Source organism: Mesorhizobium sp. P2_F7, assembly GCF_056403695.1.
Genome location: NZ_JBFUFA010000001.1, coordinates 853,886 through 964,913, shown reverse-complemented (window position 1 = coordinate 964,913; position 111,028 = coordinate 853,886). Strand labels below are relative to the sequence as shown.

At 63.2% G+C, this 111,028-nt stretch carries 110 protein-coding genes, 1 tRNA gene and 2 pseudogenes (2 of these 113 cut by a window edge); 64 read left to right on the top strand and 49 right to left on the bottom strand.

Features of this window, described 5'->3' with window-relative positions:
* The 6 genes from addB to AC1DZ8_RS04405 form a co-directional block, all read right to left on the bottom strand.
* A protein-coding gene (gene addB, locus AC1DZ8_RS04430) for a double-strand break repair protein AddB (RefSeq protein WP_477308400.1) crosses the window boundary here: on the bottom strand, positions 1-2,824 show its 5' portion. Its footprint begins 314 nt before the window's first position; only the first 2,824 of its 3,138 coding nucleotides appear in the window; its start codon is at positions 2,822-2,824; its stop codon lies off the left edge, out of view.
* Positions 2,821-3,525 (bottom strand): nucleotidyltransferase family protein, encoded by a 705-nt coding sequence (locus tag AC1DZ8_RS04425; protein ID WP_477308505.1) that lies wholly within the window; start codon positions 3,523-3,525, stop codon positions 2,821-2,823. Before AC1DZ8_RS04425 ends, addB begins: the two co-directional genes overlap by 4 nt.
* Positions 3,526-3,539: 14 nt before the next feature.
* Complete coding sequence (gene tsaE / locus AC1DZ8_RS04420) at positions 3,540-5,051, bottom strand: tRNA (adenosine(37)-N6)-threonylcarbamoyltransferase complex ATPase subunit type 1 TsaE (protein ID WP_477308402.1); 1,512 nt, start codon at positions 5,049-5,051, stop codon at positions 3,540-3,542.
* An 8-nt stretch (positions 5,052-5,059) separates the two neighbouring features.
* On the bottom strand, positions 5,060-7,624 hold the full coding sequence (locus tag AC1DZ8_RS04415; RefSeq protein ID WP_477400337.1) for a sensor histidine kinase: 2,565 nt from the start codon (positions 7,622-7,624) through the stop codon (positions 5,060-5,062).
* Positions 7,625-7,811: 187 nt separating this feature from the next.
* The gene (gene ahcY, locus AC1DZ8_RS04410; RefSeq protein ID WP_477282771.1) at positions 7,812-9,212 is read right to left on the bottom strand and encodes an adenosylhomocysteinase; all 1,401 of its coding nucleotides are present in this window, start codon (positions 9,210-9,212) and stop codon (positions 7,812-7,814) included.
* Positions 9,213-9,392: 180 nt separating this feature from the next.
* Positions 9,393-10,289, bottom strand: coding sequence for a LysR family transcriptional regulator (locus AC1DZ8_RS04405; protein ID WP_477308407.1), 897 nt, complete (start codon positions 10,287-10,289; stop codon positions 9,393-9,395).
* Between the two features lie 290 nt (positions 10,290-10,579).
* Between AC1DZ8_RS04405 and AC1DZ8_RS04400 the strand changes: the two genes are divergently transcribed.
* Both AC1DZ8_RS04400 and AC1DZ8_RS04395 read left to right on the top strand, forming a co-directional pair.
* Positions 10,580-11,314: an SDR family NAD(P)-dependent oxidoreductase gene (locus AC1DZ8_RS04400; RefSeq protein WP_477308409.1), complete on the top strand. Its 735-nt coding sequence runs from the start codon at positions 10,580-10,582 to the stop codon at positions 11,312-11,314.
* Positions 11,315-11,355: 41 nt separating this feature from the next.
* Positions 11,356-11,955: an NADPH-dependent F420 reductase gene (locus tag AC1DZ8_RS04395; RefSeq protein ID WP_477308410.1), complete on the top strand. Its 600-nt coding sequence runs from the start codon at positions 11,356-11,358 to the stop codon at positions 11,953-11,955.
* Positions 11,956-12,080: 125 nt separating this feature from the next.
* On the opposite strand, the gene AC1DZ8_RS04390 is transcribed toward AC1DZ8_RS04395, so the two are convergent.
* The 5 genes from AC1DZ8_RS04390 to AC1DZ8_RS04370 form a co-directional block, all read right to left on the bottom strand.
* The gene (locus AC1DZ8_RS04390) at positions 12,081-12,377 is read right to left on the bottom strand and encodes an HPr family phosphocarrier protein (RefSeq protein ID WP_477308412.1); all 297 of its coding nucleotides are present in this window, start codon (positions 12,375-12,377) and stop codon (positions 12,081-12,083) included.
* Positions 12,374-12,775, bottom strand: a complete 402-nt coding sequence (locus AC1DZ8_RS04385; protein WP_142868692.1) for a PTS sugar transporter subunit IIA — start codon at positions 12,773-12,775, stop codon at positions 12,374-12,376. Before AC1DZ8_RS04385 ends, AC1DZ8_RS04390 begins: the two co-directional genes overlap by 4 nt.
* A 164-nt stretch (positions 12,776-12,939) precedes the next feature.
* Positions 12,940-13,392 (bottom strand): HPr kinase/phosphorylase, encoded by a 453-nt coding sequence (locus AC1DZ8_RS04380; RefSeq protein WP_477308415.1) that lies wholly within the window; start codon positions 13,390-13,392, stop codon positions 12,940-12,942.
* Entirely contained in the window at positions 13,389-15,173 is a 1,785-nt protein-coding gene (locus AC1DZ8_RS04375) for a stimulus-sensing domain-containing protein (RefSeq protein WP_477400336.1), read from the bottom strand. Before AC1DZ8_RS04375 ends, AC1DZ8_RS04380 begins: the two co-directional genes overlap by 4 nt.
* 24 nt (positions 15,174-15,197) lie before the next feature.
* Positions 15,198-15,899, bottom strand: coding sequence for a response regulator transcription factor (locus AC1DZ8_RS04370; RefSeq protein ID WP_010912942.1), 702 nt, complete (start codon positions 15,897-15,899; stop codon positions 15,198-15,200).
* A 347-nt stretch (positions 15,900-16,246) separates the two neighbouring features.
* Between AC1DZ8_RS04370 and AC1DZ8_RS04365 the strand changes: the two genes are divergently transcribed.
* From AC1DZ8_RS04365 to AC1DZ8_RS04355, 3 genes are all read left to right on the top strand, one after another.
* Entirely contained in the window at positions 16,247-17,857 is a 1,611-nt protein-coding gene (locus AC1DZ8_RS04365) for a phosphoenolpyruvate carboxykinase (RefSeq protein ID WP_477308419.1), read from the top strand.
* 86 nt (positions 17,858-17,943) lie between these two features.
* Positions 17,944-18,378, top strand: coding sequence for an alternative ribosome rescue aminoacyl-tRNA hydrolase ArfB (gene arfB / locus AC1DZ8_RS04360; protein ID WP_477308421.1), 435 nt, complete (start codon positions 17,944-17,946; stop codon positions 18,376-18,378).
* A gap of 181 nt (positions 18,379-18,559) precedes the next feature.
* Positions 18,560-19,177 (top strand): alpha-ketoglutarate-dependent dioxygenase AlkB, encoded by a 618-nt coding sequence (locus AC1DZ8_RS04355; RefSeq protein ID WP_477308423.1) that lies wholly within the window; start codon positions 18,560-18,562, stop codon positions 19,175-19,177.
* Here AC1DZ8_RS04355 and AC1DZ8_RS04350 read toward each other — a convergent pair.
* From AC1DZ8_RS04350 to hisB, 12 genes are all read right to left on the bottom strand, one after another.
* Complete coding sequence (locus AC1DZ8_RS04350) at positions 19,140-20,720, bottom strand: hypothetical protein (RefSeq protein ID WP_477308425.1); 1,581 nt, start codon at positions 20,718-20,720, stop codon at positions 19,140-19,142. The two genes, AC1DZ8_RS04355 and AC1DZ8_RS04350, sit on opposite strands and share 38 nt — an antisense overlap.
* Positions 20,717-21,112, bottom strand: a complete 396-nt coding sequence (locus tag AC1DZ8_RS04345) for a GtrA family protein (RefSeq protein WP_477308427.1) — start codon at positions 21,110-21,112, stop codon at positions 20,717-20,719. The genes AC1DZ8_RS04350 and AC1DZ8_RS04345 overlap by 4 nt, the downstream gene beginning before the upstream one ends.
* A gap of 50 nt (positions 21,113-21,162) precedes the next feature.
* Positions 21,163-22,197, bottom strand: coding sequence for a glycosyltransferase family 2 protein (locus tag AC1DZ8_RS04340; RefSeq protein ID WP_477308429.1), 1,035 nt, complete (start codon positions 22,195-22,197; stop codon positions 21,163-21,165).
* 72 nt (positions 22,198-22,269) lie between these two features.
* The gene (gene coaA / locus AC1DZ8_RS04335) at positions 22,270-23,229 is read right to left on the bottom strand and encodes a type I pantothenate kinase (protein ID WP_477308431.1); all 960 of its coding nucleotides are present in this window, start codon (positions 23,227-23,229) and stop codon (positions 22,270-22,272) included.
* Positions 23,230-23,362: 133 nt separating this feature from the next.
* On the bottom strand, positions 23,363-23,686 hold the full coding sequence (locus tag AC1DZ8_RS04330) for a phosphoribosyl-ATP diphosphatase (RefSeq protein WP_477308433.1): 324 nt from the start codon (positions 23,684-23,686) through the stop codon (positions 23,363-23,365).
* 35 nt (positions 23,687-23,721) lie between these two features.
* A complete protein-coding gene (hisF, locus tag AC1DZ8_RS04325) occupies positions 23,722-24,516 on the bottom strand; it encodes an imidazole glycerol phosphate synthase subunit HisF (protein ID WP_477308507.1) in 795 nt (264 codons plus the stop codon).
* Complete coding sequence (locus AC1DZ8_RS04320; protein WP_477308435.1) at positions 24,513-25,349, bottom strand: arginase family protein; 837 nt, start codon at positions 25,347-25,349, stop codon at positions 24,513-24,515. The genes hisF and AC1DZ8_RS04320 overlap by 4 nt, the downstream gene beginning before the upstream one ends.
* Positions 25,346-26,092 carry a 1-(5-phosphoribosyl)-5-[(5-phosphoribosylamino)methylideneamino]imidazole-4-carboxamide isomerase gene (hisA, locus tag AC1DZ8_RS04315; RefSeq protein ID WP_477308437.1) on the bottom strand — a complete coding sequence of 249 codons (747 nt, stop codon included), beginning with the start codon at positions 26,090-26,092 and terminating at the stop codon, positions 25,346-25,348. Before hisA ends, AC1DZ8_RS04320 begins: the two co-directional genes overlap by 4 nt.
* A 2-nt stretch (positions 26,093-26,094) precedes the next feature.
* On the bottom strand, positions 26,095-26,385 hold the full coding sequence (locus AC1DZ8_RS04310) for a DUF1330 domain-containing protein (RefSeq protein WP_477308439.1): 291 nt from the start codon (positions 26,383-26,385) through the stop codon (positions 26,095-26,097).
* The gene (gene hisH, locus AC1DZ8_RS04305; protein ID WP_477308441.1) at positions 26,385-27,035 is read right to left on the bottom strand and encodes an imidazole glycerol phosphate synthase subunit HisH; all 651 of its coding nucleotides are present in this window, start codon (positions 27,033-27,035) and stop codon (positions 26,385-26,387) included. The genes AC1DZ8_RS04310 and hisH overlap by 1 nt, the downstream gene beginning before the upstream one ends.
* Position 27,036: 1 nt before the next feature.
* Positions 27,037-27,513: a DUF2628 domain-containing protein gene (locus AC1DZ8_RS04300; protein WP_477308443.1), complete on the bottom strand. Its 477-nt coding sequence runs from the start codon at positions 27,511-27,513 to the stop codon at positions 27,037-27,039.
* A gap of 4 nt (positions 27,514-27,517) precedes the next feature.
* The gene (hisB, locus tag AC1DZ8_RS04295; protein ID WP_477308445.1) at positions 27,518-28,117 is read right to left on the bottom strand and encodes an imidazoleglycerol-phosphate dehydratase HisB; all 600 of its coding nucleotides are present in this window, start codon (positions 28,115-28,117) and stop codon (positions 27,518-27,520) included.
* Between the two features lie 239 nt (positions 28,118-28,356).
* Here hisB and hslV point away from each other — a divergent pair, with 239 nt between their 5' ends.
* The 5 genes from hslV to AC1DZ8_RS04270 all read left to right on the top strand — a co-directional run bounded on the left by hslV (position 28,357) and on the right by AC1DZ8_RS04270 (position 32,475).
* Positions 28,357-28,908, top strand: coding sequence for an ATP-dependent protease subunit HslV (gene hslV, locus AC1DZ8_RS04290; protein WP_112559910.1), 552 nt, complete (start codon positions 28,357-28,359; stop codon positions 28,906-28,908).
* On the top strand, positions 28,898-29,422 hold the full coding sequence (locus AC1DZ8_RS04285; RefSeq protein ID WP_477308447.1) for a GNAT family N-acetyltransferase: 525 nt from the start codon (positions 28,898-28,900) through the stop codon (positions 29,420-29,422). The genes hslV and AC1DZ8_RS04285 overlap by 11 nt, the downstream gene beginning before the upstream one ends.
* Before the next feature lie 4 nt (positions 29,423-29,426).
* Complete coding sequence (locus AC1DZ8_RS04280) at positions 29,427-30,026, top strand: DUF2585 domain-containing protein (protein ID WP_477282811.1); 600 nt, start codon at positions 29,427-29,429, stop codon at positions 30,024-30,026.
* Between the two features lie 4 nt (positions 30,027-30,030).
* Entirely contained in the window at positions 30,031-31,344 is a 1,314-nt protein-coding gene (hslU, locus tag AC1DZ8_RS04275; protein WP_023714505.1) for an ATP-dependent protease ATPase subunit HslU, read from the top strand.
* Between the two features lie 174 nt (positions 31,345-31,518).
* The gene (locus AC1DZ8_RS04270; protein ID WP_477308450.1) at positions 31,519-32,475 is read left to right on the top strand and encodes a DUF1402 family protein; all 957 of its coding nucleotides are present in this window, start codon (positions 31,519-31,521) and stop codon (positions 32,473-32,475) included.
* A 130-nt stretch (positions 32,476-32,605) separates the two neighbouring features.
* Here the strand turns inward: AC1DZ8_RS04270 and AC1DZ8_RS04265 are convergent, their stop codons facing one another.
* From AC1DZ8_RS04265 to AC1DZ8_RS04255, 3 genes are all read right to left on the bottom strand, one after another.
* Positions 32,606-33,844: an NAD(P)/FAD-dependent oxidoreductase gene (locus AC1DZ8_RS04265; RefSeq protein WP_477400335.1), complete on the bottom strand. Its 1,239-nt coding sequence runs from the start codon at positions 33,842-33,844 to the stop codon at positions 32,606-32,608.
* Positions 33,841-34,155, bottom strand: coding sequence for a MocE family 2Fe-2S type ferredoxin (locus AC1DZ8_RS04260; protein WP_023744927.1), 315 nt, complete (start codon positions 34,153-34,155; stop codon positions 33,841-33,843). Before AC1DZ8_RS04260 ends, AC1DZ8_RS04265 begins: the two co-directional genes overlap by 4 nt.
* 86 nt (positions 34,156-34,241) lie before the next feature.
* Positions 34,242-35,333 (bottom strand): fatty acid desaturase family protein, encoded by a 1,092-nt coding sequence (locus tag AC1DZ8_RS04255; protein ID WP_477308454.1) that lies wholly within the window; start codon positions 35,331-35,333, stop codon positions 34,242-34,244.
* Between the two features lie 163 nt (positions 35,334-35,496).
* Between AC1DZ8_RS04255 and AC1DZ8_RS04250 the strand changes: the two genes are divergently transcribed.
* The 11 genes from AC1DZ8_RS04250 (at position 35,497) to AC1DZ8_RS04200 (ending at position 45,093) form a co-directional block, all read left to right on the top strand.
* Entirely contained in the window at positions 35,497-36,528 is a 1,032-nt protein-coding gene (locus AC1DZ8_RS04250) for a LacI family DNA-binding transcriptional regulator (protein WP_477308456.1), read from the top strand.
* Positions 36,529-37,015: 487 nt separating this feature from the next.
* Entirely contained in the window at positions 37,016-37,957 is a 942-nt protein-coding gene (locus AC1DZ8_RS04245) for a sugar ABC transporter substrate-binding protein (RefSeq protein WP_477308458.1), read from the top strand.
* A gap of 112 nt (positions 37,958-38,069) precedes the next feature.
* Positions 38,070-39,146 carry an ABC transporter permease gene (locus AC1DZ8_RS04240; protein WP_477308460.1) on the top strand — a complete coding sequence of 359 codons (1,077 nt, stop codon included), beginning with the start codon at positions 38,070-38,072 and terminating at the stop codon, positions 39,144-39,146.
* A 2-nt stretch (positions 39,147-39,148) separates the two neighbouring features.
* Positions 39,149-39,916 (top strand): ATP-binding cassette domain-containing protein, encoded by a 768-nt coding sequence (locus AC1DZ8_RS04235; protein WP_112559919.1) that lies wholly within the window; start codon positions 39,149-39,151, stop codon positions 39,914-39,916.
* 120 nt (positions 39,917-40,036) lie between these two features.
* Positions 40,037-41,032 (top strand): inositol 2-dehydrogenase, encoded by a 996-nt coding sequence (gene iolG / locus AC1DZ8_RS04230; protein WP_477400334.1) that lies wholly within the window; start codon positions 40,037-40,039, stop codon positions 41,030-41,032.
* Between the two features lie 33 nt (positions 41,033-41,065).
* Positions 41,066-41,860: an SDR family oxidoreductase gene (locus AC1DZ8_RS04225; RefSeq protein ID WP_477308464.1), complete on the top strand. Its 795-nt coding sequence runs from the start codon at positions 41,066-41,068 to the stop codon at positions 41,858-41,860.
* Positions 41,861-41,939: 79 nt separating this feature from the next.
* Entirely contained in the window at positions 41,940-42,206 is a 267-nt protein-coding gene (locus AC1DZ8_RS04220) for a type II toxin-antitoxin system Phd/YefM family antitoxin (protein ID WP_477308466.1), read from the top strand.
* A 300-nt stretch (positions 42,207-42,506) separates the two neighbouring features.
* Positions 42,507-42,761 carry a hypothetical protein gene (locus AC1DZ8_RS04215; RefSeq protein ID WP_477308468.1) on the top strand — a complete coding sequence of 85 codons (255 nt, stop codon included), beginning with the start codon at positions 42,507-42,509 and terminating at the stop codon, positions 42,759-42,761.
* A gap of 210 nt (positions 42,762-42,971) precedes the next feature.
* Complete coding sequence (locus tag AC1DZ8_RS04210) at positions 42,972-44,063, top strand: 3-deoxy-7-phosphoheptulonate synthase (protein ID WP_477400333.1); 1,092 nt, start codon at positions 42,972-42,974, stop codon at positions 44,061-44,063.
* Positions 44,064-44,240: 177 nt separating this feature from the next.
* Entirely contained in the window at positions 44,241-44,600 is a 360-nt protein-coding gene (locus AC1DZ8_RS04205; RefSeq protein WP_477308472.1) for an ArsR/SmtB family transcription factor, read from the top strand.
* 4 nt (positions 44,601-44,604) lie between these two features.
* A complete protein-coding gene (locus AC1DZ8_RS04200; protein WP_477308474.1) occupies positions 44,605-45,093 on the top strand; it encodes an SRPBCC domain-containing protein in 489 nt (162 codons plus the stop codon).
* Between the two features lie 107 nt (positions 45,094-45,200).
* On the opposite strand, the gene AC1DZ8_RS04195 is transcribed toward AC1DZ8_RS04200, so the two are convergent.
* Complete coding sequence (locus AC1DZ8_RS04195) at positions 45,201-45,836, bottom strand: LysE family translocator (protein ID WP_477308476.1); 636 nt, start codon at positions 45,834-45,836, stop codon at positions 45,201-45,203.
* 127 nt (positions 45,837-45,963) lie between these two features.
* Here AC1DZ8_RS04195 and AC1DZ8_RS04190 point away from each other — a divergent pair, with 127 nt between their 5' ends.
* Positions 45,964-46,665 carry a helix-turn-helix transcriptional regulator gene (locus tag AC1DZ8_RS04190; RefSeq protein ID WP_477308478.1) on the top strand — a complete coding sequence of 234 codons (702 nt, stop codon included), beginning with the start codon at positions 45,964-45,966 and terminating at the stop codon, positions 46,663-46,665.
* Between the two features lie 11 nt (positions 46,666-46,676).
* Here AC1DZ8_RS04190 and AC1DZ8_RS04185 read toward each other — a convergent pair whose 3' ends face one another.
* Positions 46,677-47,786 (bottom strand): Gfo/Idh/MocA family protein, encoded by a 1,110-nt coding sequence (locus AC1DZ8_RS04185; protein ID WP_477308479.1) that lies wholly within the window; start codon positions 47,784-47,786, stop codon positions 46,677-46,679.
* 154 nt (positions 47,787-47,940) lie between these two features.
* Between AC1DZ8_RS04185 and AC1DZ8_RS04180 the strand changes: the two genes are divergently transcribed.
* A complete protein-coding gene (locus AC1DZ8_RS04180) occupies positions 47,941-48,786 on the top strand; it encodes a MurR/RpiR family transcriptional regulator (RefSeq protein WP_477308509.1) in 846 nt (281 codons plus the stop codon).
* On the opposite strand, the gene AC1DZ8_RS04175 is transcribed toward AC1DZ8_RS04180, so the two are convergent.
* The gene (locus AC1DZ8_RS04175; protein WP_477400332.1) at positions 48,783-49,673 is read right to left on the bottom strand and encodes an AraC family transcriptional regulator; all 891 of its coding nucleotides are present in this window, start codon (positions 49,671-49,673) and stop codon (positions 48,783-48,785) included. The genes AC1DZ8_RS04180 and AC1DZ8_RS04175 overlap by 4 nt on opposite strands.
* A gap of 138 nt (positions 49,674-49,811) precedes the next feature.
* On the opposite strand from AC1DZ8_RS04175, the gene AC1DZ8_RS04170 reads away from it, so the two are divergent.
* From AC1DZ8_RS04170 to phnN, 9 genes are all read left to right on the top strand, one after another.
* Positions 49,812-50,540, top strand: a complete 729-nt coding sequence (locus AC1DZ8_RS04170) for an SDR family NAD(P)-dependent oxidoreductase (protein ID WP_477308483.1) — start codon at positions 49,812-49,814, stop codon at positions 50,538-50,540.
* Between the two features lie 273 nt (positions 50,541-50,813).
* On the top strand, positions 50,814-52,748 hold the full coding sequence (locus AC1DZ8_RS04165) for a bifunctional 5-dehydro-2-deoxygluconokinase/5-dehydro-2-deoxyphosphogluconate aldolase (protein ID WP_477400331.1): 1,935 nt from the start codon (positions 50,814-50,816) through the stop codon (positions 52,746-52,748).
* Positions 52,749-52,780: 32 nt separating this feature from the next.
* Positions 52,781-54,631, top strand: a complete 1,851-nt coding sequence (gene iolD, locus AC1DZ8_RS04160; protein ID WP_477308485.1) for a 3D-(3,5/4)-trihydroxycyclohexane-1,2-dione acylhydrolase (decyclizing) — start codon at positions 52,781-52,783, stop codon at positions 54,629-54,631.
* Positions 54,632-54,746: 115 nt separating this feature from the next.
* A complete protein-coding gene (gene iolE, locus AC1DZ8_RS04155; RefSeq protein ID WP_477308487.1) occupies positions 54,747-55,664 on the top strand; it encodes a myo-inosose-2 dehydratase in 918 nt (305 codons plus the stop codon).
* A gap of 43 nt (positions 55,665-55,707) precedes the next feature.
* Positions 55,708-55,938, top strand: a complete 231-nt coding sequence (locus AC1DZ8_RS04150) for a DUF3329 domain-containing protein (protein ID WP_112559931.1) — start codon at positions 55,708-55,710, stop codon at positions 55,936-55,938.
* A gap of 5 nt (positions 55,939-55,943) precedes the next feature.
* Positions 55,944-56,756 carry a 5-deoxy-glucuronate isomerase gene (gene iolB / locus AC1DZ8_RS04145; RefSeq protein WP_477400330.1) on the top strand — a complete coding sequence of 271 codons (813 nt, stop codon included), beginning with the start codon at positions 55,944-55,946 and terminating at the stop codon, positions 56,754-56,756.
* A gap of 151 nt (positions 56,757-56,907) precedes the next feature.
* Positions 56,908-57,615 (top strand): DUF1045 domain-containing protein, encoded by a 708-nt coding sequence (locus tag AC1DZ8_RS04140; protein WP_477308491.1) that lies wholly within the window; start codon positions 56,908-56,910, stop codon positions 57,613-57,615.
* Between the two features lie 42 nt (positions 57,616-57,657).
* Positions 57,658-58,797, top strand: a complete 1,140-nt coding sequence (locus AC1DZ8_RS04135; protein WP_477308493.1) for an alpha-D-ribose 1-methylphosphonate 5-triphosphate diphosphatase — start codon at positions 57,658-57,660, stop codon at positions 58,795-58,797.
* Entirely contained in the window at positions 58,794-59,423 is a 630-nt protein-coding gene (phnN, locus tag AC1DZ8_RS04130) for a phosphonate metabolism protein/1,5-bisphosphokinase (PRPP-forming) PhnN (RefSeq protein WP_477400411.1), read from the top strand. Before AC1DZ8_RS04135 ends, phnN begins: the two co-directional genes overlap by 4 nt.
* 249 nt (positions 59,424-59,672) lie before the next feature.
* Here phnN and AC1DZ8_RS04125 read toward each other — a convergent pair whose 3' ends face one another.
* The 3 genes from AC1DZ8_RS04125 to AC1DZ8_RS04115 form a co-directional block, all read right to left on the bottom strand.
* Positions 59,673-60,662: an ABC transporter permease gene (locus AC1DZ8_RS04125; protein ID WP_477308495.1), complete on the bottom strand. Its 990-nt coding sequence runs from the start codon at positions 60,660-60,662 to the stop codon at positions 59,673-59,675.
* 42 nt (positions 60,663-60,704) lie between these two features.
* The gene (locus AC1DZ8_RS04120; RefSeq protein ID WP_477308497.1) at positions 60,705-62,243 is read right to left on the bottom strand and encodes a sugar ABC transporter ATP-binding protein; all 1,539 of its coding nucleotides are present in this window, start codon (positions 62,241-62,243) and stop codon (positions 60,705-60,707) included.
* Positions 62,244-62,380: 137 nt separating this feature from the next.
* Complete coding sequence (locus AC1DZ8_RS04115; RefSeq protein ID WP_181056760.1) at positions 62,381-63,343, bottom strand: sugar-binding protein; 963 nt, start codon at positions 63,341-63,343, stop codon at positions 62,381-62,383.
* Between the two features lie 673 nt (positions 63,344-64,016).
* On the opposite strand from AC1DZ8_RS04115, the gene AC1DZ8_RS04110 reads away from it, so the two are divergent.
* Both AC1DZ8_RS04110 and AC1DZ8_RS04105 read left to right on the top strand, forming a co-directional pair.
* Positions 64,017-65,045 (top strand): LacI family DNA-binding transcriptional regulator, encoded by a 1,029-nt coding sequence (locus tag AC1DZ8_RS04110; RefSeq protein WP_477308513.1) that lies wholly within the window; start codon positions 64,017-64,019, stop codon positions 65,043-65,045.
* Between the two features lie 317 nt (positions 65,046-65,362).
* Positions 65,363-65,545, top strand: a complete 183-nt coding sequence (locus AC1DZ8_RS04105) for a hypothetical protein (RefSeq protein ID WP_477308499.1) — start codon at positions 65,363-65,365, stop codon at positions 65,543-65,545.
* A 138-nt stretch (positions 65,546-65,683) separates the two neighbouring features.
* Here AC1DZ8_RS04105 and AC1DZ8_RS04100 read toward each other — a convergent pair whose 3' ends face one another.
* Complete coding sequence (locus AC1DZ8_RS04100; protein WP_477308501.1) at positions 65,684-66,598, bottom strand: LysR substrate-binding domain-containing protein; 915 nt, start codon at positions 66,596-66,598, stop codon at positions 65,684-65,686.
* Between the two features lie 93 nt (positions 66,599-66,691).
* Between AC1DZ8_RS04100 and AC1DZ8_RS04095 the strand changes: the two genes are divergently transcribed.
* The gene (locus AC1DZ8_RS04095; RefSeq protein WP_477400329.1) at positions 66,692-67,402 is read left to right on the top strand and encodes a haloacid dehalogenase type II; all 711 of its coding nucleotides are present in this window, start codon (positions 66,692-66,694) and stop codon (positions 67,400-67,402) included.
* A 207-nt stretch (positions 67,403-67,609) separates the two neighbouring features.
* On the opposite strand, the gene AC1DZ8_RS04090 is transcribed toward AC1DZ8_RS04095, so the two are convergent.
* The 8 genes and pseudogenes from AC1DZ8_RS04090 to AC1DZ8_RS04055 all read right to left on the bottom strand — a co-directional run bounded on the left by AC1DZ8_RS04090 (position 67,610) and on the right by AC1DZ8_RS04055 (position 79,501).
* Positions 67,610-68,152: a hypothetical protein gene (locus tag AC1DZ8_RS04090; RefSeq protein ID WP_477400328.1), complete on the bottom strand. Its 543-nt coding sequence runs from the start codon at positions 68,150-68,152 to the stop codon at positions 67,610-67,612.
* A gap of 392 nt (positions 68,153-68,544) precedes the next feature.
* Complete coding sequence (locus tag AC1DZ8_RS04085) at positions 68,545-69,690, bottom strand: hypothetical protein (protein WP_477306132.1); 1,146 nt, start codon at positions 69,688-69,690, stop codon at positions 68,545-68,547.
* An 86-nt stretch (positions 69,691-69,776) separates the two neighbouring features.
* Positions 69,777-70,976, bottom strand: a complete 1,200-nt coding sequence (locus AC1DZ8_RS04080) for a GIY-YIG nuclease family protein (protein ID WP_477306130.1) — start codon at positions 70,974-70,976, stop codon at positions 69,777-69,779.
* Positions 70,969-73,030, bottom strand: a pseudogene (locus tag AC1DZ8_RS04075) (DEAD/DEAH box helicase). Before AC1DZ8_RS04075 ends, AC1DZ8_RS04080 begins: the two are co-directional and overlap by 8 nt.
* Positions 73,027-75,866, bottom strand: a pseudogene (locus tag AC1DZ8_RS04070) (class I SAM-dependent DNA methyltransferase). Before AC1DZ8_RS04070 ends, AC1DZ8_RS04075 begins: the two co-directional pseudogenes overlap by 4 nt.
* 28 nt (positions 75,867-75,894) lie before the next feature.
* Positions 75,895-77,757, bottom strand: coding sequence for a DUF262 domain-containing protein (locus AC1DZ8_RS04065; protein WP_477306128.1), 1,863 nt, complete (start codon positions 77,755-77,757; stop codon positions 75,895-75,897).
* Positions 77,758-78,138: 381 nt separating this feature from the next.
* Positions 78,139-78,215 (bottom strand) — tRNA-Arg (locus tag AC1DZ8_RS04060).
* Positions 78,216-78,586: 371 nt separating this feature from the next.
* Complete coding sequence (locus AC1DZ8_RS04055; RefSeq protein WP_477306126.1) at positions 78,587-79,501, bottom strand: DUF1003 domain-containing protein; 915 nt, start codon at positions 79,499-79,501, stop codon at positions 78,587-78,589.
* A gap of 534 nt (positions 79,502-80,035) precedes the next feature.
* On the opposite strand from AC1DZ8_RS04055, the gene AC1DZ8_RS04050 reads away from it, so the two are divergent.
* Positions 80,036-80,485 (top strand): universal stress protein, encoded by a 450-nt coding sequence (locus AC1DZ8_RS04050; RefSeq protein WP_477306124.1) that lies wholly within the window; start codon positions 80,036-80,038, stop codon positions 80,483-80,485.
* Between the two features lie 18 nt (positions 80,486-80,503).
* Here the strand turns inward: AC1DZ8_RS04050 and AC1DZ8_RS04045 are convergent, their stop codons facing one another.
* Positions 80,504-81,484 carry a D-alanyl-D-alanine carboxypeptidase family protein gene (locus tag AC1DZ8_RS04045; protein WP_477306122.1) on the bottom strand — a complete coding sequence of 327 codons (981 nt, stop codon included), beginning with the start codon at positions 81,482-81,484 and terminating at the stop codon, positions 80,504-80,506.
* A gap of 361 nt (positions 81,485-81,845) precedes the next feature.
* Between AC1DZ8_RS04045 and AC1DZ8_RS04040 the strand changes: the two genes are divergently transcribed.
* The 4 genes from AC1DZ8_RS04040 to AC1DZ8_RS04025 all read left to right on the top strand — a co-directional run bounded on the left by AC1DZ8_RS04040 (position 81,846) and on the right by AC1DZ8_RS04025 (position 86,018).
* Positions 81,846-83,657 carry a methyl-accepting chemotaxis protein gene (locus AC1DZ8_RS04040; RefSeq protein WP_477306120.1) on the top strand — a complete coding sequence of 604 codons (1,812 nt, stop codon included), beginning with the start codon at positions 81,846-81,848 and terminating at the stop codon, positions 83,655-83,657.
* A gap of 121 nt (positions 83,658-83,778) precedes the next feature.
* Complete coding sequence (locus tag AC1DZ8_RS04035; protein ID WP_477306118.1) at positions 83,779-84,870, top strand: hypothetical protein; 1,092 nt, start codon at positions 83,779-83,781, stop codon at positions 84,868-84,870.
* Positions 84,871-84,960: 90 nt separating this feature from the next.
* The gene (locus AC1DZ8_RS04030) at positions 84,961-85,581 is read left to right on the top strand and encodes a nucleoside triphosphate hydrolase (protein WP_477306116.1); all 621 of its coding nucleotides are present in this window, start codon (positions 84,961-84,963) and stop codon (positions 85,579-85,581) included.
* 86 nt (positions 85,582-85,667) lie between these two features.
* Positions 85,668-86,018 carry a hypothetical protein gene (locus tag AC1DZ8_RS04025; protein ID WP_477306114.1) on the top strand — a complete coding sequence of 117 codons (351 nt, stop codon included), beginning with the start codon at positions 85,668-85,670 and terminating at the stop codon, positions 86,016-86,018.
* A gap of 112 nt (positions 86,019-86,130) precedes the next feature.
* Here the strand turns inward: AC1DZ8_RS04025 and AC1DZ8_RS04020 are convergent, their stop codons facing one another.
* The 3 genes from AC1DZ8_RS04020 to AC1DZ8_RS04010 all read right to left on the bottom strand — a co-directional run bounded on the left by AC1DZ8_RS04020 (position 86,131) and on the right by AC1DZ8_RS04010 (position 88,443).
* The gene (locus tag AC1DZ8_RS04020) at positions 86,131-86,835 is read right to left on the bottom strand and encodes a glutathione S-transferase family protein (protein WP_477306112.1); all 705 of its coding nucleotides are present in this window, start codon (positions 86,833-86,835) and stop codon (positions 86,131-86,133) included.
* Positions 86,836-86,979: 144 nt separating this feature from the next.
* Positions 86,980-88,188, bottom strand: coding sequence for a beta-ketoacyl-[acyl-carrier-protein] synthase family protein (locus AC1DZ8_RS04015; RefSeq protein WP_477306110.1), 1,209 nt, complete (start codon positions 88,186-88,188; stop codon positions 86,980-86,982).
* A complete protein-coding gene (locus AC1DZ8_RS04010; protein WP_023671226.1) occupies positions 88,189-88,443 on the bottom strand; it encodes an acyl carrier protein in 255 nt (84 codons plus the stop codon).
* A gap of 214 nt (positions 88,444-88,657) precedes the next feature.
* Between AC1DZ8_RS04010 and AC1DZ8_RS04005 the strand changes: the two genes are divergently transcribed.
* Genes AC1DZ8_RS04005 through AC1DZ8_RS03985 form a run of 5 tightly spaced genes read left to right on the top strand, consistent with a single transcriptional unit; the run spans position 88,658 to position 91,034 of the window.
* Entirely contained in the window at positions 88,658-89,500 is an 843-nt protein-coding gene (locus AC1DZ8_RS04005; protein WP_477306108.1) for an urease accessory protein UreD, read from the top strand.
* A gap of 30 nt (positions 89,501-89,530) precedes the next feature.
* Positions 89,531-89,833, top strand: a complete 303-nt coding sequence (locus tag AC1DZ8_RS04000; RefSeq protein ID WP_023693076.1) for an urease subunit gamma — start codon at positions 89,531-89,533, stop codon at positions 89,831-89,833.
* Positions 89,834-89,842: 9 nt separating this feature from the next.
* A complete protein-coding gene (locus tag AC1DZ8_RS03995) occupies positions 89,843-90,097 on the top strand; it encodes a DUF1272 domain-containing protein (protein ID WP_477306107.1) in 255 nt (84 codons plus the stop codon).
* Between the two features lie 29 nt (positions 90,098-90,126).
* Positions 90,127-90,720 carry a HupE/UreJ family protein gene (locus tag AC1DZ8_RS03990; RefSeq protein ID WP_477306105.1) on the top strand — a complete coding sequence of 198 codons (594 nt, stop codon included), beginning with the start codon at positions 90,127-90,129 and terminating at the stop codon, positions 90,718-90,720.
* A gap of 8 nt (positions 90,721-90,728) precedes the next feature.
* On the top strand, positions 90,729-91,034 hold the full coding sequence (locus AC1DZ8_RS03985) for an urease subunit beta (RefSeq protein ID WP_477306103.1): 306 nt from the start codon (positions 90,729-90,731) through the stop codon (positions 91,032-91,034).
* 26 nt (positions 91,035-91,060) lie between these two features.
* Here AC1DZ8_RS03985 and AC1DZ8_RS03980 read toward each other — a convergent pair whose 3' ends face one another.
* The gene (locus tag AC1DZ8_RS03980) at positions 91,061-91,546 is read right to left on the bottom strand and encodes a hypothetical protein (RefSeq protein ID WP_477306101.1); all 486 of its coding nucleotides are present in this window, start codon (positions 91,544-91,546) and stop codon (positions 91,061-91,063) included.
* Between the two features lie 129 nt (positions 91,547-91,675).
* Complete coding sequence (locus AC1DZ8_RS03975; protein WP_477306099.1) at positions 91,676-92,038, bottom strand: hypothetical protein; 363 nt, start codon at positions 92,036-92,038, stop codon at positions 91,676-91,678.
* 179 nt (positions 92,039-92,217) lie between these two features.
* On the opposite strand from AC1DZ8_RS03975, the gene ureC reads away from it, so the two are divergent.
* The 8 genes from ureC to AC1DZ8_RS03935 all read left to right on the top strand — a co-directional run bounded on the left by ureC (position 92,218) and on the right by AC1DZ8_RS03935 (position 98,425).
* The gene (gene ureC, locus AC1DZ8_RS03970; RefSeq protein WP_477306097.1) at positions 92,218-93,930 is read left to right on the top strand and encodes an urease subunit alpha; all 1,713 of its coding nucleotides are present in this window, start codon (positions 92,218-92,220) and stop codon (positions 93,928-93,930) included.
* 93 nt (positions 93,931-94,023) lie between these two features.
* Positions 94,024-94,617: a hypothetical protein gene (locus AC1DZ8_RS03965; RefSeq protein ID WP_477306095.1), complete on the top strand. Its 594-nt coding sequence runs from the start codon at positions 94,024-94,026 to the stop codon at positions 94,615-94,617.
* Positions 94,618-94,660: 43 nt separating this feature from the next.
* Positions 94,661-95,266: a glutathione S-transferase family protein gene (locus AC1DZ8_RS03960; protein ID WP_477306093.1), complete on the top strand. Its 606-nt coding sequence runs from the start codon at positions 94,661-94,663 to the stop codon at positions 95,264-95,266.
* Positions 95,263-95,862, top strand: coding sequence for an urease accessory protein UreE (locus tag AC1DZ8_RS03955; protein ID WP_477400327.1), 600 nt, complete (start codon positions 95,263-95,265; stop codon positions 95,860-95,862). The genes AC1DZ8_RS03960 and AC1DZ8_RS03955 overlap by 4 nt, the downstream gene beginning before the upstream one ends.
* A complete protein-coding gene (locus AC1DZ8_RS03950) occupies positions 95,855-96,526 on the top strand; it encodes an urease accessory protein UreF (RefSeq protein WP_477306146.1) in 672 nt (223 codons plus the stop codon). The genes AC1DZ8_RS03955 and AC1DZ8_RS03950 overlap by 8 nt, the downstream gene beginning before the upstream one ends.
* A complete protein-coding gene (locus AC1DZ8_RS03945; RefSeq protein WP_477306089.1) occupies positions 96,523-96,963 on the top strand; it encodes a DUF3995 domain-containing protein in 441 nt (146 codons plus the stop codon). The genes AC1DZ8_RS03950 and AC1DZ8_RS03945 overlap by 4 nt, the downstream gene beginning before the upstream one ends.
* Positions 96,960-97,592: an urease accessory protein UreG gene (gene ureG / locus AC1DZ8_RS03940; protein WP_477306088.1), complete on the top strand. Its 633-nt coding sequence runs from the start codon at positions 96,960-96,962 to the stop codon at positions 97,590-97,592. The genes AC1DZ8_RS03945 and ureG overlap by 4 nt, the downstream gene beginning before the upstream one ends.
* A gap of 65 nt (positions 97,593-97,657) precedes the next feature.
* Positions 97,658-98,425 carry a class II aldolase and adducin N-terminal domain-containing protein gene (locus AC1DZ8_RS03935; protein WP_477306087.1) on the top strand — a complete coding sequence of 256 codons (768 nt, stop codon included), beginning with the start codon at positions 97,658-97,660 and terminating at the stop codon, positions 98,423-98,425.
* 328 nt (positions 98,426-98,753) lie between these two features.
* On the opposite strand, the gene AC1DZ8_RS03930 is transcribed toward AC1DZ8_RS03935, so the two are convergent.
* Entirely contained in the window at positions 98,754-99,386 is a 633-nt protein-coding gene (locus tag AC1DZ8_RS03930) for an HAD family hydrolase (RefSeq protein WP_477306085.1), read from the bottom strand.
* Between the two features lie 213 nt (positions 99,387-99,599).
* Between AC1DZ8_RS03930 and AC1DZ8_RS03925 the strand changes: the two genes are divergently transcribed.
* Positions 99,600-100,559, top strand: a complete 960-nt coding sequence (locus AC1DZ8_RS03925; protein WP_477306083.1) for a sugar-binding transcriptional regulator — start codon at positions 99,600-99,602, stop codon at positions 100,557-100,559.
* A gap of 23 nt (positions 100,560-100,582) precedes the next feature.
* On the opposite strand, the gene AC1DZ8_RS03920 is transcribed toward AC1DZ8_RS03925, so the two are convergent.
* On the bottom strand, positions 100,583-100,768 hold the full coding sequence (locus AC1DZ8_RS03920) for a hypothetical protein (protein WP_477306081.1): 186 nt from the start codon (positions 100,766-100,768) through the stop codon (positions 100,583-100,585).
* A 110-nt stretch (positions 100,769-100,878) separates the two neighbouring features.
* Here AC1DZ8_RS03920 and AC1DZ8_RS03915 point away from each other — a divergent pair, with 110 nt between their 5' ends.
* The 10 genes from AC1DZ8_RS03915 to AC1DZ8_RS03870 all read left to right on the top strand — a co-directional run.
* Positions 100,879-101,787, top strand: coding sequence for a LysR substrate-binding domain-containing protein (locus tag AC1DZ8_RS03915; protein WP_477400326.1), 909 nt, complete (start codon positions 100,879-100,881; stop codon positions 101,785-101,787).
* A 286-nt stretch (positions 101,788-102,073) separates the two neighbouring features.
* On the top strand, positions 102,074-102,304 hold the full coding sequence (locus tag AC1DZ8_RS03910; RefSeq protein ID WP_477306077.1) for a hypothetical protein: 231 nt from the start codon (positions 102,074-102,076) through the stop codon (positions 102,302-102,304).
* Positions 102,305-102,540: 236 nt separating this feature from the next.
* The gene (locus AC1DZ8_RS03905) at positions 102,541-103,851 is read left to right on the top strand and encodes an ABC transporter substrate-binding protein (RefSeq protein ID WP_477282938.1); all 1,311 of its coding nucleotides are present in this window, start codon (positions 102,541-102,543) and stop codon (positions 103,849-103,851) included.
* A 141-nt stretch (positions 103,852-103,992) separates the two neighbouring features.
* Positions 103,993-104,865 carry a carbohydrate ABC transporter permease gene (locus AC1DZ8_RS03900; RefSeq protein ID WP_477306075.1) on the top strand — a complete coding sequence of 291 codons (873 nt, stop codon included), beginning with the start codon at positions 103,993-103,995 and terminating at the stop codon, positions 104,863-104,865.
* Between the two features lie 11 nt (positions 104,866-104,876).
* Positions 104,877-105,701 carry a carbohydrate ABC transporter permease gene (locus AC1DZ8_RS03895; protein ID WP_477306073.1) on the top strand — a complete coding sequence of 275 codons (825 nt, stop codon included), beginning with the start codon at positions 104,877-104,879 and terminating at the stop codon, positions 105,699-105,701.
* A 51-nt stretch (positions 105,702-105,752) separates the two neighbouring features.
* Positions 105,753-106,757, top strand: a complete 1,005-nt coding sequence (locus AC1DZ8_RS03890) for an ABC transporter ATP-binding protein (protein ID WP_477306071.1) — start codon at positions 105,753-105,755, stop codon at positions 106,755-106,757.
* Entirely contained in the window at positions 106,754-107,524 is a 771-nt protein-coding gene (locus AC1DZ8_RS03885; protein ID WP_477306069.1) for an L-iditol 2-dehydrogenase, read from the top strand. The genes AC1DZ8_RS03890 and AC1DZ8_RS03885 overlap by 4 nt, the downstream gene beginning before the upstream one ends.
* A gap of 170 nt (positions 107,525-107,694) precedes the next feature.
* Positions 107,695-109,173 (top strand): mannitol dehydrogenase family protein, encoded by a 1,479-nt coding sequence (locus tag AC1DZ8_RS03880; RefSeq protein WP_477400325.1) that lies wholly within the window; start codon positions 107,695-107,697, stop codon positions 109,171-109,173.
* Between the two features lie 11 nt (positions 109,174-109,184).
* Positions 109,185-109,868 carry an HAD family hydrolase gene (locus tag AC1DZ8_RS03875; protein WP_477306065.1) on the top strand — a complete coding sequence of 228 codons (684 nt, stop codon included), beginning with the start codon at positions 109,185-109,187 and terminating at the stop codon, positions 109,866-109,868.
* On the top strand, positions 109,865-111,028 hold the 5' portion of the coding sequence (locus AC1DZ8_RS03870) for an FGGY-family carbohydrate kinase (RefSeq protein WP_477306063.1). 423 nt of this gene lie beyond the right edge of the window; the window shows 1,164 of its 1,587 coding nt (coding positions 1-1,164); it begins with the start codon at positions 109,865-109,867; the stop codon falls past the right edge of the window. The genes AC1DZ8_RS03875 and AC1DZ8_RS03870 overlap by 4 nt, the downstream gene beginning before the upstream one ends.

The window sequence follows — 111,028 nt, the reverse complement described above, 5'->3', positions numbered from 1 at the left end:
GCCGCAGAAGCGCGCCCTCCAGCGCCAGCTGCGGCGCCAGCAGCGTGTGCGCCTGCGCCTTGGACGGCGAGGAGCCGGTCTTGTAGTCGAGAATGTCGGCCATGCCGCCGGCCAGCAGATCGACGCGGTCGGCATAGCCCGACAATGTAACGCCGGTACGGCCGACAGCGGTCGTTTCGGCCCGCGCTTCGGCGTGCCGCCGGGCGACTGCGGGAGCCCGGCCGCGCTCCCACTCGATGATGTTGGCGGCAAGCTTTTCGAAGCGCGGCCACCATACGGCCTCGACATCGGCGGGAAGGGCTATCTCGGCAAAGCATGTCCGGCCGGCGGAGATGAGCCGTTCCAGAGCTTCCGGCGCGCGCGGATCGGCAACCTCTGTCGAAAACAGATGCAGTATGTCGTGAAACAACGTGCCGCGCTCTGCGGCACCGGGATCGCGGATCACCGGTTCGAGTGGCAGGAGGCCGAGAATACGCCTGGCATAGACCGCATAGGGGTCGCGGCGCAGCGTCTCGATCTCGGTGACCGAGAAATGCTGCGGCCGCACGCTGAGCGGCGGCTTCGGCTGTGGCCGCGGCGCGAAACGCTTCCGCTCACCGGCATCGAGGGTTCGCGCCCAGGCCAGCAATTCATCGCCGCGCCTGCGCAGGGTGGTGGCGGGATCCTTGCCGATGAAGGTGAGGATGCGCTGCAGCCAGCGCGACGGCACGGCCGGCGCGTCGCCGGCGCGGGCGGAGCGCGTCAGCACCACCTTGTTCGCGCCCATCGCCATCTGGAAATCGTGGGCGGCAAGGCCGATGCGCCGCTCCGGCGGCTCGAGGTCGATGCCGGTCTTCATCAGCCGCGACATGAAGCTGTCGCTCTCCGGCTTGCGCGGCCACACGCCTTCGTTCAGCCCGCCGATGACCAGCGTGTCGACATTCTGCAGTCGTGCTTCCAGCGCGCCCCAGATCGCGATGTTGCGGTCTGTGCCTTGCCCCGGCTTGACCGTTTCCGGCGCAATCAGCGCGTCCATCACATCGGGCCATTCGTCGGCAGCAAAGTCGAATGATGCCGAAGCGCTGACCACGCCGCGCAGCAGCTCGGCGAGTTTCTCGCCGGCATCGCCAGCGTAGAGTCCGGCGAGGCTGCCATCCGCCGTGCGGCCGAGATTTTCCAGCGCGGCGACGCTCGCCTTGGTCAGCGCGACGAGATCAGCGTTGTCTTCAGCGCGAAAGGCAGTCAGCGGCGCCAGCGCCGTCGCAAGCCGGCTCAGGACGTCGCGAGCGTCCTCGATGCCGCGCACGGTCAGGCGCGAAAACCAGAAGGGCTGGCGCTTGTCTCCGCTCAGGCCGGCAAGACGTTCCTCGAACAGCGCCGGCAGCGAGGCGATGTCGGGGCGCCCGGTGCCGCCGCGCAATGCCACTAACTCGATCAGCTCGGCGGCATGACGCACCCCGGTGCGCTCCAATCCGAGGCCTAGCAGCGGATGCTTGAGCAGCGACAAAAGGCCGACCGGATCGCCGGGCCGGAACACGGCTTGAAGCGTGAGCCGCAGCAGGCTGGCCGCCGGCGTGTTGGCGAGCGGCGTGCCACCGGAATCGTCGGCGACGACCCCGAAGCGCAGCAGCTCGGCCGAGACACGACGCGCCAGCGCGCGGTCACCGGTGACGAGGGCCGCCCGTTGTCCCGGCTGCTCGACGGCGGTCTTCAGCGCAATGGCAATCGCCACCGCCTCGTCGCGTTCACTGGCGGCTTCCACCAGCGTCACATCGGCAAAGGCCTCGGCGATGTCGCCAGCCTTGAACGTGACACGGGTTTCGGCCCACAATTCGGTGGTTTCGGCCGGCCGTAGTGCTTCGCCGACTAGGGCCGCGCGCAGCGCCAGCGCCGGCTGGGCGGAGACAACCTCCTCGACATCACCGCGCAGCACGCCGATCTTGCCGATCAGTTTGGCCATGCCGTATTGCGGATGGCCGAGCAGTGCCGGCCGCGCGCCAGGCGCTGCAATGGCGGCAAAGGACGCCTCGTCCAGCATCCCATCGAGACCGGGCAGCACCACGGCGCCGTTGGGCAGGCCGGCGACCGCGGCAAGCAGTTCCGCCGTGGCGGGAATAGAGCCGGTCGAGCCGGCGGCAATCACCGGGCCTTTCGGCGGATTGCGTTCGAGCCGCTTCGCCTCGCGCCGGATCAGCGCATTGCGGTGCGCGGCTGGATTGGTGCGGTCGCGCTCCTCCAGCAATTGCGGCCAGGCATCGGTGACGATGCGGAGGAAACCGAGCGTCACCAGCCACCAGCCGGCAAGATTGCCGGTCACCAGATCGGCAAGCCTGGTCCAGTCCGTGCCTTCGGTCTCGATCTCGTCCATCAGCCGGGCGAGGTCGCGCGCCAGCCAGATCGCATCGGCGGCGGAGGCCGGCACGACGATCTCTTCGTCGAACATCGCCAGGACGTGCGCGGGCAAGGTGCGCTTCCAGGCCCGCACCAGCGGCGCCAAAAGCAGCAGGCGTTCGATGGCCGCGATCGGCGGCGCCATTTCAAGCTCGGTCGGCGTGCCGGCGTCGAAGGCTGCCTCGTCCTCGTCGAACTCGCCGAGCGGGCGGATGACCGGCAGGATTGCCGAACGGCGGCTCGCTCCCGGCCCGGAAAGCGCATCGACGAAGGCGCCGCGCAGCGCCCGCGCCGCACGCCGCGTCGGCACATAGATGGTGACATCGGCCAGCGCCAGCGGATCGCCGTCGAAGCGGAAGCTGGGCACCAGCCGTCCCGCCAGCAAGGCCTCGGCCAGAGTCGGCAGGAACGGCGCTCCGGGCGGGATCGAGAGAACGCGGCGCGAGCCGCTCATACCGCTCCTGCGAGGGCGGCGGCGACCGCCGCTTCCGCCTGCGGGACGGCATCGGGCGTGCCGACGGTGATCCAGCGCCCCCGCATCTGCATGCCGAACAGCCGGCCCGCAGTAATCGCAGTGTCGAAATAGGCGTTGAGCGAATGCGCCCCGGCCGGTGCATCCTTAAAGATAGCGGGATTGACGATCGCTGCCCCGGCATAGATCAGCCCTGCCGGGTCGCCTTTCGAGCGTCGCAGGCCGCCATCCGGCGCCATCAGGAAATCCGTGCCGACGCAGTGTCCGGTCGCCGAGTCGAGATCGGTAAGCATCAGCAGAATATCCATTTTCGCGCCGTCCCATGCAAGGGCAAGGCGCTCGAGGCTGGGCTGTCCGCTATCGATCCAGAACGTGTCGGCGTTGATAATGTAGAAGGGCTCGCTGCCCAGCAGCGGCAAGGCTTTGACGATGCCGCCGGCCGAATTCAGCAGCGCGTCGCGCTCGTCGGAAATGACGATCTTTGGCGTCTGCCTGTGGGCGACATGGTCGACGATCTGGTCCGGCAGATAGTGCACGTTGACGACGGTCTTGGTGACGCCGGCCGCTTGCAAACTGTCCAGCCCCCAGTCGAGCAAGGTCTTGCCGGCGATCCTCACCAGCGGCTTCGGCATGGTGTCGGTGATCGGCCGCATCCGCTTGCCGAGACCGGCCGCCAGCACCATTGCGGTGGTCAGGGTCACGGTGCGCGTTCCTCCAGCAGGCCATGCGCCATATAAAGATCCTTCAACCCGGCCAGCGCCGGATGCGCCAGCGCCCGCCCCAGATAGTCGCGGATGCGCGGCAGGTGTTTCAGATAATAGGGCTTGCCGTCGCGCTTTTCGAGCCGCACGAAAATGCCGAGGATTTTTGAATTGCGCTGCGCCGCCATGATCGCATAGGCCTCACGGAAGGCGGCCTCGTCGAAGCCGCCGGCGGCATGGCGCGCCGCGACATAGGCATTGACGGTCCGCTGCTCGATCTCAGGCGAAACGGTGACGCGGGCATCCATGGCCAGTGAGGCGACGTCATAGGCGGCCGGACCGATCAGCGCGTCCTGGACATCGACGATGCCGAGGCGATCATGACCGGTGCGGTCGCCGCGCCAGATGATGTTGGGCGAGTGGAAATCGCGCAGCATCAGCGTGTATGCGCTGGCGTCCAGCCGATCGAGAATCGCGTTCCATTCCTTGTGATAGCCGGCGCGCAAAGCCTCGCTGGGCGGGCCGCCTGACACCATCGGCACATACCAGTCGACCAGAAGGTCGGCTTCGATCAGCATGGCGTCGCGATCGAAAGGCGGCACGTCGTGGAAAATGCCGGGCACTGCCTCCATGCGCTGCGGCCAGGTCTTGCCGTGCATCATCGCCAGCAGTTCGGCCGCTGCCGCATAGCGCTCCGCCACCGGCTCGCCTTGGCCGTCGAGAAAGCCTTCCGAGCCCAGATGTTCCAGCAGCAGAAACCCCTGGTCGAGATCCTCGGCGTGGATTTCCGGAACGCTGACGCCTTGCGCCAGCAGCGCCTTGTCGATGGCGACGAAGGCGGTGACCGACTGCGCGGTGTGGGCGATCACCGCATAGGGTTTGCCGTCGCGAACCGGCGGTCCGAGCACCAGCCGTGGCGAATTCATCAGAACGCATGGTGCAAAGCCGGCGAGCGAGACGATCTCGTAGGAGCGCGCCGAGGCGTCGCCGACGAAATGGCGCCGCGCGGCCTCGCCCCAGCCGGCCGTTTCAAGGAAATCACGCATTGCCAGGGAGCGAGCGACACGGTCAAAGGCGGCACCTTCGCCCGACAGCTTCGCCAATCGGCCTTCAGCCTGATGGACGAGGTCGATCCAGATCGACGTCTTGGGCAGCGCGGCCTCGGCCCGTTCCGGCCATTCGACAAGGGCGGCGCCTTGCAGCAGCGCTTCGTCGAAACCGAGTTCGTCGATCTCGCCGGCCGAGGACAGCCGGTAGAGATCGAAATGATGGACGGGAATGCGGGTGTCGTAGCTCTGCACCAAAGTGAAGGTCGGGCTCGGCACATCGAGGCCGGCATCGTCGGCCAGCGCCCGGATCAGCGCCCGGGCCAGCGTCGATTTGCCGGCGCCGAGATCGCCCTTGAGCGCCAATACGTCGCCCGGTCGCAGCGCCATGGCCAGGTCTTCGCCGAGCCTTGCGGTCGCAGCCTCGTCGGCGAGAAAACGCTCCACCACAACAACAGCCATCGAGCGCGCTACTCGGCCGCGGCGCGGATGCCCGACGGTGCATCGGGGAATGTGCAGATGACGGTCGTGCCCCGGTCCTTGCCGGTCTCGATGCGCACGCTGCCGCCATGCAGTTCGACAAAGCTCTTGACGATCGACAGGCCGAGCCCGGCGCCACGCCGGCGCCCGCCATTGGTGCGTGGCTCGAAACGGCGGAACACTGAATCGAGCAGGTCCGGAGGCATGCCGGGGCCGTCATCATGGACGGAGAACTCGACGCCTTGCTCCAGATGCCGGCAGGCCAGCGTGATCGTGCTCGCCTCCGGCGCATAATTGGCGGCGTTGCTCAGCAGATTGTAGAGAATCTGGCGGACCCGGGTCTCGTCGCCGTGGAAACTCGTCGGCGCTGCCGCGGCGTCTATCCTGAGCTTGATCGCATGCTCTTCCAGGCGGTCGGCGACCAGCTCGGCGGCCGCCGCAATGGTGCGCTCGACGCTGACCTCCGAAATGTCGAGCTGCATGATGCCGGCGTCGACGGTGGCGAGGTCGAGTATGTCGTTGACGATGGTGAGCAGCACCGACGACGACGAGCCGACATGCTCGACATATTCGCGCTGCTTGGGGCTGAGCGGCCCGGTCGCCGGCAGCGACAACAGCTCGGTAAAGCCGATGATGTTGGTCAGCGGCGAACGCAGCTCATAGGAAACGTGCTGGACGAACTCGTTCTTCAGCTGGTCGGATTTCTGCAGCGCCTCGTTCTTGTCCTTCAGCGCCCGCTCGACATTGACGCTGTCGGTGACGTCGACAAAGGTCATCATCACCTGGCCGTTGGGCAGCGGGATGACGGCGTAGCTGAGCACGGTGCCGTTCTTCAGTTCGGTCTGGCCGTGGCGCTCGCGGCGCTCGTCGTCGAAACCGGTGATGGCGGCGACGAAGCCGCCCCACGGGCTGTCGACGGCGCGCTGGTCGCTGAGATCGCGGATCGCCTGGACATGGACGTTGGGCTTGACCACATCCTGGCTCAGTCCCCACAGCGCGACAAAGGCCGGGTTGGACAGGCGCAGCCGCCCATCGGGGCCGAACACAGCCACGCCTTCGGCCAGATTGTCGAGCGTCTCGCCCTGGACCCGCACCGCGGTCTGGTAGCGGCTCTCCAGGTCCATCTTCTCGGTCAGGTTCTCGAACACCCAGGTGACGCCGCCCTTGGGCTGCGGGTTGGCGACCACGCGGATGGTCTTGCCGTCAGGCAGATGCCACCAGTGCTCCTGCGATTCCACAGCGCGGTAGGCGGCAAGCAGGCCTTCCTTCCAGCGCCGCCATTCCGGCTGCTCGGCGATCTTGCCTTCGCTGCGCAGCCGGTCGAGCAGCAGCGCATTGTCCGGCGCGCTGTGCAGGAAGCCGGAGTCCAGCCCCCACAGTTTCTGGAATGCCTGGTTGAAGAAGCGCAGCTTCTCGTCGGTATCGAAGATCGCCACCGCCGTGTTGAGCTGGTCGAGCGTGTCGGCGTGGCTGCGCACCGTTCGCTCATATTCGCCGCGGATGGTTTCGGTGGCGCTGGTGTCGCAGGCAAGGCCCGCCGAACCGTCGGGGCCGGCGAAGTCGGTGACGGCGAACACGCGGCGGTCGCCCTCGATCACCGTCGACAGCGTCTGTTCGAAGACCGGGCGCGCCTTGTGTTGTTCGGCGATCTGTTCGCGCGCCTGGCCGCCAAGGAATTCCTTGGCTTCGCGCACAGCGGTTTCGGCACTCGTGGCTTCGACCGCTCCGGCATAGGCGCGGTTGACCCATTTCAGCCGCCCATCTGTGGTGCGCAGCCATGCCGGCATCGGCAAGGCGTCAAGCAGGCCGATCATCGTGTCGTAGTCGGCAGCCAGCCGCTGGTTCTCGATCTTCAGCCTGGCCTGGCTGCGCTGCGTTTCCGAAAGCGAGACGAAGCGCACCAGCACATGCGCAGCGCTCTTGCGGCCATGCACTTCGAGCGGCGCCCCGGCCTGCGATTCGATGACCAGATCGAAAGGCTTGGCTTTCTCGCGCAGTCCCGCGACGGCATTTTCGAGCGCGGCGGCCGAGCGCGGCATCAGCCAGCGGCCGAAGGCCAGGAACGCCGCGCGGTCGTCCGGTGCGCCGCTTTCGAGCGGCAAGGTTCCGATCAACTCGGGCTTCTTGTTCTCCGAAGCCCAGACGATGATGCGCTGGTCGCGCAGATTGAGCAGCGCTTCCGAACGCTGTAGCGCCGCGTTGACGTCGGCGACGCGGGCCCTGAGCTCGACATTCTGCGCCGAGGTGCGGGCTCGTTCGCGGATCAGGAAAATGGCCGAGACCAGAGCGGCGCCCATGACGCCGACGAACATGGCGAGCTGGATGACCTCGACCGCGCTGACCGACAGCCCGGCTTTCTGCGCCATGGATGGCTCGGCATGCGCGGCAAACGAGGTGAGCGGACCGGCAAGAGCGGACGTGGCGAGGAAGCCCGCGAGGCGGGCGCCGACGCGCTTCTTCAGGCCGCCGCCTGTCGTGGCGGAGCCGGTGATATCGGAATCGTCGTGGCCGCCGGAAACGGCCCATCCCGCGCGAGGCGGGTTTTCCCCCGGCATGTCTTGGTCCTTTTCGCCGCCTGAATGCAAGACCGCCCAGATGCGTGCGCCGGCCCTCGTCCCCGGCCCGCGAATCACCACAATAGCGCGTGCTGGAATCGGCGTGAAGAATCATTCAGCGCAAAAAAGAAGCCGGGCGAAATGTCAATCGCCCGGCTTCAATATCTAGTGGTAATTTGCGCTATGCTTAATAGCGGTAGTGTTCTGGCTTGAACGGACCCTGCGGGGTCACGCCGATATAGGCGGCCTGTTCGCCGGACAGTTCGGTCAGGCGGGCGCCCAGCTTGTCGAGATGCAGGCGCGCTACCTTCTCGTCGAGATGCTTGGGCAGCACATAGACCTGGTTCTGGTACTGGCCGGGCTTCGAGTAGAGCTCGATCTGCGCCAGCACCTGGTTGGTGAACGAAGCCGACATGACGAAGCTCGGATGGCCGGTGGCGTTGCCGAGGTTGAGCAGGCGTCCCTCGGACAGCAGGATCATCCGCTTGCCGTCCGGGAAGGTGATCATGTCGACCTGCGGCTTGACGTTGGTCCACTTCAGATTGCGCAGCGACGCGACCTGGATCTCGTTGTCGAAGTGACCGATATTGCCGACGATCACCATGTCCTTCATCGAGCGCATGTGGTCGAGGGTGACGACATCCTTGTTGCCGGTCGTGGTGATGACGATGTCGGCGGTCGGCGCCGCATCTTCCAGCGTGACGACTTCAAAACCGTCCATCGCCGCCTGCAGCGCGCAGATCGGATCGACTTCGGTGACCTTGACGCGGGCGCCGGCGCCCTTGAGCGAGGCCGACGAACCCTTGCCGACGTCGCCATAGCCGCAGACGACCGCGACCTTGCCGGCCATCATCGTGTCGGTGCCGCGACGGATGCCGTCGACCAGCGATTCCTTGCAACCATATTTGTTGTCGAACTTCGACTTGGTGACCGAGTCGTTGACGTTGATCGCCGGGAAGGGCAGCAGGCCCTTCTTCTGCAGCTGGTAGAGCCGGTTGACGCCGGTCGTCGTCTCTTCGGTGACGCCGCGGATCGCTTCCTTCTGCTTGGTGAAGAAGCCGGGCGAAGCCTTCAGGCGCTTCTTGATCTGGGCGACGAAGTATTCCTCCTCCTCGCTCTGCGGGTTGGACAGCACGTCCTCGCCGGCTTCGGCGCGGGCGCCGACCAGAATGTACATGGTGGCGTCGCCGCCATCGTCGAGGATCATATTGGAGAGGCCGCCATCGGCCCACTGGAAGATCTTGTCGGTGTAGTCCCAGTACTCTTCGAGGCTCTCACCCTTGACCGCGAAAACCGGGATGCCGGCTTCGGCGATCGCCGCTGCGGCATGGTCCTGCGTCGAGAAGATGTTGCACGAAGCCCAGCGGATCTCGGCGCCGAGCGCCTTCAACGTCTCGATCAGCACCGCCGTCTGGATGGTCATGTGCAGCGAGCCGGTGATGCGCGCGCCCTTCAGCGGCTTCTTGTCGCCGAATTCCTCGCGGCAGGCCATCAGGCCCGGCATTTCGGTTTCGGCGATATCGAGTTCCTTGCGGCCCCAGCCGGCAAGCGAAATATCGGCGACCACATAGTCCTTGCTACCTGTCATGGCAGTGCTCCGGTGTGATTTGTCTCAAAAATGCGCCTGCGCCGCTCGGCGCGTCGAAGGGCGCGGAATGCCGGCCTGACTAGCAGATCGCCGCCAAGACGACAATGGGATATAAAGAAATCTTTATCCCTGCATGTCTCTCGGGCGTGCCTTGGAGGTATGCGGGGCAGGCGCCGCGCGTCAGTCGCGCGATACGGACAGTCCCGCGAGAAGCGGCGCGTAAGCGGCGAGCTTGCGGGATACGAACTCGGTGAAGAGCCGCACGCGCTTCGTCTTGCGTGTCTCCCCCTGCGTGAGAAGCCAGAGTGTCCCATGCATGGGCAGGTTGGTGCCCGGCACCCTCACCAGCAGGGGGTCGGTATCTCCGACGAAGCACGGGAGTTTCGTCATCCCGATCCCCTGCTGCGCCGCGATGATCTGCGTCTCGGCGTCCGGAGTCCTGAACGGAGCTCCCGTCGTGTGGACTTCTCCCTCGCGGGCCCAGTCCGGAATTCCATGATTGTCAATGACGATCCACCGGATGGGATGAGGCGTGCCCACCCGCAACGCAGCTAGTCGATCGCGAGACATGTACACGCCGCTGAACAACTCAGGTCCCTTCAAGCCGTGAAGATTGAGCGGCAGGGTCTTGCGGTCGGTGACAATGCGGATCGCGACATCGGCCTCCCGGTTGGTCAGATTCGCCAGCTCACCGGACGACAGGATTTCCATCTCGATGTCCGGATGCAGAAGCGCGAAGTCGGCGAGATCCGGCATGAGCAGGTGTGTCGCGAGGAACGGTGGAAGCGTCACCCGCAAAAGCCCGCGCGCGCTCTGGTCGCGCCCGAAGACGCGCGTCTCCAGCTGGTGCGACGACGCTTCCATCTGGTTCGCGAGCTCGAGGACCTCTTCCCCCGCAGCCGTCAGGCGATAGCCCGAAGGCAGCTTTTCGAACATCTGCGCCCCGAGGCGTTCCTCGAGCTGTGCGATGCGTCGCAGCACGGTCGAGTGATTCACCCCGAGATGCACGGCGGCAGCCCGCACCGAGCCTCCGCGTGCGACGGCAAGAAAGTAGCGAACGTCATCCCAGTCGATCATGGTGCAATCCCGCACCGCAAGGCGCGCCTTCCAAAGCCCGTGTCCAACACATCGAACAGCATCTCGTATGTAGTGGCGCGGGGTGGCTTTCATAGCCCATGCTGACAAGCACTGCCCAATTCCGGACAGCGGACACCGATCCGTCACGCTGGCGTCAGTCGTCCAGCCGGATCGATTTTGCACCACCGATGTGCGCGTTTCCGCACTCAAAGCCTGACCCCAGCCGACTTACTTCCAGGCTCTCGGGGTTCTTCCCGAAACACCGAAAGCAGAGCCTGAAAGGAAAAGTCATGGGAAAGCTTGAGGGTAAGGTTGCAGTCATCACGGGTGGATCGAGCGGCATGGCGCTGGCGAGCGCCAAGCGGTTCGTTGAAGAAGGCGCCCATGTCTTCATCACGGGCCGGAGACAGGAGGCGCTCGACGAGGCCGTCAAGCTGATTGGCCGGAACGTGACCGGCGTGCGCGGCGACTCGGCCAATCTCGACGACCTCGACCGTCTGTTCGACACGGTCAAGCGGGAAAAGGGCAGGATCGACGTCCTGTACGCGAGCGCCGGCATGGGCGAAGCCGTCCCACTGGGCGAGATTACCGAGCAGCATTTCGATGCGGCCTTCGGCCTGAACACGCGCGGCACGCTGTTTACGGTTCAGAAGGCGTTGCCGCTGTTCAGCGATGGCGGATCGATCTTGATGACCGGGTCAGTCGCTTCGGTGAAAGGCTTTCCGGGTTACGGCGTGTATGCGGCGAGCAAGGCGGCGTTGCGCTCATTCGCACGCACTTGGCTCAACGAACTGAAGGGCAGGAATATCCGGGTGAACGTGCTGAGCCCGGGGCCGATCGCCACACCGATGCAGGATCAAGTTCTCACCGAGGAGGCGAAGCGGATGTTCGAATCCCTGATCCCACGGGGAAAAATGGGCCGTCCGGAGGAAATTGCGGCGGCCGCGCTGTTTCTTGCTTCAGACGATTCGAGCTTCGTGAATGGGGTGGAGTTGTCTGTCGACGGCGGGTTCTCGGCCATCTGAAGGGCCGGGGAATCAATACCAACACGGATCGGAGAAGCATTATGAGCTACGCAATTGTGGGATTCGGTAAGATAGGCCAGGCCCTCGCCCACGCCTTCGCCCGTAAAAACATCGACGTGACCGTCGCGAGCCGCCGGCCGCCCGAGGCGTTGGCGCCGCAGGCTCGGGCGATTGGACCCACGGTCGTCGCCAGGTCGCTGCGGGAAGCACTCAAGGCCGACACAATCATCTTGGCGGTCCCTTTCGGGGAGCATCGCGAGGTTGCGAAAGCCCTGCCGAGCTGGAAAGGCAAGACGGTCATCGACGCGATGAACGCGTTTCCTGTCCCTGAAGAGCTGGACGGCCTCCCGTCCTCAGCTTTCGTCGCCAAGGCGTTCACCGGCGCCAAGTTCGTGAAAGGCTTCAATCACTTGATTGCAGCCACCCTGGCTACCGATCCGGTCGTCGAGGGCGGTCACCGGGTGGTCTTTCTGTCGAGCGACGACGAGGACGCGATCGCTCCCGTGGCGGCCTTGGCCAAACAACTGGGGTTCGCACCGGTCAAGCTGGGAAAGCTCAACGAGGGTGGTGCGCTGGTGCACGCACGCGGCCGCGTTTGGGGCCAGCTCATCTTCCAGGATTTGTTCAAGAAGGAGCAGTGACGGATTTACTGTCCACTGCCACAGGTGCCGGATCTGTCCACGAGACTCCATGCGGGCTAATCATAATCCGAGGTCCGGAAGCTGGGCGGCGCTATATCCTGATCAGGTTTTGCACAGCCTGGAGGTCAGCACTCTTCGCCGAAGCGTGAGGCGACCAGCTGCTCCAGCGCGTCCATCACCGCGACGGCTTCAGCGCCGCTGGCGGTGACGCGGATCGAATAGCCGGGGCTCGCCGCCAGCATCATCAGGCCCATGATCGAGGTGCCGCCGACCTTGAGGCCGTCCTTCTCGACATGGACGGTGGCGTCGAAGCCGCTGGCGACCTGGACGAATTTGGCCGAGGCGCGCGCATGCAGGCCGCGCTGGTTGATGATAGGGAACTCGCGCACAATCTGCTCTTGTCCCGGCGACAGCGCGTTCATTTGCTGCTCAGGAGCTGGCTGGCGACGTTGATGTATTTGCGCCCCGCGGCCTGCGCCTCGTCCAGCGCGGCCGCCATGTTGTCACCCTTGCGGATCGACGACAGCTTGATCAGCATCGGCAGGTTCATGCCGGCAATGACCTCGGTGCGGCCGGATTCCATCACCGAAATGGCGAGGTTGGAGGGCGTGCCGCCGAACATGTCGGTCAGAACGATGACGCCGGTCCCGGTGTCGACGCGGCCGACGGCGTCGACGATATCGCGCCTGCGCTGCTCCATATCGTCATCGGCGCCGATCGCCACGGTTTCGAAATTGTCTTGTGGCCCCACGACGTGTTCCACGGCATGGCGGAACTCGGCGGCCAGTTGACCGTGCGTTACAAGCACGAGTCCGATCATGCTATGGTGGCTCCCGTCATCGCCGCTTCACAGGCGCTTTTTATGCTCGCCGGCCATCCCAGGCGGCGGGAGCGCTATCTTGTCGACGCGCGGCGCGTTGACAAGCCCAAAATTGCGCCGACCTACGCCATTTTGACGCATTGCAGCAAAAAATCGAAACCGGATCATGCGAAAGCCGCGATCGCCAGCCGCGCCATTACGGCCGGCAAGGCCGTCGCAACGTTGCGCTCGATCAGATCGATCCGCGGCACCGGACAACCCGCGATCGGCTCGCTGAGATCTTCCTGAAAGCGGTCTCTCTGATGCTTCGGCACCAACCGGATATGGAGGTCGATCACCCCGCCAGGTTCGAACGACAGCGGCCGTGGCATGAATCCCGGCACTTCCGCGAGGCCGGCAATGGTGGCGGGTACGCGGCAGATCAGTCGCCCGGAGCGAGCGGCCGCAAGCAGCCTGTCGTCCCCGATCAGCCGTGAAAACAGCCCGCGCGCCCGGCAATGGTCGATGAGCACCAGCGCCAGCGTCGTCTTGCCGGCGCCGGACGGCCCGGTGATGAGCACACCGCGTTCGCCGATCAGCAGCGCCGTTCCGTGAATGTTTTCAGCCTGCGGGATCATGCCTCGGCCGGCAGCGTCACCACGAAGCGCGCGCCCTTGATCTCGCCTGGCTTGGTGCCCGGGATGTTCTCGGCGGTCAGCGTGCCGCCATGGGCTTCGACGATCTGCCTGGAGATCGACAGGCCGAGGCCTGAATTCTGGCCGAACGCCTCGCCGGCCGGGCGGTCGGTGTAGAAGCGCTCGAAGATGCGGTCGATGGCGTCGGCACGGATGCCGGGGCCGTTGTCGTCGACGGTGACGATGTTGACCTTGCCCGAACGTGCCAGCGAAATGGCGATATGGCCGTGGTCCTCCGGCACGAAGGAGCGGGCATTCTCGATCAGATTGGTGATGACCTGGCCGATCCTGAGGTCGTGGCCGGTGACGAAATAGCCCTTGACGCCTTGCGGCAGCTTGGCGGCCTTGAACTCGATCTCGACGGCCTTCTTGTTGCGCGTCGCCTCGCGCGACACGGCGACGAGATCGGTGATGAATTTCTTCAAATCGACGATTGCCGCATCTTCGCGCGCCAGCTCGGCGTCGAGGCGCGAGGCATCGGAAATGTCGGTGATCAGCCGGTCGAGCCGCCGGACGTCGTGCTGGATGATCTCCATCAGCCGGCCGCGTGAATTGTCGTTCTTGGCCAGTGGCAGTGTCTCGACCGCGCTGCGCAGCGAGGTCAGCGGGTTTTTCAACTCGTGCGAAACGTCGGCGGCAAAACTTTCGATCGCCTCGATGCGGGCATAGAGCGCATTGGTCATGTCGCGCACCGCGATCGACAGATTGCCGATCTCGTCCTGGCGGTCGGAAAAATCGGGGATTTCCTCGCGGCTCTTGACCCCACGCCGCACCCGCACCGCCGCCGCAGACAGCCGGCGCAGCGGATTGGCGATGGTGGACGCCAAGAGCATCGACAGGATGGCGGTGACCAGTGCCGCGATGCCGAACACCCGCAAAATCGCCTTGCGCTCGGCGGCGACGATCTTGTCGATGTCGCCGCCTTCGGTCGACAGCATCAGCACGCCGAGCACGGCGCGGAAGCGCTGGATCGGCACGGCGACCGAGACGATCTGCTCACCCTGTTCGCTCACCCGCACGATCGTCGACGGGCTGCCGGTCAGCGCCTTGACCACTTCCGGGAAAGCGGCACCGTTGCCGCCGGGCTGCTCGTGATAGACCGGCAGGTCCTTGTTGCGGAAGAAATCGAAGACGAATTTCTGCGCCCGCTCCAGCATATCCGGCTGCTCGTCCTCGACCGGCGGCAGGTCGTAGCGCAGGATCTGGCCGCGCGAATAGAGATGGCGCGAATCGAGCAGCAGGTTGGCGTCGCGGTCGTAGATGCGGGCGCGCGTGCGCGTCGGCGAGATCAGCCGCCGCAGCACCGGCGCGACGCGCTCGGGATTGATCGGGAAATCCAGATTGTCGAGTTGGTCGGAGCCCGGCCCCAGGCTTTCGCCGGCTTGCAGCTCAAGCAGTTTTTCCGGATCGATGCTGATCGAATCGGTCTCGACCGTCGCCGACGCCGCGATCGCGCCGGCGATGATCTCGCCTTGCGTCATCAGGCTTTCGACGCGAGCGTCGATCAGCCCGTCGCGGAACGTGTTGAGATAGAGGATACCGGTGACCAGCACGGCGAGGCCGGCCAGGTTGAGGAACAGAATGCGCCGGGTCAGGCTGGAAAAGATGTGATGGCCGAGGAAGCGGCGCATCGGCACCGTGACCCTCGACAGGAATGCGGGCAGAATCCTGGACGGCCGCCTGCCGGCGCCCGCCCGTCTGCCTCGCTCTACGTCAACTGCCATCGAATAGCAGCTCCCGGTCCGTTCTCAGGCTTCGCGGAACCGGTATCCGACTCCGTAAAGCGTTTCGATCATTTCGAAGTCATCGTCGACGGCCTTGAACTTCTTGCGCAGCCGCTTGATGTGGCTGTCGATGGTGCGGTCGTCGACATAGACCTGCTCATCATAGGCCGAATCCATCAGCGCATCACGGCTTTTTACCACGCCGGGGCGCTGCGCCAACGAGTGCAGGATGAGAAATTCGGTGACGGTCAGCGTTACCGGCTCGCCCTTCCAGGTGCAGGTATGGCGTTCCTGGTCCATCACCAGCTGGCCGCGTTCCAGCGAACGGGCCTGCTGGCTCGGCGCCTTTGCCGCAGCCTCGCGGGCACTGGCGCGGCGCAGCACGGCGCGCACCCGCTCGACCAGCAGGCGCTGCGAGAACGGTTTGCGGATGAAATCGTCGGCGCCCATCTTGAGGCCGAAAAGCTCATCGATCTCGTCGTCCTTCGAGGTCAGGAAGATCACCGGCAGGTCGGACTTCTGCCGCATCCGGCGCAGCAGCTCCATGCCGTCCATGCGCGGCATCTTGATGTCGAGGATGGCGAGATTCGGCGGGCGCGCCGCCAAGCCTTCCAGCGCCGACGCTCCATCCGTGTAGGTCTCGACACGGTACCCCTCGGATTCGAGGGCGATCGAGACCGACGTCAGAATGTTGCGATCGTCATCGACAAGCGCGATTGTTGCCATTTCAAGCGGCTCCCTCATGAGCTGGTCCCTTCTGTCTTAGAGAAGGGGCTTTTGCAGGACAAATTAGGTACAAAATGTGGCACAGGCTCCATCCGCTGTCGCGGACGACTTGCCGGCGGTCGCAATCGCACCTCTACACGGATTGGACGAACACTGTGTGCCAATCCTTTGGGCAACCACTGTGATTTTTTGCACATATAAACGATTTAAACAACTTTCAAATTTTTTAAATCGATTAATGATTTGATATCATTTGGGTTTTCTGGTTCTGACCGTCTCAGCCCACCTCGCGGGCATGCCGGAAATACGCCGGCAAACTGCGGCGAATCCAGAAGAAGGGACCCTTGATGTCGGAAGTCGGCAAACGCAATTCCGCCTGCGCGATCGATCGTATCGGCCTGAAAACCACCGGCACGGTGCATTATAATTTCGGTGCGGCCGCCCTTTACGAGGATGCGATCCGCCGTGGCGAGGCCAGGTTGACCGCCGGCGGCGCGCTGCTTGCCGAGACTGGCCAGCACACCGGCCGCTCGCCCAAGGACAAGTTTGTCGTGCGCGACGGTGACACCGAGGCCCATATCTGGTGGGACAACAACAAGGCGATTTCGCCCGCCCAGTTCGAAACGCTGTTTGCCGATTTCCTCGTCCACGCCGCGGACAAGGATCTCTATGTGCAGGATCTCGTCGGCGGCGCCGATGCCGAGTTGAAGCTGCCGACACGCGTCATCACCGAATTCGCCTGGCACTCGCTGTTCATCCGCAACCTGCTCATTCGCCCCGATGCGGCCGAGCTCGATGAGTTCGTGCCGGAAATGACGATCATCGACCTGCCGTCCTTCCGCGCCGACCCAGCCCGCCACGGCAGCCGCACCGAAACGGTGATTGCGGTCGACCTGACCCGCAAGATCGTGCTGATCGGCGGCACCTCCTATGCCGGCGAGATGAAGAAGTCGGTATTCACCATGCTGAACTACCTGTTGCCGGCCAAGGGCGTCATGCCGATGCACTGCTCGGCCAATGAGGGGCCGGCCGGCGACGCCGCGATCTTCTTCGGCCTTTCCGGCACCGGCAAGACGACGCTGTCGGCCGATCCGTCGCGCACGCTCATCGGCGACGACGAGCATGGCTGGGGCCCGCACGGCATCTTCAATTTCGAAGGCGGCTGCTACGCCAAAACGATCCGGTTGTCGGCCGAGGCCGAGCCGGAGATCTTCGCCACCACGCAGCGTTTCGGCACGGTGCTGGAAAATGTCGTGCTCGACGCCAACCGCGTGCCGGATTTCAACGACGGCCGGCTGACCGAAAACACGCGCTGCGCCTATCCGCTCGACTTCATCCCCAACGCCTCGAAGACCGGACGCGCCAGCCATCCGAAAAACATCATCATGCTGACCGCCGATGCTTTCGGCGTCATGCCGCCGATTGCCCGGTTGACGCCGGCGCAGGCGATGTATCACTTCCTCTCCGGCTACACCGCCAAGGTGGCCGGCACCGAAAAAGGCGTGACCGAGCCGGAAGCGACGTTCTCGACCTGCTTCGGCGCCCCGTTCATGCCGCGTCACCCCAAGGAATACGGCAATCTGCTGCGCGAGCTCATCGCCCGCCACGGTGCCGATTGCTGGCTGGTCAACACCGGCTGGACCGGCGGCGCCTACGGCACCGGCAAGCGCATGCCGATCAAGGCGACGCGCGCCTTGCTGGCCGCAGCGCTTGACGGTTCGCTGAAGGCGGCCGGCTTCCGCACCGACGCCAATTTCGGCTTCGAGGTGCCGGTGGCCGTGCCGGACGTCGACAGCGCCATTCTCGACCCGCGCTCGACCTGGGCCGACAAGGCTGCCTATGACCGCCAGGCGGCAAGGCTGGTCGGCATGTTCGCCGTCAACTTCGAGAAATTCGAAAGCCATGTCGATGCCGTCGTGCTCGGTGCCGCGCCGCGTCTGCAGGAGGCTGCGGAGTAATCGCGACGTTGCTCTCGGTAGGTCGTTGAAAGGCCCGGTCCCGATCGGGCCTTTTCTTTTTCGGTCCGCCGCGCCATGACTGCAGCATGCCGATCGACGACATCATCATTGCCGACGAAGCCGTGATCCACCAGGGCGACCTGCACGAGGATTTCATCCGCTCGTCCGGCCCCGGCGGCCAGAACGTCAACAAGGTTGCGACCGCGGTGCAATTGCGCTTCGACGCGGCCAACGCCACGGGTCTGTCGGAAAGTGTGCGCGCACGCACCATCAAGCTGGCCGGGCAGCGCGCCACCAAGGACGGCGTCATCGTCATCGAGGCAGGGCGCTTCCGCACCCAGGAGCAGAACCGGGCCGATGCCCGGGCAAGGCTGACGGCGCTGGTCGCCAAGGCCGCCGAACCGCCGCCGCCGCCACGCAAGAAGACCAGGCCGTCGAAAGGCGCGGTGGAGCGGCGTCTGAAGAGCAAGGCCGGGCGCGGCACGATCAAGAAGCTGCGCGGCCGGGTGGATAACGACTAGAGCGGTTCACCGTTTCACGGAAACGGCGAACCGCTCTATCTCTTTGTTCTTGCGCAATTCCGGACGGAAAACCGATCACACTTTTCCTGGAATTGCTTTAGGTTGAAGGGCGTCGGCGGCTTTCGGGTCGCCGTTTTCGGTTGGCGGTGGCATTGTTGCCCGGATCAACCTGGGTCCACTGATGCTCGTTCTGCCCCAAGGCGTCCGCCATATGCCTGGTTATCTGCCCCGCGCGGCGCAGGAAGCGCTGGTCGACGCGGTCAGGGACGTTGTGCAGCAGGCGCCGCTGTTCGTGCCGGCCATGCCGCGCACCGGCAAGGAGATGAGCGTGCGCATGACCAATTGCGGCTCGCTTGGCTGGGTCACCGACAAGCAGCTGGGATATCGCTACCAGCCGACGCATCCCCTGACCGGAGAGCCATGGCCGCCGATCCCGGACGCGCTGACGCAATTGTGGCAGGAGGTCGCCGCCTATCCCCGCCCACCGGAGGCTTGCCTGGTCAATTTCTACACGCAGGACGCCAAAATGGGCCTGCATCAGGACCGCGACGAGGCCGATTTCTCAGCGCCCGTGGTGTCGGTCTCGCTTGGCGACGACTGCCTGTTCCGGGTCGGGCTGACGACACGCGACGGCGGTACGAAGTCGTTTCGGCTGAAAAGCGGCGATGTCGTCGTGCTCGGCGGCGAAGGCCGGCTCTGCTTCCACGGCGTCGACCGCATCTATCCTTCGACCTCGGCGCTGCTGAAGAACGGCGGCCGCATCAATCTGACGCTGCGTCGGGTGACGAAGGCAGTCTAGCGTCGTTGCGGACAAGGACCCTCAACGTTTCGTCCTCGGCGATCTGCCGGTAGCCTTGCATGAAGCGGACGAAATCCTGCCGGCCGGACAGCTCGGTCAACCACAAGATGTCCGCTTTCTGCACAATCACCAGCGATGGCCGCCTGGTTTCGAGTTGGGCAAGCTTGTCATCGATGTAGCGATCGGTGATCTGCCGGTAGTGTTCGGCCGCCGCCAGGTTGCCGCTTTGCGCCTCGACCTGCGCGAAATAGGTGGCGAATCCGCCAAGCCAATCGCTGCAGTAGATCGAGATCCAGCTGCCACCGACCATCCGCGTCAGTGGATGGCCCGCGGCAATGTCCGAGCCCATGAGCGCGACCGTCGGATGGTCTACCACGGCCTTTATCGTGGCGACGAAATCGGCATCAGGTTTCTGGCTGGGCCAGAAGGGGACAGCATTGGCCAGGATGGCGAGGCCGAGCAAAAGCATGCGCGCCGGCCCCATGCTCGTGCTCGATGGCGATTGCCTTGCGGGGTCGATCTGGACGGCTCTGAGCAGCAACGCTCCGGCCATCAGGCTGATCGCCGGAAATGCATGATAGGGCCAGCCCTTGGCCTGATAGACGAGAGGCACGGTGGCCGCCAGCGACGCCAGGACGAACACCATGACCAATGGCGACAAGGTGAGGCCTGGCCGAAGCAAACGCAGCATGTAGAGTGCGACGAGATAGGCCGGTGCGTATTTGAGCAACAGCGCTTGCACGACCCGCAGCCGCATATAGGTGTCGGCCAACACCGGGTAGATAGTGTTGAGGAACTCTGGATAGAAGTACAGCACCGCGACGAGATAGGCGACGCAGACCAAGCCGATGACCCAGTATTCGATGCAGAAGAGCGACCGGATCGACCGGCGCCGCCAGGCCACGTAGAGCGCCGGAACCAGCACCATCAGCGCATAGTAGGGTTTCACCAGCAGCAGTACGCTGCCGCAAAGGCCGGCCAGTACCGCTATCGGCAAGCTCGGCCTGCGCCCTTCCGTCGGCGCGGCGCGCCAGGCCATCAACACCAGCAAAGGCAGAAACAGGGCGATGCCCAGATGCTCCCGCTCGCTGAAAGCATTGCCGGGAAGAATGATCAACAGTGCCAGGAACAGCGGCAACATCGAGAACAGGATGCGGTTCTCGGCAAAGCTGGCCAAACTGGCGATCCGCACGGCAAAGCCGAGACCCAGCAGGCAGATCGCATAGGCATAGATGTGAATGACGGCTTCCGGCGAAATGCCGAGCGCATGCGCCAGGGCCACGGCCGGCATGAACAGCCATGGCGTGAACGGCGGATTGACCTCGAAGAGATCGACATAGAGCCGCGAGCCGGCAAGCACCTTCTCGGACATGGTGATTGCCCAACTGGTGTCGGGTATGACACCCCAGCGCATCTGCCAGGGCACGGCGGCCGCCAGCACCAGCAGGCACAAGACCAGAGTCCGCGGCAGCGCTCGCGCGCTGCCCTGGGCCGAAGTCATGGCGGCCCTCTCGATGAGCGAAGCGCGGATCTCCGTACTCATCGGGCCGCCACGAAGACGAATTTGCGCAGGATGATGAAGTTCAGGACCGGAACCAGGACGGAAGCGATTGCCACCGGCACCCATGGCGGCAGTCCGGCTACGTCGGCAAGGATCACGGCCAGTCCGACCGAGAGCAGAAATCCGATCGCCGTGGCACAGGCGAAGCGCACGATCTCGAAGCCAACCGCGCCGTCCGACATGAACGTTACGAAGCGATGCCCGCAATAGGAGAACACCGCGCCGGCGCCGTAGCCGGCGATCGAGGCGAATGTCGCCGGCATGCCGAAGCCATGCCGGGCCGAAAGCGCCAGGGTCAGCACGGCGTAGATCAGGGTCGATACGCCGCCGATTGCGGCAAATCGCAGGGTTCGCGCTGGCTCCGAACGGCCCATGGCCCATGACCAGACGCCGGGCAAAGGATCGTTGACCGCCTGGCGCACAGTCAACCGAACCGGCGTTCGCGCGTCGCGGGCGTCTTTTTCGACGCCTGGGAATTGCTCATCGCGGCGACCGCTTCCTCGAAGCCGGTCAGCCGGTCGACGACGTAAAGCGGCCGCCGTTTCACCTCGGCATGAATGCCGCCAACATAAAGGCCGATGACGCCGGTCATCAGCAGATTGATGCCCGACAGGAAGGAAATGATCACCACCGTCGATGTCCAGCCATGGACCACGCCGCTGACAAACAGCCAGGAAAACACCGCGTAGAGGCCGAGCAGGGCGGCGAGGCCGGAAATGGCCAGACCCGCCCACAGCGCCAGCCGCAGCGGCTTGTCGGAAAAGCTGACGATGCCGTGCACGGCCAGCCGCACCATCTTCCAGAACGGATATTTGGTTTCGCCTGCCGCCCGCATCGGCCTCTCGAACGGCACGGCGGTCTGCTTGAAACCCATCCAACCGAACATGCCGCGCACGAAGCGGTCACGCTCGGGCATGCGCTTGAAGGTTTCTAGCGCCTTGCGTCCGATCAGCCGGAAATCGCCGACGTCGCGCGGGATGTCGACGGAGGTCATCTTCTCGATCAGCCGGTAGAAGATACTGGCGCTGACCCGCTTGAACCAGGTTTCGCCCTCACGCCGGATGCGTCGCGCATAGACGATCTCGTAGCCTTCTTTCCACTTGGCGACGAGATCGAGCACCACCTCCGGCGGATCCTGCAGGTCGGCATCCATGACAATGACGGCCTCGCCGGCGGCCGCATCCATGCCGGCTGTAATGGCGATCTGGTGGCCGAAATTGCGCGACAACTCGATCAGCTTGAAGCGATCATCCTCGGCTGCCATGCCGCGCAGGAAGATGACGCTGGTGTCGCGGCTGCCGTCGTCGACGAAAATTGCCTCGGCACGACCGTCCAGTTTGTCCAGCAGCATGCCGATGCGTCGCACCAGCAGCGGCAGCACCGCTTCCTCGTTGAAGATCGGAATGACCAGGGAATAGACCGGGGCCTTGCGGCCCACGGCATCGCTCGCATTGACCACCGCTTGCTCCCGACCCGCTGGAATTGCAGCAAAAACTAGCCGGGATTGCCTAAAGTGCCGTTAACCCAGTCGTCACAGTTTCCTGAGCGCCACTTCCTCAACCAGGTGATTGGCGCCCTTGCGCAGGATGAGGTCGGCGCGCGCCCGCGTCGGCACGATGTTCTCGCGCAGGTTTTTCAGGTTGATGTTGGCCCACAGGCCTTCGGCGATGGCGCGCGCGGCGTCTTCGGAAAGCTGCGAATAGCGGTGGAAGAAGGAGTCCGGATTGCGGAAGGCGGTCTCGCGCAGCCGCATGAAGCGGGCGATGTACCAGTGATGGATCAGCTTCTCGTCGGCATCGATATAGATGGCAAAGTCGAAGAAGTCTGACAGGAATGGCACGATCTTGCCGTCCTTCGGCAATTTGCCCGGCTGCAGCACATTGATGCCTTCGAAGATCAGAATGTCGGGCCGGTCGATGGTGACGAACTCGCCGGGAATGACGTCATAGGTCAAATGCGAATAGACCGGCGCGCGGACATTGCGCTGCGCCGACTTGATGCCCGAGAGAAAACGCAGCAGCGCGCCGACATCATAGCTGTCGGGAAAGCCCTTGCGCTCCATCAGATTGTCGCGCCGCAACACCTTGTTGGGGAGCAGGAAACCGTCAGTGGTGATGAGGTCGACCTTGGGGCTCGACGGCCAGCGCGCCAACAGCTCCTTCAGCACACGGGCCGTGGTCGACTTGCCGACCGCGACCGAACCGGCAATGCCGATGATGAATGGCGTCTTGACCACGTCCAATGCGTTGAAGAAGGCCTGGCGCTGCCGAAACAGCAGCTGGCTGGCCTCGACATGCGCTGAAAGCAGGCGCGACAGCGACAGATAGATGCGCTTGACCTCTTCGAGGTCGACCGGGTCGTTGAGCGAGCGCAGACGGTTGATCTCGTCCTCGGTCAGCGTGAGCGGCGTGTCGGCGCGGAAGTTCGACCATTGCTCGGCAGAAAAGAAACGATAGGGGGAATATTTCTCGGTCGGAGCGAGCTGGTCCATCGAGTTTCCTGCCCTCCTAGAGCATGATGCCGAAAAGTGTGAAGCGGTTTTCGGACGACATCATGCTCCATCTTTGAATTTAGAGACGGATTCAGATTTCAGGCCTTGGCCTGAAATCATCCGGCTCTAGCGGTCAATCCTTCGACCGCGAAGCCTTTTCGGCGACGCCCGAACGGCCGGTACGACCCTCAAGCTCGCGCAGTACGTCGTCCAGCGGAACCCCCGCAATCCCAAGCACGACAAGCCAATGATATATAAGATCGGCACTTTCGGAAACGAGGGCTTTCTTGTCGCCTTTGACGGCGGCAATAACGGTCTCGACCGCCTCCTCGCCAAGCTTCTGCGCGGCCTTGTCCATGCCCTTGGCAAACAGTTTCGCCGTCCACGAGTCCGGGTCGCCGGACTGGGCACGTTGGGCGATGATTGTCTCCAGCTCGGAGAGCGAGAATTCAGCCATGGCGCGGTAGCAAGCCTTTCTTAGCCGGAAACGCTCTAGGGCCGATCGACGGATGAGTCCAGCCGCATCGGCAGCCCGGCCTTGGCCATATGCGCCTTGGCTTCGGCAATCGTGTAGGTGCCGAAATGGAAGATCGATGCCGCCAGCACGGCACCGGCATGGCCGTCGCGGATGCCCTCGACCAGATGATCGAGCGTGCCGACACCGCCCGATGCGATCACCGGCGCGCGCACAGCATCCGCAATCGCGCGGGTCAGCGCAATGTCGTAGCCGGCCTTGGTGCCGTCACGGTCCATCGAGGTCAACAGAATCTCGCCGGCGCCACGGTCGACCATTTTTCGGGCAAATTCGACCGCGTCGATGCCGGTTTTTTCGCGGCCGCCATGGGTGAAGATTTCCCAGCGGTCGGCCTCACTGGGCGCCGACACCTTCTTGGCGTCGATGGCCACGACGATGCACTGGTTGCCAAACTTGTCGGCGGCTTCCGCAACGAAATCCGGGTTCTTCACAGCCGCGGTGTTGATCGACACCTTGTCGGCGCCGGCCAAAAGCAGCTTGCGGATATCGGCGACCTGGCGCACGCCGCCGCCGACGGTCAGCGGCATGAAGCATTGTTCGGCGGTGCGGGCGACGACGTCGAAGATGGTTTCCCGGTTGTCCGACGACGCGGTGATGTCGAGAAAGCAGAGCTCGTCGGCGCCGGCCGCGTCATAGGCCTTGGCCGCTTCGACCGGATCGCCGGCATCGACCAGATCGACGAAGTTGACGCCCTTGACGACGCGGCCGTTCTTGACGTCGAGGCACGGGATGACGCGGGCCTTCAGCATCAGTCCTTCTCCATCGTCGCCAGCAATTCGGTGAGCAGTTCGCCGACCAGCGGCGGAACCTCGGCCTGCGCGTCGAAGGCCGGATCGTAGGCCGAGATGGTGATGCCGGAAATCGGCAGCAGACCGGCCATGCCGCACACCGCCTGGCGCAGCTGTCTCGGCTCCGGACCGCCCGGCGTGGTGTAGCGGTTGGCCTGCAGCGCATCGGGATCGTGTACGTCGAGATCGAGATGCAGATGGACCCGCTTGGCGTCCGGCGCCTTCAGCCGGCCGCAGGCCGTTGCCCAGTCGGGGCATTCGGCGCGGATCACCGGCAGCGTCTTCAGCAGCTCCTTTTCGGCGGGGTCGAGATCGCGTGCATTGACCAGCACGCAGCGGGACGGATCGATCGGTTTGAAGCCGGGGATGGAAGAGGCCATCGGCTTCCAGCACAGGCCGAGCACCGTCGCCAGCGCCATGCCGTCGAGAAAGCCGTAGACGGAGGTTTCCGGCGTGTTGAGGTCGCCATGCTGGTCGGCCCAGATGATCGCATCGGCATCTTCGCCGGCGACCGCACCGGCTGATGTCAGGCAGTTGCCGGCAAGCACGATCGGAAACCGGCCGCGGTCGATGGCGATGCGGACTTCGCCGGAGACGGCGTTGCAGACAGCAAAACCGGTCGCGATCTCGCGCTCCTGCTCATCGCCGACCCTGCCGATATCGGTGACGGTGACGTCATGGCCGGCCAGCGTCAACGCATCGACAAGCCCGCCGGCGACGATCGCGTCCGGTCCCTGGCCCATGCCGCCGTGATAGTGGCCGCTGTCATAGGAGGCGAGGATGATGGAGATTTTCACGTGCGGGTCTCCATTGCCTTGCCCCGCAGCACCGCCAGCGCCTCGGCCGGATCGATGCGCCCGTCATAGAGCGCACGGCCGGAAATCGCGCCTTCGAGCTTTTTCGCATCGGGCATGGTCATGCGCACAATATCGGCGATCGAGGCCAGCCCGCCCGAGGCGATGACGGGGATCGACACTGCGTCGGCAAGGTCGATCGTGGCATCCCAGTTGATGCCGGTCAGAACGCCGTCGCGGTCGATGTCGGTGTAGATGATGGCGGCCACGCCGGCGCCTTCGAATTTCTGCGCCAGTTCGATGACGCCGAGGCTGGACGCCTCGGCCCACCCCTCGACCGCCACCTTGCCGCCCTTGGCATCGATGCCGACGGCGATCTTGCCCGGAAACTTCTTGCAAGCTTCCTTGACCAGGTCAGGATCGCGCACCGCCACGGTGCCGAGAATGACGCGGGCCAGCCCGCGGTCGAGCCAGTCTTCGATCTGCGCAATCGTGCGGATGCCGCCGCCGAGCTGCACCGGGTTCTTCGTCGCCTTGAGGATGGCGCCGACCGCAGCACTATTGATGCTCTGGCCTTTGAAGGCGCCGTTGAGGTCGACGACGTGCAGCCACTCGAACCCCTGATCCTCGAAGGCCTTGGCCTGCGCCGCCGGGTCGTCATTGTAGATGGTCGCGGTCGCCATATCGCCGTGCTTGAGCCGCACGCATTTGCCGTCCTTGAGGTCGATGGCGGGAAACAGGATCACGGTCAGGCGCCCTCGACGATTGCAAAATGTCCGGTCGACGCCGCCCGCCTGTGTTTCAGCGCCCTTTGATAGGCTTCGGAACGATAACAGTTCAGTGCCGTCTCATAGGAATCGAACTCCACCACGACATGCCTGCCGAAATCCGACCCTTCGGGGTTGGTGACATCGCCTCCGCGGACGAGATAGCGGCCTCCGAAGCTGGAAATGGCATCGCCGATGGCGTCGCGGTAGCCTTGGTAGCCTTGCGGATCGGTCACCGTGAGCATGACGATCCAATAGCCCTTCTTGCTCATCAGGGTCTCCAGCGCAGGAAATTGGTGATCAATGCCAGGCCGAGCGCCTGGCTTTTCTCGGGATGGAACTGCGTGCCGGCGAGATTGCCGCGCGCGACCGCGGCTGTCACCGGGCCGCCATAGTCGGCGACGGCCAGCACTTCGTCGGCCTTCTGCGCATCGAGATGATAGGAATGGACGAAATAGGCGTGCAGGCCCTTGGGCCCGGTCGCAATGCCGGAAAACAGCGGGTGCTTTCGGTTGAGATCGATCGTGTTCCAGCCGATCTGCGGGATTTTCAGCGTGGGATCAGCGGGCGTGATCTCCTTGACGTCGCCGGCAATCCAGCCAAAGCCCTTCGTCACCGTCTTTTCCAGGCCGCGCTCCGACATCAGCTGCATGCCGACGCAGATGCCGAGGAATGGCCGCGCCTTGGCGATGGCCACTTCCTCCACCGCTTCCCACATGCCGGCGACGCCGTGGAGGCCCGCCGCGCAATCGGCATAGGCGCCGACGCCGGGGAGAACGATGCGGTCGGCGCTGCGCACGCGCTCGGCATCGGCGGTGAGCTCGATGGCAGCGGCAATGCCGGCTTCATGCGCGGCGCGCTCGAAGGCCTTGGTGGCCGAGCGCAAATTGCCCGACCCGTAGTCGATGATCGCAACCCGCATGTCAGGCTTTTCCCGGCGTATGGGTCAGCCCCAGCGTCAGGCCGGTCTGTGCCGGCCGGGCAAGGCTGGCGTCCGGCACGATGCGCGGCAGCGGCGCCGGCTCATCCGCCAGCGTCTCGGCGTCCAGCGTCTGACGGATATCGGCATCGTCCAGATTGCGGGCCTCGACGACGCCCCATTCATGCCAACCACGGCGGCGCAGGGCTGCGATCCGCAACCCCTGGCCTTCCAGGCCGATATAGAGCGAGACCAGCAGCGATAGCGCCGAGCTTGCCCAATCCAGTCCCAGCCTTTGGCCGAGCAGCGAGATGAGGCCCATGGCGACAAAGGCGAGCGCGGCCTCGACCCATAGTTTGTGCCAGGCGAGCCACAGTGGCGCCAGCAGGAAAGCCAGCCAGGAAAAGCCGTCGCGGACAAAGGCGGTGGCGTCGGCCGCCTCGGTGCGGCCTGGCGGTTCCATCACGACATAGATGGCCATCAGCCTACCCTTTCAGAGATCCCTTGGTGGAGGGAACCGCGTCCGGCTGGCGCGGGTCGCGCTCCAGTGCGAAACGCAGCGCACGCGCCACCGCCTTGAAGCAGGTCTCGGCGATATGGTGGTTGTTGGCGCCATAATGATTGGTGACATGCAACGTGATGCCGGCATTCTGCGCCAGCGCCTGGAAGAATTCTCGCACCAGTTCGGTGTCGAACGTGCCGATCTTGGGCGACGAGAAGGCGACGTTCCAGACCAGGAATGGCCGGCCGGACACGTCGATCGCGGCACGCGTCAGCGTCTCGTCCATGGCAAGGTCGATGGAGGCATAGCGCATGATGCCGCGCCGCTCGCCCAGCGCCTTGGCCAGCGCCTGACCGATCGCAATGCCGGTGTCCTCGACCGTGTGGTGGTCGTCAATGTGCAGGTCGCCCTTGGCCTTGACCGTGATGTCGATCAGCGAATGGCGCGACAGCTGGTCGAGCATATGGTCGAAGAAGCCGACGCCCGTCGACATGTCGGAGATACCGGTGCCGTCGACATGAACCGAGACCGCGATCTCGGTTTCCTTGGTCTTGCGGCTGACTTCGGCGGATCGGGGCGCCATGACCTTGTCCTTGTCTTTGGGCAAACGACTGGGGGCGAAACGGAAAGACAATGCCTCCAAGCGCTCATTTGCTTGAAAACGAAAGCCTTCTAGCAGCATGATCCGGCGATTGCCAGTTGCGATGCGGGCCGCTATCGAGCCGGTTTGCAATCACCAGCCCCATGCATACATATGGCCGATCGAAATCACTCGTACCGCGCCAATCGCCTCCATCGGGATCGCGCGAATCGGAGCACCAAATGTCGAATGAACTGACCATGCACGCCACGACCATCGTGACGGTGCGCAAGGGCAACAAGGTGGTAATCGCCGGCGATGGCCAGGTCAGCCTTGGCCAGACCATCATGAAAGGCAACGCCAAAAAGGTGCGCCGCATCGGCAAGGGCGGCAATGTCATTGCCGGTTTCGCCGGCGCCACAGCGGATGCCTTCACCCTTTTGGAGCGGCTCGAAGCCAAGCTCGAACAATATCCCGACCAGCTGACGCGCGCCTGCGTCGAGCTCGCCAAGGACTGGCGCACCGACCGCTATCTGCGCCGGCTGGAAGCCATGATGCTTGTCGCCGACAAGTCGGTCTCGCTAGCGCTGACCGGCACCGGCGACGTGCTCGAGCCTGAATTCGGCGTCATGGCCATCGGCTCCGGCGGCAATTATGCACTCGCCGCGGCCCGTGCGCTGATGGACACCGACAAGGATGCGGAGGAGATCGCCCGCAAGGCGATGCAGATCGCCTCCGACATCTGCGTCTACACCAACAACAATTTCGTCATCGAAACGCTCGATGCCGCCTGAGCCGCCGGTGCTCTACGATTTTCGACCGGTGACGGAAAAAGACCTGCCGATGATCGCCGGCTGGCTGGCCGAGCCGCATGTCGCCGAATGGTGGGACGATCCGGAGACGGAAATCGCCGGCATTCGCGAGCATATCGACTCGATTTCAGTCGAGCCGCTGATCGTCGAGCTCGACGGCAGGCCGATCGCCTATCTGCAGAGCTACGATCCGCATCTCGAGGATGGCCATCCCTATGCCGACCAGCCTTTCGGCACGCTCGGCATCGACCTGTCGATCGGCGTGCGGGACCTTGTCGGCAAAGGTCACGGCTCGGCCATTGTCAGGCAGTTCGTCGAACAGCTGTTCGAGGAAGGCGCGCCGCGCGTCATCATCGATCCGCATCCCGGCAATGGCCGCGCCATCCGGGCCTATGAAAAGGCTGGGTTCCGCGCCATTGATCGCAGGCACTCGGAATATGGCGACGTCGTGCTGATGGCCGTCGATGCCGAAGGCGACGCGCAAGAGGGGGAATAGACTGATGACGACACCGGGCGGGGACAAAAATTACTCGGCCTATGAAGACAGCTGGCGGATGGGGCTTCTGCTCGTGCTCGCTTTGCTCATCTTCCAGGCCGGCGCGCTGTACGGCATGGGCCGAACGCCGATCTGCACTTGCGGCTACGTCAAACTCTGGCAAGGCGTGGTGATGAGTTCGGAGAATTCCCAGCATATTTCCGACTGGTACACCTTCTCCCACATCATCCACGGCTTCCTGTTCTACGCCTTGGCCTGGTTCCTGTTCCCGCGCTCGCCGATCGGCCTGCGCCTGGCTTTTGCGGTCGTCATCGAGGGCGGCTGGGAGCTGCTCGAGAACAGCCCGTTCATCATCGACCGCTACCGCGCCGGCACCATTTCGCTGGATTACTATGGCGATTCGATCATCAACTCGGTGTCCGACACACTCGCCATGGTGCTGGGATTTGTGATGGCGCGAAAGCTACCTATATCTGTGATCGTCGGCCTCGCCCTCATCTTCGAACTGGGTGTCGGCTACCTCATCCGGGACAATCTGACGCTCAACGTGATCATGCTGCTGCATCCGTTCGAGTCCATCAAGCAGTGGCAAAGTGGAATTTAGTGATATGACCACCTTCTCTCCCCGTGAAATCGTTTCGGAACTCGATCGCTTCATCATCGGCCAGAAAGACGCCAAGCGCGCTGTGGCCATCGCCTTGCGCAACCGCTGGCGCCGCCAGCAGCTGGAAGGCCAGATGCGCGAAGAGGTGATGCCGAAGAACATTTTGATGATCGGCCCGACCGGCGTCGGCAAGACCGAGATCTCGCGCCGCCTGGCGCGGCTCGCCGGCGCACCTTTCGTCAAGGTCGAAGCGACGAAGTTCACCGAAGTCGGCTATGTCGGCCGCGATGTCGAGCAGATCATCCGCGACCTCGTCGAGATCGCCATCGGCCTGGTGCGCGAAAAGATGCGCGAAGACGTCAAGGCGCGCGCCCACCTCAACGCCGAGGAACGCGTGCTGGAGGCCCTCGTCGGCAAGACGGCAAGTCCGGCCACCCGCGATAGCTTCCGCAAGAAGCTGCGCGACGGCGAGCTCGACGACAAGGAAATCGAGATCGAAGTTGCCGACACCGGCACCGGTGGCATGCCCGGTTTCGAGATTCCCGGCATGCCGGGCGCCAATATCGGCGTGCTCAACATCAACGACATGCTGTCGAAGGCGATGGGCGGCAAGAAGACCAAGGCGCGCAAGACGACGGTCAAGGAATCCTATGCGCTGCTGGTCAACGACGAGTCCGACAAGCTGCTCGACCAGGACGAGGTTGTGCGCCGGGCGCTCGATGCAACGGAAAATGACGGTATCGTCTTCCTCGACGAGATCGACAAGATCGCCTCGCGTGAGGGCGGCATGGGCGCCGGCGTTTCGCGCGAAGGCGTGCAGCGCGACTTGCTGCCGCTGATCGAAGGCACGACGGTAGCGACCAAATACGGACCGTTGAAGACCGACCACATCCTGTTCATCGCTTCGGGCGCCTTCCACGTTTCCAAGCCGTCAGACCTGTTGCCGGAATTGCAGGGCCGCCTGCCGATCCGCGTCGAGTTGAGGGCGCTGGAGAAGGACGATTTCGTTCGTATCCTGACCGAGACGGAAGCCAGCCTGATCAAGCAGTATATCGCGCTGATGAAGACGGAGGGTGTCGACCTGACCTTCACCGACGACGCTATCGATTCGCTGGCCGGCATCGCCGTCGACCTCAACGCCAGCGTCGAAAACATCGGTGCCCGGCGGCTGCAGACGGTGATGGAGCGCGTGCTGGACGAGATCTCCTACGACGCGCCCGACCGCAACGGCACCAGCGTCACCATCGACGCCGCCTATGTGGAAAAGCATGTCGGCGACCTCTCGCGAAACACAGATTTGTCGCGATTCATCCTTTAAACGAGGGTGCCGGGTCAGTCCGGCGCCGGTTCAGGCGACAATTTCCGGCAAACAGCATGATGTGTGGCCGGATGGTATCATCAGGCCACCTTTCGTCTTGCCGTGTGACGGGGCGCTCTCGACTCAACCGGGAGCACTCCCTAGTTTGCGCGGCAATTCTCTAGGCGGCGGCGCATGAAAAAACTGATCCTGATCATTCTCAGCTTGACGCTGGCGGCGACGCTGTTCGCCGCCGATGCGGCGACATTGGTGCCGGCGGGCAACCGCAATGCGGTGCAACCCGACATCCCCGGCGCCTCCAGCCGTCGCACCCAGGCCACCAACACCACCTTCCAGGCGAAGTACCGCAAGGTCTATGCGCTGCTGCAGAGTGACGCCGAACTGCGCGCCAAGATCAGGAAGGCGGCAGCCGCCTATGGCATTGACCCGATCCATATCGTCGGCGCCATTGTCGGCGAGCACACCTACAATGTCGACGCCTATGACCGGCTGCAGACCTATTACGTCAAGGCGATTTCCTACCTCTCCAGCAAGCTGTCCTTCGCCTATGACGGAGAGGACATCACCGATTTCGTGCAGCGACCGGAATTCAAGAAATGCACAATGTCCGACAGCTACGATCTGTGGGAGTGCCGCGAGCAGGTGTGGAACCACTCTTTCCGCGGCAAAAGCGTCGGCGGGACAAGTTTTCCCAACGACCGCTTCGGCGCCACCTTCTTCCAGCCCTATTATGCCGGCCAGACTTTTGGCCTCGGCCAGCTCAACCCGCTGACCGCGCTGCAGATGAGCGATCTCGTGCACAAGGTTTCGGGGTTGCCCGAGCTCGACGTCAGCGATCCCAACTCGGTCTACAAGACCATCATGGATCCGGACCTGACGCTGCCCTATGTCGCGGCGACAATCAAGAAATCGATCGACGCCTATAAGAACATTGCCGGCTTCGACATTTCGGGCAATCCGGGGCTCACCGCCACGCTCTACAATGTAGGCAATCCCGAGCAGCGCGCCTACGCGCTGAAGGCCGAAAACGACAAGCGCCGCGCCGCTGGCGAGCCGATGAAACTGCCGGAAGAGAACTATTATGGCTGGCTGGTCAACGACAAGCTGGACGAATTGAAGGCGCTGTTTTAGGGACACGCGAAGCTCAAGGCCCCCTACCTCCCCCTTGTGGGGAGGTCGGACCGAAGGTCCGGGTGGGGATCTGCGCCGCACCCCCACCCCGCTCCGCTTCGCGGATCGACCCTCCCCACAAGGGGTAGGCTCACGCCGCCAGCAGCGACTTCAGCTTCACATCCTGCGACCCCAGCGCCTCCGGCGCCGGTTTTGCCCCTTTGGCGATCAACATCTCGGCCAGCCTGATATCGCGCGCCACCGCATTGCCGGGTCCGATGCCGCTCGCCGCCACTAACCTGCCATCCCCCGCCAGGTGGAACAGGATGAAGGCTCCGTCGTCGAGGTCGCGGCGCACCGTGCTTTTGCCTTCGTCGGAAAGCCCGGCGATCTGCAGAGACAGGCCATACTGATCCGACCAGAACCACGGCACCGCCGCGTGCGCCTCGCTGGCGCCCAGCATGTTTTTCGCTGCCAGCGCGCCCTGTTCCTGGGCGTTGCGCCAGGCCTCCAGCCGTACCCGCCGGCCGCCATAGACAGCGAGCGGAAACGAACAGCAGTCGCCGGCGGCATAGATGTCGGGATCGTCGGTCCGAAGTTCACCGTCGACGGCAATCCCGTTGTCTACGGTCAGGCCCGCTTCGCCAGCAAGCCCGGTGACCGGCACGGCGCCAATGCCGATGACGGCGAGATCGGCAACGATCTCTTGTCCGCCGGCGAGCGCGATGCGCACCTCGGTGCCGTCATCGGCGATGGAGGTGATGCCCTGGCCGGTGAGCACGGCCACGCCTTCGGCTTCATGTGCTCGATGAATAATCTCGGCGATCTCGGCCGGCACGCCGCGCATCAGAATGCGCGGCTGCGCTTCGATGACGGTGACCGCAGCGCCCAGCTTGCGCGCCGAAGCGGCGAGTTCCAGCCCGATGAAGCCGCCGCCGATGATGGCGATGCGGTTTGCGGGGGTGAGGTGGGCGCGAATAGCGAGCGCATCCGCAAAGGTGCGGAGATAGACGCAGCGCGTACCCAAACCCGGCATCGGCAGCTTGCGCGGTGTCGAGCCGGTCGCCAACAGCAGTTTGTCGTAGGGCAGGACCGAGCCGTCCGACAGCCGCACCATATGCGCCGCGCGGTCGATCGCCACGGCTTGCACGGAATGGATATGCCGGATGTATCGTTCCGCCAGGAGCTCATCGCTGGCGATCGCCTTGATCTCGGGCGCAGCGCTTACCATCGCATCTTTCGACAGAGGAGGCCGCTCATAGGGCAGATGCGGTTCGTCGCCGACCAGCGTCACCGGGCCGTCATAGCCGAGCTCGCGCAGCGCGAGCGCTGCCCGCCCGCCGCATTCGCCGGCGCCGATGATGACCATCCCCGCTTGCATCGCCATCATCCGATCTGGATCAGCACTTTGCCCGCCTCGACCTTGACCGGATAGGTCGCGAGGTTGACGCAGACCGGCGCGCCGCGCGCCGCGCCCGTCTTGTAGTTGAAGCGGCCATTATGCTTGGGGCACTCGATGATGTCATCCATCACCAGCCCGTCGGCCAGATGCACCTTTTCATGCGTGCACAGCCCATCCGTGGCGAAATAATCATCGTCCGGGCTGCGATAGATGGCGAAGGTGCGGCCGCCATGATCGAAGCGCATCACATCCTCTTCATCGATATCGCCGGCCGCGCAGGCCTCGACCCAGTCGCTCATTTTTTCTCTCCCAAAGCAATTCCAGGAAAAGTGCGTAGCGGTTTTCCGTCCGGAATTGCGTCAAAACAAACAGTCTAACAGGATCGTCATTCCGCCGCGGCGGCGACGGCGTCGTTGTGAAATTCCTCGCGATACGGCCGCGCCGTCGGCGGCAATTCGCGCTTGATGAAATAGTCCTCGTTGCGCAGCTGGCGCAGGAAGGCCGGGATCATCTCGCGATAGCCGGCCAGGATCGACGGCGTCGGCGCCGGCAGATCGTGCTTGATCAGTTCATGCAGCCTCGGCAGCGCATGGTACGGCACCATCGGGAACATGTGGTGTTCGACGTGATAGTTCATGTTCCAGTAGATGAAGCGGCTGATCGGGTTCATGTAGACGGTGCGGCTGTTCAGCCGGTGGTCGATGACATTTTCGGCCAGGCCGCCATGCTGCAGCAGGCCGACCATGACATGATGCCAGGCGCCGTAGAGCCGGGGCAGGCCGACCAGCATCAGCGGCAGCCAGGAACCAAAGTACAGCGCCAGCGCGATGGTGACGGCATAGATCGCCGTCCAGATGCGGGCGATGCGGATCGCCCTGGGCTGTTCCTGTTCGGGGATAAAAGTCTTTTCCGCCGCGCTGATGTTGCCGATGGCGTTGCGCAGCATGTCTGACATCGCATGCCAGGCGTCGAGCACGCCGACAAAGGCCAGAACCACGCGCAACAGGTCCGGCGGGCGCATCACCGATATCTCAGGATCGCGACCGACGATGATGGTGTCGGTGTGGTGACGGGTGTGGCTCCAGCGCCAGGTCACCGGATTGCGCATGATCATGAAGCAGGCGATCTGGTAGACCGCATCATTCATCCACTGAGTGCGGAAAGCCGTTCCGTGGCCGCATTCGTGCCAGCGCGAATCGGTGGACGAGCCGTAGAGCACGCCATAGACGAAGAAGAACGGCACGCACCACCAACCGCCCCAGAACCAGGCGCCACCGGCGGCACTCAGGATCAGCGCGGTGAGCCAGATCGCGGTGTCACGGATCGCCGGCCCGTCGGAGCGCTGCATCAGCTCCTTCATCTGCTTGCGCGGAATATCGGTGTGATACCACTCAGCCGCCGACAGGCCGGTCTCGACGGCGAGCTTGGCGTCACGGCCGATCAGGCTGTAGTCGCGCCGGGACGGTGTAGCGGTCATGGTTGCCTCCCACGGCAATCGGCGCTCGCCACAGCGAATGCCGGCCTGGCTTCGAGGCGGAAAATACCGCCGACGCATGATAGACTCAACATCACAAAGATAATTTCTATCATTTCCTATCAAAATGATGTAAGAAGCCTTCGACCAACTCAACGAGGCAAACATGGCGAAACGGCCGACCATCACCGACCTGGCGCGTATTTCCGGCGTCAGCGTTGCCACGGTCGATCGCGTGCTCAACAGCCGCCTGCCGGTGCGCGAGGAAACGGCGCGCCGCGTCTATGAGGCGGCGACCGAGATCGGCTATCACGCTGCCGGCCTGATCAAGCAGCGGCTGCGCCATGAACTGCCGGAATACAGGCTGGGCTTCCTGCTGCTCCGGGGCAATTACGTCTTCTACAGCGAATTCGCGCGCCAGCTTGAGCTGGCCGTATCGCAATCGCCGCGCTTTCGTGGCGTCGCCACGATCGATTTCGCCGACTCGCTGACGCCTGACGAAATCGTCGAGCGCGCGCGCAAGCTGGCTTCCAAATGCCGGGCCATCGCTTTGGTCGGGCCTGATCATCCGACAGTGACGGTCGCCGTCGAGGAGATGAAAGCCAAAGGCCTGCCGGTGTTTTCGCTGCTGTCCGACTTCGCCGCCGGCATTCGCGAGGGCTATGTCGGCCTCGACAACCGCAAGGTCGGCCGCTCCGCGGCCTGGATGATCTCGAAGGCAGCAAAGCGCCCGGGCAAGGTCGCGCTGTTCGTCGGCAGCCACCGCTTCCACGGCCACGAGCTGCGCGAGATCGGCTTCCGCTCCTTCTTCCGCGAACAGGCCCCGGAGTTCACCTTGCTGGAAACGCTGGTCAATCTGGAAGCCAATGAGATCACCCGGGACACGCTGGTCAATCTTCTCGGCCACCACCCCGATCTGGTCGGCTGCTATGTCGCCGGCGGCGGTATGGAAGGCGCGGTCGCGGCGCTGAGGCAAGCCAAGCCCGCCGAAATGCCGGCCGTCATCTGCAACGAGATCACGGCGGTGTCGCGCGCGGCGCTGGCCGACGGTATCCTCACCATGGTGATCTCGACGCCGCTGGCGGCTCTCAGCCGCGAACTGGTCGACCTGATGGCCCATGCCATCGAGACGGGAGCGGCGAACGCGCCGGGCCAGACGTTCTTGCCGTTCGACATTTATTTGCCCGAGAATATTTAGGAAGCGAAGCGTTGGCGATTAGCGGAGGCACCTAAACCTTCGTCATCCCAGGGCGAAGCAGGAGCGGAGCTCCGTCGCGAAGACCCTGGGATCCATGCGGTGACCCCAGCCGTAGAGTGCAACGGAGCAGAATTCTGGACGGTAGCAACGCCTGGGAGTCGCGGCATGGATCCTCGGGTCTGCGCTGCGTCGCTGCCGCGCCTTGCTCCGCCCGTGGATGACGAAGCAAGCGGGGCATCCTCCGAAAATCCTTCATCCGGTTTTGGAATGGCTCTTGACGTCTCCGAAAAATGGAATAAATATTTCACCAGCTAGGGATTTTGGTTCTTTCGTTCCGGAACATCTGTTTCAAACAGGGAGCCTGGCGTTCCAATCCTTGGGAAAGCGCCATCCGGAACAGAGACGATATCAGGGAGAGATTCCTCGGGCGATCGGGGATTCCGGGTAGATCGGTGCAGCCGGACACCAAATGTGGAGGAGAAACACAATGAAGAAACTGATTTTGGGCGTCGCCTTCGCGGCGCTGATGAGTTCGTCCGCTTTTGCCGCCAAGATCGGCGTGTCGATGGCCAAGTTCGACGACAACTTCCTGACCGTGCTGCGCAACGGCATGATCGAGCAGGCCAAGGGCATGAGCGGCGTTGAGCTGCAGGTCGAAGACGCGCAGAACGACGTCGCCAAGCAACTCGACCAGATCAAGAACTTCGCCGCCTCGGGCGTCGACGCCATCATCGTCAACCCGGTCGACACCTCGGCCACGCAGGCGATGTCGGACGCTGCCGCAGCCGCCAAGATCCCGCTGGTCTATGTCAACCGCGAGCCGGTCAACGTCGACACGCTGCCCGACAACCAGGCCTTCGTCGCTTCGAACGAGGCCGATTCCGGCACGCTCGAGACCAAGGAAGTCTGCCGCCTGTTCACCGAGGCCGGCAAGAAGGAAGCCAATGTCTATGTCATCATGGGCGAGCTTTCCAACCAGGCCGCCGTGCAGCGCACCAAGGACATCGATGATGTCATCGCCACGCCGGAGTGCAGCTTCATCAAGATCATCGACAAGCAGACGTCGAACTGGAACCGCGACGAGGCGCAGAACCTGATGACCAACTGGCTCTCGACCGGCAAGCCGTTCGACGGTGTCATCGCCAACAATGACGAAAGCGCTATCGGCGCCATCCAGGCGATGAAGGCTGCCAACGTCGACATGAAGGCGGTCGTCGTCGGCGGCGTCGATGCCACGCAGGACGCTCTGGCCGCCATGCAGGCCGGCGACCTCGACGCAACCGTGTTCCAGGACGCGGCCGGCCAGGGCGCCGGTGCTCTGGACGCAGCCCTGAAGCTCGCCAAGGGCGAGAAGGTCGAGCACAAGGTCTATGTGCCCTTCCAGCTCGTGACGCCGGCTAACATCGACAAGTTCCTGAAGAAGAACTGAGGCAAGCGCTTCGCCCGAACAACGGAGCGGCGCATCAACATCCGCGCCGCTCTTGTCTCCCTCACCGCCCTGACGGGCGGGAGGGCAGGTGCGGCCTCACGGAGGACAAGACATGGCACAGACATCGCATGGCGTCGGCGGGGTCAGCTATGACGCGAAGAAGCGGACATGGCCGGCCGAATTCAACGTCTTCCTGGCGCTCATCATCCTCGTTGTTGTCTTCGAACTGATCGGTCGCATTTTTCTCGGCGACAGCTTCCTGTTCAACACCCGCGACAACGTCGCCGGCATCTTCAACGAGGCCCGCCTGCAGATCATCATCCTGCAGGTATCGATCGTCGGCATCATCGCCATTGGCGTCACGCAGGTGATCATCTGCGGCGGCATCGATCTGTCCTCGGGCTCGATTGTCGGCGCCACCGCCATGATCGCCATGAGTTTCGCCCAGGTGGCGACGGTCAACGGCAACCCCAACCCCAAGGCGATGTTCCTGGCGCAAGGCTGGACCGACCTGCCGGTCATCGTGCCGGTGCTGGTCGCGATCGGCTGCGGCATGCTCGCCGGCCTGATCAACGGCTCGTTGATCGCCTACACGCGCATCCCGCCCTTCATCGCCACGCTCGGCATGATGATCACCGCGCGCGGCATTGCCAAATGGTGGTCCAAGGGCCAGCCGATCTCGTTTCCCACCGACAGTTTTGCCGCCATCAGCACCGGCTCGAGGCCGGTCATCATCTTCCTGGCGCTGGCGGTGCTGTTTCAGCTAATCCTGACCTATACGCGCTACGGCAAGCATTGTTATGCCATCGGCTCCAATGAGGATGCCGCGCGCATGTCCGGCATCAAGATCCCCAATCACAAGATCCTCGTTTACACGATCGCAGGCATTCTTGCCTCGCTCGCCGCGGTCGTGCTGTGCTCCAAGAATCTGACCGCCCAGTCCGGCATGGGTGTGATGTATGAGCTCGACGCCATCGCCATGGCGGTCATCGGCGGCGTCTCGCTGTCGGGCGGCCGTGGCTCGATCATCGGCACGGTGATCGGCGCGCTGATCTTCGGCGTCATCATCTCCGGCTTCACCTTCCTGCGCCTCGACGCCTACTATCAGGAGATGGTCAAGGGCGTGATCATCGTCGGCGCGGTCGTACTCGACCAGTGGCGTCAACGCATGCGGGCATTGAGGGCTTGACCATGTCAGACATCGTCCTGAAGACCGAAAACCTCACCAAGCGCTATGGCGGCGTGCATGCGCTCGAAGGCGCGAATTTCGAGCTGCGCAAGGGCGAGCATGTCGCCATCATGGGCGACAATGGCGCCGGCAAGTCGACCTTCGTGCGCCAGATCACCGCTGTGGAGCAACGCACCAGCGGCCAGATCTGGTTCGACGGCAAGGAAGTGAACTTTGCCGGGCCGATCGAGGCCCGCACCGCGGGCATCGAGACCGTGTTCCAGAACCTGGCGCTGGCCGACGATCTCGACGTGCCGTCGAACCTGTTCCTCGGCCGCGAAAAGGTGCTGTTCAACCTCGGCCCGTTCTCGATCCTCGACCGCAAATACATGCGCAAAGCGACGGAAGCCGCGCTGATCCGCACCGCGGTGAAAATCCCCAACCTGTCCAACACCATCCGCCACATGTCGGGCGGCCAGCGCCAATGCGTGGCGATCGCCCGGACCGCGACCTTCGCGTCGAAACTGATCATCATGGACGAGCCGACGGCGGCGCTCGGCGTGCAGGAAACGGCGCAGGTCGAAAACATCATCCGCACGCTGAAGGACAATGGCGAGCCGCTGATCTTGATCAGCCACAACATGCGCCAGGTCTTCGACCTGTGCGACCGCATCGTCGTCTTCCGGCGTGGCCGCATCGTTGCCAATCTGCGCAAGGAAAACACCGACGGCAACGACATCGTCTCCTACATCACCGGCGCCAAGACCGGGGAGGCGGAACTCGCGGCCTAAACAGGGTGGTCATCCGGTTTCCGGGACGATCTGCCGCGTTCAGAAATAGCCTTCCCACCTTCCCCAACAGGAAGGTGGAGACACAATTCTCTCGAGCCCATCCCCTTAGAGGAAATTTCCATGACTGTTCGTTTCGCCCTCCTCGGTGCCGGCCGCATCGGCAAGGTCCACGCCCGCGCCGTCGGCTCCAACCCGCAGGCCAGACTGGTGGCCGTCGCCGATGCCTTCGAGAAGGCGGCGACCGAGCTGGCATCAGCCTATGGCGCCGAAGTGCGCACCATCGACGCGATTGAAAAATCAAAAGACATCGACGCCGTCGTCATCTGCACGCCGACCGACACCCATGCCGATCTGATCGAGCGCTTCGCCAAGGCCGGCAAGGCGATCTTCTGCGAGAAGCCGATCGACCTCGACGTCAAGCGCGTCGAGAAGTGCCTGGCCGTGGTCGAGAAAGCCAAGGCAACATTGATGGTCGGTTTTAACCGCCGCTTCGATCCGCATTTCGCCGCCGTGCGCAAGGCAATCGACGACGGCGCCATCGGTACGGTCGAGATGGTCACCATCACCTCGCGCGACCCCGGCGCGCCGCCGATCGACTATATCAAGCGCTCGGGCGGTATTTTCCGCGATATGACCATCCATGATTTCGATATGGCGCGTTTCCTGCTCGGCGAGGAGGTGGTAGCGGTCAGCGCCCATGCCTCGGTGCTGGTGGACACGAAGATCGGCGAGGCCGGCGATTTCGACTCGGTCAGCGTCATCCTCGAGACCGCGTCCGGCAAGCAGGCCGTCATCTCCAACTCGCGCCGCGCCACCTATGGCTACGACCAGCGCATCGAGGTGCATGGCTCCAAGGGCATGGTCGCCGCCGAAAACCAGCGGCCGGTGTCGATCGAGGTCGCCAGCGAGAAGGGCTATACGCGCCCGCCGCTGCACGACTTCTTCATGACCCGCTATCTCGACGCCTATGCCATCGAGATTGCCGCCTTCATTGCCGCCGCAACCTCGGGCAAGAAGGCATCGCCGAGCGGCACCGACGGCCTGGTGGCGCTGAAGCTAGCCGATGCTGCGCTGAAGTCGGCAACGACTGGCAAGACCGTCCGCCTCGACAAGTAAGAGCAATTAGGAAGAACCTACGGGAGCAGAGCGATGAGCGCATCAGCCGATCGCAATTCGAACACACGCGCCATCGTCACCGGCGGCGCGCAAGGCATCGGCTTTGCCGTCGCCGAGGCCTTGGCCGACGAAGGCTGCCGGGCATTGGCGCTCATCGGCCGCTCGCAGGAGAAGGGCGACAAGGCCGTCGCCCACTTCAAGAAGGCTGGCGTCGACGCGATCTTCATCAGCGCCGACGTCTCGAAGGTGGCCGACTGCAAGCGCGCCGTTGCCACCGCCATCTCGCATTTCGGCACCATCAACGCGCTGGTCAACGCCGCCGCCACTTCCGCACGGGGCTCGCTGGTCGAAACGTCGGAAGATCTTTTCGACCAGATCTTCGCCACAAATGTGCGGGGACCCTTCTTCCTGATGCAAGGCCTGGTCACCCATCTCCTGGAGCGCAAGGCGCCGGGCTCCATCGTCAACGTGCTGTCGATGTCGGCGCATGCCGGCCAGTCATTTCTGACGCCCTATTCGACAAGCAAGGGCGCGTTGATGACGCTGACCAAGAACGTCGCCAGCTCCTATCGGAGGAACCGCATCCGCTGCAACGCCGTGCTGCCCGGCTGGATGGACACCGAAGGCGAGGACATCGTCCAGAAGAAATGGCATGACGCGCCCGACGACTGGCTGGCAACGGCCGAGGCCGGCCAGCCGATGGGCCAGTTGGTCAAGCCGGACCAACTCGCCCGGCTGATCAGCTACATGATCAGCCCGCAGGCTGGCGTCATGACCGGTTCGCTCGTCGACTATGACCAGAACATTGCCGGGGTGATCGGCGAGTAGGCGCAATCGATTAGCCTCGCCCTCTGTTGCGACAGCACCGCCATTCCTATGATAGTCAGACTAGTCAGGAGGGATGTTGATGCTGACCTCGCCCAAAGACGCGAACTGGACGGTCACCGGGGCAAAAGCCCGGCTCTCCGAAGTCATCGAGCGCGCGCAGTCCTCGCCGCAGACGATCACCAAGAACGGCAAGCCGAGTGTGGTTGTCGTCTCGGCCGAGGAATGGCAGCGCAAGACCGCGCGCAAAGGGACGCTCGCCGAGTTCCTGCTGGACTCGCCGCTGCGGGGCGCCGATCTCGACCTTGAACGTCAGCTCGACGAACCGCGCGACTATATCGCCCGCTAGCCGAAACGGGCAAAGAACCAGGCGAAGACAAGGAAGAAGCCGGGGGCGATCAAAACGAAAACAGCACCGAACAGGACAAAGCGCCAGCCGAGGCTCAGATTCTGGGACCTCAAGCCATAGACGGTCCCGGCCATCGCCAATACAAATGCTATGATTGCGATAAGAAGGTATGGCTCTGTCATGACAGGTGCTTCGCTTCGCGCCGCCTCCGGCTGATCGTCTTGCTATCAACATAAAGGGATTGGGCTCAGGTGACGACGAGCGGATCGTCACACCCAGATTGCGGCCAAGGGAAATCCGATGCACCCATACTGGATCACGATAGACGGTCATCTAGGCGTCGGCATCACCGCGCGGTCGGAAGCCGACGCCTTGCGACTATTCGAACTCGCCTTCGGCTCCACGGAGAAAATCACCGGCATCGCGATCATCAAGGACATGAACGATCTCGATCAAAATCACGTCGTGCCCAATATGAGTGGAGCCAACTTTCTTCGGCGCGGCATCTGGTTTCCGCAAGGCCAGGAGCACAACGCGGACTGGGACAATGCGTAGCCGCATCAGAGACGTGACAAACGCCCCGGCATCGACTATATGAGCCTCATGATCAACCTGTCCGCCACGTATTGGTACTTTAGCAGCTCGCTGGCGGCGGGAGGATTGCGCTCGATCTGAAGATTGCAGCAACAAGTCCGAACAGCCGCCAGACCTGGCGGCTTTTTTGTTTCAGCCGGCAGGTCTCCTAAAAAACAGGAGCAGAAAGCCGTGTTGACCACCACAGACGACCTTCGGGTCACCGAAATCAGGGCATTGAGCACACCGGATGAGGTGATGCGCGAGATACCGCGCACGCTGACGGCGACGCGCACCGTCGCCACGTCGCGCAACGCCATCCATTCCATCCTTACGGGGGCCGACGATCGACTGCTTGTCATCGTTGGCCCTTGTTCCATCCACGATCCGGTCGCGGCCGTTGACTATGCCAGCCGTCTGGCGGCGCTGCGCGAGACCCTGTCCGACCGGCTCGAGATCGTCATGCGCGTCTATTTCGAGAAGCCGCGCACCACGGTCGGCTGGAAGGGCCTGATCAACGATCCCGACCTCGACGGCAGTTTCAACATCGAGAAAGGGTTGCGGATGGCGCGCAACGTCTTGTCGGCCGTCAACAATCTCGGCCTGCCGGCGGCGACCGAGTTCCTCGACATGACCATCCCACAATACATTGCCGACCTCGTCGCCTGGGGCGCCATCGGCGCGCGCACCACCGAGAGCCAGATCCACCGCGAATTGGCCTCGGGGCTGTCCTGTCCGGTCGGCTTCAAGAACGGCACTGACGGCAATTTGCGGATCGCTGCCGAGGCGGTGAAATCGGCTGCTCAGCCGCACCATTTCATGGCGGTGACCAAGGGCGGACGCAGCGCAATTGCTGCAACCACCGGCAATGAGGACTGCCATGTCATCCTGCGCGGCGGCGTTCAGCCGAATTACGATGCGGCAAGCGTCGAAGCGGCCTCGGTCGAACTCGCCCGCATCGGTGTCGCGCCGCGGTTGATGATCGATATTAGCCACGCCAACTCGAGCAAGAAGCCGGAGAACCAGCCCAAGGTGGCGGCTGACGTCGCCGGCCAGGTGGCGGCGGGCGACGAGCGCATCATCGGCGTCATGATCGAGAGCAATCTCGTCGCCGGCCGCCAGGATGTGGTGCCCGGCAAGCCGCTCGTCTATGGCCAGAGCATCACCGACGGCTGCATCGACTGGGCGACCACCGAGACGGTACTGCACGGCCTTGCCGGTGCCGTCGAATGGCGCCGCTCGGCCCGCCGCGCCATGCTGGAGAACCGGCAGGGCGCCGCCTGATACGAGGCGATGTGGGAAGGGCGGCGGTTCGAAATCCAGCCAGGATTGCGCCGCCCAGGGTCTGAGCATCGCCGAGTCGATCTGCATCGAAACGAAGTCGATTTGAGGCGCTCGGCAACGCAGCGCGCTGCGCCTCCCCTTGCGCGCCGGCAATCCGTCTGCTAAATACTGAACCATATGGTTCAGTATGCCGACTTAGATGCCTCGTTCGCCGCGCTCTCGGACGCCACCCGGCGGGGCGTTCTGGAGCAGCTCGGACGCGCAGACGCGTCGATCACCGAGCTTGCCGGGAAGTTCCACATGACCCTCACGGGCATGAAGAAGCACGTCGGCGTCCTGGAGCAGGCGGGGCTCGTCACCACGCAGAAGGTCGGCCGCGTGCGGACCTGCAAGCTCGGCTTGCGCGGACTGGGGGAAGAGGCGGCCTGGATCGAGCGGCACCGCCAACTCTGGGACGCGCGCTTCGACGAGTTGGACAAGGTTGTCGAGGAATTGAACCGGAAGGAGAAAGCCGATGCACGAAAGAACCGGGAGTGAGCCTATGAATAACCGCACGACGGTCGAACGGAAATCCGAGCGTGAGCTGGTCGTCACGCGAACCGTCAACGGCCCGGCGCGTATCGTGTTCGAGGCGTGGACCAAGCCCGAGCTGTTCAAGCAGTGGTGGGTGCCGAAGTCGATGGGCATGTTCCTGCGTTCCTGCGAGATGGATGTTCGTACCGGGGGCACATACCGTCTGGTGTTCGGCCACGATGCCTCAAAGCCTGACGAGTTCTTCGGCAGGTATATCGAAGTGACACCGCACTCGCGCATCGTCTGGACCAATGACGAAGGTGGTGACGGTGGGCCTGTCACCACGGTGACCTTCGAGGAAAAGGGTGGCAAGACGCTGGTGGTCATGCACGAGCTCTACCCCTCGAAGGAGGCTCTCGACGCGGCCGGTACCGGCGCGGCGGATGCGATGGGCGAGACGTTCGAGCAACTGGACGAGCTTCTCGTCGCCTTGGGCGTGAGCGTGGGACGGTCATGAAGTCGTCGATCTCGCGGGCGGGGCCGCTGCCGCCCTCGACGACAAGACCGGGACTGTGATCCGCAAGCGCAGCGCCGAGACGTGTACTGGAATCGCTTGGTCGGAGATCACGCCGCGCTCAGCCCCTCCCATGCCGTAAACACCGAAACCGCAAACAGCAGCAGCCCGGCTGCCCGCCCTGCAAAAGCGGTCGCCCGCGGATTGGCGACCAGCAGGTTCCGGCTACGGCCGGCCGTGATGGCCAGCCCGCCATAGATCGCGGCCTGGGTCAGCACCGTCAGCAGCCCCATGATCGTCGCCTGCATCCAGATCGCGCCGTAATCCGGCTTCAGGAACTGCGGGTAGGCGGCAATCACGAACAGGTAGGCCTTGGGGTTGATCAGGCAGGTCACAAAACCCTGGCGAAACGCCTTCCATGCCGAGCGGCTGCCGGCGGGCCCGTCATCGCCGACGGTGATGGAGCTGCGCATCAGCGTGATGCCGATGAAGGCCATGTAAGCGGCGCCGGCGAGCAGCAACGGCTTGAACAGGATCGGCACGAAATGCATCAGCAGACCGACGCCGATAGCGCCGTTCAGCGTGTGCACGATACCGCCGACCATGATGCCGCCGGTGGCGGCAAGCCCCCTGTCGCGGCCTCCGGTCAGCGCATTGGCGAGCACGAACAGCATATCCATGCCGGGCACGATGATGATGCCGAACAGCAGGATAAAGAAAAGCCAGAGATTTTCTGCATAACTCATGTCAGTTGCCTGTCGCTTCCTGCTGGAGTGCCATTGAGGAATTTGTTGATTTTCAAGCCGATAGGCAGTCCAATAGACCATCCCAACTGACGGGGATGTGTCAGTAGCGTTTCATCGGGGAGCGGAAATGCGCAAGGCGTCGCGCCTGTTCGAGATCATCCAGATCCTGCGGCTGGCAAGGCAGCCGGTGACGGCGGCCATGATTGCCGAGCAGCTGGAAGTGACGGTGCGCTCGATCTATCGCGACATCGCAGCACTGCAAGCGATGCGCGTGCCGATCGAAGGCGGGCGCGGCATCGGTTATATACTGCGACCCGGCTTCGACCTGCCGCCGCTGATGTTTTCGATCGAGGAAATGGAGGCGATCGTGTTGTCGCTGGCGTTGCTCGAACGCACCGGCGACAGCGAACTCAAGCAGGCGGCCAAGCGCGTCAGCACCAAGATCGCCGGTGCGGTGCCGCCGCCCTTGCGCCAGGCGTTCGACGCCAATGCGTTGCATGTCTGGGGTTTTGCCGCGCCCGCAATCGGCGCCATCGATCTGGCGCTGGTGCGCCGCGCCATCCGCGACGAGGAGAAGCTCGACCTCTCCTATCGCGACGAAATGGGCCGCGCCTCCGAACGCCTGATCCGCCCGATCGCGCTGATCTACTACGCCGAGACCGCCAACATCGTCGCTTGGTGCGAATTGCGCCAGGCGATCCGCAATTTCCGCAGCGACCGCATCGAGGATTGCCAGCCGACCGGCCTGCGCTTCAAGGGCGAAGGCGATCGCTTGCGACAGGTCTGGGTCGACGGCTGGGAGACGAACGCTGTGGCCGCGACCGGGTGAAGTGAGCGGTTCTACCGCACATCCACCCAGCGCTTTTCGTTGAACGATCTTGCCATGGCGTGCACGGTGCGCTCGATCTCCAGCCCTTCGGCGAACTCGATCACCCGCGCCGGCTTGCCGGCAAGCCGCGTCAGCAATTCGTGGCATTCGATGATCTTGAGATCGTTGAAGCCGAGGCCATGGCCGGGCGCCGGCAGGAAGGCGTCGTAGGGCTTGTGGTGCGGCGCCACCAGAATGGTGCGATAGCCCTGCTCTGTCGGGCGGTCGGCGGTGACGTAGAGCAGGATTTCGTTCATCCGCTCCTGGTCAAACAGGATCGAGCCCTTGGAGCCGAAAATCTGGATGGCGATGCGGCCCTTGCGGCCCCAGGCCGAGCGGTTGACCAGCAGCGTGCCGGCAATGCCGTTTTCCAGATGCATCAGCACGCTGGCAATGTCGTAGGTTTCGACCGCGCGGCGCCCGCCGGCGGCCAGCTTGCGGTCGGCATAGGGCTTGGCCATGTCGCAGATGACACTGGCGACGCGGCCGAACAGAGTGGAGACCAGCGACAGCGGATGCACGGCGAAATCGTCGAGCGCGCCGTAGCCGGACGCCGCCTCATGCTTCCAGAAGAACAGTGCTTCCGGGTCGGCCATAAAATCCTCGTCCATCTCGATGCGCAGATGGTTGACCTCGCCGATGATCTTCTCGTCGAGCAGCGCGCCGATGTGGCGGATCGCCGGGCTCTGAATGTAATTGTAGCCCAGCGCCGCAACCTTGCCGGACTTCTTCGCCGCGGCTGCCATCGCCTCGGCCTCGGCGAAACTCGGCGCCATCGGCTTTTCGCACCACAAATGCTTGCCGGCTTCGAGGATGGCGATGGCCATTTCCGGATGGAACTGGTTGGGCGTGGTCAAGGAGACGATGTCGACCTCGGGGTCGTTGACCACGGCGCGCCAGTCGCCGGAGGCCTTGGCGAAGCCGAACTCGCCCGCCTTGCGTTTGGCGAGCTCCTCATTGACCTCGCCGAGGTGAACCAGTTTTGGCTTGGCGACATCGGGAAAGACGGCGCCGACGGCACTCCACGCTATGGCGTGGCACTTGCCCATGAAACCCGTGCCGATAAGACCGACGCCGACCATTTCTTTTCTCCCAATGCCAAAAGCGACCGGTGGATGAATTAGTCCATTTTTTCTCGGAATGGAATGTCTGCCTCATTTTTTATGGTGTTCTTGCGCAGGCTCGCTATGATGGGGCAGAGAGGACGTTTCACCGATGAGCTTGGACGGGCCGACGATGGACGAACGGGTACCTCGCGACTTCGAGACGCTGCGCGCCACGATCCTCGATCGCCGCGAAACCTTGCCCAAGCGCATCGCCCAGATCGCCGCCTATGCGCTCGACAATCCCGACGACATCGCCTTCGGCACCGCCGCCAGCATCGCCGCTTCGGCCGGCGTGCAACCCTCGACCCTGATCCGCTTTGCCCAGCAGCTCGGCTTTGACGGTTTTACCAGCCTGCAGCAGGTGTTTCGCGAGCGGCTGCGCGAGCGCAACTCGTCTTATGACGAACGCTTGCAGGCGCTGCGCGCCAAGGCCGATGCGGGTGCGGGCCACCGCGCCATTTTCGACGGCTTCGTCGCCGCTGCCAGCACCTCGCTCAACGACATTTCGCGCACGCTGGACGAAGCGCATCTGGAAGACGCCATCTCGCTGCTGGCCAAGGCGGAGACCATCTATGTGCTCGCCAAGCGCCGCTCCTATCCGGTGGCAAGCTACATCGCCTATGCGCTGGGCAAGCTTAAGATCCGCAACCAGCTGATCGAGTCGGCTGCCGGCCTCAACGCCGAAATGGTCGCCTTCGCCACGCCGGCGGATGCCGTCATTGCCATCAGCTTCTCGCCCTATGCGCCGGCCACCATCGAGGAAGCCCGCACCATTTCCGAACAGGGGGTGCCGATCGTCGCCATCACAGACAGCTCTTTTTCGCCGCTGGCGCAGTTCGCCAGGGTCTGGTTCGAAGTCGCCGAGGCCGATTTCGCCGGCTTCCGCTCGCTGTCGGCCACCATGGCGCTGGCCATGGCGTTGACCGTCGGCGTCGGCGAGAAGCGGCGCAGCACCGGGCGTAAGCGTAAGGCCTAGATCACCTCTGCCGCCGCCTCGCCTGCCGCCGAAAGCCGCGCCGCATCACGCGCCGGCGGCGACCCGAACTGGCGGGCATATTCCCGGCTGAACTGGGAAGCGCTCTCATAGCCGACGGCAAAAGCGACGCTGGCAACATTGCCCGGCTGGGCAAGCAGCAGATGGCGGGCCTCCAGCAGCCTTATCTGTTTTTGATACTGGATCGGGCTCATCGCCGTCGCCGCCTTGAAGTGACGGTAAAAGGCAGCCTCGCTCATATGGGCGATCTGGGCGAGGTCGCTGACCCGGATCGGCTGATGGCAATGCGTCCGGATCCAGGCGATCGCCTGGCCGATGCGCGACAGATGGCCATCGGTGCGCGCCAGCTGGCGAAGCTTCCCGCCCTGGGGTCCTTGCAGCAGCCGAAACAGCAACTCGCGTTCGAGCATGCTGGCCAACACCGGAATCTCCGCCGGCCGGTCGAGCAACCGCATGATGCGCCGCAATGCGTCGAGCAAATCGTCATTGACGGGCGAGGTGGAGAAACCGTCGCCGCCAAGCGCCGGCTCGTGCTCGACAAGCAGGGCGGCGACAGCCGGCAGATCAAGGGCGAAGCCGATAGCGAGGTACGGACGCCCGGCGCTCGCTTCGATGATCTGGCTGATCGTCGGCGTTTCCACCGTGTAGATGAAATAGCTGGCGGGATTGTAGCGAAGCGCCCTGTCGCCGATCAGCACCGTCTTCGCGCCCTGCAGCACGAACAGAATCCCGGACCCCCACACACCCGCCACCGGTGCTGTGGTGGCTTCGCTGCGGCCGATCGAAACATGCGGGATCGCCGTTCTCACCCGCCGTCCGTCTGCATGACGGCCGGCAATGTCGATCAGTTCCCGCAAGGCCTCGCTCATGGCGCCAGCATCGCGCATCCAGACGGATGACGCAAGGCGGATGAGAGGATTAGGCAAGAGCTAGATAGATTCCGGCGCGCGGTATCGCCGGCGGCGCGCCATCTCTGTGTCTCCGATAGGGAGAAATGGAGATATAAAATGACGACGACGAAAACCGCTGTGGTGACCGGCGCCAACAAGGGCATCGGCCGCGAAATCGCCCGACGGCTGGCGACGATGGGCTTCAAGGTGTGGCTCGGCGCCAGGGATGCCGGGCGCGGAATGGCCGCAGAACGAGAATTGCGCGCCGAAGGCCTGGACGTTCAATGGCTTGCGCTTGATGTCACGCAGGACGACAGCGTGGCGGCCGCCGCCAAAATGGTCGGCGCTGAAGGCCCCGGTCTCGACGTGCTGGTCAACAATGCCGGCATCGCCATCAATTACGAGCTGCCGCCGAGCGAGCAGCATCTGGCCGACATCACGGCAACCTACGAGGTCAATGTCTTCGGGCCGATCCGCGTCACCCAGGCCTTTCTGCCGCTGCTGCTGGCAGCGCCGGCCGCGCGCATCGTCATGGTCAGCAGTTCGACCGGGTCCATCGGCCGCGCGCTCGATTCCGGCACGCCGAACCAGGCGGTCAACCTGCTGGGCTACGGCAGCTCCAAGACGGCGCTGAACGCCATTACTGTGGCCTTCGCCCGGGAACTCGGGCCGAGCGGCATCAAAATCAACGCCGCGGCGCCCGGCTATACCGCCACTGACCTCAACGGCTTCAAAGGCCACCGCACTGTGCAGCAGGCGGCTGAGATCGTCATACACCTGGCGACCCTGGATGCCGATGGTCCGACCGCCGGCTATTTCAACGACGACGGTCCGCTCCCCTGGTAAAAGGAGCCGAACGCGAAAGTCCCCGGCGGCGATCATCCGCAGCACTTTTCCGAGAAGGAATGCTCATTCCATATTGACTATGGATTGGAATTATTATTTCATATTGGCGGCGTCACGCTGCCGCTCGCGCGTGTCCCCCAACTAGGTCGCAAAAGCAATTCCAGCGAAAGTGTGAGCGGTTTCGCGTCCGGAATTGCGTGAAACAAGAGTTAGAGTGGTTCGCCGTGAAACGGCTAGCCGCTCTAACGACAACAAGACTGACGGGAGGTTCCAATGAGCGAAGCCGTGGACGCGAAATACGCTCCGCTCGATGTCATCACCATCGGTCGCGCTTCCGTCGACCTTTACGGCCAGCAGATCGGCTCGCGGCTGGAGGATATCACCTCTTTCGCCAAGTCGGTCGGCGGCTGCCCGGCCAACATCTCGGTTGGCACCGCAAGGCTCGGCCTGCGCTCGGCTCTGCTCACCCGCGTCGGCGACGAGCAGATGGGCCGCTTCATCCGCGAACAGCTGCGGCGCGAAGGCGTCAATGTCGACGGTCTCAAGACCGACAAGGAGCGGCTGACGGCGCTGGTGCTGCTTTCGGTCGAGAGCGAAGGCGTCTCGCCGATGATCTTCTATCGCAGCGACTGCGCCGACATGGCGCTGGCGCCGGAAGACATTGACGAGGCCTTCATCGCCTCGGCGCGCTCCATCGTCGTCACCGGCACGCATTTTTCCCGGCCCAACAGCGACGCCGCCCAGCGCAAGGCGATCCGCATCATCAAGGCCAAGGGCGGCAAGGTGGTGTTCGACATCGACTATCGGCCGAACCTATGGGGCCTGGCCGGCCATGCCGAAGGCTTCGAGCGCTATGTGAAGTCCGATCGCGTCTCGTCCCAGTTGAAGACGGTGCTGCCCGACTGCGACCTCATCGTCGGCACCGAGGAAGAGATCATGATCGCCTCGGGCGCCGACGACTGCCTGAGCGCGCTGAAGACCATCCGTTCGCTGTCCAAGGCGACCATCGTCTTGAAGCGCGGCGCCATGGGCTGCATCGTCTATGATGGCCCGATCAGCGACGATCTTGAAGACGGCATCGTCGGCAAGGGTTTTCCGATTGAGATCTACAATGTGCTCGGCGCCGGCGACGCCTTCATGTCCGGCTTCCTGCGCGGTTGGCTGGGTGGCGAAAACCATGCGACGTCGGCAACCTGGGCCAATGCCTGCGGCGCCTTTGCCGTGTCGCGGCTGCTGTGCGCGCCGGAATATCCGACCTTCGAGGAGCTGCAGTTCTTCCTTAGGAACGGCAGCAAGCATCTCGCTCTGCGCAAGGACGAGGCGATCAACCACATCCATTGGGCGACGACCCGCCGCCGCGACATTCCTTCGATGATGGCGCTCGCCTGCGACCACCGCGTCCAGCTTGAGGATGTCGCGGCCAAGACCGGCGCCGATCCGGCGCGCATCCGCGATTTCAAGGTGCTGGCGGTCAAGGCCGCAGCAAAAGTCGCGGCCGGCCGCGACGGCTACGGCATGCTGATCGACGAAAAGCATGGCCGCGAGGCGATGTTCGAGTTCGCCCGCCATCGCTTCGCCTGGCTCGGCCGTCCCGTCGAACTGCCGGGCTCGCGGCCACTGCGCTTCGAGTTCTCGCAGGACATCGGCTCGCAGCTGGTGGAATGGCCGGTCGACCACTGCATCAAATGCCTGTGCTTCTATCACCCTGACGATCCGGCGGCGCTCAAGGAAGAGCAGCAGCAGAAACTGCGCGCGCTGTTCGAGGCCGCGCGGAAGGTCGGACGCGAATTGCTGGTCGAGATCATCGCCGGCAAGCACGGCACGCTCGACGACACGACGATCCCGCGCGCGCTGGAAGAACTCTATGCGCTCGGCATCAAGCCCGACTGGTGGAAACTCGAACCGCAGGCGTCGGCCGGTGCCTGGGCCAAGATCGAAGCCGTCATCCTCAAGCACGATCCGTGGTGCCGTGGCGTCGTGCTGCTTGGGCTGGAAGCGCCGCAGGACGAGCTGGAAGCTGCCTTCGCCGCTACCGCCAAGGCGCCGATCGTCAAGGGCTTCGCCGTCGGCCGCACCATCTTCGTCCACGCCGCCGAACAGTGGTTGGCCGGCAAGATGTCGGACGACGAAGCGATCGCCGACATGGCCGCGCGCTTCGAACAGTTGACCGAAGCGTGGCTTGCCGCGCGTGGCCGTAAAGCAGCATAAAGGCGCGGCACAGGACTGCGGAGGAAAACACCATGAGCAAGACAATCCGCCTGACGATGGCGCAAGCGCTGACCCGCTTTCTGAGCAAGCAGATGACCGAGATCGGCGGCAAAAAAGTGCCGATCTTCGGCGGCGTCTGGGCGATCTTCGGGCATGGCAATGTCGCCGGCATCGGCGAGGCGCTCTACCAGGTGCGCGACGAATTGCCGACCTTCCGCGCCCACAACGAACAGGCGATGGCGCATGCGGCGATCGCCTATGGCAAGGCCAATTTCCGCCGCCGCTTCATGGCCGCGACCTCGTCGATCGGCCCTGGCGCGCTCAACATGGTGACGGCGGCAGCACTCGCGCATGTAAACCGGTTGCCCGTCCTGTTTTTGCCGGGCGATGTCTTTGCCAACCGCATCCCAGATCCGGTGCTGCAGCAGGCCGAGGATTTTTCGGACGGCACGGCGACGGTCAATGACTGCTTCCGTCCGGTGTCGCGCTATTTCGACCGCATCACCCGGCCCGAGCAGATCATCCCGGCGCTGAGCCGCACCATGCAGGTGCTGACCGATCCTGCCGATTGCGGTCCGGTGACGCTGTCGCTCTGCCAGGACGTGCAGGCCGAAGCCTATGATTATCCCGAGAGCTTTTTCGCCGAGCGGGTCTGGCACCAGCGCCGGCCGCGTCCGGACCGTGGCGAACTGGCAGCGGCAGTGGCAGCGCTCAAGGGCGCAAAGAAGCCGCTGATCATTGCCGGTGGCGGCGTGCTCTATTCGCAGGCCTCGGACGAGTTGACGAAATTCGCCGAAGGCGCCGGCATTCCGGTCTGCGAGACGCAAGGCGGCAAGTCCTCGCTGCCCGACACCCATCCGCTCAACATGGCGGCGGTCGGCGTCACCGGCACATCGGCCGCCAACCGGCTGGCGGAAGAGGCCGATGTCGTGCTCGCCATCGGCACGCGGCTGCAGGACTTCACCACCGGCTCATGGGCGCTGTTCAAGAACTCCGGCAAGACCATCATCGGCCTCAACGTGCAGCCTTTCGACGCCGGCAAGCATCGCGCGCTGCCGCTGGTCGCGGATGCGGCCGAGGGGCTGGCTGAACTCGGGGCAGCGTTGAAGGGTTGGAAGGCGCCGTCGACCTGGACTGACAATTCGGCAACCGGCAAGAAGGCTTGGCAGGCCGAAGCCGGCAAGGTGACGGCCTCCACCAACGCTGCTTTCCCTTCGGATGCGCAGGTGATCGGCGCCGTGCAACGCGCGCTCGGCTCGGGCGTGACCTTGCTGCATGCCGCCGGCGGTCTGCCCGGCGAATTGCACAAGCTGTGGCAGGCGGGTGCGCCCGGTTCCTATCATGCCGAATATGGCTTCTCGACCATGGGCTACGAGATTGCCGGCGGCCTCGGCGCCAAGATGGCCAAGCCAGATGAAGAGGTGGTCGTCATGATCGGCGATGGCTCCTACCTCATGCTGAATTCCGAGATCGCCACGTCGGTGATGCTCGGCCTGAAGCTGACCATCGTGCTGCTCGACAACCGCGGCTATGGCTGCATCAACCGGCTGCAGATGGCCACCGGCGGCGCCAGCTTCAACAATTTGCTGAAGGACTCGCACCACGAAATCCTGCCCGACATCGACTTCGCCGCGCATGCGGCGAGCATGGGCGCGATATCAGAAAAAGTGCCGTCGATCGCCGGTCTGGAAAACGCGCTGCAGAAGTCGAAAAAGAATGACCGCACCACGGTGCTCGTCATCGACACCGACCCGCTTGTCTCCACCGATGCCGGCGGCCATTGGTGGGATGTCGCGGTGCCGGAAGTATCAGTGCGCAGCCAGGTCAACGCAGCACGCAAGGCCTATGACGAAAAGCGGCAGATGCAGACAATCGGCGATTGATGCTAAGGCAGCGCCAGCCCCTACCTCCCCCTTGTGGGGAGGTCGGACCGAAGGTCCGGGTGGGGGTCCGGGGCTAGTGGCCAAAGAATGAACTGTTTCAATCCGGAGTGACGACTTGAAAGCCAAACTGGGCATGTCCCCCATTGCGTGGTGGAACGACGATCTTGCCGAACTCAGCGACGACGTCTCGCTGGAAGAGTGCCTGCGCCAGTCGCGCTCGGCCGGCTTCACCGGCATGGAAATGGGCCGCCGCTTCCCCAACGATCCCGCTGTCATGCTGCCGATCCTGAAAAAGGCTGACGTGACGCTGTGCGGCGGCTGGTTTTCCGGCACGCTGGTCGATGAGGACATGGGCAAGAACAAGGATCGCATCCAGCCGATGATCGACCTGTTCAAGGCGGTGAATGCGCCTTGCATCGTCTATGGCGAGGTCGGCCGCTCGATCCAGGGCGACCGTTCCAAGCCGCTTGCCACCAAGCCGAAACTGTCGAGCGACGAGATGAAGGCCTATGCAAGGCGGCTGACCGAGTTCGGCGAATGGTGCGCCGAGCAAGGCATGCCGCTGTCCTATCACCACCACATGGCGGCAGTGGTCGAGACCGAGCCGGAGCTCGATGCCTTCATGCGTCATTCCGGCGACGGCATTCCGCTGCTGCTCGACGCCGGGCATCTGGCCTTTGCTGGAGGCGAAGTGCTGCGCGCCATCGACAACCACCACAAGCGCATCAGCCATGTCCATGTGAAGGATGTGCGCATGAGCGTCATCGACGGGCTCGACCGCACGAAACAGTCCTTCCTCGACGCCGTGGCGCTCGGCGCCTTCACCGTGCCGGGCGACGGTTCGCTCGATTTCGGCGCCATCGTGCAGCGCTTTGCCGACCATGGCTATGAAGGCTGGTTCGTCGTCGAGGCCGAGCAGGACCCGAAGAAGAACCCCCCGCTGAAGATGGCGCAGGTCGGCCACAAGGAGTTGATGCGGGTGATGACGGCCGCCGGCTACACCGTCGAGACGCAAGGCTTTCCCAATGTCTGATGCGACGGGTTTCCGCCGAGCCAGCTTGCTTTAGATTGGCCCGATGAAAGATTACGAGCACCCATTCTTCCGGCCGCTGTGGCGGCGCGTTGCCGTCGTCGCCGTCTGCGTGATCTGGGCGATCATCGAATTTGCCTCCGGCACACCGTTCTGGGGCGTTATCGCGCTGGGCTTCGCCGCCTACGCCGTCTGGCAGTTTTTCTATCTCTACAAGCCGGTCGACGGGGCGAAGCCTCCGGTCGAGCCGAAGACTGGCGCCGAACCGAAGGAATGACCGCAATGTCGAAACTGCTCGTCAAAGCCGACAAGGGCCATGGCCGCGTCGCCCATGTCACGCCCAAAAGCGCCGGCTGGACCTATGTCGGCTTCGACCTGCATCGGCTCAAGCCGGGCGAAAACGCCTCGGGAAAGACGGACGATCGCGAAGTCTGCCTGGTGTTCGTCACCGGCAAGGGCACCGCAAAGGCCGGCGGCCAGGATCTCGGCCTGCTCGGCGAACGCATGTCGCCCTTCGAAGGCAAGCCATGGTCCGTCTATATCCCCGAGGGATCAGACTGGTCGGTCACCGCCGACACCGACCTCGAACTCGCGGTTTGCTCCGCGCCGGGCCTGGGCGGCGGCCTGCCGGTCCGCGTCATCGCGCCCGACGATCTCGGCCAGGAGGTTCGCGGCAAGGGCACCAACACGCGCTACGTCACCAACATCCTGCCGGAAGGCAAGCCGGCCGATTCGCTGCTGGTGGTCGAGGTCATCACGCCCGGCGGCCACACATCGAGCTATCCGCCGCACAAGCACGACCAGGACAATCTGCCTGCCGAATCCTATCTCGAGGAAACCTATTACCACCGCCTCAACCCGCCGCAGGGCTTCGCCTTCCAGCGCGTCTATACCGACGCCGACCAGAACGGCGCCCGCGAACTGGACGAGGCGATGGCGATCGAGGATGGCGATGTCGTGCTGGTGCCCAAGGGCTACCACCCCTGCGCCGCCTGCCACGGCTACGATCTCTATTATCTCAACGTCATGGCCGGGCCGAAGCGGACGTGGAAATTCCACAACGCGCCCGAGCACGAATGGCTGATGAAGGCTTGAACAGCCCCCATTTTCGGCTGAACCTATTGGTCCAGCTTCGAAAAATCGTCGGCTAAGGACCTGTGGGGTCGATTCGCCATCGAAAACCCGCATAAGCTTCGTCAATCCGTCATGGAAATCACCTATGGCAGCGGGCTGACGAGGATTTCTCATGCGCTACGCCATCTATTTCACACCGAGGCAGGACGAACCGCTGGCGCGGCTCGCCGCCAACTGGCTGGGACGCGACCCTTTCGGCGGCGCCACCAGGCCGGTGGAAGCGGTGGGCGAACTGTCGGCGGCGGAAGTCGCCTTCCACACCGCCTCGGCGCGCCGCTACGGTTTTCATGCGACGCTGAAGGCCCCCTTCCGGCTGGCCCCCAACGAGACGGAAGCCTCGCTGCGTGCTGCCCTGGACGTCTTTGCCGAAGCGACGCCGACGGTCACCATCCCGCGCCTCGTCGTCAGCCAGATCGACGGCTTCTTCGCTCTGGTGCCGGAAGCCCCGCTGCCGCCGCTCAACCGTTTCGCCGATGATGTCGTGCTTGGCTTCGACCGTTTTCGTGCGCCGCTGACCGAGGCCGAGATCGAGCGGCGCAGCCCAGATTCACTGAAGCCGGCCGAGTTCCGCAATCTCTGCCAGTGGGGCTATCCCTATGTGTTCGAGACGTTTCGCTTCCACATGACCTTGTCGGGCCGGGCCGGGCCACAGGAAAGCCTACGTCTGCGCGCAGCAATCGACAGCCTGTTCGCCGCGGTGCTGCTAAAGCCCGTGCTGGTGGATGCGCTGACGCTGTTTGTCGAAACCGAATCGGGCGCCCCGTTCATGGTGCTTTCCCATCATGCGCTCGGCCGCCGCGCTGCGAGAAAAACCGCCTGACTACCCTGACCAACTTCGCCTGAACCCTAAGGACTGCCTGAAATGACCGCCGAGACCGTTTTGACCAATGCCCGCATCGTGCTTGCCGACGAGATCGTCGAGGGCTCGCTCGTACTGCGTGACGGTTTTATTGCCGGCATCGACGCCGGCACAGGGCGGAGCGGCGAGGATATGGGCGGCGACTACATCATCCCCGGCCTGGTCGAACTGCACACCGACCATCTCGAAGGCCACTATGCGCCGCGCCCGAAGGTGCGCTGGAACCCGGTTGCAGCCGTGCTTGCCCATGACGCGCAGGTCGCCACCGCCGGAATCACCACCGTGCTCGATGCCCTGCGAGTCGGCATGGACGAGGATGCCGACCTGACCTCCGACGACATCCGCAAACTGGTCGACGCCATCGAAGACAGCGGCGTGAAGGACCGGTTGCGGGCCGATCACTTCCTGCACCTGCGCTGCGAGGTCTCGGCGCCGGATTGCTTGCAAGCCTTTGCCAATTTCGATGGCGACGAACGGGTCCGGCTGGCGTCGCTGATGGACCATGCACCGGGACAGCGCCAGTTCGTCAACCTCGAGACCTACGCCTATTACTATCAGCGCAAGCTGAAGTTGACCGATCGCGACTTCAAGCTGTTCTGCGAAAAGCGGATGGGCGAGTCGGCGCGTTATTCAGGCCCCAACCGGGTTGTTATCGCCGCAGCTTGCCAGGAGCGCGGCATTGTGCTGGCGAGCCATGACGACGCCACATCAGGCCATGTCGACGAGGCGATTGAGCAAGGCGTGCGCGTCGCAGAGTTTCCAACCACGCTGGAAGCCGCCAAAGCTTCGAAAGAGGCCGGGCTCGGCGTGCTCATGGGCGCGCCCAACGTCATGCGTGGCGGCTCGCACTCGGGCAATGTTTCGGCCCGAACGCTGGCCGGCGACGGCCTGCTCGACATCTTGTCGTCCGACTACATTCCGTTCAGCCTGATCCAGTCGGCCTTCTTCCTCGGCGATGTCGTTGAAGGCATTTCCTTGCCGCAGGCGGTTGCCATGGTGTCGAAGAACCCGGCCGAGGCCATCGGCCTCAGCGATCGCGGCGTCATCGAACAAGGCCGCCGCGCCGATTTGGTGCGGGTGCGCGTCGACGATCACGTGCCGGTCGTGCGCACCGTCTGGCGCCAGGGCCGTCGGGTCGCCTGATGGTTTCGGCGTCGATCGAGCGCGAACTCACCGCCGAGGCCTTTCCGGTCCGCAACGGCGTCTTCGTCGCCGTCGTCGGCCCAAGCGGCGCCGGCAAGGATACGGTCATCGGCTACGCCAAGGCGTTATTTGCCGACGAGACGCGGCTGGAGTTCGTGCGCCGGGTCATCACCAGGCCGAGCGACTCGGCAAGCGAGGATCACGACACATTGGCCGACGCGGCCTTTGTCGAAGCCGAAGCCGACGGCGCCTTCGCCATTTCCTGGGAGGCGCACGGTCTGCGCTACGGCATCCCGGCCGATGTCGACTGGTCGATTGCCAACGGCCATGTCGCGGTCGCCAATGTCTCGCGCGCGGTCATCCCGGTGCTGCGGGATCGCTATGCCAACCTGGCTGTTGTCGAGATCACCGCCGCCCCGGAAATCCTCGCCGAGCGGCTGGCCCAGCGCGGCCGCGAGTCGCGCGGCGAAGTGCTCGCCCGCCTCGCCCGCAGCGCCAATGTCGCTCTGTCCGGACCCGGCGTCACTTCGATCGACAATGGCGGCCCGCGCGAAACCGCCGGCGAGCGCTTCGCCGAAGTGCTGCGCAAGGCGATGGCCTTCTCCGACATGTCGGGCGTAATTTAGGGCCCTTACCTTCTCCCCTTGTGGGGTGAGAAGCGGTTCGCGCAGCGAACGAAAAGCCAATAGCTTGGCTTTTCGAGCCTCGAACGCCCTGAGCCTGCGAAGGGCCGGGGCGGTCCACCTGCCGGGTCCCCGCTGCTTCGCAGCGTCCCGGCGTTCGCCAGCCTTTCATCGTGCCACTGGCACGATGAATTCGCTTATGCGAACCGGCTGCTCACCCCACAGGGGGAGAAGGAAGAAGCAGCGCCAGCTCTACTCCGCCGCCACGGCGCCCTTGCGGCTGGCGTCGAGCATCAGCCGTCTTGCGCGGAACACGCCCCATTGCTGGTCGACCAGCACGCCGATGAGGATCACGCCGCCCATCACCGCGAAGTTGAGCGAAGACGGGATGCCGAGCAGATTGACCAGGTTCTGCAACTCCTGCAGCAGCACGGTGCCGAGGATGACGCCGACCAGCGAGCCTTCGCCGCCGCGCAGCGAGAAGCCGCCGAGCACCGCCGCCGCAATGGCGTAGAGTTCATAGAACTGGCCATGGCTGGCCGGCGAAATCGAGCGCGTATACATGGCGAAATAGATCGCCGACAGCGCCGTCAGCACGCCGCAGATGACATAGGCGGCCATGACGACGCGGCCGGTGCGGATCCCGGAATATTTCGCGGCTTCCTCGTTCTTGCCGATGGCGTAGAGATAGCGGCCGAACACCGAGCGGTGCAGCACCACCCACATGACGATGGCGATGACGATCAGCGCGATGAAGCTGTTCGGCACGCCCCACGACCGGCCGGCGGTGAGGAATTCCAGCTCCGGAAAATTCTGCCCGAAGCCGAAGCCCGCGGTGCCGTCGGCCGTGTAGAAGCGCGCCACGCCGCGATAGATCAGTAGGCCGCAGAGCGTCACCACGAAGGGCTGTAACTTGAGCCGGGTGATCAGCCAGCCATGCACCAGCCCGATGATGCCGCCGAGCACCAGGATCAGCGGCAGCGCGATCGGCCATCCCAGGCCGCGCACGGCGATGAAGTCGATGAACAGCGTACCGAGCAGCGCAACCACCGAGCCGACCGACAATTCGATGCCGCCGGTGATGATGACGAAGGCCTGGCCGATCGACAGGATGCCGAACAGCCCGATCAGGTTAGAGGTGTTGGCAAGATTGATCGGCAGCAGGAAGCGCGGGTTGATGGCGGTCACCACGGCGCCGACCACCAGGATCAGGATCAGCAGGCCGAGATCTTTCTTGCTCATCGTCTTCTCCCCAATGCCGGACCGGCCCGTGCCGGAATCCGGCTAATTTGCCGGCTTGCCGACCGCCAGCAACAGCACGTTTTCCTGGCTGAATTGTTCCTTGTCGAGAATGCCCGAGATCTTGCCCTCATGCATGACGGCGATGCGGTCGGACACGCCGATCACCTCTTCCATGTCGCTGGAGATCATCAGCACGGCGACGCCGGCATCGGCCAATGCCCGCATCAGCCCGTAAATCTCGGCCTTGGCGCCGATGTCGATGCCGCGCGTCGGCTCGTCGAGGATCATCACCTTCGGGTTCATGGCCAGCCATTTCCCCAGCACCACCTTCTGCTGGTTGCCGCCCGACAGCGAGCCGGTGCGCGTCTGCACCGAGGGCGCCTTGATGCCGAGATCTTTTTTCTGCTTCTCGGCGGTGACGGTCTCGGCACTTGCCGACACCAGCTGGCGCTTCGCATGGGCCGGCAGGTTGGGCAGCGAAATGTTCTGCGCGATCGACAAATCGAGCAGGATGCCGGTCAGCTTGCGATCTTCAGGGACGAGAAAAATGCCGTGCGCGACGGCATCGGCCGCCGAGCCCAGGACAAGCGGCTTGCCGTCGAGTTCGATCGTGCCGCCAAGCGCGCTGTCGATGCCGAAGAACACCCGCGCCAGCTCGGTGCGGCCGGAGCCGACAAGGCCGGCGAGGCCGAGGATTTCGCCGCGCCTGACATCGAGATCGACCGGCCGGGCAGGGTAGGCGGGGGTACGGATGGCTTTGGCCGACAGCGCCGTGGCGCCCGGTGCTCGCGCCGCTTCGGAGGCTTTCTCGCGCTCCTTCAGCATGCGGCCGATCATCAGCTTGACCATCTGGTCGTGATTGATGGCGCTCTTCGGCAAGGTGCCGGCCAGCATGCCGTCGCGCAGCACCACGACGCGGTCGGCGACACGCTCGATCTCGTGCAGGCGGTGCGAAATGAAGATGACGCTGATGCCGTCGGCCTTCAGCGCCTTGATGACATCGAGCAGCTTGTCGGTCTCGGCGATCGGCAGGCTCGATGTCGGCTCGTCGAGGATCACCAGCCGCGCCTTGATCGACAGCGCCTTGGCGATCTCGACCATCTGCTGCTGCGCCAGCGACAGGTTTGCGACCGGCGTATCGGCGGAGAAATTGGCGCCGACGCGCTTCAGCAGCGGCGCCACCATATCGCGCAGCTTCGCGCGGTCGACCAGTCGCAGCGGCCCACCGCGTAACGGCTCGCGGCCGAAAAAGATGTTGGCGGCGACGTCGAGGTTTTCGAACAGGTTGAGTTCCTGATGCACGAAGGCGATGCCTGAGCCCAGGCTGCCTTCGACGCTGAGCCCGTCATGCGCAACGCCGTCGACGGTGATGGTGCCGCTGTCCGGTCTGGTGACGCCGCCCAGGATCTTCATCAAGGTCGATTTGCCGGCGCCGTTTTCGCCGACAAGGCCGATCACCTCGCCCGGTCTGACCTCCATGGAAAAACCGTCCAGCGCGACAACGCCCGGATAGGTCTTGCGCACGTTCTCGAGGCCGAGGAACGGGGTAGTCGCTGCGATGGATGTCTCGGAATAGTTCATCAAGCCACAATTGATCGCGCTTGCCAGCAGCCGCTGGGCCAAAATGGCCCCTTCAGCAGACTGACGGGCCTTCGCCCGCCCGTCAACACGATCGCCGGCCCAAGGCGAACCTTGAGCCGGCGTAACTGCTCGTGGCCTCAGTTTCCGGACATCGCCTTCAGATTGGCTGCATAGGCGTCGACATCGTCCTTGCCGATGATCTTGGTCGGGATGATGATCAGGCCGCCTTCCGGAATGCCGGACTTGTCGCCTTTGAGATAGGCGGCCATCAGCTTCATGCCCTGATAGGCCCATTCGAAGGGCTGTTGCACGACAGTCGCCGCCACAGTGCCTTCCTTGACGCCGCCCAGCGTGATCGGATCGTCATCGAAGCCGACGACGGTGATCGAGCCGAGCTTGCCGGCGTCGCGCAGCGCTTCATAGATGCGCGGCGTGTTGTAGGAGTAGAAGCCGACCATGCAGGTGATGTCGGGGCTGGCGACCAGCGCGTCCTCGACATTCTTCTTGGCGCGCGCCTGGTCGATATCGTCGCCGCGCACGTCGACCAGTTCGATCTTGCTGCCGGCGAGACCGTCCTTCATGCCCTGGATGCGCTCCTTGGCATTGTCGGCGCCGAGCAGGCCGACGAAGCCGAGGCACTTGCCGCCGTCCGGCATCGCCTTCTTGGCAATCTCGGCCGCCTGCTTGCCGGCATCGACATTGGACGAGCCGATATAGGCGACGCGCTTGGTCTGTGGCGCATCCGAGTCGGTGGTGAACAGCGCCGTTTCCGAGGCGATCTTGTTCAGCCCATCGGTCGAGGTCTTGGGGTCGACGGCGGACACCATGATGCCCTTGACGCCGGCGGTCACCAGATCGTCCATCAGCCGCTGCTGGATGGCGACCGAGGACTGCTCGGGATATTTGAGTTCGAGATTGTAGTCGGGCAGTTCGCCCTGCGCCTTCTTGACGCCGGCTTCCGCCGCCTTCCAGAAGTCGGAAGCGCCGTTGACGACGAAGGCCAGCGTCGGCTTGTCGTCGGCGCGCGCAATGGCTGTCGCTGTCAGGCCAAGCAGCAGGGCTGCGGTGGCCACGGATGCATGTCGTATCAAGGATTTCATGTTCAACCTCCCGTTTTGGCCCAGTCGTCGGACTGAACCGATCCTGCATTCACTGAATTGCCGCTTGCGATCTGGACGCCCTCCTCCTCAGGGTTCCCGGCACTGAAAAGAATGGCGTCGTTCCAGTCGCGATCACGGACTTTAGAGACTCATCCCATGCTCGTAAATAGTCTGATTTGTCTGACATATCACATGTCCGAGACAAAGCTTGCGGACGCAATCCCCGCTCACCATCAGGCTATTCACTGCACTTTCTGCCGCGCTAGCCATAAACCGAGCCGGACGCGACGGATTGACGTTACAGCGCATCTTTGTATTAGTAAACAGTATTAGTAAAAGGTCCCGGGAGACGACTCGGCGGCGGCCTCGGGGCTCGCTCACCGGAGAGGCGTCGCCTCGGCTGCGTCTAGACGTATGCCTTGCGGCCATTGAGTTTCCATCGAACGGAGAGGCGTAGCGGCCGCGATCCAAAACTGATAATAAACATAATCAAATCCGGCGACTTCAATTAGTAGACGGCGCCAAGCCATCTTGTCGGCCTGACAGGCTGCCGCTAGACAGGCGGAGGATTGGGGACACGAATGCCATGAGCGAGACGAGGGTTCCGGAGGTCGGCGAGACGGCGCGGCGGCGCAAGGCGTCGGCCAAAACCGCCAAAGGCGGTCGCGTCACCATGACCGACATCGCCAGGGCGGCCGGCTGCTCGCAGGCGACCGTCTCCTTTGTGCTCAACAACTCGCCCGGCATCAGGCTGTCGCAGCAGACGCGCGAGCGGGTGATCGACGCGGCGCGTTCGCTCGGCTACACCGCGCCCGCCTTCTCGGCGCTGCGCAAGCCGGTTCCTGCTTTCGAGGGGCTCGATGGCGTCATCGGCTTCGCCGTCGACCAGCTCGCGACAAGCCCGGAAGCCGTCGTCGCCATCGAGGGCGCGCGCCAGGCGTCGTGGAACGCCGGCAATGTCTTGCTAGTCGCGCAGACCATGGGCGACGCCGTCATGGAGCCGCGCGCCATCGCGGCCCTCACCAAGCGCGGCATCTCGGCGCTGATCTACATGACCATCTTCACCCGCGAGATCTCAGCCCCCGACTTCCTCTACGGCCTCGATATCCCGGTCATCCTGCTCAACTGCTACACATCGGACTATGCCTTCCCGGCCGTGGTGCCCTCGGAGATCGCAGGCGGCCAGAGCTCGACCCGGCATCTGATCGGCCATGGCCACCGCCGCATCGCCACCATCACCGGCGAGCCATGGATGCAGGCTGCGCAGGACCGGTTGAAAGGCTATCGCAGGGCGCTCGCGACCGCCGACATCCCGTTCGATCCGGAGTTGGTGGTCGAAGGCGACTGGTCGGCAAGTGCGGGCTATGCCGCGACCGTGAAGCTTTTGGCGCTGAAAGACCGTCCGACCGCCATCTTTTGCCAGAACGACCGCACGGCCATCGGCTGTTACGAAGCGCTGAAGGAAGCGGGCCTGCACATACCGCAGGACATTTCCGTCGTCGGCTATGACGATGAGGAGATCGCCCGGCATCTGTTCCCGCCGCTGACGACATCGATCCTGCCGCACATGGCCATGGGCCAATGGGCGATCGAGCAGCTGGAAGTGCCGCCACCTCCCGGCCGCGGCCGCTATCCCATCACCAAGCTGGAATGCCCGCTGGTCGAGCGCGACTCTGTGGCGGCGGTGTCTGGACAAGGCTGACGTTCCCATCCCGAAGCAAGTCGGGATGGGTCTGTTCAGCATTTGCGCCTCAGGGAAGGATTCATCCGAACCCCGGGATCAAGCCTTGGCTAGAGCGGGTCACCGTTTCACGGAAGCGGCGACCCGCTCTAACTCGTTGTTTTGACGCAATTCCGGACGGAAAACCGTTTCACACTTTTCCTGGAATTGCTCTAGAACCGCAAGATGACAAAGGAGCGCCTGCGATAGCAGCGCCTGTGCCACCGGCCATGCCGCCAGAAGGTGCGGCAGTGCCGTCTCCAGACACGCCGCCTGTGATGGCGACGGTGCCATCGCCGATGGTAGATCTGCTCGACATCGCCCGGGCCTTCGCCGTCATCGAGAGAATTGGCATCCTGCTTGTCGAGTTCATCGAGAATGCCGTTGCCTATATTGGGAACCCCGGCCACGGCCTCGAGAGGCCTAACCGTGGTAGCAAGCGCCGCGGCCCCCGCAACGCCGAACAATGCTGTCAAGAATGATCGCCGATCCATCAAAACCTCCATCAGAGGATTAGGCTAACATTAGCCAGATAGAGCGGCTGGGACAAAAGGCCAGAGGACTTCGGGGGCTGGTATAAAAGGGGTTAATCAGGCAGATGGCAGCCAGCCAGGCGGCAGTCAGCGCAAGGCCGCGACCGGGCGTCGCGCTTCCCTGGGCCGGGTGACCGAGCCATGCAGAATGCTGCCGATGTTTGCGACCAGAAACGCGGCCAGCTCGCGCGCCGGCACATCCAGCCGTTGCGAGGGCGCGATCAAGGCCAGCTCGGACGGCGGCTGTTCGGCAAAACCGTCGGCGGCGCCCAGCAGGCGGTGCTCGGGCAGCACCGCATCCACCGGCAGCAGGCTGATGCCCAGCCCCGACGCCACTGCCGCCTGTACGCCGATCAGTCCCTGGCTTGTATAGGCGATGCGCCACATCCGCCCCGTCGCCTCGATGGCGCGCGTCGCCCTCTGCCGGTAGATGCAGCCTTGCGGAAACATGGCGAGCGGCACCGGGTCGGCGTCGAGCGCCCCGGACGCGCCGGCTACCCAGACCAGCTTTTCCTCCCAGCGTCCCAGGCAAGGCGCGTCGCCGGGTTCGCGCTTGATCAGCGCCAGGTCGATCTCGCCGATATCCAGCAGGCGCCGCCGCAGCTCGAAACTCCAGCCGCTGACAGTGTCGAGGCGAAGGTGCGACGAAGCCTTCGCAAATCCCGACAGCAGGTCGATCAGCCGCCGGCCGGCAAAGTCTTCCGGCACGCCGAGCCGCACCGTCTTCGGCGCCGCAGGCTGCCGCAGGACGGCTTCCGCCTCCGCCGAGATCGACAGCAGCCGGCGCGCATAGCCGAGCAGCACCTCGCCCTCTTCGGTGAGCTGCACACCGCCCGGCGCGCGCTCGCGCACGAGCAGGCTGTGGCCGACGCTGTCCTCCAGCCGCTTGACCTGCTGGCTGATGGTCGATTGCGTCAGGTGAACGCGCTCGGCTGCGCGCGTAAACCCGCCGGTTTCGACGACCGCGACGAAGCTGCGCAACAGATCGAGATCCAGATCCATTCGAAATCCCACTTGACCCTATCGCAACATTTAATTTTCAAATGACTGAGATCGCTGGCAGTGTCCAGCCAACTTTCCCTGAGGTCTCTACAAATGGCATTGAACGGGCCGCGCCCGACCTGGCTGACATTCGATTGCTACGGAACGCTGATCCAGTGGGACGAAGGCCTGATGGCGGCGATGGAAACGATCCTTGCGCGCAAGGGCCGCAAGATCGAAGCGGAAGACTTCATCCCCGCCTATGACCGGCACGAGCACGAGCTCGAGCACACCAGGCCGCATCTGTCCTTCGCCGACGTCACCGCAAAGGCCCTGCGGCTGGCGCTGCGTGAGTTCTCGCTCGAAGCGGCATCCGATGATGCGGAGCTGCTGACCGCGTCGATCGGCAAGATGCCGCCTTTCCCGGACGTCGTAGCAGCGCTGCGCCGGCTAAAGGATGCCGGCTTCAGGCTGGCGATCATCTCCAACACCGATGACGCCATCATCGCCGGTAATGTCGCGCAGCTCGACGGCGCCATCGACCGGGTCATCACCGCCGAGCAGGCGCAGGCCTACAAGCCGTCGGGGCAGATTTTTGAACATGCCTGGCGAACCCTTGGCGTGACCAGGGACGAGCTGGTGCACATCTGCGCCAGCCCGCATCTCGACCTGACCGCCGCGCGCGATCTCAACTTTCGCGCCGTGTGGGTCGACCGCGGCACCGGCCGCCGCCCGCCACCCGACTACCAGCCGGACGCGATCGCGCACGGGCTGGATGAGGTATCAGGTTTTTTCGAAGCGGCAGGCTGGCTTCCGGCCCGGTAACGCCCACGCGAAGCGCGCCACCTCAGAGGTGACGGGCTGGGCCGCTGGCAGCTGCCATCCGGCCGACGCGGCAGTAATTTCAGGAAAATATGAAAACGCTTTTCCCGGGAAAAGCGCACGGCGCTTTCCCCAGGAAATTGCGTAAAACCAAGAGGCAGGCCTCGTGAAACGATAAACCGCCTTGGCCTCACGGCCGATGAGACAGTCTCAGCGCCGCGCCAAAAGCAGGCAGAGCTGCTTCAGGTCGCGATCGTAGGTGCCCTGGCCGCTGAGCACGCTGGCGCAGCGCTTCTTCATCTTGGCGAGCTGGCCAGCCGACATGGCGTTGATGGCCGTCACCGCCGGTCGCGTCGGGATTGCCGGCGTGTAGGGATCGCGCGGGCTGGTGGGGCCCCCGCCAATGCCGATGCCGACCCCGGCCGTCACCCCATTGCCCACGCCGACCCCGGCGCCGACCCCGACACCGCTGCCAACCGATGCGCCGACGCCGGCCGCAACACCGCTGGTGCCGCCGACCGTCGCGCCGACACCGGCGGAGACGCCGCTTGTGCCGCCGACCGCTGCGCCGGCATTGACGCCCTTGCTGCCGCCGACAGAGGCGCCGACGCCAAGCCCGCCGCCACTGCCGCCGACCGAGACGCCCACCCCGCCGACGCCCACATTGAGCCCGCCCGCGCTAGCCGGAAAGCACAAAGCAACGGCAACAGCGCCGCCCGCCAAGATTTTGGTAAAGCTTTTCAAGAAACCCATAACGACGCTCCCCGCGTTGGTTGCCTGGATGCAGGTTGAGCAGCATCCGTTACCAATATGATTACGCGAGCGTAGCGTTTTTAGTTTCTGCAAGAATAGGCAGTACTGGAAATCGTTGTTATGGTTGCTTGGAAAGTTTGGAATAGATATTTGGGGATTGGTGGAAAGAATCGAGGATTCTCGAGCTTGGAATGTCCCCCGGTCGTGAGGAAACAGGAGGGGTAACTGCGTGAGGGTGGTTATTGGATAGAGACGGGGCGCGTATCTCTGGCCAGCCGTCGAAGCCCGCTTCGTTCAGCTGCTGTAGCGGCTGGAATGGACTGTTGATTTGGCGCGCCCCACAGGATGAAACTGAGAACCGGTATGTCCTTGTTTACGCTATATAAATTTTTTCACTTCCCTTTGACAACGACGCGGCCCAGCGCAGACAATCGGCTGACCAGATCCTCCTGCGTAAGCGGTCGCGGTTCGCGTTGACGTTGCTCCGACTGCAAGCTTGGGGCTAGCCCCGGCTTAGACGGAGGGTCCTTGGCGGCTTTCCGAGAGGTAGGCTCGGTAAAGATCAGTCCCAGCAGAAAAAACGAAAGGCGCGGTGTCCAGCGCGCCCCGGCGGCCGTCCTGTATCCTTCGCCGTTCAACCTGACGGCCACATCGCTCGGCTTTCTTGTTCCTGATCGTGCATAGGATTTCACGATCGGCCCGAACTTGTCGCACATGTCCGCAATGTTGAACGTCTTGGAATGGAAATGCACTACCTCGGCCTGTTTCATGTCGTAATGGCTAGCCGGCCTTTTCACAGGAGGACTTGCGGGCTTAGGCTTGGAGGATATGAGCCGCCGCGTAACAGGCTGCCTCGGCGCAGCCCGGCTTTTGACCTCAATGGGATTGGAGGGCGTAGCCTCGATGACAGCGCCATCCTTTGTCGTGACAGCGGTCAGTGTGGCGCGATTCAGAAAGGAGAAGGCATCCCCTTTCTTGCTGGCGAAATCGCCCGCTTCTAGGAGGGATGCTGGCGAAAGATACCTGAACTTGATTAGCTCACTCGCGCCATCAAGGAATTCTGCGGTCACGACATTCATGTCGCCGCTGCGTTCGGCGGACAGGACCACGAGCAAGCGCCAGCCTCTCGCATCGGCGGTGGGTGTGAACATTCCGGCGGTCTGCGCCGCGGCGACTAGCTCATTCGCAAGGCCGCGCGGTCTTCTGATCGGCCGGCTTTCTGTGACCGCTTCAAAGGCGAACTTGCGTCTGGGATTGTCAGTGCATGGGTGCTTGGGCCATGGATGCCCGAGGTCATCAAAATAGACCCTGCTGCCAAACGCATTCGCGTAGAAGAACACCGACGCCCCGCAAACCGGGCATCGCGCATTCGGATTAGTGTAGCAGCCGCTGATGGTGCGGGCCGAGTTCCTGCTTAATAGCGAAACCGCGTCTTGACGGCGCATGTCAGCAAGAGCCTGCCCACGATCGAACCCCGTCCGGCGGTTGTTGACGCACCAGCCGCACGTGCAGTTCGAATAGTGATTGTGACCTGTCAATGCAGGTTCCCCCCGAGGCGCCTTTATGTTTTCGCGGACTATCGAACTGGCTCAACGACGGAGACCGTTGCCGCCTTGCAGTATTCCTACCCGGCTGCTCGTACGAGCGAGGCAGTCTTCGGGTCATATGAGTAGCCGGTAATCGTACCGTCCCTGATCTTCTCGATGGCTTCATCGACCACGAAAAGCGGAACTAGGAACCATTCTCGTGGAATGATCGGCTGGCCGAAACGGTCGTTGATTTTGATGTCGAGACGAGCCGCGCCGAAGATGCGGTGGATCAGGTTTTCAAGCCGGGTGCGATTGATGTTGTACAGTTCATAGGTGGCGACGACCTCGACATCGGCCATTAGAAAAGTCGGATCGAGCTTCGCATTGGCGATACGACGCACAACATCGCCGCCGGTCACACCGATCTTGTGCAGCACGTCTCGATGGGCCGCAACGGCCGGATTATCGGATTTGCTGCGCAGCACATAGACGATGCCGCTGGCCTCGTCCCCTTCCTCGTTCTGATCGGCAAACAACGGCCCTGCGGTTGGCTCGGTTATTCGCCTGCCGGCCTCGTCCTTGTAAAGGGCGCGTTGAAGTGAGCGTAAAAGTAAATCGCTTTCTGTTCCGTTCGAATAGACGACTCTCAATCGCGCGTCGCTCTCTCCGTTCGGGGCCTTAAATGCTTCACCCACCTCTGCAACGTAGGCAGTTTGTCCGCCGAGGATGAAAAACTGTCCCGCCTTGATTTCTGCTTTCAGGAAACCCGCGTCCTTAACAAACCGTCTTGTTGTGCGCAGACCGTTTCGGAGGTCGCTCTGCACCTGGTCGAACAGCGGCTTGAAGCGGTCGAAGTCTTCGCACTTCGTACGGTTGGCAATTTCCTCGGCCGCGCGCTTCTCGGCGCTGGTCCGGACGTGCCGAAGCTCGGTTATCTCAGCCGCGCCAGCCGCGCCGGCCAGTTCTGCAAGCAACTCGTCGTCATTGGCCGGTTCCGCGAAGCCGCCTGCGACGCTGCTTGCCGATTGAAGAAGGCCCTGGTGGTCCATAGGCAATAGCAGCGATCTGCATTCTTCGAGCGCTGAAAGCCGGTCCAGTCGCACTGCGTAGAGCCGCTCGAAAATATCTCTGTCTTCGCCATGGAGTGGTGGATGGCCATGCTGTTCGACGAACCGTTGGATCTCTTCGAAGCCGGCGATGATGCGTTCCTCGCGCGCGGAGCGGCCACCCTTCTTCTCCGGTTGGGCGAAGTCGTCGAGTTCGGAGCGCAGCTCATCAAGGTCTAGGTCACTCATAGCGACCCTCATCCTTGAAGCGCACAAAGGCGGCAGCGCCTTCGGCCATGCGCTTTTCCCAGGCATCCGTCGAGCTGACCGAGGGAAGTCGCCCGCGCTCCTTCTTGAATTTCACCGCCCGAACCGCGAGTTCCTTCGCTTCCTCCGGTGTCAGATTTGTACGCTTGGCGGCAATCGCTGCCGCCACCTGTTTCAGACTGTCCTCGCTCATGGCCTTGGCGAGGATGGCGTAAGCCTCGCCAAACGGATTGATCCGGTCGATGAGGTCGATATCCAGTTCGCGGACATCCATCGCAAACCTGCGCACACCATCGATCAGCGCGGTATTGGTGCTCGGTTCGCCGCCGGCGCTTCCGCCACCCAGCGCAATCTGCTTCGCCTGCTGCGTCAGATTAAGAAGCAGTTATGGCGTGCTGGCGCACTGCCTCCTGATCTCCTTCGTCCAATTCGGGATACTTGTCCTTGATGATCTTGCCCATACGGATCTGCGTGAGTTCCTCAGGCACCAATTCCTCGTCGAACAGGCCACGCTCGATCGCTGCCTTGTCCTGAACGAAGGCCGCGATCACTTCATTCAGATCCTCCTGGCAGATGCGTGCCGCTTCCTTGCTCCTGGGTTCGGCAAGCCCGTTGATCTCTATCTGGAATTGGCCTGTTTGCTCGTTGAAGCCGACATTTGTCTTGTTCGGGTCGTAGCCGCCCTCGCCATAGTCGAAGCCCTCGACCGGCCCGCTGTTCGGGTTCTTGGGCGTAAAGTTGAAACGCGGCGCAAGAACCTGCTCCATCAACAAACTGGCGGCGATAGCTTTGAGCGTGTCGTTGACGGCTTCGGCGACGGCGTCCTCGGAAGCGTCCGGCTCAGCGATCAGGTTGGTGAAGCGTGCCCGAGCCTTGCCCGGCGCGTCGCGGGTCGCGCGGCCGATGATCTGCACGATCTCGGTAAGGCTGGACCGATAGCCGACCGTCAATGCGTGTTCGCACCAAATCCAGTCGAAACCTTCCTTCGCCATGCCGAGCGCGATAATGATGTCCACATGGTCGCGGTTGTATTTCTGGCCTGCGTCTTTCAGCGCCACCGAAACGCGGTCGCGTTTGTACGCATCATCATCGACCAGGTCGGCGATCCTGAGCATGCGGCCGTCTGGCGTCTTGACCAGCTGGAAGCCGGTCGCGGGGTCTATCCCCTGCCACTCGCCCAACGCCTCAATGATGTGCTCGACCTCCCTGATCTTGTCCTTCGTGCTTTCGCGCGAATTGACACTCGGGATGTGGATGATGGTTTTCTGGACCGGGTCCAGGACGTTCAGGATGTCGTCGGCATAGGAGCCGGAATAAAAGAAATAGCCGATGTCGAGTTGCTTAAGATATTCGTAGCCATTCAGCTGCTCATAGTAGGTGTAGGTCACGGTATCGAATTTGGCCTCGTCCTCCGGAACGAGCACCGGCATAGCATCGCCTCGGAAATAGGAACCGGTCATGGCGACGATATGCACTCGGCCGCGACCGATAAGCTGGCCAAGATGTTGGCCGAGCTTGCTATCTGAGTCGGCCGACACATGGTGAAATTCGTCCACTGCAATCAGCCGATCATCGAATTTCTCGATGCCGAATCTCTCCACGGCGAAGCGGAAGGTCGCATGGGTGCAGACCAGCACCTTGTCGGCGCTGTCAAGGAAAGCACCGACGGAGTTGACCTTGCCGCCGTCTTCGCCGGGGGCGTTGCAGAGATTCCATTTCGGCTGGACGATCCAGTCGGCCCAGAAGCCGTATTTGGTCAGCGGCTCGTCGTTGAAGCTCGCGCCGATGGATTTTTCCGGCACGACGATGATTGCCTGCTTCACTTCCTGATTATGGAGCTTGTCGAGCGCGACGAACATGAGCGCCCGGCTCTTGCCCGAGGCGGGCGGCGACTTGATGAGAAGATACTGCTCGCCACGCCGCTCATAGGCGCGCTCCTGCATCGGGCGCATGCCAAGGGCATTGGCTTTGGTCGAGTTGCCGTTGCTTGCGTAGGAAACCGAAACGGATGGAACGGATTTCTTTTCGTCGGTCACGCTCTTGCCCCCGCCCGTTTGTTCTTTGCTGCGGCGCCCGGTGACGCAATCATTTTCGTATACAGATCGAACAGCTTTTCCAGCCGCTCGGTGTCATTGCGGAAGCGGCGACCGATATAGATCCGCTCAAGCACCTCGTCGTTGCGCTCGTGGGCTTCACGCAAGTCGGCGGGCATCTTCTCAGAATCATAGAGATCGGCGATGGTCGCGGGGTAATGCGCCTCGCGCACCAACAGAATATCCTCGGCACAGCGGGTCAGATCGGTTTTGTTCTTTTCGGTGAGAGTGGGAACCGGGAAAGTGTTCCAACCGAGGGTATTTGAGTATGAAAAGTCGGTTCGCATTCTCACGCAGACGGTCCCAATCCAAACCCAATGCAAACGTGCGGCAATGAGGGCAATGTTCCAGAGTGGAGCGTCATACATTGCAAAGGCTTTTTCCTGCACAACGCAATTTGACTCAAGCAGCCCCACCGGAAGATATGGTCGATTTTCCGAACTCACGCGCGGCACGATGATTGTCTGCCGCTTTGACATCACCTGCTCACGGAATCGCCACGGGGTATCAGCCAACTTCTTCGCGCTGGCATCCTCTTTCTTCTTGCTGCCAGCACCACTGCCTTTGCTTCTTGCGCTTGCCTCCCCATTTCCCGCGGCCACGCGAGATGCTTTTACAATTGCAACTCGCTCAGCGATGGGCTTCAGTCTCATCGCTTCAGTGGCATCCTCATCGGAAATCCAAAGGCAAGCACGTGGGGCGCGGTCAATGAACTCAGTGGAGCCATAAAAAGGCCGAATAAAACGTGCTGCATCTGGCGCTTGCTGGACGACTTGACGAGCCTCGTCATTCGAGAAAATCAACGCAGCGCCATAGTACGGGTGGTTTCCGAACTGCATCGGCACCATGCCTTGGATTGGATTTGCTACTTGCTCAACTTCAACATTCGGTGCCGGTACAAGGTATGCGTTGATGTTGGCTGATTCTTTTCGCTCAACGGTTTGTGCTGCAGCGTCAAGGAGAGAATAGAGCCATTTCTTGAGACCGATCGTGTTAGAAATACCAACAATCACGACTGTCACGCCGGCATTGTAGCTGGCAAGGTTCGCCCATTTAAAGGATGTATGCGCGAAGACGATTCTACTGCCAGTGTTGAAGATTTCGGGCCATAGGATCGGTACATGCTGCCCTTGGCAAATTGAGTTGGTTGCCACAAAAGCAGCGGTCGTTTTTGTCTTGGTTCCGTAGTCAGCGGCCTTGATGAACCATCCCGATACATAGTCCAACGATTTCCACTTCCTGATACGTCTATCAAAAAGAGCGCCAAGGTCACTTTTTTGGTCGTCAGTTTGCTTCTTGCTGCCGAGATACGGCGGATTCCCGCAGATATTTCCCCGCCCTCGTTCTCGAAGTCGATTTGCGCTTGGTCGAGCGGGGTGTGAAACAAGTCCTCAGCGTGATGCCTTACGCCCGTCCCCGTCGGCGGGCAGATACTGAGCCAGTCGAGCCTTAGCGCGTTCCCGCAGGTGATCCAGTTCTGCGCGTCGAGCGGCAGAAACTCCGCCAGCGCCTCCTTCTGTCCGCGATACAGCACGTCGCATTGAAACTCTGCGATGATCAGCGCAAGGCGCGCGACCTCAGCCGGGAAGTCGCGCAACTCGATACCACGGAAATTCGTCAGTGGGATCTCGCTGCGTTGGTCCGCCTCGCCGCGCCGCTTGTTGATTTCGGCCTCGATGGCCCGCATTTCTTTGTAGGCGATGACGAGGAAGTTGCCCGATCCACAGGCCGGGTCGAACACTCTGATCTTCGCCATGCGCTTCCGCAGGTTAAGCAGCGACCGGGGATTGTCGCCCGCTTCCTCAAGCTGCGTCCCTAGGTCGTTGAGGAATAACGGATTGAGCACTTTGAGGATGTTCGGCACGGACGTGTAGTGCATGCCGAGCGCACCGCGCTCCTCATCGTCAGCAACGGCCTGAATCATCGATCCGAAGATGTCGGGGTTGATCCTTGTCCAGTCGAGATTGCCGATATGAATGAGGTAGGAACGGGCGATCTTGCTGAATCGTGGCACCTCAATGCTGCCGGAGAAAAGCTCGCCGTTCACATAGGGGAAAGCGTCTGACCATCGCGGCAGATTGGCCGCCTTCCGCTCGGCGATCTTCGTATTCATCGCCCGAAACAACGTACTGATGACCTCGTGCGTATTGGATGAATCTCGCGCGCTCATCTGCTCGATGGTGTCAGTGAAAAGGCCTGTGCCGTTAAAGATGTCGGTGTCCTCGGCAAAGAAGCAGAAGATCAGCCGCGCCATGAAATGATTTATTTCTGGGCGGCGTTCGGCGGCATCCCAATCGGGGTTTTCTTCCAGCAGCGTTCGATACAGGCGGTTCAGGCGTCCCGTGGCCCGGATGTCGAAGGAGCTTTCGCGGACTTGCTTGACGGTCGTGATGCCGGCAAGCTGGAGAAAGAAGCCGAAATGGTTTGGGAAGTCGGCATAAGCGCAGGCAACGGTTTCACCGTTCGTCAAATCCTCAGCTTCTAAAGCGTCTCCATCTGTGGCCAGCACGAATTTCGCCTTGGCCCTGGCCGTCGCCGGGCTGGCTTTCAGCGCGGCGAGGGTTGCCGTGACTTTGCCCGGAGCGGCAACGGCGATATGGATGTTGCTGGTCTGAAGCACGCCGCCGAGATCGGATTTGTTCGATGCGCCCGCCCGCAGCTTTCTGATCGTCGTTTCCTTGTTCCCGAACGCCTGCAGGAAGGCGAATGGGAACTCGCCACCGTCGAACGGGTGGTCGGCAAGCGCCGATATGGCTTCTTCAATTTCGACGGCGTTCATGAGCCATCACTCGCTGGAAACAATTTTACTAAAGATCAAGATCGATTTCCACGTCGTTGGCCGTGTCAGGGGATAACCATATTTGCCGCGCTGTTTCAAAAAGGGCGGTTCCTCGGGCTGCCACTGTTGTCTCGTCCCAGTGCTGGTAACCGTTCAGTTCACGGTTTAAAGCCAAGCTAGCATGAGCGCGGATCAACGGCAGCTTCACGGCAAATTCTGCGTTCGAATTTTTAGAATTCAGCGGACTTGTGAGTAGCGTTAGGTTCCCGAGTTTGTTCACGCAGTGCTCGCGATCCAATTCTCGGATCGTTTTGTCCAAGTCGCCTTCTCCAACGGACATGTGATCGAAACCTGGCACCGGCCAATGGTCGCGCCACTTTTGAGGCAAAATGTGCTCAATGCTCAGGGGCGAGCGAATTTCTATCTCTTCGGAAAGAACCGTTCGTTTGCGCTTTTCAAGGGCCTCGAAAATGTAGCGAAGACGCGGTTGCCTGTTGCTTTTGTATTGGTCTCTACCCAGCCACCCCGTCCGCCACTCTTGATCCCTGGGCCATCGAAAAGTGTCAACCGCGGCCGCCGACAGCTGCTGCCGAAGCTCACTTATGGTGTCGGTCTCAGAGGCACGAAGCCGATCGATCGTAGAAACGAACAGTCGATTGTAACCAGCTGTGGGAAGCCCGCAGATGTCCCGACGTAGAATGAGAGATTCAAGCATTCCTAACGCTTCGGATAGCCCGCTGTCGTCGAGCTTCGCTTCAGTGGCTAAATAGAGGACCAGCGGCATTGTTGTTGAAACGTCGAACGCTCGAGAGAACATTCCGAACCGGCCGAGCACGTTGTCCGAGTGCCCGTCTGTAATTTGTCGATGAATTGAAGCGCTGCTCGCGATAGATTGAAGCTCAGCGTTGACGCTTTCGAATGGCTCATCGTTGAGGATCCATCTCCGGTAGCTTTCAAACAGATTTTCGACGGATACCAAATCCGCTCTTTTCATCGACAGATGGTCCACAAGAAGCCAGTCCAATCTTTCCCTGGACTGCCTCCCGCGAGTTTCACCCTCGCGCCAGAACCAGTGATCAAGAGGAAGCCAATACCGGCTGTACAGATCGTCGATGGTAAGGGAGCCGTCCTTCTGGCCCATCCCCTTTGCACGTTGGAATATGAAGTTCCTCATGAGGTCACCTGCGGACAGGTCAACCCCGCGGCTATTCAGCGTCTCAAAAATGGTCTGGGGGTCATCACCCCCTTCGAGTTCGATCGAGACGGTCGCTAATCCGTTCTTCAGTGCTTCAAAAAGCTTTTCGAGGCGGAACTCGTCGAAGGCATCGCCAGTTCCAACGTGTTGTTCAATCCGGCTTCGAAACCATGAGTGCGCACCCACGGCCAAGCGGACCACACCATCTTCATCCGTTGCTACTACGCCGATTTTCGTCAGGTCCGCTTTCGGGTCTATCAAAGCTACGTACGCACGACGATCCGTCAGAGTGGGCCATAGTTTGTATCGCTCGACCTGAGGAGTCTCCATGACGCCATCATTCAAAAGGTACTTGCTCACCTCGCTTGCATAGTTCGACTTGTTCGCCAGCGCCACGTCACGAAGTGCTGCTAGCAACAATTGAAAAGTGGTGAGGCGCTGCTGTCCGTCGATCACCTCGTATGCGCGGACCTGCTTGTCGAACGTTTTTATTTCCGCAATGACGATGGCGCCCATGAAGTGGGGAGCAATCGACGTTCTGCCGGATGCGAGTTTCTCAACAGCTCGCTCTATGTCCTCCCACAGCAGTTCGAGCTGAGGACTGACTTTCCACGCGTATTGCCGTTGGTAAAGCGGGACAAGGTACCGCTTTTTGCCGTCAAAAAGATCTATGATCGACTTCGAATATGGCCGCATTTTACCCCCCCATGTTGAAACAGCTGCCCGAACAGACGCCCCATTTCGCGATTGAAATGTTGGAGTATGTCGCGCTTCTAGAGATTTTAGCAGGGAACTATTTCCGCTTGCGATCCGCCCTGCCGGTTATTTTCACACTTCCGAACTGGGTGCCAATCTCTGATCGGAAGTAACCGATTAGTCTTATCTGGGTCCGTAGGAAAAAAAAGGTATGCGGCCAGTCTCTCACTCCCTTTTTTATTCTTTAGCTGAGTAGGCTATGGCTGCTAATATGATCGATCCGCCATCCGTTCTGGAAAAGTGCTGAAAACTGAGATGGCGTGGTTGTACTCTTAGGCAGCCATTGTCTGCGGGCAAAAACCCAGCCTAGAACGGGCTTGTTGGCGCACCCGACAGGATTCGAACCTGTGACCTCTGCCTTCGGAGGGCAGCGCTCTATCCAGCTGAGCTACGGGTGCCTTCAGGGAGTCCTGAAAACGAACCAGCCGATAGGCCGGCCAGCAACGGCTTCTTAGCGGAAGCCGGCGCGGGCATCAACGGGCAATTGAGATGGCGCCCTCAGGCAAAGCTCGCAGGTTCGAATCCTTCAGGATCCAACCGATGGATAGCCAGGCCCGCAAGGCGGAAAACGAAAAACCCGCCTCGGCGGCGGGTCGCTGGCGCAAATCAGCACCATGTCCTAAATAATAGCACAATTGCCCTCACCGAACAACTGATCGTGAGCTCGCCCGCCCGCCCTTCGCAGGCTCCCTGTCCGAAGGCGGACCGGCGCTTCACCGCTCGTCGCTCGAAAAGCCAGGCAATTGGCTCTTCGTCCGCTGCGCGGGCCTCACCCCGCCGCATCCACCTTCGCCACCCGCCTGCGCACCCTGCGCGTGGTGCGCTTCGCCTTCTTCGCGCCCGTCAGCTCGTGCATCGCATCCAGCTGCATCTGTTGCATTTCGGCCAGCCGCGTCCATTGGCGCGAGATCAGGTAGTCGAGCTTTTCGTGCAGGTGGCGCACTTCCAGCTCGGCTTTCAGGTTCACCCGGTAGTCGTTGAAGGAGCGCAGGCGGTCCTTGGCCTCCGTCCGTCTCTGGCTCATCATGATGATCGGCGCCTGGATGGCGGCGATGCAGGAGAGCAAAAGGTTGAGCAGGATGAAGGGGTAGGGGTCGAAGGCGCTGCTCATGCCCGCGATCAAATTGATGCCAATCCACACCGCAAGCACGCTGCCGAACGAGATCAGGAACCACCAGCTGCCGCCGAAGGCCGCCATATTGTCGGAGACGCGGTCGGCGAACGACCGGTGCTCCTCGAACTCCTCTTCCGAGTTTTCCGAAATCGTGTCCTGCCTGGCGATCGATTCGACCACCTGGCGGTCGAGCTCGGAGAATTCGCCATGCTCCTGCTGCAGCAGCTCCTCCATATAGCGCATGCGGTAGCGGCCGAGCTCCTCGCGGCTGATGCGGGCGCCACGCGGCAGGTCGGGATGGTCGGAGCGGATACGGTCGGCGAGGCTCGGCCTGAGGTCGTCGATGCGCACCAGGTCGCGCTTGCGGAATTTGCGGCCTGATATCGCCGACGGCTTTCGCTTCGGCTTCAGGCGGCCATGACCAGCGGGTTCGGAGTCCGGCACGTCGGGCGCTTCCAGCGCCTCGTCGGCAACCAGCTCGGCTTCGTGAGCGGGCGGTGCCTCGAAATACTCGCCGCCGCTGTCGTTTTCGCCGTCGGCCTGCTCGGAAGGTTTCGGGGCTGTGCTCATGATGCCGGCTCCTGCTGTCGCACCCACGATACGCCAAGCCGGCGCGGCATAGCCACTGTTGCGGTGAGATTTGCGGGCCTGTGCAAGCGCTTGTGATGAGTGGCGCGTCCGGCAAGTCTGCCTGCAATCGCGTAGGGCAGCACAGCCCCCGCTCCGTCTCGGCTTCGCCGAGCCACCTCTCCCCCATTTCATGGGGGCGAGGAAACGCCAATCGCCGGAGTCGCCGCCTCGGAAAACTTGGGTTCCTCGCCCCCGCAGAGCGGGGGGTCCGAAGGACGGGCGAGACCCGTGGCTCGCCCCGGCAAGGTGGATCGGCGAAGCCGAGACGGAGAGGGGGAACGCCATCTGCGAGTACGCGCCCCATCCAGGAGAGATCGAGTACACGGACACTGGCGCCATGGTCGCTGCCTGCTGGCCTCATCCTCACCCTGTGGCCAAACTGGCGGGGCGCTTATATCCATGGGAGAGCTGCGCCAAGAAGCGCCTCGCCAAGCCACCAGGGGCAAGGTCCGCTCCGCAACAGGGGTCGTCGCCATGTACAAACATATTCTGATCGCCACCGACGGTTCGGAACTCGCCGGCAAGGGCGTCGCCCACGGCCTCGAACTGGCCAAGGGCCTCGGCGCCGCCGTCACCTTCGTCAACGTCTCCGAGCCGTTCCCGGCACTGGCCTGGGGTGGGGCCATGGCCGGCTATATCGCCGGCGAAGAGCTGGTCAATTACGAGGAAAACGCACGCAAATATGGCCGTCAGGTGCTGGACAAGTGCAAGGCTGAGGCCGACGCGCTCGGCGTGCGGGCAAAGACCCTGTACGTCGAGAACAGGACGCCGGCAGAGGCCATCCTTGACGTCTCCCGCTCCGAGGCCTGCGACCTCATCGTCATGGCCTCGCATGGCCGCCGGGGGCTGGGCAGGCTGGTGCTGGGCAGCCAGACCGCGGAAGTCGTGTCGCTGACGGAAATCCCGGTGCTGGTGGTGCGGTAGGGCCGATCGGCCAGCTGTTTATTGAACTGATACCCCGGGGAGCGCCGAATCGGGCAAGCCTGGCAGCGATGAGTCAGGTGGCGGCAGACCCGGAAGCGGCGACGCGGCCGGCTGATCGCCCGCAAACATCAGCCGCGTCTTCGTATCGGCCATCGCTGGCGAAAGGCTGCGCTGGATCAGCGCTTCGACATGGTCGTTGCGCTGGCGGGCGCTGTCGGCGCCCATCACCACCACGATCAGCTTGCGACCGTCGGCATTGTAGGACGTCACGATGTTGAAGCCGGAAGCCTTGATGTAGCCGGTCTTGATGCCGTCGACGCCGCGCACCCGGCCGAGCATGTCGTTGTGGCCGCGCACCAGCCGTCCGCGGAACATGAAGTCGCTTTCGGAGAAATAGTGGAACTGTTGCGGGAAGCGGGCGCGCAACGCCATGCCGAGCGTCGCCATGTCGCGCGCCGTCGTATGCTGGCCTGCGTCGGGCAGCCCGGATGCGTTGCGGAAGACGGTGCTCGTCATGCCGATCTGGCGCGCCTTCGACGTCATCATGGCGGCGAACTGGTCTTCCGAGCCGCCAAGATATTCGCCCACCGCCACCGCCACGTCATTGGCCGATTTGACCACGATCGCCCGGATCGCCGAATCGACATCGATGCTCTCGCCGCGCCTGAAGCGCAGCTTGGTCGGCGGCTGCCGTGCCGCATTGTCGGAAACCGGGATCTGCGTTTCCTTGCTGATGCGGCCGGTCTCCAGCGCCTCGAACAGCAGATAGAGCGTCATCATTTTGGTCAGCGACGCCGGATAGCGCTGCGCCGTCGAACTGACCTCGAACAGCGTCTTGCCGCTGGCATCGACGACGATGGCCGCATATTTTTCCTGCGGCGCCGGCACCGCCAGCACGCTGTCGGGCGGCGCAGTGGTGCTGCAGCCGGCAACGAAGACGAGCAGCAGCAACGCTGCGACAAATCTCTGGGCGAGGGAGGGGAAATGGAAGTCGGGCAAGGCAAGTCCGGCGTTGCTGAGAGGGCCGGAACCTAGCCTAACCCATTGGCCGCGTCCATTTGGTTAACGCATAGGCCCGGTTTTCCTCGCCCCCGCAGAGCGGGGGAGAGGTGGCTCGGCGTAGCCGAGACGGAGAGGGGATTGCGCTGACAGTGCAGAACAGGCTCCAGGGATCTTCGTTTGCTGGATGGCGCTTTACAAAGCCCCCTCTCCGGCCGCTTCGCGGCCACCTCTCCCCCGCTTTGCGGGGGCGAGGAACTTGCGCCACCTTCGCCCCGAAATCGCCTGTTTCCTGCCCCCTTTTTGCCTGCGGGGCTACGCTGCTGCTATAGCTGCGGGCAATTGCTTGGGGGATTCGACAATGGCCAATGACATCGGCGCGGCTGCGCCATCGCTTATCAGGGCTTCGCTCAGCCGCACCGGCAAATGGGCCGGTAGCGTCGCCTTCATCGGCGGGGCGGCTTCCGACATCCTCAATCCGCTGGCGCCATTCGCCGCTTACATCGCGCTGGTCGCCTCGGTTGCCGCCGCCATCATCGCCATCTCCATCGTTCTGCGGCTGGTGCTCGCGGCCAAGGCGCTGCCGGCGCTGATCTTTGCCACCAGCGCGGCGGCCGTCGCTGGCGGCGTCTACGGCCTGCAGCAGCAGACCAATTCGCAAAACGGCGTGATCGCCGGCCTGGTGCCGGCCATCGCCCAACTGCAGCAGCAGATGGGCATCGTCTCGGCCCGGGTGGCCAAGATCGAGCAGACGGTTACCGAGACGCAGCAGACGGTCGACCAGGTCAAGCAGTCGACCGACGCGGTGGCGAAAAAGACCGAAGAGATCGCGTCCAACCAGCAGCAGCAGACCGAACAGGGTGCGCAGACGCAAAAGACTGTCGATCAGGTCAAGCAGACCACGGAAACGCTCGCTGCCGGCCAGCAGAAACAGGCCGAGCAGGCCGACAAGCTGCAGGCGACCACCGAACAGATCGCCGCCTCGATCGACACCATCGCCAAGGGTTTTGCCGCATTGGCCGCGCAGGGCGGGGCGATCGCCGAGCCGAAGCGGCCGGATGAATTCTACCACAATGCCCGCGTCTACGAACTGTCCGGCGACATGCTCAACGCCCGCCGCTCCTATCTCGCCTTCGCCGGCTTCGATGTCGATGCCGTCGATCCCTACACACGCTTTGCCACCCTGCTGCGCGTGCAGGACGGCAAGGCGGGCGCGCGCGAAGTGTTCGGCCAGCTTGCCGACAAGGGCAAGGCGCGGTCGATCAAGCTGGTCCATATCCTGCAGTTCGACGATGCCCAGCGTCTCGACAAGCTCAACGCCTTCATCGCCGCCAATCCGGATTTCGCACCGGCCTACTATCTGCTCGCGCAGGAGTTTTCCGAGGATCGGCTCGGCGTCCAGTCACTGTCCGACAAGCGCAGCGAGGCCGAGGCGCTGACCAAGTTCGTCTCCTACGAAAAGGATGGCGGTCTGCTCAAATATTTCGTCGACCAGACGCAGCTTGCCGACTGGCTCGACCGCAGCCGCACCCGGCTGACGGCCCTTGGCGATGTGCTCGACCCCGCGCGCTTTGCCCCGTCGCTGACGCCGATGCGCTCCAATGCCGGCTGGACGATCTCCATCTCGCTGCCCGAAGCGGCGACCGGCATTTCCTGGCGCCTGGGTGAAACAGGTCCGTTCACCGACACCGGGCTGATGGCGATGAACGACCAGCGCACCGGCAAGCCGATGCCCAATCCGAGCTTCGAATTGCCCGACAGCACCGCGGCCACCATCATCGGGGTAAAATATCTCGATCTCAGGGGCCGCGAGACCGGGCCGTTCAACATAAGCTTCGATCCGGAAGCCGCCCTCCAGCAGGGCAACAAGCAGATCCTCGACCAGTTCTGGACGTCGTGGATCGCCTTCGACGCCAGCGGCAATCACGGCCTGGTCTATTTCTCGCAGATGCTGTCGTACCGTTGCGGCATCAAGGAGGTGCGCTACAGCCTGAACGGCACCGCGCTCGACAAGGAGATCAAGCTGCCGCCTTGGGACAAGAAAGACCCTTACGCCATCCCTTATGACTACCAGCCCTACTTCAAGGTCGCCGACAGCGTGACGTCGATGGCGGTCCAGGTCACCTACACCGACGGCACCAAGTCGCCGGTGCGCGAGTACAAGCGGCAGTAGCGCCCACCCTCCTCACAAGCGGAAGGGTGGAACTGGTCTGATGCAAAATGCCGGAAGCTGCGCTTGCGCAAGCGGCGCGGAGCGGGTTTGTTCGCTGCCATCAGAATCAGCGGGTGCATGGATGGATACGGTCACGATCAAGGCAAAAGGCATTTCGGTCACGCTCGACCTTACCGTCGGGCATATCGCCGACATGACCGTCGACAGCGATGGCCGCCAGCTGAAGCCGCTGCACCGCGCGCCCTGGGTCGATGCCGGCGAGACGCTGCCGCCGGACCTGCCCGAGGGCACCGTGCGCCTTTCCGGCGATTTCCTGTGCGCGCCGTTTTCGGCCAGCGATATCGAGGCTGCACCGCTGCATGGCTGGCCGGCCAACAGCGGCTGGGATGTCGTTGCCAGCGAAGCGACATCCGATGGCTGGCGCGCTGTTTTCCGGCTGCGCCGCACGGTCATGGGCGCCACGGTCGACAAGATTTTCACCCTGCGCGACGGTCATCCCTTCCTCTACCAGGAACATGTCTTTTCCGGCGGTTCGGGCGCGGTGTCCGCCGCCCACCATCCGATGACGGCGATGCGCGACGGCGGCCGGTTGGCCTTTTCACCGAAGCGCTTTGCCGCGACGCTGGACACGCCGCTGGAGCCCGATCCGGCCCGCGGCCGCTTCAAGCTTGCCTATCCCGCGCGAACCACCGACCTGACCCGCTTTCCGGCCGCCAGCGGCGGCACGCTCGATCTCACCGATTATCGCATGGAAGATCTGCGCGAGGATTTCATCACCATGGTCGAGGCCGATCATGGCGGTCCGGGCTGGACGGCGTTGGCGCGCCGCGCCGAGCAGGATCTGGTGCTGGTGCTGAAAAACCCGGCCGAATTGCCGGTCACCATGCTGTGGTTCAGCAATGGCGGCCGCGACTACGCGCCGTGGAGCGGCCGTCATCGCGGCGTGCTCGGCATCGAGGACGGCCGCGCCGCCGTCGGCCATGCCGCATCGGTCGGAGACAACTGGCTGAAGCGTGAAGGGGTGGCGACCGCCTTTGCGCTCGGCGGCGAAGTTTCCTTCCGCCATGTCATCGGCGCGCTGCCGCAGGCAAGCGGCGAGCCGCCGCGGGACATCGCGACGGCGGATGGTCAGATGCGCCTCACCGGAGCCGACGGTTCGACCCGCGACGTAGCGTTCGATAGCGACTTTTTGCGCATCGGCAAGTCAGCGTAGCCTGCCGGCATCGCAAGTTCAGGGTTTGAAATTTCCGCCAACAGCCGCCAAGATGGCGGGCGAAACCATCTCGCTGCCAAAAAGGCTCTCATGTCCGAAATCGCCCACCTCGCCGCCACCATCTTCAAGCGCGCCGGCAAGGCGAAGCGCTTCATCGTTGCCATTGCAGGCCCGCCCGGCGCCGGCAAATCGACGCTGTCGGCCAGCCTGCATGATCTGCTCCCCGAGGGTGCTTCGGAAGTCGTGCCGATGGACGGGTTTCACTTTGACGACATCGTGCTCAACCAGCGCGGTCTGCGGCCCAGAAAAGGCGCTCCCGAAACCTTCGATTTCGCCGGTTTCGAAACGCTGTTGAAGCGCATCCGTTCGGGCGAGCCCGACATCGCCATCCCGGTGTTCGACCGCAGCATGGAATTGTCGCGCGCCGCAGCATCCATCGTTGCCGCCGAGACCAAATTCATCCTGGTCGAGGGCAATTACCTCCTGCTCGACGAGGAGCCGTGGTCGCGGCTGGCGCCTTTGTTCGACTTCACCATCTTTGTCGATGTGCCGCGTACCGAACTAGAGCGCCGCCTGCTGGTGCGCTGGCATGAGCATGGCCGTTCCGACGAAGACGCACGCGCCTGGATCGTCTCCAACGACATGCCCAACGTCGACCGCGTGCTTGGCCGCCGGCGCTCGGCCGACCTGGTAATCGGCGATCACGCATAAATTTGCTGGATTTCCGAACGGGAACCTTAAGACTTTCAGGTCGTTATCGCTGACGAGGCAACTTCGCCACAAAGGGATTTCGTCCGATGGCAACCAAAGCAAGAAAACCCGCAGCCGCCAAATCCAGGGCAACGCCCGCCAAAGCCACTCAGGCAAAGGCAGGCGCAGGTCCGGCAATCGCGGCACGCTCCAAGGATGCAAAGCCGGCTTTCGGCAAGGCGGCGCCCAAGAAGGTGGTGCCGGCCGTAGCGGCCAAGGTGGCGGCAAAGCCTGCCAAGGCTAAGAAGCCGGCAGCCGCCGGCAGTTCGGTCAGCACCATGCGCAATGTAGCCAACGTTGCTGCCGGCGCGGTTGTCGCCACGGCCAGGGGAGCGGCATCGCTCGCCTCGTCTGTCATGGGCAGAGGCGGCTCCAAGGCCAAAGCCAAGGCGAAGTAGAGCAATTCCAGGAAAAGTGTGAGGCGGTTTTCCCGGGAAAAGCGCGTAACGCTTTCCCTTGGGAATTGCGTCAAACAAAAAGGGGAAAGCCGCTTTCAAGCGGCTTTGCTCGTCAGCCTTTAGCTGGAATGGTGAGGCCTCGTTGCACCGCAGGCCGCGCCAGGCCACGCTCCAGCCATGCCGCAACGCTGGGGAAATCGTCGAAGCCGACGAGTTCCCGCGCCTCGTAGAAGCCGATCAGATTGCGCACCCAGCCCAGCATCGAAATGTCGGCGATGGTAAAATCGTCATCCATGATCCAGCTGCGGCCTTTCAGCCTTGTCTCGAGCACGCCGATCAGCCGCCGCGATTCGTTGCGATAGCGATCCAGCGGCCGCTTGTCGGCGATCTCGCGTCCCGCGAATTTGTTGAAAAACCCGACCTGTCCGAAGATCGGCCCGATCGCCGCCATCTGGAAGAACACCCACTGGATGGTCTCGTAGCGCCGCGCCGGATCGGCCGGGATCAGCTTGCCGGTCTTGTCGGTGAGGTAGAGCAGGATGGCGCCGGATTCGAACAGGCCGAACGGCTTGCCGCCCGGACCGTCGGGATCGATGATGGCCGGTATCTTGCCGTTCGGGTTCAGCGACAGGAATTCCGGCGTCCAGCTCTGGTCCTTGCCGATCTCGACCAGATGCGCCTCATAGGGCAGACCGAGTTCTTCCAGCGCAATGGATATTTTCACGCCGTTCGGCGTCGTCGCCGAATAGAGCTGCAGGCGGTCGGGGTGCTTGGCCGGCCAGCGCTTGGTGATCGGAAAGGCGGACAGGTCGGTCATCGAAAGCTCCGGTCGGGAATTTGGGCGCGGCATCGCGCAGTTTGGCGGGTTGCGAAGGATTATCCGCGACGTCTTTGCCGATCAACCGGTGGGCAGTGTACACACCCGTCTCCACCAGCGCGGGCCTGTGCCTGCCGCTTGTAGTCAGACCGCCTTGAACGCCACCACGGCATTGGTGCCGCCAAAGGCAAAACCGTTGCTGATCGCCGCCCGCACCTTGCGCTCGCGCGCCACATTGGGCGTGACGTCGAGATCGCAATCGGGGTCGGCCTGCCGGAAATTGGCCGTCGGCGGCACGAGGCCTTCGCGGATCGCCATCACGCAGGCGATCATCTCCAGCCCGCCCGAGGCGCCGAGGCAGTGGGCGTGCATGGATTTGGTCGACGACACCGAAAGCTTGTAGGCGTGGTCGCCGAACACGCGCTTGATCGCCGCCGTCTCGATCTGGTCATTGGCCTTGGTCCCGGTGCCGTGGGCGTTGAGATAGTCGACGTCCTCGGGGTTGAGCCTGGCGTCGGCCAGGCAGGCGCGCATCGCAGCCGTCGGTCCTTCGACAGTCGGTGCGACGATGTCGGATGCGTCGGCGGAAAGGCCGGCGCCGGCGATCTCGGCCAGGATGTCGGCGCCGCGCGCCATGGCGTGTTCATAGGTTTCCAGCACCGCCATCCCGGCGCCTTCGCCCAGCGACAGGCCCTGGCGGTCGGCTGAGAACGGCCGGCAAGTGTCGGGTGCCAGCACCCGCAGCGCCTCCCAGCCCTTCAGGATGCCCCAGACCAGCGGCGCATCGGTGCCGCCGGCGACCATGACGTCGGCACGGCCGAGCCTGATCTGGTCGACCGCCGAGGCAAAGGCATGATTGGACGACGAGCAGGCCGAAGTGACGCCGAAAACCGGCCCGCGCAGGCCGAGATTCATGCTGACATGGCCGGATGCCGCGCTTGGCATCACTTTCGGCACGGTGAAGATTCCGGCCCGGTTCTTGCCGTCGATCAGGATGGCGCGATAGTTTTCCTCGATCGCTTCCCAGCCGCAGACGCCGACGCCGACCACCGTGCCCATCCGGTAGGTGGTGGCTTCATTCGACGTCAGTCCGGCATGCTGCATGGCCTCGCGCGCGGCAATCGTTGCCAAGAGGCTGAAGCGGTCCATCGACACGGTCTGCTTGTGGCCGATGCCGTGCTCGGGCATCGCCTTGATCTCGCAGCCGACCTTGACCTTCAAATCATGCAGCAGCGGGTTGTCGATCTGGCCGATCGCCGAACGTCCCGCGCGCATTTCGTTCCAGATCGCAGGCGCATTGGTGCCAAGCCCGCATATGCCGCCTATGCCGGTAATGACGACGCGCTTGTGCATTCAGGCTTTCTTCGCGATCAGCGCGCGAACAGCCTCGACCATGTCGCCGACATTCTTCAGATTGCTCCAGGCATCGACCGTGTTCATCTCGATCTCGATGCCGTACTGCTCCTCGAGATCGAAGATGATCTCGGTCAGTTCCAGGGAATGGATGCCAAGCGCGGTCAATTCCGTATTGGTGGTGATCTCTTCGCCGCCGGGCTCCGCATGTGCCCTGATCTTGGCGATGATTTCCGTTGCCAGCTCGTCAGCCATTCGATTCCTTCCCCAATTTTATCATTTCGCGGCGCCGATTGGTTGGCGCCGTGTTGCCTGGACTGAAAATCGCCGTCGCCTTCAAAACCCCGCCAGGCGCGGCATGACCGTTCCAAAGAGGCTCCCTCTATAGAAACGGAAACGCTGTCAAGCAACAAGCTATATCAACAAGCTACATATCGACAAAGCAGCCGGAGTGCTTAACGTTGGGGCGATGGATACGTTGCAACATGGCTCAACCGCGGTGCTGCCGGCCCAGCGCGTCGCTGGTGCGGCTCGGCTTGCATGCGGCGTCAGTGCCGGCCGCACCAGGCTTTCGCGCCTCTATCAGGACGGATCGGCAAAGATCCGCATGCCGGCGGTTGCGGCCGATCCGCTCGAAGCCGTGCTCATCAACACCGCAGGCGGGCTGACTGGCGGCGATCGGCTTGGCTGGGAGATCGATGTGGGGCCAGCTGCCTCCGCTTCGATCACCACCCAGGCCTGCGAAAAGATCTATCGCGCCGAAAGCGACCGTGCCGAAGTGCGGGTAAAGCTGAGCGTCGGCGCGAACGGCCGCATCGCCTGGCTGCCGCAGGAAACCATCGTCTTCGACCGCTCGGCCTTTGCCCGCACGCTCGACGTCGAGCTCGCCGCAGGCGCCGAGGCATTGCTGCTCGAGGCCACCGTCTTTGGCCGCCTGGCCATGGGCGAACAGGCAAGGCAAGGCCATTTCCACGACCGCTGGCGGGTCCGCCAGGACGGTGCGCTCATTCATACCGAGGATTTCCGCATTGGGCCGGCGATTGCAGCCGCCCTTGGCCGTCCGGCGGTTGCCGGCGGCGCCATTGCGGTGGCGACGCTGCTGATGGTTTCGCCGTATGCCGAAACCTTGCTCGATCCGGCCCGCGACATTATCGGCGCCGACGGCGATGCCAGCGCCTGGAGCGTGAAACAATCTGGCAAGCTTCTTGCGAGGCTGTTTGCCGAGAACGGTTACCAGCTGCGCAAGCGGCTGGTTCCGCTCGTCGAACTGCTCAACGGGCGGGCCGGTCTGCCCAAATTATGGTCACTCTGAGTCAAATCCAGGCCAAATCCAGGAAAGCGCATGAACCTTACGCCGCGTGAAAAGGACAAGCTGCTCATCGCCATGGCGGCGATCGTGGCACGCAAGCGGCTGGAACGCGGCGTCAAGCTCAATCACCCCGAGGCGATCGCGCTGATCACCGATTTCGTCGTCGAGGGCGCCCGCGACGGCCGCCCGGTCGCCGAACTGATGGAGGCCGGCGCCCATGTCGTCACCCGTGCGCAGGTCATGGAAGGCATCGCCGAGATGATCCACGACGTGCAGGTCGAGGCGACGTTTCCCGACGGCACCAAGCTGGTGACGGTGCACGAACCGATCAGGTGAGGAGAAGAGATGCTCGAACTCAGGCCCAACTGTGAATGCTGCGACAAGGACCTGCCGCCGGAAGCGACGGATGCGCTGATCTGCACCTTCGAATGCACGTTTTGCGCCGACTGCGCTGACGATGTGCTGGGCGGCGTCTGCCCGAACTGCGGCGGCAATTTTTCCGCGCGTCCTATCCGGCCGGTGGAGAAGCTGAAGAAATATCCGGCCTCGACCAAACGCGTGCTCAAAGCCGAAGGCTGCGGTCCGCGCAAGGCCGCATGATTGTTACCGTGAATTGGAAGGTAGGAACGATGATCTCTGCTTCAACCAAACGCACCACGCTTGCCGCGATCCTGCTCTTGGCAGCCGCCATGCCCGCCTATGCCCATGTCGGCATCGGCTCGACCTCGTCCTTCATGGCGGGCTTCGCGCATCCGCTGTCCGGCCTCGACCATATGACGGTCATGATCGCCGTCGGCCTATGGGCCGCGCTCAAGGGCGGCAAGGCGATATGGGCCTGGCCGCTGGCCTTTGTCGGCGTCATGCTGGCCGGCGGCGCGCTCGGTATGCTGCATGTGCCCTTGCCTTTCGTCGAGCCGGGCATTTTGGCTTCCGTCGTCGCGCTCGGCCTGCTGGTCGCGCTGGCGGTGGATCTGCCGGTCTCCACCGGCGTCGCCATCATCGGCCTGTTCGCGCTGTTCCATGGCCATGCCCATGGCACCGAAGTGCCAGAAAATGCCGGTGGGCTTGACTATATGGCCGGCTTTGCTGTCGCCACGGCCCTTCTTCATGCCATCGGCATCGCCGCCGGCCTCGGTCTCGGCATGCGCTTTCGCGGCCTCGCCCGCGCTGCCGGTGCGGCGTGTGCTGCGGTCGGCGTCGGCCTGGTCTTCGGCGTTCTGTGAGACCTGAGATGATCCCCGGCGAAGTCATCACCGCAAGCGGCGACATCGAGCTCAACAAGGGTCTGCTGACCGTGACGCTCAAAGTCGCCAACAGTGGCGACCGTCCGATCCAGGTCGGCAGCCACTACCATTTCTTCGAAACCAATGAGGGGCTGAAATTCGACCGCGACAAAGCCCGCGGCATGCGTCTCGACATTGCTGCCGGCACCGCAATGCGCTTCGAGCCGGGACAAGAACGCGACGTCACGCTGGTGCCGCTCGGTGGAAAACGCGAGGTCTATGGTTTCCAGCAGAAAATCATGGGCAGGCTGTGAGATCGACAGGGTCGAACGCCCTGAAATCAGTTCGACGGCCTGGCCGCTGCATAAATGACGATTCCTGCAGGCCCGTCGAATTCGACAGCGAGAACGTCTTGCGCCAGCACGCGCCTGGAATCGATAGCATTGAACAGCAGCGCGTTGGCGTCGATCTCCTTGCGCAATTCCGTGATGTCGTCCTGATGCTGCCTGACCTTGCTCTCGACGGCAGGCGGTGGGCCGCCTTCGCTGCGCGCCGCATCGGTGAGGAAGACGATATCCACCGTGTCGAGCTTGGATGTCTTGCGCACGGTGCCGATGTTTTCACGCGTCCGCTCGATCGCGGCGATGAGCTTTCCGGTCTCCGTCGTCGTTCGCGCCTCTTCCTGCCGCACGTCCGAGCCGACGATCCGGTTGACGGTCTCCTGGCTTTCAACGGCCTGCGCGGCAGGTGGGCCGTAGGCCGCGAGGAACACGCATGTGGCAATGCTCCGGAGCCATCTGGCGTCGGCAAAGGGAATGGTCGGCATAGATCGCTCCCGGCGAACTTTTCTGCGCAACGCCGTTCGGCGCCAAAGAAGCCAAACGACTCCTGTCCGGCGAAGGTTCCCTCTGCGATAGGGCCGGCGGGCCGGATGCCGACCCGCCGAGCCTTGTCGTCAGCTCGCCTTCTTGGTGACCAGGGTCAGCGCGCCATTGGTGGTCATGCTGGCGGCGACCACCTGTGCCGAGGTGAGCCCCTTGGCTTCGAGCGCCGACTTCAGCTGCGGTGTCGCATCGATCGAGCTGCGCAGTTTTTGCAGCCCGGCATCGCCGCGCTTGGCGATCACCTGGTTGACCTGCGTTTGGGTTGCCTCAGGCAACTCGGTAATATCGACGATGTTGACGCTCTGGATCGCCGGCGCCGCCGGCTGGGCGCTCGGCGCAGCGGGCTTCGGCTGCGGCGTCGGCTGCTGCTGGGCACCGGCAATAGTCGCGGAGGCCAGCGTGGCGGCGGCTGCGAGAACGATGATTTTGCGCATGGATTTTCCTTCCATCGATTTGGCCAGGGATTTGGCAAACGGTCGGTTCGGGGTTGCGCATTAACCTCAACCGCCAAATGGGATCAGAAGGTGTCGCCGAGCGGGTCATTGCATGACCATTGGATGGCGACGATGTGGAGTTCGGCTTCGGCCAGACCGGTTTTTGGGAGCATTTGCTGATGGCTAGAATTACCCGCGCCGCCTATGCGCAGATGTATGGTCCGACGGTCGGCGACAAGGTGCGGCTTGCCGACACCGAACTGTTCATCGAGGTCGAAAAGGACCTCACCATCCATGGCGAGGAAGTGAAATTCGGCGGCGGCAAGGTCATCCGCGACGGCATGGGCCAAAGCCAGGTTTCTCGTGCGCAGGGTGCGGTCGACACCGTCATCACCAACGCGCTGGTGATCGATGCGTCGGCCGGCATCTTCAAGGCCGATATCGGCCTCAGGGACGGTCGTATTGCGGCCATCGGAAAGGCCGGCAATCCGGATACGCAGGACGGCGTCACCATCATCATCGGCCCCGGCACCGAGATCATTGCCGGCGAGGGCAAGATCCTCACCGCCGGCGGCTTCGACGCGCATATCCACTTCATCTGCCCGCAGCAGATCGACGAGGCGCTGATGTCGGGCATCACCACCATGCTTGGCGGCGGCACCGGCCCGGCGCATGGCACGCTGGCCACCACTTGCACGCCGGGGCCCTGGCACATGGCGCGCATGATCCAGTCGTTCGATGCTTTTCCGATGAACATCGGCCTGTCGGGCAAGGGCAACGCCTCCCTGCCGGCCGCGCTGGAGGAAATGGTGATGGGCGGCGCCTGTTCGCTGAAGCTGCATGAGGACTGGGGCACGACGCCGGCGGCCATCGACTGCTGCCTGTCGGTCGCCGACGACTACGACGTGCAGGTGATGATCCACACCGACACGCTGAACGAGTCCGGCTTTGTCGAAAACACCGTCGCGGCGATCAAGGGACGCACCATCCATGCCTTCCACACCGAAGGCGCCGGCGGCGGCCATGCCCCTGACATCATCAAGGTCTGCGGCCTGCCCAACGTCATCCCGTCCTCGACCAACCCGACACGGCCCTACACCGTCAACACGCTGGCCGAGCATCTCGACATGCTGATGGTCTGCCATCATCTGTCGCCGTCGATCCCCGAGGACATCGCCTTTGCCGAAAGCCGCATCCGCAAGGAGACCATCGCCGCGGAAGACATTTTGCATGACATCGGCGCCTTCTCGATCATCTCGTCGGACTCGCAGGCCATGGGCCGCGTCGGCGAGGTGGCGATCCGCACCTGGCAGACCGCCGACAAGATGAAGCGCCAGCGCGGTTCGCTGCCGCAGGAGACCGGCAACAATGACAATTTCCGCGTCCGCCGCTACATCGCCAAATACACCATCAACCCGGCCATCGCGCATGGCTTGTCGAAGGACATCGGCTCGATCGCGGTCGGCAAACGCGCCGATCTGGTGCTGTGGAACCCGGCCTTCTTCGGCGTCAAGCCGGACATGGTGCTGATCGGCGGCATGATCGCCGCTGCTCCGATGGGCGACCCCAACGCCTCGATCCCGACACCGCAGCCGATGCATTACCGGCCGATGTTCGGCGCCTATGGCAAGGCCAGGACCAACTCGTCGGTGACTTTCGTTTCCAAGGCGGCGCTGGAGTCCGGCCTGCACGGCAGGCTCGGCGTCGACAAGCAGTTCGTTGCCGTCGAAAACACCCGCGGCGGCATCGGCAAGCATTCGATGGTGCTCAACGACGCCACGCCGCACGTCGAGGTCGACCCCGAAACCTATGAGGTTCGCGCCGACGGTGAGTTGCTCACCTGCGAGCCGGCAACCGTGCTGCCTATGGCGCAGCGGTATTTTCTCTTCTGACGCCGGCATTCAGACCGACCGGGCAAAATGCGTTGCGGCGGGCATTCGGACGCCGCAATATGCTGCCCACGATAAGCCGCATAGTGATCAGGCATGGCCACCGAAATAGCGTCCGCCCACGACATCTTCCCGCATATCCGCATCGTCATGGGCATGGTGATCGGGCTTGGCGTCACTCGCCTTTTGTCGGGGCTCGCCCGCATCGTCCAGCACCCCGGCCAGTACAAGCTCTATCCCGTACACCTTGCCTGGGTCGCCTCCATGCTGTTGCTGCTCGTGCATTTCTGGTGGTGGGAGTTCGGCCTGTACACCATCGAGACCTGGACCTTCGGCAAGTACCTGTTCCTGATCTTCTACGCCATCACGCTGTTCCTGCTGTGCGCTTTGCTGTTTCCGGATTCGATGCTCGACTACACCAGCTACGAGGATTTCTTCTATTCGCGCCGCGGCTGGTTCTTCGGCCTGCTGGCCACTACCTATCTGCTCGATGTCGTCGACACGCTCCTGAAAGGTCCCGAGCATTTCGCCCGCTACGGCAATGAATATCTGTTCCGCACGCCGATCTTCGTCCTGTTGTGCATTGCCGCCATCCTGGTGCGCGACCGCCGCTTCCACATCGCCTTTGTCGTCGGCACGCTGATCTATCAGGTCTCGTTCATCCTGCGGCTCTTCGACACCATCGTCTGAGCGGGCGCGATGGTCTACGGTCCAGGAGAAAAAGGGTTCAACCATGTACAAGGCCATCGGATCGCGCGGCTCCCGCGTCAGCCGTGTTCTCTGGATGCTCGAGGAACTCGGGCAGCCCTATGAATTCGTCGAAGTCAAATTGCGCTCGCCGGAGGCCTATGCGCTCAACCCGTCGGGCAAGGTGCCGATCCTGATCGACGGTGAACTGACGGTGACGGATTCGGCGGCGATCTGCGTCTATCTCGCCGACAAGCATGCAGACAAGGGTTTGGGCGCCAATCCCGGCCTCGCCGGCCGCGCCGAAATGGATTCGTGGATGCATTTCGCCCAGTCGGAGTTCGAGGCGCCGCTGTGGAACAAGGTGCGCCACCGCTTCCTGCTGCCGAAGGAAGTGCGGGTCGATGTCGGCCCCGCCGCCGCCTACGATTTCGCCTCCGAGACCAAGGCGCTGGACCGCCGCCTGGGCGACAAGCCGTTTGCGCTCGGTGATCGGTTCTCTGCCGTCGACGTGTTGTTGGGCGACATGGGCAACTGGGCCCGTGCCGGAAAGTTCCCGATCGAATCCGAGCGCGTCAACGCCTATTTCGACCGCGTCTTGGCGCGGCCTGCCCGTGCGCGGGCGCAAGCCAATGGCGGAGCCATGCGATGAAACTCAACCTCAACACCGACTTCACCAAATTTCCGCGCGCCGTCTCGGTGCTGCCAGCCGGCAAGGCCGGGGTCGCTGCGCCATCCGGCCGTGCCATTCTGCCCCATGACGAGCGCCATCTGCGCCGCCGGGCCATCGAACTTGCCGACGGCAGCAAGGTGCTGGTCGACCTGCCTGAACCCGTGACCCTGAATGATGGCGACCGGCTGGTGCTGGAAGACGGCCGTCATGTCGAAATCACTGCAGCACCCGAAGAGGTCTACGACATCCGCGCTCGCGATGGCGTGCACCTGACCGAGCTTGCCTGGCATATCGGCAACCGGCATCTCGCCGCGAGCATCGAGGCCGGCCGCATCCTGATTTTACGCGACCATGTCATCAAGGCGATGCTGGAAGGGCTCGGCGCCACGGTGCGCGACGTCACCGAGCCGTTCAAGCCGGTGCGCGGCGCCTATTCCGGCGGCCACGATCACGGCCATGCGCATGCCGAGGCGGATGCACACAGCCACGCCGAGGCGCATTCTCACTCGCATAGCGTATCCCATTCCCATTCGCACAGCCATTCGCATGACGGGCACCACCACGATCATGACTGACCAGCCGTCCGGCGTCGCTCTGCTGCGGTTGATGGCCTGGCTGTCACCGGCATTTCCGGTTGGCGGCTTCTCCTACAGCCATGGCCTCGAACGGGCGGTGCATGACGGACTGGTTATCGACAGCGAGAGCCTCTCCGGCTGGTTGGAAACGCTGGTCGAGATGGGCTCTGGCTGGAACGACGCCGTGCTGTTTGCTGAAAGCTGGCGCCGTGCCCGCGACGGCGGCGATCTCGCCGAGATTGCCGATCTCGCCGAAGCGCTGGCCGGCTCGCATGAGCGCCACACCGAAACCATGCTGCAAGGCGCTGCTTTCCTGAAAGCGGCGTCGGCCTGGCCCAATCCCGTGCTGGCGCGTTTGCCGGCCGAGTGCGCCTACTGTGTCGCCGTCGGCGCCGTTGCCGGCGGCAACGGCATCGCGCTTCAGGACGCGCTGTCAGCCTTCCTGCAGGCCTTTTTCTCCAACCTCGTCCAGGCGGCGATCCGGCTCGGCGTCGTCGGCCAAAGCGGAGCGACTGCCCTGCTCGCCGGCTTCGAGCCGGTGGCGCTGTCGGCTGCCGCGCGGGCGGCCGGCTCGACGTTGGACGATCTTGGCGGCTGCGCCTTCATCTCCGACGTCATGGCGATGAAACACGAGACGCAATATTCCAGGCTGTTCCGCTCATGACCACGCTCGCCTTCGCCCTCTCGGCCGTCCTGCTGCTGATCACGGCGCTGCATGCCTATTGGGGCCTTGGCGGCATCTGGCCGGGCAGGGACGGCGCTTCCTGCGCCCATGCTGTCGTCGGCTTTCGCGGCGTCGACGAGATGCCGACGCCGTTTGCCTGTTTTGCCGTTGCCGCGTGCCTGTGCCTCGCAACGCTGTGGCCTCTGGCGCTCGCCGGTGTCTTTGCCTCGCCTTTTCCAAGGGAAGGCCTCGCCGCCACAGCGCTGCTCATCGGGCTGGTTTTCCTCGGCCGCGGCATCGCCGGCTTCACGCCCTGGTGGCGCCGGCTGGCGCCGGAACAGCCTTTTGCCCGGCTCGACGTCAGTTTCTATTCGCCGCTCTGCCTGCTGATCGGGCTCAGCTTCGCAATCCTTGCAATCACGGAGTTTTCGGCATGACCCAGGCCAACGGCCCCCTTCGCATCGGCATCGGCGGCCCGGTCGGCTCCGGCAAGACGACGCTGACGGAAAAGCTCTGCAAGGCGCTGCGCGACGATTTTTCCATCGCCGTCGTCACCAACGACATCTACACCAAGGAAGACGCCATGATGCTGGCCCGCCTGCAGGCGCTGCCGGAAGACCGCATCGTCGGCGTCGAGACCGGCGGCTGCCCGCACACCGCCATTCGCGAGGACGCCTCGATCAATCTGCAAGCGATCGCCGGGCTCAACAAAAAATTCCCGGATCTCGACATCGTCTTCATCGAATCCGGCGGCGACAATCTTGCCGCAACCTTCTCGCCGGACCTTGCCGACCTGACGCTTTATGTCATCTCGGTTTGCCAGGGCGAGGAGATCCCGCGCAAGGGCGGGCCGGCGATCACCCGTTCCGATTTCCTCATCATCAACAAGAGCGATCTGGCGCCCTATGTGAACGTCAATCTCGATGTCATGGAGAGCGACGCCGCCCGCATGCGCGGCAAGCGCCCCTTCGGCTTTACGGATCTCTCGCGCGGCAAGGGGCTGCAGGAGGTGATCGACTTCATCGTCGAGCATGGCGGGCTGCAACCGGCTCGCACGGCGGCCTGAGCCAGTACTTACCGGTTGCTGGCCGGGGTTGGGCGCGGCATTCTCCTGAAAACGGAGGTTTTCAAATGAGCATCGCCCGCCTGCAGAAGGAAACGCTGACCAACCTTCCCTACTATGAAGAGCGCGTCGATCTCGCCGCGGCCTTCCGCTGGACGGCAAGGCTCAACATGCATGAGGCGGTGGCCAACCATTTCTCGCTGTCGGTCAACGAAGACGGCACCAAATTCCTGATGAACCCCAACCAGGTGCATTTCTCACGCATCAAGGCGAGCGATCTTCTGCTGATCGACGCCAACGATCCGGACACGCTGACCGGCCCGAATGCTCCCGACCCGACCGCCTGGGGCCTGCACGGCGCCATCCATCGCAATGTGCCGCATGCCCGCTGCGCCATGCATGTGCATTCGATCCACGCCACCGTACTGGCCTCGCTGGCCGACTCGACCCTGCCGCCGATCGACCAGAACTCGGCGATGTTCTTCAACCGCCACGTCGTCGACGCCCATTATGGCGGGTTGGCTTTCGAGGAAGAGGGCGAGCGCTGCTCGCAGCTTCTGACCGATCCCAAGGTCAAAGTGATGGTGATGGGCAATCATGGCGTCATGGTCATCGGCGATACCGTCGCCGACGCCTTCAACCGCATGTTCTATTTCGAGCGCGCCGCCGAGACCTACATCAAGGCGCTGTGGACCGGTCGTCCGCTGCGCACACTGTCCGACGCCATTGCCGAGAAGGCAGCGAGCGAGATGGACGACTATCCCGGCCAGGCCGAGCGGCATCTCGCCGAGCTGAAGGCGATCCTCGACGAAGAGGAGCCGGTCTACCGGAGCTGAGCGACCATCCTTCCTTCTCCCGTTTACGCTACGCACACCTTCTGTGATTGGTGTGACTGATCGGCGTAAGGCTTGATTGCCAGGTGGTTCCCCCAATCCGTCGCTGCTTCGCAGCGCCACCTTTCCCCCCTCCGGAGGGAAAGGAAGGGAGCCTTGCTGGACGAGCGTTTGACGGCAAAAAGCTTGGCGCCTTTCCTCTACCCGTCGATCGGGGGAGAGGTGGCTCGGCGAAGCCGAGACGGAGTGGGGGTCGACCAGCGCAACATTAGACAATGCATGCGCCAAGCTGAAGGGAGGATGAGGGACAGCGCCGGCTTCGGCGGATCTCTCAGAGCCCCAACCGAGCCCGCAACTCTTCCGCGCTGTTGATCACGACTGCGCCCGGCGGTCCTGCCATCGGCGCTTCCGGCCAGAAGATCGTACGCATCCCTGCTGCCAGGCCGGAGGTGGCGCCGGTCACGCTGTCATCGACAGCCACCGCACCCGCGGGATCGACGCCGGCCAGCCACGCGGCGCGCAGGAAGGGCTCGGGATGCGGCTTGCCCTCCCGCACATCGTTGCGGCTGATCGTGCGCATGCCGGGATAGATCAGGCCAACCGCACTCAGATTGGCGTCGACGATCACGCGGTCGGAATTGGACACCACCGCCTGCTGCACGCCAAGCGCGCGCAATTCGTTGAACACCTCGATCGCGCCGGGGCGCGGCTTCAGCGTTGCGGCCATTGGCAGATAGTGATCGTATTTGCGCACGATCCAGTCGTCGAAGGGCAGGTCGAGGCCGAACTCGCTGCGCAGCATCTCGTAGACCGGCGCGGCGGCGACGCCCAGCACCCGCTCATGCAGGTCGACCGGCGGCGCGATCCCGACACTGCGCAACGCCGCCACCAGGGCGGCTTCATGCAGCGGCTCGCTGTCGACCAGTGTGCCGTCCATATCCCAGAAAACCGCTTTCGGCGTCATGCGAGGCTCCTTTTGCCGATCCCCTTAAAGCGTTTGTATCGGGAGATAAACCGCCGAACCCGTCGGACGGCGATTTTGACTGGGGCGATTGCCTCGCTGCAGTCAGGCCGACGCAGCAAGCAATTGCCCTTCGCATAGACAATTGCGCGCGGGCGCATTCCCTGCAAGACTAAAGCGCTTCGCCCAAAGGGGGCGGGGCTTGGGAGGCGGACTTTGAATTCGCGGCAGGATGGCGGCAGCAACAGGCTGGACGAGGCGGCGCGCGCCGGCTGGCTTTACTATGTCGCCGGCAACACGCAGGACCAGATCGCCGCGACGCTCGGCATTTCCCGACAGACGGCGCAGCGCCTGGTATCGCTCGCAGTATCGGAAGGGCTGATCAAGGTGCGCGTCGACCACCCGATCGCCAATTGCCTCGACCTGGCCGCACGGCTGCGGTCGCGCTTCGCGCTCGATCTGGTTGAAGTGGTGCCGAGCGATCCGACCTCGTCCTCGACCACGATCGGCATTGCCGAGGCGGCAGCCGCCGAGATCGAACGGCGGCTTCGCTCACCAACGCCGATCGTCATGGCCATCGGCACCGGCCGCACACTGAAGGCGGCGATCGAGCAGTTGCCGCCGATGGAATGCTCGCAGCACAAGGTGGTGTCGTTGACCGGCAACATCTCGCCCGACGGTTCGGCCGCCTTCTACAACGTCATCTTCACCATGGCCGACAGGGTCAAGGCGCGCTCGTTTCCGATGCCGCTGCCGGTCATCGCTTCGTCGCCCGAAGAGCGCGAGATGCTGCTTGCCCAGCCGATGATCCAGCCGACGCTGGCGCTGGCGGCGGAAGCCGACGTCACCTTTGTCGGCATCGGCGATCTCGGCCCGAAGGCGCCGCTCTATGAGGACGGCTTCATCTCGGAAAGTGAATTGAAGGCGCTGCAAAAGGCCGGCGGCGTTGCCGAGATCGTCGGCTGGGTGTTCGACCGGGAAGGCCGCATGATCGAGGGCATCACCAACGACCGGGTGTCGTCGGCGGCTTTGCCGTCACGCGAAAAGTCGCTGGTCATTGCGCTCGCCATGGGCGAGCGCAAATTGCCGGGCATTCTGGCCGCTGTGAACCGGCGGCTGGTCAATGGCCTCATCACCGACGAGCGGACCGCCACGGCCCTGCTCGACGGCGCCTGAGCTGGCGATAAAAACCGGCACGGCTATTTATGCCGCCCGCAAACGTCGTTGCCATCGAGGAAACCCATGTCGCGCTGCAGATGCGGCGACAATTCCCTGACGTCGACATAGCCGCGCTTGCGGCTCACCAGCACCGAAAATTCGTGCGCCAGCGCGGAAAACCAGCTCTGGGCCGGGGTCGAATGGAGCTTTTGCTGTACCGTGGTCATGATCTTCAGCCTCCGCTATGCTTGAACTGGATTGATCGTCGACACCAAATATCGGTCTGATCGGCTCCGGCTACCAATCAAACGTCGATCATGACCCATAAGGAGGGCTTATGCCCGAACTCAAGGCACCACAGCTCGCCCAACTGCCGCCGCTGCAGGCCATCAGGGTTTTCGAGGCGGTCGCGCGACACCTCTCCTTCACCAAGGCTGCGGAGGAGCTCGGCATGACCCAGGCCGCAGCCAGCTACCAGATCAAGCTGCTGGAGGAGCGCATCGGTTCGCCGCTGTTCCTGCGCCAGCCGCGCCAGATCGTGCTTACCGAACCCGGACAGCGCCTGGCGCCCGCCGTCAGCGAGGCGTTCAGTCTGATCAGCAGCGCCTATTCGGCCGCACGCGGCGGCGCCGATGGCGTGCTTTGCGTGTCGACGCTGCTGACCTTCGCCTCGAACTGGCTGGCGCAGCACCTCGGCTCGTTCCAGCTGTCGCATCCGTCGCTGGCGGTGCGCGTCGATACCTCCAACAGGGTCATCGATTTCGCCCGCGAGGACATGGACATCGCCATCCGCTCCGGCAGCGGCAAATGGCCGGGGGTGGAAACCCACCTTCTGTTCAAGGCCGATTTCACCCCGGTGCTCAGCCCGGCGCTCGCTGCCACTATCGGTGGCGTCCACGAACCGGCCGACCTGTTCAAGCTGCCCATTCTCGATCCCGGCGACATCTGGTGGCGGGAATGGTTCGCCCTTGCCGGCGTGCCGGCGGACGAACTTGCCAATCGCACGGGCACCAGCATGGGCGCGCAGGCCTATGAGGCGAATGCGGCGATCGCCGGCCATGGCGTGGCGATCCTGACCACGGCGCTGTTCAAGACCGAGCTCGCCGCCGGCCGCCTGATCCAGCCCTTCGACCTGGTTGGCGATGACGGCCATGCCTATTGGCTGGTCTATCCGACGGCGCGCCGCAACGTGCCGAAGATCCGCGCCTTCCGCGACTGGATCCTGGCCGAGATCGCCTGCGCTTGAGGGCAATTCCATGAAAAGAGCGGTTCGCCGTTACCGTGAAGCGGTGAACCGCTCTAGGCGAAGTGATTCGCGGACGAGTCTCTGAAGTGAATGGGCAACACAAGCCGCAGGCGCACGACGAACCCGCGAGTTCATGTATCAACAAGCGCAGCCGGGCCGTCCGGTTAACCAAGCCTGACAAAAACGCTGTCGATATCACCTGCCTGGCGTAGGCTTGTGCTTGTGGTGACTCAATTGAACTGGATCAATCCGTTGCAGGTTAACAACAGGATCGATCAGTGGGCTGATGAAAGTCTATCGCGTCGAAGAAATTGAAAACAACGCCGTGCGCACGACGCACGCAATCGAAGCATTTACGCCGTTTCAAGCTGCCATAAAGGCTATCGGCCGGGAAGTTAGGCTGCGCAAGGACGAAGCCAACTGGATCCGGGTGACGGAAACGCTGACCAGAGCCAGGCAAATCCGCGATGGCAGGGTTTTCGAATATTCCGTCGGAAGCTACCCGGCCCACGGCTGAGGGGTTTGGCCCCGTAGCCCATGATTGATGGGTTGCGACGGCTGGCATTAAGCCGGCCTGCTACTCGCGCCCGAAGAGCTGCCCCCAATCTATTCAATATCCTCTACGCGCTTGAGGTCGCGCGGCGCCTCGCGTGCTGCGCTGCAGCATCGAATCCGTCTTGACATAATTAATGCCAAGTGAGTAATTGCTCAGCACCAAGGCAAATGCTCATCTTGGTTCATGGGAGGAATTTGATGAAACTTCGCACGCTCACTCTGGGCCTGTTGTCGGCCAGCGCTTTCGCTTTCGCCGCGCATGCCGAATCCATCACCATCGCCACCGTCAACAATGGCGATATGGTCCGCATGCAGAAGCTGACGGACGACTTCACCAAGGCTAACCCCGACATCACGCTCAACTGGGTCACGCTCGAAGAGAACGTGCTGCGCGAGCGCGTCACCACCGACATCGCCACCAAGGGTGGCCAGTATGACGTGATGACCATCGGCACCTACGAGGTTCCGATCTGGGCCAAACAGAGCTGGCTGCTGCCGCTCGACAAGCTCGGCGACGACTATGACGCCAAGGACATCATCCCGGCCATCGCCGGCGGCCTGTCGGTCGACGGCAAGCTCTATGCAGCGCCCTTCTACGGCGAGAGCTCCTTCGTCATGTACCGCAAGGACCTGATGGAGAAGGCAGGGCTGACCATGCCCGACGCCCCGACCTGGGACTTCATCAAGCAGGCTGCCGACAAGATGACCGACCGCGCCAATGGCGTGAACGGCGTCTGCCTTCGCGGCAAGGCCGGCTGGGGCGAGAACATGGCCTTCCTGACCGCCATGTCGAACTCCTTCGGCGCCCGCTGGTTCGACGAGAACTGGAAGCCGCAGTTCGATCAGCCGGAATGGAAGAACACGCTGCAGTTCTATGTCGACCTGATGAAGGCCGACGGTCCTGAGGGCGCCTCGTCCAACGGCTTCAACGAAAACCTGGCGCTGTTCCAGCAGGGCAAGTGCGGCATGTGGATCGACGCCACCGTCGCGGCGTCTTTCGTCTCTGACCCGAAGGCCTCCACCGTCGCCGACAAGGTCGGTTATGCTCTCGCTCCCGACAACGGTCTCGGCAAGCGCGGCAACTGGCTGTGGGCCTGGTCGCTGGCCATTCCCGCCGGCACGCAGAAGGCAGACGCAGCTCAGAAGTTCGTCTCCTGGGCAACCAGCAAGCACTATGCCGAACTCGTCGCTTCGAAGGAAGGCTGGGCCAACGTTCCTCCGGGCACGCGCTCCTCGCTCTATGCCAATGCCGAGTACCAGAAGGCAGCACCTTTCGCCAAGATGACGCTGGACTCGATCAATGCGGCCGACCCGACGCATCCGACCGTCAAGCCGGTGCCGTATGTCGGCGTCCAGTTCGTCGCCATCCCTGAGTTCCAGGGTCTCGGCACCACTGTCGGCCAGCTCTTCTCGGCCGCTCTTGCCGGCCAGTCGAGCGTCGACGATGCCCTGAAGCAGGCCCAGGACGCTGCCACGGCAACGATGACAGAGGGCGGTTATATCAAGTAGGCTCCTCCCGGTGCCGAATGCCGGTCGTCGATCATGACTGGCAACGGTCGCCCGAATCCCAGTTCGGGCGGCCGCCTTCACAATCCCAGGAATTGTGGCACAACTCTAAAAATCTGACCGACCTTTGGAAGGGTGACCGTCATGGCTACTCAGCAGACCCGTTCGCTTGCCCGCTTCATGATGGCGCCATCCGTGGTGCTGCTGTTCGTCTGGATGATTGTGCCGCTGGTCATCACCTTGTGGTTCTCCTTCCAGCAGTACAACCCGCTCAACCCGATCCGCGACGGGTTCGTCGGCTTCTCGAACTACGCGCTGTTCTATTCCAACCCGGCCTTCCTGCAGTCGATCCTTAACACGCTTGTCCTCGTCGGCAGCGTGCTGCTGATCACGGTGATCGGCGGCATCATGCTGGCGTTGCTGATCGATCAGCCGATGTGGGGACAAGGCATCGTGCGCATCCTCGTCATCTCACCGTTCTTCGTCATGCCGCCGGTGGCGGCACTGGTCTGGAAGAACATGATCATGCATCCGCAATACGGCGTCTTTGCCGACATAGCGCGCTTCTTCGGGGCGCAGCCGATCGACTGGTTCGGGCAGCATCCAATGCTGGCCATCATCATCATCGTGGCCTGGCAATGGCTACCGTTCGCCACTCTGATCCTGCTGACCGCCCTGCAGTCGCTCGACGGCGAGCAGAAGGAAGCCGCCGAAATGGACGGCGCCGGCTTTGTCAGCCGCTTCATCTATCTGACGCTGCCGCACATGTCCCGCGCCATCACCGTCGTCATCCTGATCCAGACCATCTTCCTGCTGTCGGTCTATGCCGAGATCCTGGTCACCACCAATGGCGGCCCCGGCTACGCCTCCACCAACCTGCCCTTCCTCGTCTACCAGAAGGCATTGCTGGAGTTCAAAATCGGCCAGGCATCCGCCGGCGGTGTCATCGCCGTCATTCTCGCCAACATCGTCGCCTTCTTCGCCATGCGCGCAGTCGGCAAGAACCTGGACAAGTAAGGGAGGATACGATGGCACGTGCAGTCACCACCCAACACAAGGTCATTGCGACCGGCGCCGCCTGGATCGTCGCGCTGCTGATCTTCTTCCCGATCCTCTATACGATCATCACCTCGTTCAAGTCGGAGCAGGAGGCCATCCAGGGCTTCGCGCTGATCCCGTCGGGGACGTTCGAGAGCTATACCGAGGTCCAGGCGCAGAGCGGCTACTTCAAGTTCTTCTTCAACTCGGTGCTGCTCTCGGTCGGCTCGACCATCCTGGCCCTGATCGTCGCGGTTCCGGCCGCCTGGTCGATGGCCTTCTCGCCGGGCAAACGGACCAAGGACATCCTGATGTGGATGCTCTCGACCAAGATGATGCCGGCGGTCGCCGTGCTGTTCCCGATCTACCTGATCTTCCGCGACACCGGCCTGCTCGACAGCCGCATCGGCCTGATGGTCATGCTGATGCTGATCAACCTGCCGATCGTGATCTGGATGCTCTACACCTACTTCCGCGAAATCCCTGGCGAAATCCTCGAAGCCGCGCGCATGGACGGCGCAACCTTGTGGGGCGAGATCATCTATGTGCTGACCCCCATGGCGGTGCCGGGCATCGCTTCGACCATGCTGCTCAACATCATCCTGGCATGGAACGAAGCGTTCTGGACCATCCGGCTGACCACCACCGAGGCGGCGCCGCTGACGGCCTTCATCAGTTCGTTCTCAAGCCCGCAAGGCCTGTTCTGGGCCAAGCTTTCGGCGGCCTCGACGCTGGCGATCGCCCCCATCCTGATCATGGGCTGGTTCAGCCAGAAGCAGCTGGTGCGCGGCCTGACATTTGGTGCTGTGAAGTAACGGACGTTGCCTGAAGCAACCGGCGAAAAATAACCCCTCGGGGAGGAAACCATGGGAAACATCACGCTCAAGAACGTCTCCAAGCACTTCGGATCGACGGTCATCATTCCAGGCCTCGACCTTGTCATCGAGAATGGCGAGTTCGTCGTCTTCGTCGGCCCGTCGGGCTGCGGCAAGTCCACGCTGCTGCGCCTCATCGCCGGTCTCGAGGACACCAGCGGCGGTACCATCAACATCGATGGCCGTGACGTCACCGGCGAGGCGCCGGCCAAGCGCAAGCTGGCCATGGTGTTCCAGTCCTATGCGCTCTACCCGCATATGACGGTGGCCAAGAACATCGGCTTCCCGCTGAAGATGGCGGGCGAGGATGTGGCGACGATCGACAAGAAGGTGAAGGACGCCGCGCGCGTGCTGAACCTCACCAACTATCTCGAGCGCCGGCCCGGCCAGCTATCCGGCGGCCAGCGCCAGCGCGTCGCCATCGGCCGCGCCATCGTGCGCCAGCCCTCGGCCTTCCTGTTCGACGAGCCGTTGTCCAACCTCGATGCAGCACTGCGCGGCACCATGCGGCTGGAGATCAGCGAGCTGCACCATCAGCTCAAGACGACGATGATCTACGTCACCCACGACCAGATCGAAGCCATGACTATGGCCGACAAGATCGTCGTGCTCAACGCCGGCAACATCGAACAGGTCGGCTCGCCGATGGAGCTCTACAAGTCGCCGAAGAACCTGTTCGTGGCAGGCTTCATCGGTTCGCCGAAGATGAACCTGATCGAAGGCGCGCCGGCCGCCAAATACAATGCCAAGACCATCGGCATCCGTCCCGAGCACATGAACATCTCGACCACGGCGGGCGACTGGAAAGCCGTCGTCGGCGTTGCCGAACATCTCGGATCCGACACCTTCCTGCACGTCCAGGCTGACGGCGTCGGGACGCTGACCGTGCGCGCCGATGGCGAAATGCCCGTCCGTCACGGCGACACCATTTACCTCACGCCCGACAAGGTTCGGATGCATCGCTTCGGCCCCGACGGAAAGGCGCTGACGCAGTGAGGCTGAAAGGCAAATCGGCGCTGATCACCGGATCCGCGCGCGGTATCGGCAGGGCTTTTGCCGAAGCCTATACGCGCGAAGGTGCTGTAGTCGCGATCGGCGATATCAATCTGGAGGCCGCGGAAAAGACGGCCTCGCAGATTGGCGGCGGCGCATATGCGGTGAAGCTGGACGTCACCGATCTTGCTTCGATCGAAGCGGCGGTGAGCGCGGTCGAGAAAAAGACCGGCGGGCTGGACATACTGATCAACAACGCCGCTTTGTTCGACCTGGCGCCGATCGTCGAGATATCGAAGGCGAGCTACGACAGACTGTTCTCGGTCAATGTCGCCGGCACGCTGTTCATGCTGCAGGCGGCCGCCCGGTCGATGATCGCGCGGGGCAAGGGCGGCAAGATCATCAACATCGCCAGCCAGGCCGGACGGCGCGGCGAGCCGCTGGTCGCCGTCTACTGCGCCACCAAGGCTGCGGTCATCTCGCTTACCCAGTCGGCCGGGCTCGACCTGATCAAACACCGCATCAACGTCAATGGCATCGCGCCAGGCGTCGTCGACAGCGATATGTGGGACGAGGTCGATGCGCTGTTCGCCAAATACGAGAACCGGCCGAAGGGCGAGAAGAAGCGGCTGGTTGGTGAGGGCGTACCTTACGGCCGCATGGGCAAGCCGGAGGACCTGACCGGCATGGCCGTGTTCCTGGCCAGCGACGATGCCGAATACATCGTCGCCCAGACCTACAATGTCGATGGCGGCCAATGGATGAGTTGATGGGGATGAGCTGAGGGGGAGGCGCGCTCCCTTCCTCCGGGAGAAAGCGCCGCGGGGCGGGGCGGCATGAATGCCAAAGGCACGTGCCGCCCACGCGCTCTCCTCAGAGGGTTGAGGGCGGAATTGTCAGGCCGGCAGACGGGTAAAGCACCGGCAAAAGGGTAAAGCAGATGACCGTGAAACTCTCTTCCTCCATCCTCGCCAAGCTCCCCGCCAAGGTTGCCGGTCCCAGATATGACCGCGCCAGGCTCAAAGCCGGCATCGTCCATTTCGGCGTCGGCAATTTTCATCGCTCGCACCAGGCCGTCTATCTCGACGACCTCTTCAATGCGGGCATTGGCCATGATTGGGCGCTGATCGGCGCCGGCGTCTTCGAGGGTGAGAAAATCGGCCGTTCCAAGCTGCAGGAGCAGGACTGGCTGACCACCGTGGTCGAGCAGGATTCCGATCATATGAGCGCCCGCGTCACCGGCGTCATGATCGACTTCCTGACGCCCGGCGATGCCGACGCCATCATCGACCAGCTTGCCGATCCGGCAATCAAGATCGTCTCGCTGACCATCACCGAAGGCGGTTACTTCATCGATCCGGCCTCCGGAAAATTCAACCCGACCCATCCCGACATCGTCGCCGATGCGCAGGCCGGCACGACGCCGAAGACGGTGTTCGGCCTCATCCTGGCCGGGCTGATGCGCCGCCGCGCCGACGGCATCGTGCCGTTCACCGTCATGTCGTGCGACAACATCCCCCACAACGGCCATGTCACGTCGGATGGCGTCATCGGCCTTGCCCGCCTGATCGACGAGGATCTGGCGAACTGGGTCAGCGACAACGTCGCCTTCCCGAACGGCATGGTCGATCGCATCACGCCGGCGACCTCGGACCGAGAGCGCAGCATCCTGGCCACGGAGTTCGGCCTCGAGGACAATTGGCCGGTGTTCTGCGAGCCATTCAAGCAATGGGTGCTGGAGGATCACTTCACCGACGGCCGTCCGCCGCTGGAGAAAGTCGGCGTGCAATTCGTCAAGGACGTCGCGCCCTATGAGCTGATGAAGATTCGCATTCTCAATGGAGGCCACGCCACCATCGCCTATCCGGCGGGGCTGATGGACATCCATTTCGTCCACGAGGCGATGCAGGAGCCGCTGGTTCGCGACTTCCTCGCCAAGCTAGAACATGACGAGATCATCCCGACCGTGCCGCCGGTGCCCAACACCGTGCTGGAGGACTATTACCAGCTCATCGAGCACCGGTTTTCCAACCCGAAGATCGGCGACACCATCCGCCGGCTTTGCCTCGACGGTTCCAACCGGCAGCCGAAATTCATCATCCCGACCATCGCCGACCGGCTGAAAGCTGGCAAAAGCGTCGCGGGTCTCGCGCTGGAATCGGCCTTGTGGTGCCGCTACTGCTTCGGTACCACCGACAGCGGCGCCGTCATCGAGGCCAACGACCCGAGCTGGGACCGGCTGCAGGCAACCGCCAAGGCGGCCAAGGACAAGCCCGGTGCCTGGCTTGCGATGGAGGACATCTACGGCGATGTCGGCCGCGCAGCACCGTTCGCCGAGGCCTTTGCCCACGCGCTCAACGTTCTGTGGGCGAATGGTGCGCGCGCGACGCTGACGCGCTACATCGCCGGCAAGCTCTGACGCGAGCCGCAATGACGCCCGAACTGGTCATCTTCGACTGTGACGGCGTGCTGGTCGACAGCGAGGCGCTGTCCGTCTCGGCTCTGCTCGGCATGATCGCGGCCGCCGGCGGCTCGGTCAGCGAGGACGCCGCCTACGAGCACTTCCTCGGCAAGAGCATGAAGAGTGTGCGCGAGATCCTTGGCCGCGACTTCCGCATCGACATTACCGACCGCCATCTGACCGATATGCGCGTCGAACTGATGCGCAAATTCCGCGAGGAGCTGAAGCCGATCCCCGGTGTCAGCGACATCCTGTCCAGGCTCGGCGCACCCTGCTGCGTCGCTTCCTCTGGCACGCTCGACCGTATCCGCTACGCGCTCGACGTCACCGGGCTGCTTGGCCTGCTCGAGCCGCATTTGTTCAGCGCCGCCATGGTCGCGCGCGGCAAGCCGGCGCCGGATCTTTTTCTCCACGCTGCCGCCTCGATGCGGGCTCATCCTGGCAATTGCCTTGTCGTCGAGGACAGCCCGGCCGGCATCGCCGCGGCCCGTGCCGCCGGCATGCGCGTCTTTGCCTTCACCGGCGGGTCGCACGCCGGCAACCCGGCCTTGAAAGCGCGGCTTGCGTCGAGTGAACCGGACTTTATATTCGCTGACATGCTGCAATTGCCCGATCTGATTGCAGGCCTGGGAGCGAGAGTAAAAGCATCTTGACGAAAAGCTTTGTTTGCGCGGTCGATGTCGGCACCGGGAGCGCCCGCGCGGGCATTCTCGACACGTCAGGCACCTTGCTCGGCCGCGCCGAGCATCCGATCGTCATGAACCAACCGAAGGCCGATCACGCCGAGCACAATTCGCAGGATATCTGGTCGGCTGTGTGCATTGCCGTGCGCGCCGCGCGTGAAAAGGCAGGCGTGGCGCCGCAAGACATCGTCGGCATGTCGTTTGACGCCACTTGCTCGCTGGTGGTGCTGAACAGGGATGGCGGCCAGCTCAGCGTGTCCGTGACCGGCGAGAGGCGCTGGGACACCATCGTCTGGCTCGACCACCGCGCCATTGCCGAAGCCGACGAATGCACGGCAAGCGGCCATGCGGTGCTCGACTATATCGGCGGCGTCATGTCGCCGGAGATGGCGACGCCGAAGCTGATGTGGCTGAAGCGCAATCTGCCCGGCACATGGCATGAAGCCGGCTATCTATTCGACCTCACCGATTTCCTGACCTGGAAGGCGACCGGCTCGCTGGCGCGCTCGCAATGCACGCTGACCGCCAAATGGACCTATCTGGCGCATGAAGAAACCGGCTGGCGCCGCGACTTCTTCGAGACCGTCGGGCTAAGCGATCTGTTCGAGCACGGCAACCTGCCGGAAAAGGCAAGTCCGGTCGGCGCCGATATCGGTGCACTGACCGCTGATGCGGCCGCGGAGCTGGGCTTAAGCGAGAACTGCCGGGTCGGAGCCGGCGTCATCGACGCCTATGCCGGCGCGCTTGGCGTGCTCGGCGGCTTTGCCGGCGATCAACAGAACATCGGCCGGCATCTGGCTTTGATCGCCGGCACATCAAGCTGCGTCATGGCGATGTCACCCGACCCGCAGCCCTTTGCCGGCGTCTGGGGCCCGTACTATGGCGCCGCACTGCCGAAGCTGTGGTTGTCGGAAGGCGGCCAGTCGGCCACCGGCGCGCTGCTCGACCACATCATCCGCTGGCATGGCGCCGGCGGCGAGCCGGACGCCGCCATGCATGCCAGGATCGCTAGGCGTGTCGCCGAACTGCGCGCCACCGAGGGTGACAAGCTAGCTGCCAGGCTGCATGTGCTGCCGGACTTTCATGGCAATCGCTCGCCGCTTGCCGACCCGCATGCGGTCGGCGTGGTC

Coding starts and splice junctions, on each gene's coding strand:
- AC1DZ8_RS04425 (WP_477308505.1), bottom strand. CDS start 3,525: ATGGTGCTGGCGGCCGGTCTCGGCAAGCGGATGCGGCCGATCACCGAC.
- tsaE (WP_477308402.1), bottom strand. CDS start 5,051: ATGGCTGTTGTTGTGGTGGAGCGTTTTCTCGCCGACGAGGCTGCGACC.
- AC1DZ8_RS04415 (WP_477400337.1), bottom strand. CDS start 7,624: ATGCCGGGGGAAAACCCGCCTCGCGCGGGATGGGCCGTTTCCGGCGGC.
- ahcY (WP_477282771.1), bottom strand. CDS start 9,212: ATGACAGGTAGCAAGGACTATGTGGTCGCCGATATTTCGCTTGCCGGC.
- AC1DZ8_RS04405 (WP_477308407.1), bottom strand. CDS start 10,289: ATGATCGACTGGGATGACGTTCGCTACTTTCTTGCCGTCGCACGCGGA.
- AC1DZ8_RS04400 (WP_477308409.1), top strand. CDS start 10,580: ATGGGAAAGCTTGAGGGTAAGGTTGCAGTCATCACGGGTGGATCGAGC.
- AC1DZ8_RS04395 (WP_477308410.1), top strand. CDS start 11,356: ATGAGCTACGCAATTGTGGGATTCGGTAAGATAGGCCAGGCCCTCGCC.
- AC1DZ8_RS04390 (WP_477308412.1), bottom strand. CDS start 12,377: ATGAACGCGCTGTCGCCGGGACAAGAGCAGATTGTGCGCGAGTTCCCT.
- AC1DZ8_RS04385 (WP_142868692.1), bottom strand. CDS start 12,775: ATGATCGGACTCGTGCTTGTAACGCACGGTCAACTGGCCGCCGAGTTC.
- AC1DZ8_RS04380 (WP_477308415.1), bottom strand. CDS start 13,392: ATGATCCCGCAGGCTGAAAACATTCACGGAACGGCGCTGCTGATCGGC.
- AC1DZ8_RS04375 (WP_477400336.1), bottom strand. CDS start 15,173: ATGGCAGTTGACGTAGAGCGAGGCAGACGGGCGGGCGCCGGCAGGCGG.
- AC1DZ8_RS04370 (WP_010912942.1), bottom strand. CDS start 15,899: ATGGCAACAATCGCGCTTGTCGATGACGATCGCAACATTCTGACGTCG.
- AC1DZ8_RS04365 (WP_477308419.1), top strand. CDS start 16,247: ATGTCGGAAGTCGGCAAACGCAATTCCGCCTGCGCGATCGATCGTATC.
- arfB (WP_477308421.1), top strand. CDS start 17,944: ATGCCGATCGACGACATCATCATTGCCGACGAAGCCGTGATCCACCAG.
- AC1DZ8_RS04355 (WP_477308423.1), top strand. CDS start 18,560: ATGCTCGTTCTGCCCCAAGGCGTCCGCCATATGCCTGGTTATCTGCCC.
- AC1DZ8_RS04350 (WP_477308425.1), bottom strand. CDS start 20,720: ATGAGTACGGAGATCCGCGCTTCGCTCATCGAGAGGGCCGCCATGACT.
- AC1DZ8_RS04345 (WP_477308427.1), bottom strand. CDS start 21,112: ATGGGCCGTTCGGAGCCAGCGCGAACCCTGCGATTTGCCGCAATCGGC.
- coaA (WP_477308431.1), bottom strand. CDS start 23,229: ATGGACCAGCTCGCTCCGACCGAGAAATATTCCCCCTATCGTTTCTTT.
- AC1DZ8_RS04330 (WP_477308433.1), bottom strand. CDS start 23,686: ATGGCTGAATTCTCGCTCTCCGAGCTGGAGACAATCATCGCCCAACGT.
- AC1DZ8_RS04310 (WP_477308439.1), bottom strand. CDS start 26,385: ATGAGCAAGAAGGGCTATTGGATCGTCATGCTCACGGTGACCGATCCG.
- hisH (WP_477308441.1), bottom strand. CDS start 27,035: ATGCGGGTTGCGATCATCGACTACGGGTCGGGCAATTTGCGCTCGGCC.
- AC1DZ8_RS04300 (WP_477308443.1), bottom strand. CDS start 27,513: ATGGCCATCTATGTCGTGATGGAACCGCCAGGCCGCACCGAGGCGGCC.
- hisB (WP_477308445.1), bottom strand. CDS start 28,117: ATGGCGCCCCGATCCGCCGAAGTCAGCCGCAAGACCAAGGAAACCGAG.
- hslV (WP_112559910.1), top strand. CDS start 28,357: ATGTCGAATGAACTGACCATGCACGCCACGACCATCGTGACGGTGCGC.
- AC1DZ8_RS04285 (WP_477308447.1), top strand. CDS start 28,898: ATGCCGCCTGAGCCGCCGGTGCTCTACGATTTTCGACCGGTGACGGAA.
- AC1DZ8_RS04280 (WP_477282811.1), top strand. CDS start 29,427: ATGACGACACCGGGCGGGGACAAAAATTACTCGGCCTATGAAGACAGC.
- hslU (WP_023714505.1), top strand. CDS start 30,031: ATGACCACCTTCTCTCCCCGTGAAATCGTTTCGGAACTCGATCGCTTC.
- AC1DZ8_RS04270 (WP_477308450.1), top strand. CDS start 31,519: ATGAAAAAACTGATCCTGATCATTCTCAGCTTGACGCTGGCGGCGACG.
- AC1DZ8_RS04265 (WP_477400335.1), bottom strand. CDS start 33,844: ATGATGGCGATGCAAGCGGGGATGGTCATCATCGGCGCCGGCGAATGC.
- AC1DZ8_RS04260 (WP_023744927.1), bottom strand. CDS start 34,155: ATGAGCGACTGGGTCGAGGCCTGCGCGGCCGGCGATATCGATGAAGAG.
- AC1DZ8_RS04255 (WP_477308454.1), bottom strand. CDS start 35,333: ATGACCGCTACACCGTCCCGGCGCGACTACAGCCTGATCGGCCGTGAC.
- AC1DZ8_RS04250 (WP_477308456.1), top strand. CDS start 35,497: ATGGCGAAACGGCCGACCATCACCGACCTGGCGCGTATTTCCGGCGTC.
- AC1DZ8_RS04245 (WP_477308458.1), top strand. CDS start 37,016: ATGAAGAAACTGATTTTGGGCGTCGCCTTCGCGGCGCTGATGAGTTCG.
- AC1DZ8_RS04240 (WP_477308460.1), top strand. CDS start 38,070: ATGGCACAGACATCGCATGGCGTCGGCGGGGTCAGCTATGACGCGAAG.
- AC1DZ8_RS04235 (WP_112559919.1), top strand. CDS start 39,149: ATGTCAGACATCGTCCTGAAGACCGAAAACCTCACCAAGCGCTATGGC.
- iolG (WP_477400334.1), top strand. CDS start 40,037: ATGACTGTTCGTTTCGCCCTCCTCGGTGCCGGCCGCATCGGCAAGGTC.
- AC1DZ8_RS04225 (WP_477308464.1), top strand. CDS start 41,066: ATGAGCGCATCAGCCGATCGCAATTCGAACACACGCGCCATCGTCACC.
- AC1DZ8_RS04220 (WP_477308466.1), top strand. CDS start 41,940: ATGCTGACCTCGCCCAAAGACGCGAACTGGACGGTCACCGGGGCAAAA.
- AC1DZ8_RS04215 (WP_477308468.1), top strand. CDS start 42,507: ATGCACCCATACTGGATCACGATAGACGGTCATCTAGGCGTCGGCATC.
- AC1DZ8_RS04205 (WP_477308472.1), top strand. CDS start 44,241: ATGGTTCAGTATGCCGACTTAGATGCCTCGTTCGCCGCGCTCTCGGAC.
- AC1DZ8_RS04200 (WP_477308474.1), top strand. CDS start 44,605: ATGAATAACCGCACGACGGTCGAACGGAAATCCGAGCGTGAGCTGGTC.
- AC1DZ8_RS04195 (WP_477308476.1), bottom strand. CDS start 45,836: ATGAGTTATGCAGAAAATCTCTGGCTTTTCTTTATCCTGCTGTTCGGC.
- AC1DZ8_RS04190 (WP_477308478.1), top strand. CDS start 45,964: ATGCGCAAGGCGTCGCGCCTGTTCGAGATCATCCAGATCCTGCGGCTG.
- AC1DZ8_RS04185 (WP_477308479.1), bottom strand. CDS start 47,786: ATGGTCGGCGTCGGTCTTATCGGCACGGGTTTCATGGGCAAGTGCCAC.
- AC1DZ8_RS04180 (WP_477308509.1), top strand. CDS start 47,941: ATGGACGAACGGGTACCTCGCGACTTCGAGACGCTGCGCGCCACGATC.
- AC1DZ8_RS04175 (WP_477400332.1), bottom strand. CDS start 49,673: ATGAGCGAGGCCTTGCGGGAACTGATCGACATTGCCGGCCGTCATGCA.
- AC1DZ8_RS04170 (WP_477308483.1), top strand. CDS start 49,812: ATGACGACGACGAAAACCGCTGTGGTGACCGGCGCCAACAAGGGCATC.
- AC1DZ8_RS04165 (WP_477400331.1), top strand. CDS start 50,814: ATGAGCGAAGCCGTGGACGCGAAATACGCTCCGCTCGATGTCATCACC.
- iolD (WP_477308485.1), top strand. CDS start 52,781: ATGAGCAAGACAATCCGCCTGACGATGGCGCAAGCGCTGACCCGCTTT.
- AC1DZ8_RS04150 (WP_112559931.1), top strand. CDS start 55,708: ATGAAAGATTACGAGCACCCATTCTTCCGGCCGCTGTGGCGGCGCGTT.
- iolB (WP_477400330.1), top strand. CDS start 55,944: ATGTCGAAACTGCTCGTCAAAGCCGACAAGGGCCATGGCCGCGTCGCC.
- AC1DZ8_RS04140 (WP_477308491.1), top strand. CDS start 56,908: ATGCGCTACGCCATCTATTTCACACCGAGGCAGGACGAACCGCTGGCG.
- AC1DZ8_RS04135 (WP_477308493.1), top strand. CDS start 57,658: ATGACCGCCGAGACCGTTTTGACCAATGCCCGCATCGTGCTTGCCGAC.
- AC1DZ8_RS04125 (WP_477308495.1), bottom strand. CDS start 60,662: ATGAGCAAGAAAGATCTCGGCCTGCTGATCCTGATCCTGGTGGTCGGC.
- AC1DZ8_RS04120 (WP_477308497.1), bottom strand. CDS start 62,243: ATGAACTATTCCGAGACATCCATCGCAGCGACTACCCCGTTCCTCGGC.
- AC1DZ8_RS04115 (WP_181056760.1), bottom strand. CDS start 63,343: ATGAAATCCTTGATACGACATGCATCCGTGGCCACCGCAGCCCTGCTG.
- AC1DZ8_RS04110 (WP_477308513.1), top strand. CDS start 64,017: ATGACCGACATCGCCAGGGCGGCCGGCTGCTCGCAGGCGACCGTCTCC.
- AC1DZ8_RS04105 (WP_477308499.1), top strand. CDS start 65,363: ATGGTAGATCTGCTCGACATCGCCCGGGCCTTCGCCGTCATCGAGAGA.
- AC1DZ8_RS04100 (WP_477308501.1), bottom strand. CDS start 66,598: ATGGATCTGGATCTCGATCTGTTGCGCAGCTTCGTCGCGGTCGTCGAA.
- AC1DZ8_RS04095 (WP_477400329.1), top strand. CDS start 66,692: ATGGCATTGAACGGGCCGCGCCCGACCTGGCTGACATTCGATTGCTAC.
- AC1DZ8_RS04090 (WP_477400328.1), bottom strand. CDS start 68,152: ATGGGTTTCTTGAAAAGCTTTACCAAAATCTTGGCGGGCGGCGCTGTT.
- AC1DZ8_RS04080 (WP_477306130.1), bottom strand. CDS start 70,976: ATGAGTGACCTAGACCTTGATGAGCTGCGCTCCGAACTCGACGACTTC.
- AC1DZ8_RS04065 (WP_477306128.1), bottom strand. CDS start 77,757: ATGCGGCCATATTCGAAGTCGATCATAGATCTTTTTGACGGCAAAAAG.
- AC1DZ8_RS04055 (WP_477306126.1), bottom strand. CDS start 79,501: ATGAGCACAGCCCCGAAACCTTCCGAGCAGGCCGACGGCGAAAACGAC.
- AC1DZ8_RS04050 (WP_477306124.1), top strand. CDS start 80,036: ATGTACAAACATATTCTGATCGCCACCGACGGTTCGGAACTCGCCGGC.
- AC1DZ8_RS04040 (WP_477306120.1), top strand. CDS start 81,846: ATGGCCAATGACATCGGCGCGGCTGCGCCATCGCTTATCAGGGCTTCG.
- AC1DZ8_RS04035 (WP_477306118.1), top strand. CDS start 83,779: ATGGATACGGTCACGATCAAGGCAAAAGGCATTTCGGTCACGCTCGAC.
- AC1DZ8_RS04030 (WP_477306116.1), top strand. CDS start 84,961: ATGTCCGAAATCGCCCACCTCGCCGCCACCATCTTCAAGCGCGCCGGC.
- AC1DZ8_RS04025 (WP_477306114.1), top strand. CDS start 85,668: ATGGCAACCAAAGCAAGAAAACCCGCAGCCGCCAAATCCAGGGCAACG.
- AC1DZ8_RS04020 (WP_477306112.1), bottom strand. CDS start 86,835: ATGACCGACCTGTCCGCCTTTCCGATCACCAAGCGCTGGCCGGCCAAG.
- AC1DZ8_RS04015 (WP_477306110.1), bottom strand. CDS start 88,188: ATGCACAAGCGCGTCGTCATTACCGGCATAGGCGGCATATGCGGGCTT.
- AC1DZ8_RS04010 (WP_023671226.1), bottom strand. CDS start 88,443: ATGGCTGACGAGCTGGCAACGGAAATCATCGCCAAGATCAGGGCACAT.
- AC1DZ8_RS04005 (WP_477306108.1), top strand. CDS start 88,658: ATGGATACGTTGCAACATGGCTCAACCGCGGTGCTGCCGGCCCAGCGC.
- AC1DZ8_RS04000 (WP_023693076.1), top strand. CDS start 89,531: ATGAACCTTACGCCGCGTGAAAAGGACAAGCTGCTCATCGCCATGGCG.
- AC1DZ8_RS03995 (WP_477306107.1), top strand. CDS start 89,843: ATGCTCGAACTCAGGCCCAACTGTGAATGCTGCGACAAGGACCTGCCG.
- AC1DZ8_RS03990 (WP_477306105.1), top strand. CDS start 90,127: ATGATCTCTGCTTCAACCAAACGCACCACGCTTGCCGCGATCCTGCTC.
- AC1DZ8_RS03985 (WP_477306103.1), top strand. CDS start 90,729: ATGATCCCCGGCGAAGTCATCACCGCAAGCGGCGACATCGAGCTCAAC.
- AC1DZ8_RS03980 (WP_477306101.1), bottom strand. CDS start 91,546: ATGCCGACCATTCCCTTTGCCGACGCCAGATGGCTCCGGAGCATTGCC.
- AC1DZ8_RS03975 (WP_477306099.1), bottom strand. CDS start 92,038: ATGCGCAAAATCATCGTTCTCGCAGCCGCCGCCACGCTGGCCTCCGCG.
- ureC (WP_477306097.1), top strand. CDS start 92,218: ATGGCTAGAATTACCCGCGCCGCCTATGCGCAGATGTATGGTCCGACG.
- AC1DZ8_RS03965 (WP_477306095.1), top strand. CDS start 94,024: ATGGCCACCGAAATAGCGTCCGCCCACGACATCTTCCCGCATATCCGC.
- AC1DZ8_RS03960 (WP_477306093.1), top strand. CDS start 94,661: ATGTACAAGGCCATCGGATCGCGCGGCTCCCGCGTCAGCCGTGTTCTC.
- AC1DZ8_RS03955 (WP_477400327.1), top strand. CDS start 95,263: ATGAAACTCAACCTCAACACCGACTTCACCAAATTTCCGCGCGCCGTC.
- AC1DZ8_RS03950 (WP_477306146.1), top strand. CDS start 95,855: ATGACTGACCAGCCGTCCGGCGTCGCTCTGCTGCGGTTGATGGCCTGG.
- AC1DZ8_RS03945 (WP_477306089.1), top strand. CDS start 96,523: ATGACCACGCTCGCCTTCGCCCTCTCGGCCGTCCTGCTGCTGATCACG.
- ureG (WP_477306088.1), top strand. CDS start 96,960: ATGACCCAGGCCAACGGCCCCCTTCGCATCGGCATCGGCGGCCCGGTC.
- AC1DZ8_RS03935 (WP_477306087.1), top strand. CDS start 97,658: ATGAGCATCGCCCGCCTGCAGAAGGAAACGCTGACCAACCTTCCCTAC.
- AC1DZ8_RS03930 (WP_477306085.1), bottom strand. CDS start 99,386: ATGACGCCGAAAGCGGTTTTCTGGGATATGGACGGCACACTGGTCGAC.
- AC1DZ8_RS03920 (WP_477306081.1), bottom strand. CDS start 100,768: ATGACCACGGTACAGCAAAAGCTCCATTCGACCCCGGCCCAGAGCTGG.
- AC1DZ8_RS03915 (WP_477400326.1), top strand. CDS start 100,879: ATGCCCGAACTCAAGGCACCACAGCTCGCCCAACTGCCGCCGCTGCAG.
- AC1DZ8_RS03910 (WP_477306077.1), top strand. CDS start 102,074: ATGAAAGTCTATCGCGTCGAAGAAATTGAAAACAACGCCGTGCGCACG.
- AC1DZ8_RS03905 (WP_477282938.1), top strand. CDS start 102,541: ATGAAACTTCGCACGCTCACTCTGGGCCTGTTGTCGGCCAGCGCTTTC.
- AC1DZ8_RS03900 (WP_477306075.1), top strand. CDS start 103,993: ATGGCTACTCAGCAGACCCGTTCGCTTGCCCGCTTCATGATGGCGCCA.
- AC1DZ8_RS03895 (WP_477306073.1), top strand. CDS start 104,877: ATGGCACGTGCAGTCACCACCCAACACAAGGTCATTGCGACCGGCGCC.
- AC1DZ8_RS03890 (WP_477306071.1), top strand. CDS start 105,753: ATGGGAAACATCACGCTCAAGAACGTCTCCAAGCACTTCGGATCGACG.
- AC1DZ8_RS03880 (WP_477400325.1), top strand. CDS start 107,695: ATGACCGTGAAACTCTCTTCCTCCATCCTCGCCAAGCTCCCCGCCAAG.
- AC1DZ8_RS03875 (WP_477306065.1), top strand. CDS start 109,185: ATGACGCCCGAACTGGTCATCTTCGACTGTGACGGCGTGCTGGTCGAC.